81 protein-coding genes and 1 tRNA gene (2 of these 82 running past the window's edge) are annotated in these 115343 nt (G+C 69.4%); 37 read left to right on the forward strand and 45 right to left on the reverse strand.

Annotation, left to right across the window (positions count from 1 at the left end; genetic code table 11):
* The 3 genes from Q5696_RS18385 to hslR form a co-directional block, all read right to left on the reverse strand.
* A protein-coding gene (locus Q5696_RS18385) for a TtfA family protein (RefSeq protein ID WP_305092687.1) crosses the window boundary here: on the reverse strand, positions 1-470 show its 5' portion. It extends 226 nt beyond the left edge of the window; only the first 470 of its 696 coding nucleotides appear in the window; it begins with the start codon at positions 468-470; its stop codon lies off the left edge, out of view.
* A 53-nt stretch (positions 471-523) separates the two neighbouring features.
* The gene (locus tag Q5696_RS18390; protein ID WP_305092688.1) at positions 524-1375 is read right to left on the reverse strand and encodes a DUF5666 domain-containing protein; all 852 of its coding nucleotides are present in this window, start codon (positions 1373-1375) and stop codon (positions 524-526) included.
* 108 nt (positions 1376-1483) lie between these two features.
* Positions 1484-1861 (reverse strand): Hsp15 family ribosome-associated heat shock protein, encoded by a 378-nt coding sequence (gene hslR, locus Q5696_RS18395; protein WP_305092689.1) that lies wholly within the window; start codon positions 1859-1861, stop codon positions 1484-1486.
* 167 nt (positions 1862-2028) lie between these two features.
* Here hslR and Q5696_RS18400 point away from each other — a divergent pair, with 167 nt between their 5' ends.
* Positions 2029-3645: a flavin-containing monooxygenase gene (locus Q5696_RS18400; RefSeq protein WP_305092690.1), complete on the forward strand. Its 1617-nt coding sequence runs from the start codon at positions 2029-2031 to the stop codon at positions 3643-3645.
* Between the two features lie 111 nt (positions 3646-3756).
* Here Q5696_RS18400 and Q5696_RS18405 read toward each other — a convergent pair whose 3' ends face one another.
* Positions 3757-6120 (reverse strand): arylsulfatase, encoded by a 2364-nt coding sequence (locus Q5696_RS18405; RefSeq protein ID WP_305092691.1) that lies wholly within the window; start codon positions 6118-6120, stop codon positions 3757-3759.
* 83 nt (positions 6121-6203) lie between these two features.
* On the opposite strand from Q5696_RS18405, the gene Q5696_RS18410 reads away from it, so the two are divergent.
* Positions 6204-6761, forward strand: coding sequence for a TetR family transcriptional regulator (locus tag Q5696_RS18410; RefSeq protein ID WP_305092692.1), 558 nt, complete (start codon positions 6204-6206; stop codon positions 6759-6761).
* 104 nt (positions 6762-6865) lie between these two features.
* Complete coding sequence (locus tag Q5696_RS18415) at positions 6866-7444, forward strand: DUF1707 SHOCT-like domain-containing protein (RefSeq protein WP_305092693.1); 579 nt, start codon at positions 6866-6868, stop codon at positions 7442-7444.
* A 57-nt stretch (positions 7445-7501) separates the two neighbouring features.
* On the opposite strand, the gene clpB is transcribed toward Q5696_RS18415, so the two are convergent.
* Positions 7502-10054 (reverse strand): ATP-dependent chaperone ClpB, encoded by a 2553-nt coding sequence (clpB, locus tag Q5696_RS18420; RefSeq protein ID WP_305092694.1) that lies wholly within the window; start codon positions 10052-10054, stop codon positions 7502-7504.
* Between the two features lie 247 nt (positions 10055-10301).
* On the opposite strand from clpB, the gene Q5696_RS18425 reads away from it, so the two are divergent.
* From Q5696_RS18425 to Q5696_RS18440, 4 genes are all read left to right on the forward strand, one after another.
* Positions 10302-11465 (forward strand): globin domain-containing protein, encoded by a 1164-nt coding sequence (locus Q5696_RS18425; protein WP_305092695.1) that lies wholly within the window; start codon positions 10302-10304, stop codon positions 11463-11465.
* 25 nt (positions 11466-11490) lie between these two features.
* Positions 11491-11919, forward strand: coding sequence for a hypothetical protein (locus Q5696_RS18430; RefSeq protein ID WP_305092696.1), 429 nt, complete (start codon positions 11491-11493; stop codon positions 11917-11919).
* Positions 11920-11965: 46 nt separating this feature from the next.
* A complete protein-coding gene (locus Q5696_RS18435; RefSeq protein ID WP_305092697.1) occupies positions 11966-12724 on the forward strand; it encodes an FAD-binding oxidoreductase in 759 nt (252 codons plus the stop codon).
* A gap of 172 nt (positions 12725-12896) precedes the next feature.
* Complete coding sequence (locus tag Q5696_RS18440; protein WP_305092698.1) at positions 12897-13616, forward strand: hypothetical protein; 720 nt, start codon at positions 12897-12899, stop codon at positions 13614-13616.
* A gap of 63 nt (positions 13617-13679) precedes the next feature.
* Here Q5696_RS18440 and Q5696_RS18445 read toward each other — a convergent pair whose 3' ends face one another.
* The 4 genes from Q5696_RS18445 to Q5696_RS18460 form a co-directional block, all read right to left on the reverse strand.
* Positions 13680-15257: an AMP-binding protein gene (locus Q5696_RS18445; protein ID WP_305092699.1), complete on the reverse strand. Its 1578-nt coding sequence runs from the start codon at positions 15255-15257 to the stop codon at positions 13680-13682.
* A 230-nt stretch (positions 15258-15487) separates the two neighbouring features.
* The gene (locus Q5696_RS18450) at positions 15488-16306 is read right to left on the reverse strand and encodes an SDR family NAD(P)-dependent oxidoreductase (protein ID WP_305092700.1); all 819 of its coding nucleotides are present in this window, start codon (positions 16304-16306) and stop codon (positions 15488-15490) included.
* A gap of 11 nt (positions 16307-16317) precedes the next feature.
* Positions 16318-17151 carry a mycofactocin-coupled SDR family oxidoreductase gene (locus Q5696_RS18455; RefSeq protein WP_305092701.1) on the reverse strand — a complete coding sequence of 278 codons (834 nt, stop codon included), beginning with the start codon at positions 17149-17151 and terminating at the stop codon, positions 16318-16320.
* On the reverse strand, positions 17151-17960 hold the full coding sequence (locus tag Q5696_RS18460; RefSeq protein ID WP_305092702.1) for a mycofactocin-coupled SDR family oxidoreductase: 810 nt from the start codon (positions 17958-17960) through the stop codon (positions 17151-17153). Before Q5696_RS18460 ends, Q5696_RS18455 begins: the two co-directional genes overlap by 1 nt.
* 160 nt (positions 17961-18120) lie before the next feature.
* On the opposite strand from Q5696_RS18460, the gene Q5696_RS18465 reads away from it, so the two are divergent.
* From Q5696_RS18465 to Q5696_RS18480, 4 genes are all read left to right on the forward strand, one after another.
* The gene (locus Q5696_RS18465; RefSeq protein ID WP_305092703.1) at positions 18121-19302 is read left to right on the forward strand and encodes a 3-ketosteroid-9-alpha-monooxygenase, oxygenase component; all 1182 of its coding nucleotides are present in this window, start codon (positions 18121-18123) and stop codon (positions 19300-19302) included.
* Positions 19299-20480 (forward strand): acyl-CoA dehydrogenase family protein, encoded by a 1182-nt coding sequence (locus Q5696_RS18470; RefSeq protein WP_305092704.1) that lies wholly within the window; start codon positions 19299-19301, stop codon positions 20478-20480. Before Q5696_RS18465 ends, Q5696_RS18470 begins: the two co-directional genes overlap by 4 nt.
* A gap of 36 nt (positions 20481-20516) precedes the next feature.
* On the forward strand, positions 20517-21449 hold the full coding sequence (gene bphC, locus Q5696_RS18475; protein ID WP_305092705.1) for a biphenyl-2,3-diol 1,2-dioxygenase: 933 nt from the start codon (positions 20517-20519) through the stop codon (positions 21447-21449).
* Between the two features lie 176 nt (positions 21450-21625).
* Complete coding sequence (locus tag Q5696_RS18480; RefSeq protein WP_305092706.1) at positions 21626-22417, forward strand: IclR family transcriptional regulator; 792 nt, start codon at positions 21626-21628, stop codon at positions 22415-22417.
* 276 nt (positions 22418-22693) lie between these two features.
* Here Q5696_RS18480 and Q5696_RS18485 read toward each other — a convergent pair whose 3' ends face one another.
* On the reverse strand, positions 22694-23389 hold the full coding sequence (locus tag Q5696_RS18485; RefSeq protein ID WP_305092707.1) for a PadR family transcriptional regulator: 696 nt from the start codon (positions 23387-23389) through the stop codon (positions 22694-22696).
* Between the two features lie 149 nt (positions 23390-23538).
* Between Q5696_RS18485 and Q5696_RS18490 the strand changes: the two genes are divergently transcribed.
* Positions 23539-23790, forward strand: a complete 252-nt coding sequence (locus tag Q5696_RS18490) for a hypothetical protein (RefSeq protein ID WP_305092708.1) — start codon at positions 23539-23541, stop codon at positions 23788-23790.
* Between the two features lie 69 nt (positions 23791-23859).
* Positions 23860-24726: a TIGR03619 family F420-dependent LLM class oxidoreductase gene (locus tag Q5696_RS18495; protein ID WP_305092709.1), complete on the forward strand. Its 867-nt coding sequence runs from the start codon at positions 23860-23862 to the stop codon at positions 24724-24726.
* A gap of 108 nt (positions 24727-24834) precedes the next feature.
* Here the strand turns inward: Q5696_RS18495 and Q5696_RS18500 are convergent, their stop codons facing one another.
* The 8 genes from Q5696_RS18500 to dnaK all read right to left on the reverse strand — a co-directional run bounded on the left by Q5696_RS18500 (position 24835) and on the right by dnaK (position 33909).
* Positions 24835-25554: an ABC transporter ATP-binding protein gene (locus tag Q5696_RS18500; protein ID WP_305092710.1), complete on the reverse strand. Its 720-nt coding sequence runs from the start codon at positions 25552-25554 to the stop codon at positions 24835-24837.
* Positions 25554-27377 carry a branched-chain amino acid ABC transporter ATP-binding protein/permease gene (locus Q5696_RS18505; protein ID WP_305092711.1) on the reverse strand — a complete coding sequence of 608 codons (1824 nt, stop codon included), beginning with the start codon at positions 27375-27377 and terminating at the stop codon, positions 25554-25556. Before Q5696_RS18505 ends, Q5696_RS18500 begins: the two co-directional genes overlap by 1 nt.
* A 2-nt stretch (positions 27378-27379) precedes the next feature.
* Entirely contained in the window at positions 27380-28237 is an 858-nt protein-coding gene (locus tag Q5696_RS18510) for a branched-chain amino acid ABC transporter permease (RefSeq protein ID WP_305092712.1), read from the reverse strand.
* 43 nt (positions 28238-28280) lie between these two features.
* On the reverse strand, positions 28281-29495 hold the full coding sequence (locus Q5696_RS18515; protein ID WP_305092713.1) for an ABC transporter substrate-binding protein: 1215 nt from the start codon (positions 29493-29495) through the stop codon (positions 28281-28283).
* Positions 29496-29783: 288 nt separating this feature from the next.
* Positions 29784-30191, reverse strand: coding sequence for a heat shock protein transcriptional repressor HspR (locus Q5696_RS18520; protein WP_305092714.1), 408 nt, complete (start codon positions 30189-30191; stop codon positions 29784-29786).
* A gap of 31 nt (positions 30192-30222) precedes the next feature.
* On the reverse strand, positions 30223-31395 hold the full coding sequence (dnaJ, locus tag Q5696_RS18525; protein ID WP_305092715.1) for a molecular chaperone DnaJ: 1173 nt from the start codon (positions 31393-31395) through the stop codon (positions 30223-30225).
* 88 nt (positions 31396-31483) lie between these two features.
* Positions 31484-32071, reverse strand: coding sequence for a nucleotide exchange factor GrpE (grpE, locus tag Q5696_RS18530; RefSeq protein WP_305092716.1), 588 nt, complete (start codon positions 32069-32071; stop codon positions 31484-31486).
* Entirely contained in the window at positions 32068-33909 is a 1842-nt protein-coding gene (dnaK, locus tag Q5696_RS18535; protein WP_305092717.1) for a molecular chaperone DnaK, read from the reverse strand. The genes grpE and dnaK overlap by 4 nt, the downstream gene beginning before the upstream one ends.
* Positions 33910-34139: 230 nt before the next feature.
* Here dnaK and Q5696_RS18540 point away from each other — a divergent pair, with 230 nt between their 5' ends.
* Together Q5696_RS18540 and Q5696_RS18545 are read left to right on the forward strand one after the other, a co-directional pair.
* On the forward strand, positions 34140-34706 hold the full coding sequence (locus Q5696_RS18540) for a hypothetical protein (RefSeq protein WP_305092718.1): 567 nt from the start codon (positions 34140-34142) through the stop codon (positions 34704-34706).
* Complete coding sequence (locus tag Q5696_RS18545; RefSeq protein ID WP_305092719.1) at positions 34703-36118, forward strand: phytoene desaturase family protein; 1416 nt, start codon at positions 34703-34705, stop codon at positions 36116-36118. Before Q5696_RS18540 ends, Q5696_RS18545 begins: the two co-directional genes overlap by 4 nt.
* Here Q5696_RS18545 and Q5696_RS18550 read toward each other — a convergent pair.
* Both Q5696_RS18550 and Q5696_RS18555 read right to left on the reverse strand, forming a co-directional pair.
* Entirely contained in the window at positions 36115-36990 is an 876-nt protein-coding gene (locus tag Q5696_RS18550; RefSeq protein ID WP_514131058.1) for a serine hydrolase, read from the reverse strand. The genes Q5696_RS18545 and Q5696_RS18550 overlap by 4 nt on opposite strands.
* Positions 36987-37898 (reverse strand): LysR family transcriptional regulator, encoded by a 912-nt coding sequence (locus Q5696_RS18555; protein WP_305092720.1) that lies wholly within the window; start codon positions 37896-37898, stop codon positions 36987-36989. Before Q5696_RS18555 ends, Q5696_RS18550 begins: the two co-directional genes overlap by 4 nt.
* A gap of 137 nt (positions 37899-38035) precedes the next feature.
* Here Q5696_RS18555 and Q5696_RS18560 point away from each other — a divergent pair, with 137 nt between their 5' ends.
* Positions 38036-39808: a penicillin-binding transpeptidase domain-containing protein gene (locus Q5696_RS18560; protein ID WP_305092721.1), complete on the forward strand. Its 1773-nt coding sequence runs from the start codon at positions 38036-38038 to the stop codon at positions 39806-39808.
* Positions 39809-39853: 45 nt separating this feature from the next.
* Here the strand turns inward: Q5696_RS18560 and Q5696_RS18565 are convergent, their stop codons facing one another.
* The 3 genes from Q5696_RS18565 to Q5696_RS18575 form a co-directional block, all read right to left on the reverse strand.
* Positions 39854-41323, reverse strand: coding sequence for a dynamin family protein (locus Q5696_RS18565; protein ID WP_305092722.1), 1470 nt, complete (start codon positions 41321-41323; stop codon positions 39854-39856).
* A complete protein-coding gene (locus Q5696_RS18570; RefSeq protein WP_370654822.1) occupies positions 41320-43170 on the reverse strand; it encodes a dynamin family protein in 1851 nt (616 codons plus the stop codon). The genes Q5696_RS18565 and Q5696_RS18570 overlap by 4 nt, the downstream gene beginning before the upstream one ends.
* Positions 43171-43236: 66 nt before the next feature.
* The gene (locus tag Q5696_RS18575; protein ID WP_305092724.1) at positions 43237-45177 is read right to left on the reverse strand and encodes an IniB N-terminal domain-containing protein; all 1941 of its coding nucleotides are present in this window, start codon (positions 45175-45177) and stop codon (positions 43237-43239) included.
* A 360-nt stretch (positions 45178-45537) separates the two neighbouring features.
* On the opposite strand from Q5696_RS18575, the gene Q5696_RS18580 reads away from it, so the two are divergent.
* From Q5696_RS18580 to Q5696_RS18595, 4 genes are all read left to right on the forward strand, one after another.
* The gene (locus Q5696_RS18580; RefSeq protein ID WP_305092725.1) at positions 45538-47202 is read left to right on the forward strand and encodes an Hsp70 family protein; all 1665 of its coding nucleotides are present in this window, start codon (positions 45538-45540) and stop codon (positions 47200-47202) included.
* 2 nt (positions 47203-47204) lie between these two features.
* Positions 47205-49799, forward strand: a complete 2595-nt coding sequence (locus Q5696_RS18585) for a LuxR C-terminal-related transcriptional regulator (RefSeq protein ID WP_305092726.1) — start codon at positions 47205-47207, stop codon at positions 49797-49799.
* Positions 49800-49823: 24 nt separating this feature from the next.
* A complete protein-coding gene (locus Q5696_RS18590; protein WP_305092727.1) occupies positions 49824-51203 on the forward strand; it encodes a S1 family peptidase in 1380 nt (459 codons plus the stop codon).
* A gap of 153 nt (positions 51204-51356) precedes the next feature.
* Positions 51357-52670 carry a S1 family peptidase gene (locus Q5696_RS18595; protein WP_305092728.1) on the forward strand — a complete coding sequence of 438 codons (1314 nt, stop codon included), beginning with the start codon at positions 51357-51359 and terminating at the stop codon, positions 52668-52670.
* Between the two features lie 72 nt (positions 52671-52742).
* On the opposite strand, the gene Q5696_RS18600 is transcribed toward Q5696_RS18595, so the two are convergent.
* Positions 52743-53360: a DUF8020 domain-containing protein gene (locus Q5696_RS18600; protein ID WP_305092729.1), complete on the reverse strand. Its 618-nt coding sequence runs from the start codon at positions 53358-53360 to the stop codon at positions 52743-52745.
* A 459-nt stretch (positions 53361-53819) separates the two neighbouring features.
* Between Q5696_RS18600 and Q5696_RS18605 the strand changes: the two genes are divergently transcribed.
* Together Q5696_RS18605 and Q5696_RS18610 are read left to right on the forward strand one after the other, a co-directional pair.
* Positions 53820-56963, forward strand: coding sequence for a (Fe-S)-binding protein (locus tag Q5696_RS18605; protein WP_305092730.1), 3144 nt, complete (start codon positions 53820-53822; stop codon positions 56961-56963).
* Positions 56964-57193: 230 nt separating this feature from the next.
* Entirely contained in the window at positions 57194-58132 is a 939-nt protein-coding gene (locus Q5696_RS18610) for a hypothetical protein (RefSeq protein WP_370654823.1), read from the forward strand.
* A gap of 106 nt (positions 58133-58238) precedes the next feature.
* Here the strand turns inward: Q5696_RS18610 and Q5696_RS18615 are convergent, their stop codons facing one another.
* Entirely contained in the window at positions 58239-60185 is a 1947-nt protein-coding gene (locus tag Q5696_RS18615) for a S9 family peptidase (RefSeq protein ID WP_305092732.1), read from the reverse strand.
* 31 nt (positions 60186-60216) lie between these two features.
* Here Q5696_RS18615 and Q5696_RS18620 point away from each other — a divergent pair, with 31 nt between their 5' ends.
* The 6 genes from Q5696_RS18620 (at position 60217) to Q5696_RS18645 (ending at position 65330) form a co-directional block, all read left to right on the forward strand.
* On the forward strand, positions 60217-60621 hold the full coding sequence (locus tag Q5696_RS18620) for a TIGR03668 family PPOX class F420-dependent oxidoreductase (protein WP_305092733.1): 405 nt from the start codon (positions 60217-60219) through the stop codon (positions 60619-60621).
* Positions 60622-60771: 150 nt separating this feature from the next.
* Positions 60772-60957, forward strand: coding sequence for a hypothetical protein (locus Q5696_RS18625; RefSeq protein WP_305092734.1), 186 nt, complete (start codon positions 60772-60774; stop codon positions 60955-60957).
* A gap of 81 nt (positions 60958-61038) precedes the next feature.
* The gene (locus Q5696_RS18630; RefSeq protein ID WP_305092735.1) at positions 61039-62301 is read left to right on the forward strand and encodes a pyridoxal phosphate-dependent aminotransferase; all 1263 of its coding nucleotides are present in this window, start codon (positions 61039-61041) and stop codon (positions 62299-62301) included.
* A 203-nt stretch (positions 62302-62504) separates the two neighbouring features.
* A complete protein-coding gene (locus tag Q5696_RS18635) occupies positions 62505-63797 on the forward strand; it encodes a YibE/F family protein (RefSeq protein ID WP_305092736.1) in 1293 nt (430 codons plus the stop codon).
* Between the two features lie 31 nt (positions 63798-63828).
* Positions 63829-64377 carry a low molecular weight protein-tyrosine-phosphatase gene (locus tag Q5696_RS18640; protein ID WP_305092737.1) on the forward strand — a complete coding sequence of 183 codons (549 nt, stop codon included), beginning with the start codon at positions 63829-63831 and terminating at the stop codon, positions 64375-64377.
* Positions 64374-65330 carry a phosphatase PAP2 family protein gene (locus Q5696_RS18645; RefSeq protein WP_305092738.1) on the forward strand — a complete coding sequence of 319 codons (957 nt, stop codon included), beginning with the start codon at positions 64374-64376 and terminating at the stop codon, positions 65328-65330. The genes Q5696_RS18640 and Q5696_RS18645 overlap by 4 nt, the downstream gene beginning before the upstream one ends.
* A 316-nt stretch (positions 65331-65646) precedes the next feature.
* Here the strand turns inward: Q5696_RS18645 and Q5696_RS18650 are convergent, their stop codons facing one another.
* Together Q5696_RS18650 and Q5696_RS18655 are read right to left on the reverse strand one after the other, a co-directional pair.
* Positions 65647-67089, reverse strand: coding sequence for a tyrosine-protein kinase domain-containing protein (locus Q5696_RS18650; RefSeq protein WP_305092739.1), 1443 nt, complete (start codon positions 67087-67089; stop codon positions 65647-65649).
* Between the two features lie 75 nt (positions 67090-67164).
* Positions 67165-85704 carry a non-ribosomal peptide synthetase gene (locus Q5696_RS18655; protein ID WP_305092740.1) on the reverse strand — a complete coding sequence of 6180 codons (18540 nt, stop codon included), beginning with the start codon at positions 85702-85704 and terminating at the stop codon, positions 67165-67167.
* Between the two features lie 299 nt (positions 85705-86003).
* Here Q5696_RS18655 and Q5696_RS18660 point away from each other — a divergent pair, with 299 nt between their 5' ends.
* The 3 genes from Q5696_RS18660 (at position 86004) to Q5696_RS18670 (ending at position 90025) form a co-directional block, all read left to right on the forward strand.
* Positions 86004-87728, forward strand: a complete 1725-nt coding sequence (locus Q5696_RS18660; protein ID WP_305095370.1) for a DUF4012 domain-containing protein — start codon at positions 86004-86006, stop codon at positions 87726-87728.
* Between the two features lie 138 nt (positions 87729-87866).
* A complete protein-coding gene (locus Q5696_RS18665) occupies positions 87867-89150 on the forward strand; it encodes an O-antigen ligase family protein (RefSeq protein ID WP_305092741.1) in 1284 nt (427 codons plus the stop codon).
* The gene (locus tag Q5696_RS18670) at positions 89147-90025 is read left to right on the forward strand and encodes a glycosyltransferase family 2 protein (protein WP_305092742.1); all 879 of its coding nucleotides are present in this window, start codon (positions 89147-89149) and stop codon (positions 90023-90025) included. The genes Q5696_RS18665 and Q5696_RS18670 overlap by 4 nt, the downstream gene beginning before the upstream one ends.
* Here Q5696_RS18670 and Q5696_RS18675 read toward each other — a convergent pair.
* The 8 genes from Q5696_RS18675 to dcd all read right to left on the reverse strand — a co-directional run bounded on the left by Q5696_RS18675 (position 90000) and on the right by dcd (position 99977).
* On the reverse strand, positions 90000-91529 hold the full coding sequence (locus Q5696_RS18675; RefSeq protein WP_305092743.1) for a lipopolysaccharide biosynthesis protein: 1530 nt from the start codon (positions 91527-91529) through the stop codon (positions 90000-90002). The genes Q5696_RS18670 and Q5696_RS18675 overlap by 26 nt on opposite strands.
* Entirely contained in the window at positions 91526-92620 is a 1095-nt protein-coding gene (locus Q5696_RS18680; RefSeq protein ID WP_305092744.1) for a glycosyltransferase family protein, read from the reverse strand. Before Q5696_RS18680 ends, Q5696_RS18675 begins: the two co-directional genes overlap by 4 nt.
* A complete protein-coding gene (locus Q5696_RS18685) occupies positions 92617-93693 on the reverse strand; it encodes a polysaccharide pyruvyl transferase family protein (protein ID WP_305092745.1) in 1077 nt (358 codons plus the stop codon). The genes Q5696_RS18680 and Q5696_RS18685 overlap by 4 nt, the downstream gene beginning before the upstream one ends.
* The gene (locus Q5696_RS18690; RefSeq protein ID WP_305092746.1) at positions 93690-94721 is read right to left on the reverse strand and encodes a glycosyltransferase family 4 protein; all 1032 of its coding nucleotides are present in this window, start codon (positions 94719-94721) and stop codon (positions 93690-93692) included. Before Q5696_RS18690 ends, Q5696_RS18685 begins: the two co-directional genes overlap by 4 nt.
* Positions 94718-95779: a glycosyltransferase family 4 protein gene (locus Q5696_RS18695; RefSeq protein WP_305092747.1), complete on the reverse strand. Its 1062-nt coding sequence runs from the start codon at positions 95777-95779 to the stop codon at positions 94718-94720. The genes Q5696_RS18690 and Q5696_RS18695 overlap by 4 nt, the downstream gene beginning before the upstream one ends.
* The gene (locus Q5696_RS18700; protein WP_305092748.1) at positions 95776-97101 is read right to left on the reverse strand and encodes a UDP-glucose dehydrogenase family protein; all 1326 of its coding nucleotides are present in this window, start codon (positions 97099-97101) and stop codon (positions 95776-95778) included. The genes Q5696_RS18695 and Q5696_RS18700 overlap by 4 nt, the downstream gene beginning before the upstream one ends.
* A 93-nt stretch (positions 97102-97194) precedes the next feature.
* Positions 97195-98751, reverse strand: coding sequence for a sugar transferase (locus Q5696_RS18705; RefSeq protein WP_305095371.1), 1557 nt, complete (start codon positions 98749-98751; stop codon positions 97195-97197).
* Between the two features lie 638 nt (positions 98752-99389).
* Entirely contained in the window at positions 99390-99977 is a 588-nt protein-coding gene (dcd, locus tag Q5696_RS18710; protein ID WP_305092749.1) for a dCTP deaminase, read from the reverse strand.
* A gap of 124 nt (positions 99978-100101) precedes the next feature.
* On the opposite strand from dcd, the gene Q5696_RS18715 reads away from it, so the two are divergent.
* A tRNA-Gly gene (locus Q5696_RS18715) sits at positions 100102-100172 on the forward strand.
* A 237-nt stretch (positions 100173-100409) separates the two neighbouring features.
* Here the strand turns inward: Q5696_RS18715 and Q5696_RS18720 are convergent.
* The 6 genes from Q5696_RS18720 to Q5696_RS18745 form a co-directional block, all read right to left on the reverse strand.
* A complete protein-coding gene (locus tag Q5696_RS18720) occupies positions 100410-102101 on the reverse strand; it encodes a hypothetical protein (RefSeq protein WP_305092750.1) in 1692 nt (563 codons plus the stop codon).
* Entirely contained in the window at positions 102095-103027 is a 933-nt protein-coding gene (locus tag Q5696_RS18725; RefSeq protein ID WP_305092751.1) for a site-specific integrase, read from the reverse strand. Before Q5696_RS18725 ends, Q5696_RS18720 begins: the two co-directional genes overlap by 7 nt.
* Positions 103024-103962, reverse strand: a complete 939-nt coding sequence (locus tag Q5696_RS18730; protein ID WP_305092752.1) for a site-specific integrase — start codon at positions 103960-103962, stop codon at positions 103024-103026. The genes Q5696_RS18725 and Q5696_RS18730 overlap by 4 nt, the downstream gene beginning before the upstream one ends.
* A 972-nt stretch (positions 103963-104934) precedes the next feature.
* Positions 104935-106683, reverse strand: coding sequence for an arsenical pump-driving ATPase (gene arsA, locus Q5696_RS18735; protein WP_305092753.1), 1749 nt, complete (start codon positions 106681-106683; stop codon positions 104935-104937).
* A gap of 11 nt (positions 106684-106694) precedes the next feature.
* On the reverse strand, positions 106695-107105 hold the full coding sequence (arsD, locus tag Q5696_RS18740) for an arsenite efflux transporter metallochaperone ArsD (RefSeq protein WP_305092754.1): 411 nt from the start codon (positions 107103-107105) through the stop codon (positions 106695-106697).
* An 18-nt stretch (positions 107106-107123) separates the two neighbouring features.
* Entirely contained in the window at positions 107124-107543 is a 420-nt protein-coding gene (locus Q5696_RS18745; RefSeq protein ID WP_305092755.1) for an arsenate-mycothiol transferase ArsC, read from the reverse strand.
* Positions 107544-107621: 78 nt separating this feature from the next.
* Between Q5696_RS18745 and Q5696_RS18750 the strand changes: the two genes are divergently transcribed.
* The 4 genes from Q5696_RS18750 to Q5696_RS18765 all read left to right on the forward strand — a co-directional run bounded on the left by Q5696_RS18750 (position 107622) and on the right by Q5696_RS18765 (position 110743).
* A complete protein-coding gene (locus Q5696_RS18750) occupies positions 107622-108023 on the forward strand; it encodes an ArsR/SmtB family transcription factor (RefSeq protein ID WP_305092756.1) in 402 nt (133 codons plus the stop codon).
* Positions 108020-109105, forward strand: coding sequence for an ACR3 family arsenite efflux transporter (gene arsB / locus Q5696_RS18755; RefSeq protein WP_305091636.1), 1086 nt, complete (start codon positions 108020-108022; stop codon positions 109103-109105). Before Q5696_RS18750 ends, arsB begins: the two co-directional genes overlap by 4 nt.
* Positions 109106-109143: 38 nt before the next feature.
* Entirely contained in the window at positions 109144-109575 is a 432-nt protein-coding gene (locus Q5696_RS18760; protein ID WP_305092757.1) for an arsenate reductase ArsC, read from the forward strand.
* A 133-nt stretch (positions 109576-109708) separates the two neighbouring features.
* Positions 109709-110743: an ArsO family NAD(P)H-dependent flavin-containing monooxygenase gene (locus Q5696_RS18765; RefSeq protein ID WP_305095372.1), complete on the forward strand. Its 1035-nt coding sequence runs from the start codon at positions 109709-109711 to the stop codon at positions 110741-110743.
* Positions 110744-110945: 202 nt separating this feature from the next.
* Here the strand turns inward: Q5696_RS18765 and Q5696_RS18770 are convergent, their stop codons facing one another.
* The 4 genes from Q5696_RS18770 to Q5696_RS18785 form a co-directional block, all read right to left on the reverse strand.
* A complete protein-coding gene (locus Q5696_RS18770; protein WP_305092758.1) occupies positions 110946-112904 on the reverse strand; it encodes a heavy metal translocating P-type ATPase in 1959 nt (652 codons plus the stop codon).
* Positions 112901-113278, reverse strand: a complete 378-nt coding sequence (locus Q5696_RS18775; RefSeq protein WP_305092759.1) for an ArsR/SmtB family transcription factor — start codon at positions 113276-113278, stop codon at positions 112901-112903. Before Q5696_RS18775 ends, Q5696_RS18770 begins: the two co-directional genes overlap by 4 nt.
* 217 nt (positions 113279-113495) lie before the next feature.
* The gene (locus Q5696_RS18780; RefSeq protein WP_305092760.1) at positions 113496-113828 is read right to left on the reverse strand and encodes a thioredoxin family protein; all 333 of its coding nucleotides are present in this window, start codon (positions 113826-113828) and stop codon (positions 113496-113498) included.
* Entirely contained in the window at positions 113822-114724 is a 903-nt protein-coding gene (locus Q5696_RS18785; RefSeq protein ID WP_305092761.1) for a GNAT family N-acetyltransferase, read from the reverse strand. Before Q5696_RS18785 ends, Q5696_RS18780 begins: the two co-directional genes overlap by 7 nt.
* Positions 114725-114818: 94 nt before the next feature.
* Here Q5696_RS18785 and Q5696_RS18790 point away from each other — a divergent pair, with 94 nt between their 5' ends.
* Positions 114819-115343: the start of an NAD(P)-binding domain-containing protein gene (locus tag Q5696_RS18790; protein ID WP_305092762.1), read on the forward strand. Its footprint extends 816 nt past the window's final position; 525 of the gene's 1341 nt are visible here — the first part of the coding sequence; its start codon is at positions 114819-114821; its stop codon lies off the right edge, out of view.

The following is a 115343-nucleotide window of genomic DNA, read 5'->3' on the forward strand; positions in this document are numbered from 1 at the left end:
GGCGGCACGGACTCGGTGAACGACACCATGCGCTGGTCGCACACGCGGCGGGCGATCTCGAGGTCGGTCGCGAACACGACGCGGGGGCCGATCGCGCCGAGCAGGTTGAGGTCGGCGTCGCGCGGCGGCGGCGTCGACTTGAGCCGCAGGTCGATGTCGACGTCCGAGCCGATGCTCCGGTGTACCGCGACGATGGTCGCCGATTCCTCGAGGTCGAACAGCACGAACGAGTCGCCGCGCCGGACGCCCCGCACGACGTCGAGCGCGGCGAGGTATTCCTGGTTGGCGAGGGCCGCGCGATGCCACCGCGACGGCAGTTCCTCGTCGGCGGTGACGTACGTGTAGCCCTGCGCCTTCGCCCAGATCTCGCGGACGCGACCGGTCTGGTCGCGTCGCGTGCGATCGACGTAGAGCAGTGCCACAGCACCCACGAGCGCTATCGCTGCCAGTCCGAACCACATAGCCGTCATCAGGCCTCAGCCTAGCCACTCGACGGCCCGATTCGGGTATCCGGTGCCGCGCGTCAGTTCCCGAAGTGGGGAAGCGTGGTCCCGATGATCAGTTTTGCCGTGACCGTCCCGTTCTCGACGGCGTCGCCCTGGACCAGAACGGACTCGCCCGGCTTCAGATCGGCGACGGTCCGGGCCGTCAGCGAGACGAGTGTGGTGTCGTCGGTGGTGTGGACGGTGACCTTCGATCCGCCGAGTCCGTCGAGGGTGAGGGTTCCCCCGTCGTTGGCGGTGATGGTGCCCATCGCGGTTCCGGCCTTGCCGATCAGTTCACCGACACCACCGGGGACGCCCTCGAACGGGGAGGTGGTGTCCGGGGCGGCGGTGGGACCGGGGGTCTCGGTGGTGGGCGGCGGGGCGAGCCGGCCCGTGGTGGGTGCGGCGGCGGTCGGGGTGTCGTCGGAGCCGCCGCCCGTCAGCAGCAGGCCGACGATCAGCCCGAGCGCGAGCAGGACGACGCCGGCACCGACGGCCGCCCACAGCCCCACCTTGCGTCCCGGCTTCGGGTCGGGGGCCGGCTCGAAACCGGGCGGCTGCCCGGTCGGGGGCTGTCCGGGCGGCGGATAGCCACCGGCGCCGTAGTAGGTGGGGTACGCCTGGGTCGGGTCGGGTGGCACAGCCTGCGGGTCGAGCCGCGGATCGTAGATCGGGTAGGCCTGCGTCGGGTTCGGGGCCTGGCTGCCGTACGCCTGATACGGGTCGGGGGTGTGGTACTGCGTCGTCGGCTGGTCGGGCGTGCCGACCGCCCCCATCTCGCGGGTCGCATCGTCCGCCGGGCGCGCCCACTGCACGGTCTCGCCGGGGGTCTGCTCGGCCGGATCGTATGCGCGTTCCTGCGGGGTGCGCGGATCGTCGGGGTTCGTCATGGCGCTGCTCCCATTCCGTCGGCCGTTCCGACCATCTCGATACGACCGGTTCCGGCCGACACCACAGCGTAGAGGCGGAGCCTGAGATCCGTCTGAAGCGTCGGCCGGCTATCCGCTGCGAAACTTCTCCATCTCGCGTCGTTCCCGCTTGGTGGGGCGGCCGGCGCCACGATCACGACGTGGGATCGCCGCGATCGTCTCCGGCGACGGTGGGGGCGGACTGTTGTCCTGGAAGCATTCGACGGCGATCGGCGGGCCCACCCGCTTGGCGATCGGCCGGACCACCACGACGATCCGTTCGACACCGGCGGCCCGCACCCGCACCTCGTCGCCCGGTGCGACCGCGGTGGACGCCTTCGCGGTGGCACCGTTGACGCGGACGTGCCCGGACCGGCACGCCGACGCGGACTGCGATCGTGTCTTGAACAGGCGCACCGCCCACATCCAACTGTCGACGCGCGCGCTCTCGGGGCTCGGAGTGGTCACGCCGACCAGGCTACCGATCGGGACGAACGTCCCCCGGGACGGGAAACGACCCGCTGGGCGGGACGGTCCGGTGCCCGGGTCCTCCGCACCGCCCTAGCGTGAAATTCGACGCCCGAAGGGTGGGACTCCGGGCCGTGTCGGCCCGCGCTCGTGGAAGGACTTTTCTCGTGAACGAACATTTGTCGGTGTCCGAGTCGTACGACGTGGTGGTGGTGGGTGCCGGTATCGCGGGACTGTATGCGGTGCACCGGTTTCGGCAACAGGGTCTGACGGTCCACGCGTTCGAGGCGGCGTCCGGGGTCGGCGGCGTGTGGTACTGGAACCGCTACCCCGGTGCCCGCTGCGATGTGGAGTCCGTCGACTACTCGTACTCCTTCTCCCCCGAACTCGAGCAGGAATGGAACTGGAGCGAGAAGTACGCCACCCAACCGGAGATCCTGAGCTATCTCGAACACGTCGCCGACCGGTTCGACCTGCGCCGCGACATCACCTTCGACACCCGCGTCACCTCCGCGGTCCTCGACGAGGAGACCCTGCGCTGGACGGTGCGCACCGATCGCGGTGACACCGTCTCGGCCCGGTTCTTCGTCACCGCCGCCGGACCGCTGTCGAACGCGAACACCCCGGCCTTCGACGGCCTGGACACGTTCTCCGGCAACATCTTCCACACCGCGCACTGGCCCCACGACGGTGTCGACTTCACCGGGCAGCGGGTCGGGGTGATCGGCACCGGATCCTCCGGTATCCAGTCGATCCCGTTCATCGCCGAACAGGCCGACAAGCTGTTCGTCTTCCAACGGTCCGCGAACTACAGCGTCCCCGCCGGCAACACGGCCCTCGACGACGCCACCCGCGCCGAACAGAAAGCGAACTACGCCGAACGCCGGCGCCTGTCGTGGGAGTCCGGCGGCGGCTCCCCGCACCGCGCCTACCCCAAGAACGCGCTCGAGGCGTCCGAGGACGAACGTCGCGGCGTCTACGAGGAACGGTGGAAGCTCGGCGGCGTCCTGTACTCCAAGGCCTTCCCCGACCAGCTCACCGACCAGGCCGCGAACGACACCGCCCGCACATTCTGGGAGGACAAGGTCCGCGCCGTCATCGACGACCCCGCGGTCGCCGACCTGCTGATCCCCACCGACCACGCGATCGGCGCCAAACGCATCGTCACCGACAGCGGCTACTACGAAACCTACAACCGCGACAACGTCGAACTCGTCGACCTCAAGACCACCCCGATCGTGTCGATCGACGCCACCGGCCTGAACACCACCGCCGCCCACTACGACCTCGACGCGATCGTCCTCGCCACCGGGTTCGACGCCATGACCGGCTCACTCGACAAACTCGAGATCGTCGGCCGCGGCGGACAGACCCTGAAGGACAAGTGGGCCACCGGCCCCGAAACCTACCTCGGACTCGGCATCGACGGCTTCCCCAACTTCTTCAACCTCACCGGCCCCGGCAGCCCCTCGGTGCTGGCGAACATGGTGCTGCACTCCGAACTGCACGTGAACTGGGTCGCCGACGCCATCGCCTACCTCGACGACCGCGGCGCCACCGCCATCGAAGGCACCCCCGACGCCGTCGCCGACTGGGGCGAGGAATGCCGCACCCGCGCCGAAGCCTCACTGCTGAACACCGCGAACTCCTGGTACCTCGGCGCCAACATCCCCGGCCGCCCCCGCGTGTTCATGGCCTTCCTCGGCGGCCTCGCCGTCTACCGCCGAATCATCGGCGAAGTCGCCGAATCCGGCTACAAGGGCTTCGCGATCCTCGAAGGGTAGGTGTTCCGGTCACCCACAGCAGCATGCGAGGAAGGGGCGGAGCGGATCGACATCCGCTCCGCCCCTTCCTGTTCGATCAAGGTCAGCCCTGATCTCCCGGAGCGGAGCCGCTCACTGCGACGCCAGTGCCGTTTGCAGTACCGCGTCCTCGTCATGGTTCGATTCCCCACCGAGCTCCACACGAACGGAGTGAACGACGCCGTCGATCCGATCGTCGCGGTCGTAGTCACCCGACAACGGGACTCCGTGGCCCCGCCCGATCGTGAACAATCCCGTGCCGCCGATGTAGAACGCGGTGGACGACTCCAGGCGCCCGCTGCCCATCTCGACGCCGTCGACGGACAATCGGACGTCGGCACCCTTCCCGAGGCCTCCTCCGTCGTAGTCGAAGCGCATGGCGATCTCGTGCGGGCCGGCGGGAACCGGCAGCATGCTGTCGACCTTCCATACCTGCAGATCCGCGATGCTGTGGCAGTAGACGAGCCGCCCCCGGTGGAGGTACAGACTCCACCCGCCGTCCGGCCGTGCCCCCTGGGCGACGAGAACGCCGGTGCTGTCGGCGGACGCGAGCGTGACCCGTACCGAGATCGTGTGCGACCGGTTGAGGACCTTGATCGCGGCATCGGGCAGCAGCGGGGGCATCGAGCCCGGATACTCGACGACCTCGGCCGAGTTCCGGTCGGGCAGCCCTTCACGCATTCGCTGCATCCGGTTGTTGTCCAGCAGAACCTGATTCGCCCCGGCAACCGAATCGAAGAGAGCCTTCAGTTCCGCGAGCTTCTCGGGATGCGACGCCGCGACGTCGTTCGCCTGCGTCCAGTCGCTGTTCGTGTCGTACAGCTCCCACACGTCGTCCTCGAACGGCCGGTCCGCCGATGCGGCCTGCATGGGGATGCGGTGCGGGGTGCAGGCGACCCATCCGTTGTCGTAGATTCCGCGGTTCCCGAACACCTCGAAGTACTGGGTGGTGCGGCGGTCCGGGGCGGCCGCATCGTCGAAGCTGTACAGCATCGAGACACCGTCCATCGGCTGCTGCTCCACGCCGTTCACGACACGGGGTGGAGCAATCCCCGCCGCCTCCAGAACGGTCGGCGCGATGTCGGACACGAAGTGCCAGTGACTGCGTATTTCACCGGTGGACTCGATGCCCTCGGGCCAGTGCACGATCAGCGGATTGCGCGTACCGCCGTAGTGCGACGCCACCTGCTTCACCCACTGGTACGGCGTGTCCATCGCGAGTGCCCAGCCGAAGGGGTACTGCGGGGCGGTCGTCGGTCCGCCGAGTTCGTCGGCACGCTCGAGGATCCGAGCGGCACTGTCCCGCATGCCGTTGAAGAGAATCCCCTCGTTGGCCGTGCCGGTGATACCGCCTTCCGCCGAAGCTCCGTTGTCCCCGAGCATGTAGAAGACGAGGGTGTTGTCGAGGATGTCCATCTCTGAGAGCGCCTCGACGATGCGACCGACCTGGGCATCGGTGTGCTCGGCGAACCCGGCATAGAGTTCCATCAGCAGGGCCGCCGCCCGCCGCTCGTCCTCCCCCAGGGTGTCCCACTCGGGGACCAGGTCGAGCCACGGTGTCATCTCTCCGTCCTCGGGCACGACGCCCAAGTCCTTCTGCTGCTCGAGCGTAATCTCCCGCTGCCGGTTCCACCCGTGGTCGAATCGACCGGAATACTTGTCCCGCCACTGTTTCGGCACCTGTAGGGGCGAATGCGTGGCCCCTAGCGCGAGGTAGGCGAAGAACGGCTTGTCCGGCGCCACCGCCTGCCCACACTCGATCCACTCCACCAGCCGGTCGGCGAGATCTTCCGACAGGTGGTAGCCGTCCTCCGGCGTGGACGGGCAGTCGACCGGTGTCACCCCGTCGTAGAGCGCGGGGTAGTACTGGTCCGTCGACCCACCGAGGAATCCGTAGAACCGCTCGAAGCCCTCGCCGGTCGGCCAGCGGTCGAAGGGGCCGGCCGGACCGGTTTCCGCGCCCGGCGCCTGATGCCACTTGCCGAACGCCGCGGTGCTGTATCCGTGGTCCTTCAGGATCGCCGCGACCGTTGCCGCGCTCTCCGGACGAATGCAGTTGTACCCGGGGTCCGAACTGACGAAGTTGGTGACCGTACCGAATCCCACCGCGTGCGGGTTTCTGCCCGTCATGAGGGACGCACGGGTCGGCGAACACAATGCGGTCGTATGAAACCTGTTGAACCGAAGGCCTCCTGCGGCCAGTCGTTCCGCGGTCGGCATCTCGATCGGCCCGCCGAACGGCGACGGCGCACCGAAGCCCATGTCGTCGACGAGCACCACCAGCACATTGGGTGCCCCGGCGCGCTTCCGACCGTGACCTGACGACTCCGACATTGCATCTCCCTCCACTACATCAACTTCCGGACCGGTTACCCGTAGGTCGACCACCGGTCCGGGAAACGACGAGCCACCCGTGCCGAGCTTTGACCGGGCACGCCACCGAAATCCGGTGTACACAAGTGTGTACATCGTAGGTATGCCGCACCTGTTGTCAAGGGCAGAAAGCGATTACGCGCGGAGGGCTGGCTACGCTGGAGGTCATGCCGCGATCCTCAGATACGAGTCGTCCGTCGGGCCCGGACGAGGCCCGGGCCGCAATCCTCCGGGCGGCCGCTGCTCGACTGGCACGCCACGGGTCCGGCGCCGCGCTCCGCGACATCGCAGAGGACGCCGGCGTCAACCTCGGCCTGATTCACCGCTACGTCGGACGGAAGGACGACCTCATCCGAGCCGTCCTGAACGATCGCACGGCGGTCACGGCGGCAGCCAGTTCTGCACCGGATGCCGCAGAAGCCGTTCGGCGGATCTACGAGAGCGGCGCCGACAACGAGACCTACGTCCGCATCGTCGCCTGGTTGCTACTGGAGGACGGGAGCGACGAACTCCTTCCCGACACGTTTCCGACCCTGGACGCCATCCGGAGCCGGATCGATCGTGATTCGCCGCAGGAACTCGGGCTCATCGCAGCCCTCGTCATGCTGTACGGATGGACGATCTTCGGCGAACGCATCCTCGAGAGCTTCGGCCGGTCGGAAGCCGAGAAAGACGACGTCTACCGGAATCTCACCGAGCTCGCCGCCGGACTCGTCGAGCGGTAGCCCCGGCACGGGCTACCCGCCGAGTATGCGGCCCCGAGACCGTGTGTCACCGACGGCTACCATCGGACCCCACACGATTCGGGTCCGACGGGGAGGTGACGGCGGTGACCGGCGCATCCGGCGACAGCGGTCTGCGGCTGAGTGACGACGAGCGCCTGCACGCACTGACCGCGATCGGCGAGCACTACGCGGCAGGACGATTGGACGTCGACGAGTTCTACGAGCGCACCGGCAGCATCGCGGCTGCACGCACGCTCGACGGCGTGCAGCCGTCGTTCCGGGATCTGCCCGGTGGCGTACCCCTGCGCGCGGACAGCGGCGCCATCGTCAAGGTGCCGTTCACCGCCAGCGGTACGGCCGACGCTGCCGTACCGGCACCGCCGCAGAGCACGGAGACCGAACTCGCGTCACTGCTGCGGCGCGGCAAGTGGATCGAATCGCTCGACTGGCTCGTACTCGGACTCACCCTGGTGGCGTTCCTGATCCTGAACAACGTCGTCGACTGGGACTACGCGTGGGTGGTGTGGCCCAGCCTGATCGTCACGCTCGGCCTACCGCGGATGATCCTGGGGTTCAGCGACTCGGACGAGGAACTCTACGACGAGCTCAAGGAATCCGAGGACGAGTCGCGCAGGAAGCGGTTGCGCGAGGCCGCGGAGCGAATCAAGGAACTCGAGGCCTGACGGCCCGTGCACCTTTCGGTAGCTGCAACTACCGAAAGGCGCACGGGCGCGCAGCGCCTAACCCAGCACCAGGTGATCGCCGTCCTCGGAGATGGTCACCGGGACGGTGTCACCGTCGCGGACGGTGCCGGCGAGCAGCAGCTTGGCGAGCTGGTCGCCGATCGCCTGCTGGATGAGCCGGCGCAGCGGACGCGCGCCGTAGAGCGGGTCGTAGCCGCGGACGGCGAGCCAGAACCGCGCCGAATCCGACACCTCCAGGGTGAGGCGTCGAGCTCGGAGCCGCTTGCCCAGCTGGTCGAGTTGGATGTCGACGATCGACTCGAGCTGTTCCTCGGACAGTGGATCGAAGACGACGACGTCGTCGAGCCGGTTGACGAACTCCGGTTTGAACGCCGTCCGTACCGCCGCCATCACCTGGTCGCGGTCACCGCCCGCCCCCAGGTTGGAGGTGAGGATCAAGATGGTGTTGCGGAAGTCGACGGTGCGGCCCTGTCCGTCGGTGAGGCGTCCGTCGTCGAGGACCTGCAGCAGGATGTCGAACACGTCCGGGTGCGCCTTCTCGACCTCGTCGAACAGCACGACGCTGTACGGGCGCCTGCGGACGGCTTCGGTGAGCTGTCCGCCGGACTCGTAGCCGACGTAGCCGGGGGGTGCACCGACGAGCCGCGCCACCGAGTGCTTCTCGCTGTACTCGGACATGTCGATGCGCACCATGGCTCGTTCGTCGTCGAACAGGAAGTCCGCCAACGCTTTCGCGAGTTCGGTCTTGCCGACGCCGGTGGGGCCGAGGAACAGGAACGATCCGGTGGGCCGGTTGGGGTCGGCGACACCGGCCCGGGCACGGCGTACCGCGTCCGAAACGGCTTGCACTGCTTCGGATTGTCCGACGACACGCTTGCCGAGTTCGGTTTCCATGCGCAGCAGTTTGGCGGTCTCGCCTTCCATCATGCGGCCGGCGGGGATGCCGGTCCAGGCGGCGACGACGTCGGCAACGTCGTCGGGGCCGACCTCTTCCTTGAGCATGACGGCGCCGTCGGACGCACCCTGGGACGTCGCAGCCGCTGCCGCGAGCTGCTTCTCCAGTTCGGGGATGCGGCCGTAGCGCAGTTCGGCGACCTTGCCGAGGTCACCGTCGCGTTCGGCGCGTTCCTCTTCGCCGCGCAGCGTCTCGAGCTGTTCCTTGACGCCGCGCACCGAGTCGATGGCGTTCTTCTCGTTCTGCCACCGGGCGGTGAGCTGGCTGAGCTTCTCGCGTTCGTCGGCGAGTTCTTCACGGAGCTTGACCAGACGATCCTTCGAGGCGGCGTCGGTTTCCTTCTCCAGGGCCATCTCCTCGATCTCGAGGCGACGGACGATGCGCTCGACGGAGTCGATCTCCTCGGGTCGCGAATCGATCTCCATGCGCAGCCGGGACGCAGCCTCGTCGACGAGATCGATGGCCTTGTCCGGCAGGAACCGGGACGTGATGTAGCGATCCGACAGGGTTGCTGCCGCAACGAGAGCGGAGTCGGTGATGCGCACACCGTGGTGCACCTCGTAGCGTTCCTTGAGGCCGCGGAGGATGCCGACGGTGTCCTCGACGGACGGTTCCCCGACGAGAACCTGCTGGAAGCGACGTTCGAGCGCGGCGTCCTTCTCGATGTACTGGCGGTACTCCTCGAGCGTGGTGGCACCGACGAGCCGCAGTTCGCCGCGGGCCAGCATCGGCTTGATCATGTTGCCGGCGTCCATCGCCGACTCGCCGGTGGCACCGGCGCCGACGATGGTGTGCAGTTCGTCGATGAACGTGATGACCTGTCCGGCCGAGTTCTTGATGTCGTCGAGGACGGCCTTGAGTCGTTCCTCGAACTCGCCGCGGTACTTCGCACCGGCGACCATCGAACCGAGGTCGAGGGAGATGACGGACTTGCCGCGCAACGACTCCGGGACGTCGCCGGCGACGATGCGCTGCGCGAGCCCCTCGACGATCGCGGTCTTGCCGACGCCGGGTTCACCGATGAGGACCGGGTTGTTCTTGGTGCGCCGGGACAGCACCTGCACGACGCGACGGATCTCGGTGTCGCGTCCGATGACCGGGTCGAGCTTGCCTTCGCGGGCGCGGGCGGTGAGGTCGGTGGAGTACTTTTCGAGCGCCTGGTAGCTGCCCTCCGGGTCGGGGCTGGTGACGCGGGCGCTGCCACGAACCGCGGTGAACGCGTCCCGCAGTGCCGCTGGGGTGGCGCCGTGCCCGGTGAGAAGGTGCGCGACGTCGGAGTCCCCGTCGGCGAGGCCGACGACGACGTGTTCGGTGGAGACGTATTCGTCGTCGAGTTCGGTGGCGAGGTGCTGGGCGGCGGTGATCGCGGCGATCGCCTCCCGGCCGAGCTGCGGCTGGGTGGTGGCGCCGGTGGCCTGCGGGAGCCGGTCGACGAGTTGCTGGGCCTCGCGGCGGACGACCGTCGGATCGACGCCGACGGCCTTGAGGAGCGGTGCGGCGATGCCGTCGGTCTGGTCGAGCAGTGCGACCAGCAGGTGGGCGGGGCGGATGTCGGGGTTGCCGGCCGCGGACGCGGACTGCAGTGCGGCCGTCAGCGCGGCCTGGGTCTTGGTGGTGGGAGAGAACGAGTCCACGGGTCACCTTCCTCGAGACGACGAACAAGATCATTGTGCCTGGGTGCAGGGTGTCACCCGGCTTGTCGTAGTGCTCAACGAACAAAAGGTTGAGTCTGTTCCGCTCAACTCGAGCGAGTTTGCGGAGATTTGTCCCACGGTCGGCGCGGGCACGGTTCACGCACTTCCCACGACGGTGCACACTTGTTATGGCACCGATACTCAACAGTGCGGTTCGGAGTGCCGGGAACAGTCGAGGGAGGACACCGTGGACGCAGCCGAGGTCGGGCTCATCCGCACACATTTCGCTGCCGTCACGGCATCCCCCGAACATCGCGAGCACTTCGCCCGCACGTTCTACACCCAGTTCTTCGGACGACTGCCGCTGACGCGGTCCCTGTTCCCCGCGGGCATGGACGGCCAGCGCACCAAACTGGTCGCGGCACTCGAATATCTCGTGCGGGGCCTCGACGACGTCGACCGCATGCTGCCGTTCCTCGCACAGCTGGGACGCGACCACCGCAAGTACGGCGTCGACCGCGAACACTATGCGGTGTTCGGCAACGCACTGCTCGACTCGGTCCGCGAGACGTGCGGCGACGCGGACTGGACGCCGGCGGCCGACGCCGCGTGGCGGGAACTGATCGCACTGCTGACCACCACGATGTCCGACGCCGCCGACGCCGACGACTGCCCGGCACTGTGGGAGGCGACCGTCGTCAGCCACGAGCGGGTGCTGCGCGACCTCGCCGTCGTCCGGCTCGAATGCGACTCCCCCATCCCGTACGCGCCGGGCCAGTACGTGAGCGTGCAGATCCCGCAGCGCCCCCAGATGTGGCGATACCTGTCACCGGCGATTCCGTCGAACCCGTTCGGCCAGATCGAATTCCATGTCCGGCGCGTGTCCGGCGGCTGGGTCAGCCCCGCCATGGTGGGCGAGACCGCGGTCGGGGACCGCTGGCAGATCAGCTCCCCCCTCGGCGGCCTGCACGTCGACCTCGACAGCGACAAGGACGTCCTCATGATCGCCGGCGGCACCGGCCTGGCACCGCTGCGCGCCCAGGTGATGGACATGGCGCACCGCGGCATCAACCCGCGCGTCCACCTGTTCGTCAGCGGCGCCTACCCGTGCGACCTGTACGACATCGAAACCCTGTGGCACCTGTCGCTGAGCAACCCGTGGCTCACCATCGTCCCCGTCACCGAGGAAGACGAAAATCCTTGGTGGCACCCGTATCCCGTACCCGAAGCCCCACACGGACTGCACCAACGGCTACGCGGCCCCATCGGCAGCGTCGTCAGCAGCTTCGGCACCTGGGCCGACCGCCAGATCCAGATCTGCGGCTCCCCCGCCATGGTCAAGACCACCACCTACGCCCTCCAGCGGGCCGGGACACCGCTCGACGCCATCTCCTACGATCCGCTGCGCTGAGCAGCTTTCCCGGAAGGAGACGAGAGTGGACGGCATGCGCCCGATTCCCGGTTCCCCCGAGCCCGGTGACCGCCCCTGGCTCGTCGCTCTCTCGTTCGCCGCGGTCGTGGCCGGGGCGATGCTGTTGACCCTCGCCCCGCCTTCGCCGGCCACGGCTGTCGCCGGGGTGGCGATGACGGTCGGCGGGGCGGGATTGGCTGCGGCCGGAACGGCACGGGTCCTGCGCGAGAACCAGGGGCGGCGGGTGCCGTGGTGGGGCGGCCCGCCGGTCCGCCCGCGCCGGTGGGATCTGCTGATGGGCACCGGCGCCCCGATGGCCTTCTACGGTCCGGTCGTCACGGCTCGCAGCGTCGATGCCCTACCGGGCTGGACTCCACTCGCTGTCTCCGCGGTACTCGTCGCCGCACTGTTCACGGCCCAGGCCCTGCACAATCGACGCGTCCCTGCGGCCTGACCCCCTTCGGTGCGCACATCTCCCGCAGACCCGGACAATAGTGATCATGCAGCAGGAGTCTTGGACCGCGACCGTCGTCGAACATCATCGTCTTCGTGAGGATGTGGCGGTGGTGCGGTTGATCGGTGATGCGGTGCCGTTCCGGGCCGGGCAGTACGTCGACGTGACCGTTCCGCAGTTTCCACGGTTACCGCGTCGGCTGTCTCCGTCGTTGCCGCCGTCGCGGGACGGGAAGCTGGAGTTCCATGTGCGGTCCGTGCCGGGCGGGTGGGTCAGTGGCGCGATCGTGGCCGAGACGGCGCCCGGTGACGTGTGGACGGTGTCGGCGCCGCGCGGTGAGATGCGCGTCGACGAGGACGGTCCGGCCGTCGTGATGGTCGCGGGGGGAACGGGTCTGGCGCCGATGCGGTCGCTGATCCTGGATCTGACACTGGTGGAGAATCCACCGCCGGTATATCTGTTCGTCGGCGGACGGACGGCACGCGACCTGTACGCGTCGGACCTGCTGTGGCTGTTGACGCAGCAGTTGCCGTGGCTCACCACGGTTCCCGTCGTCGAATCCATCGGCGACGACGGCGCCCCCGACGAGTGGTACGACCGCATCGTCGAGCAGGTGGGGCCGGTGAACTTCCACGAGGACGATCTGCTCGAGGGCACTCTCGCCGACGTCGTCGCCGACCACGGCCCGTTCACCGACCATCAGGTGCTGGTGTGCGGTTCGCCGGGCATGGTGGCCGCCACCCGGGACCGACTGGTTGCGGGCGGGACACCCGCGGAGGCGCTCCTGTCCGATCCGATCCACTAGCAGGTTCACGGCGGGCGAGGTGGGCGAATCACACGAAATCGCTGCGGGGCTGGACGGGCGTCCATATAGTTCCCGGGGACGTGCTTCGGGGACACGACACGGGGAGATGCAGTGTCGTGTGCGTCCGACCGGCTACCGCAGCCGACGCCTATCGACTGATTGGAGCTCTTCCGTGAACCGCACGACACTTCGACGAGTTGCCGCCGCCGGCGCGAGCGTCGCCATGATCGCCACCGGTACGACCGTCGCGGCCGGTACCGCCACCGCCGCCGACACCACCTGCCAGCCGACGAAGAACTTCACCGGTAGCGGCATCATCGTCGAGCAGACCGCCGACAAGGCCGAGGTCGTCCCGGGCGGAACGATCACCTACCAGACCCGGGTGAGCCGCGGCAGCGGAATCTGGATGCTCAAGGAAGTCGGCCAGTTCCACGACCCGGCACTGGCCCTGGACAACTCCCGGCTGAACGTCTGGAACCTGATCGGCGGCCAGAAGTGGGGAGCAACGCATCTCAACAACGACCCCGCCAAGAACCTGTACTGGGAGCGCGGCGGCGGCTGGGACATGACCGGCGGTAACTACGCGATCCTCGAGACAACCTACAAGGTGTCGGACGATGTGCAGCCCGGCACCCAGCTCGTCAGCGGCGTGCAGGCCCGCCCTGTCGGCTGGGACAGTCAGGAATGGCCGACCACCGGCGCCTGCGTCACGGTGCGCGACAAGAACCCCGTCGAAACCGTCACCGGCAGCCTCGATTCGAGCGGTCTCGGCTCGGTGAACACCGCCAGCACCGGCATGTTCGGTTCGGCGACGAACCCGACCGGGTCGGTCACCGACGTCATCAACGGCATCGACTTCGGGAAGATCCTCGGCGCCGCGATGGGCAGCTGACACCCGGCACCACGGAAACGCCCGGCCGACGACTCCTCGTCGGCCGGGCGTTGTCGTGTGCGCTCACACCGAACGTGCGGCACCCTCCCAGAACTGGGCGCGCAACGCCTTCTTGTCGAGCTTGCCGATCGGGGTGAGCGGCAGCGATTCGACGAAATCGAGTGACTTCGGCGCGTGCACCGACCCCTTCGCGGCCCGGACCCGGTCGACCAGTTCGGCGGCGTCGACGCTCTGCCCGTCGCGCAGCACGACGCACGCCTTGACGGACTCCCCCCACTTGTCGTCCGGCACACCGACCACCGCGACCGAGGCGACCGCGGGGTGTGCGGAGATGACGTCCTCGATCTCGCGCGGGAACACGTTGAAGCCGCCGGTGACGATCATGTCCTTCTTGCGGTCGACGATGTAGAGGAAACCCTCGGTGTCGGCGCGGGCGATGTCACCGGTGTGGAGCCAGCCGCCGCGCAGTGCGTCGGCGGTCTCGGCGGGCTTGTTCCAGTACTCCTTCATCACGAGCGGGCCGCGGACACAGATCTCGCCGAGTTCACCCTGGGCGACCTCGTTCAGGTCGTCGTCGAGCAGGCGCACGTCCAGCCACGGGACGGGACGTCCGCACGATGCGAGCCGTTCGGTGTTCTCCGGATCGTGCTCTTCCTTGCGCATGACGGTGATCGTCATGCCGCACTCGCTCTGCCCGAAGTACTGGAAGAAGATCTGCCCGAACTTCGCGATGCCCTCCTGCAGCCGGGACGGCGACATCGCGGCGGCACCGTAGAACAAGGTCTGCAGGCTCGAGACGTCCCGCGTCTTCAGGTCCGGATGGTCGAGCAGCATGTAGATCATGGTGGGTACCAGCATCGTCGCGGTGATGCGGTACTTCTCGATCGCCTCGAGCACCGCGCCGGGCTCGAACGCCGGCAGCACGACGAGGGAGCCGCCGCGCAACAGCGTCGGCACGAAGAACGCCATGCCGGCGTGCGACAGCGGGGTGCACGCGAGGAAGCGCATCTCGTCGGGGAACTGCCATTCGGCCATCTGGATCTGCGGCAACGTCACCCCGGACGCGAACGTGTTGACGACGCCCTTCGGCTTGCCGGTGGTGCCGCCGGTGTACACCATGCTCGACGGGTCGTCGCCGGCGACGTCCGCGGCCACCAGTTTCCGTGGGGTGAAAGTCGTTGCGAGCGCGAGAATATCGATGCCCACCTCCGACGGGCCGAGGGAGAACAGATTCTTCAGCGTCGGCACGGTCGCCTTCAGTTCGGCCGCGCGGCCCTCGAACGCCGTCGGGTCGAAGATGAGCGTCTCGATCTCGGCGTCGCCGAGGATGTAGCCGTGGTCGTCGAGCGAGCCCATCGGTGCGAGCGCGGTGTTGCGACACCCGAGCACCATCTGCGCGCCGACGCTGATGAGGACCTCGGGCCGGTTCTTCGACAGCATCGCCACCGTCGAGCCCTTGCCGATCCCCAGCGACGCGAGCGCCTGGCCGAACGAGCTGATCTGGTCCCGCATCTGCCCACCGGTGAGCACGACGTCGCCGAGGTAGAGCGCGGGCCTGTCGGCATTGCGTTCGAGTGCGGTGATCAGCAGGTCCGCCAGGTAGCGCGGGCGGTGGAGGACGTCGGCGAGCTCGTCGGTCATGTGGGTTCCTTCTGCGTGCTCGTGCCGCGACGGCTCGCAGTGCGCCCGCCGCGCCACAGTCGGCCGGTGTGTGGTCCGGGTCACCGTCACGATAACCCGATTCCCACAAAACTGGAACCTGTTCCACCCGCTCGACCCACCCCCGCCCCTCGCGTTGTGCGCACTTGTCGCGCCCCCACCGTGCGAAAACTCGCGACAAGTACGCACAACGCGGGAGGAAGGGGTGCCGCTCAGTTCCGCCCGTCGAACAGCGCGTCGGGACGCAGCCTCTCGCCGAGCGTCCGGGCGCGTTTGGACGCGAGCCGTTCGAACGCCTCGGGATGGGTGAGGATCCAGAACTCGTCGCGGGCGATGCCGTCGAACAGCAGCTTCGCGGCCTCGCCCGGGGTCATCCCCTCCCGGATCTGGTCGCGCCAGAATCCGGCGTCGGCGGCGGTCCGCTCCTGCACGGGGGCGTCCTCGAAGATCCGGGTCGCGACCTGCCCGGGACTGAACACCGACACGGTGATCTGCGGGAATGCCTCGGCGCATTCGAGATACACGCTCTCGGTGAGCGCCTGTACGCCGTGCTTGGACGCCGCGTACGCCGTCATCCGCGGAGTGATCGCGATGCCGCCCACCGAGCACGTGTTGACGATGTGCGACGGCCGCGGATCGGCGCCCATCCGCGGCACGAACGACCGGATGCCGTGGAAGACACCGAGCAGGTTGACATCGATCACCCGCCGCCACTCGTCGGCGGGCACCTCCCACGTGTAGCCGAGCGATTCGAGTCCCGCATTGTTGAGGAGCACCGTGACCGAACCGAATTCGTCGTACACGACGTCGGCGAGTGCGTCGACGGCGGCGGCGTCACGGACGTCGGTGGGGACGGCGAGCACCTTCACACCGGTCAGTTCCGCGGCGACGGCGTCGATCCGGTCGGCGGAGACGTCCGCGAGGACGACGTTCATGCCGAGCGCGGCGGCGCGGCGCGCAGCGGCCGCCCCGATCCCGCTACCGGCGCCGGTGACGACGGCCGTACCGCCTGCGAGGTCGTCGAGTTGCACCGTGGTACCTCCTATTTGACGCAGTGGCCCGCGTCGACCGGCAGGGTGACGCCGGTGATGTAGCGGGATTCGTCGGATGCGAGGAACAGGCTCGCGTTCGCGATGTCCTCGGGTTCGATGAGCGGGACGGGCAGCAGGTGCATCGTCTGTGTGCCCGCCTCGAACTGCTCCTGCGTCGGATGTTCGACGCCGGGGCAGAACGAGCGCATCGTGCCGGGGTTCTGGATCATGGGGGTGCGGGTGTTCGCCGGGTGGATCGTGTTGACCCGCACCCGATACGGCGCGAGCTCGTTGGCAAGGGAACGCATCAGGCCGACGAGTCCGTGTTTGGCGGCGGTGTAATGGCCGACGCTCACCAGTCCGCGCAGTCCCGCGATGGAACTGATCAGCACGATCGAGCCGCCGCGGTCGCCGTCCAGAATGTGCGGGATCGCAGCCTTGCAGGTGCGCCACACACCGGTGAGGTTGACGTCGAGCATCGTCTGCCACTGGTCGACATCCATGCCCACTGTGGCACCGGCCGAACTGATTCCGGCGGTCGCGCTGACGACGTCGAGCCGACCGAGCGCCTCGACACCCGAGCCGATCGCGGCCGAGAGTGCCTGCTGGTCGCGCACATCCGCTTCGAATGCGCAGATCTTGCGGCCGAGGGCCTCCACCTGCCGCACGGTTTCCGCCAGATCCTCCGGTGACGCGCCCGGAGTGGTCGAATGTTCGACGGGCGCGCAGAGGTCGACGGCGACGATGTCGGCGCCCTCCTGCGCGAACCGGACCGCCTGGGCACGTCCCATCCCTCGTGCCGCGCCGGTGATCAGCGCCACCTTGCCGTCGAGACGCCCTGCCATCACGCCACCTTCTGGGTCTGTCCGGCGTCCACGACCATTTGCAGGCCGGTGACGTACCGGGATTCGTCGGATGCCAGGAACAGCACCGCGTTGCTCACGTCGACCGGCTCCACCCACGGCACCGGCAGCAACATCCGCCGGGAGAGCACCTCGGCGACATCCGCTGCGGTGGGATTCTCGAGGTCTGGGCGCAGCCGCGCGAACGTGGCCGGATTGAGCGTCATGGGGGTTCCGACGGCCCCCGGGTGCACGGTGTTCACCCGGATCGAGCGGCCACCGAGCTCGTTCGCGAGAGTCTTGGCCAGTCCGGTGATCGCGGTCTTGGCCGCGGAATAGTGCGATGCCCCCGGTACGGCCTTGATCGCGGCCGTGGAGCTCGTGATCACGACCGATCCGCCGTTCGGGTTCATCACGGCGACACCGGCTCCGATCGTGTTCCACGTGCCTGTGACGTTGACGTCGATCGACCGGTTCCAGATGTCGTCGTCGATCTCCCACGACGGTCCGGGGTTGTCGCAGATGCCGGCGTTGGCGACGATCGTGTCGATCGGGCCCAGCTCGTCCGCGCCGGTGCGGGCAGCCGCGGCGACGGCGTCGGCGTCCCTGGTGTCGACCTCCGCCGTGACCACCCGGGCCCCCTGCTCCCGGGCGAGCCGTGCGGTCTCCGCCAGCGCCGTCCGTCCGGGCTCACCGGGCAGGTCCAGGGCCACGATGTCCGCACCCTCCTCGGCGAGCCGGACCGCGCACGCACGCCCGATCCCTCCGCCCGCTCCGGTGATGAGAACTACCTTGCCGGTCATTCGCGCCATGGCCTTCCCTTTCGTCGCTTCGAAACGCTAACGAGCACGTCACAGCCACCGGGAGGGTGCGTTCCATCCAGCGGGAGACCCTCTGTCCCGTCGGACACGCCGCAGAGTTCTATGAGGTCCATCACAGGACAGCTCCCTGACGGCACGACGGAGGACCCTCATGTCTCTCGACACCGCTACCACTCCCGAATCGACCACCGACGACGTCGAGGTCCGCGAGATCGAAGCCGCGGCGCCTCCCACCCGGTTCGCCCGCGGTTGGCATCTGCTCGGCCTGCTTCGCGACTTCAAGGACGGCAAGCCGCACTCGATCGAGGCGTTCGGCACCAAGCTCGTCGTGTTCGCGGACAGCAAGGGCGATCTCAAGGTTCTCGACGCATACTGCCGGCACATGGGCGGTGACCTGAGCCAGGGCGAGATCAAGGGCGATTCGATCGCGTGCCCGTTCCACGACTGGCGCTGGGGCGGCAACGGCAAGTGCACCGACATCCCCTACGCCCGCCGCGTGCCGCCGATCGCGAAGACCCGGGCCTGGACGACCCTCGAGCGCAACGGCCAGCTGTTCGTGTGGCACGACCCGCAGGGCAACCCGCCGCCCGCGGACGTGACGATCCCCGAGATCGAGGGGTACGGCACCGACGAGTGGACCGACTGGGAGTGGAAGTCCCTGCGCATCAAGGGCTCGCACTGCCGCGAGATCGTCGACAACGTCGTCGACATGGCGCACTTCTTCTACATCCACTACTCGTTCCCGCGCTACTTCAAGAACGTCTTCGAGGGCCACATCGCGACGCAGTACATGAACTCGACCGGCCGCGAGGACATCGTGACCGGCACCAACTACGACGATCCGAACGCCGAACTGCACTCGGAGGCTTCGTACTTCGGCCCCTCCTACATGATCGACTGGCTCGAGACCGAGGCCAACGGTCAGACCGTCAAGACCGTCCTCATCAACTGCCACTACCCGGTGAGCAACGACGAGTTCGTGCTGCAGTACGGCGCGATCGTCAAGAAGCTGCCCGGCATGTCGATCGAGGAGTCGGCGGCGATGGGCGCCCAGTTCGCCGAAGGCGTGCAGCTGGGATTCGAGCAGGACGTCGAGATCTGGAAGAACAAGGCGCCCATCGACAATCCGCTGCTGTCCGAGGAGGACGGCCCCGTCTACCAGCTGCGCCGCTGGTACCAGCAGTTCTACACGGATATCGAGGACGTCACCGACGACATGACCAAGCGCTTCGAGTTCGAGATCGACACCACGCGTGCGGTCGCGAGCTGGAAGCAGGAAGTCGCCGAGAACCTGGCCCGTCAGGCCGAGCAGGAGAAGGAACCCACCGCATGAGCTACGAAGTCCTCGCTGCCGTCGAGGCGGCGGCCGACGAACTCTTCATCGAGGGCGAGGAGGCGGAGCGGATCGGCAAGGTCGCCGACGCCACCGCCAAGAAGATGAAGGAGTTCGGCTCCATCCGCATGCTGCAGCCGAAGGAGCACGGCGGCATGGAGGCGCATCCGCGCGAGTTCGCCGAGACCGTCATGCGCACCGCGTCGATCAATCCGTCGGCCGGCTGGGTCCACGGCATCGTCGGCGTCCACCCGTGGCAGCTCGCGTTCGCCGACGACCGTGCACAGCAGGAGATCTGGGGCGACGACCCGAACACGTGGATGGCATCGCCGTACATGCCCGGCGGCATGTGCGTGCCCGTCGACGGCGGCTACAAGTTCTCCGGCCGCTGGCAGTTCTCGTCGGGCACCGACCACTGCGACTGGGCGTTCCTGGGGGCGTTCGCGTGCAACCCGGACGGCAGCATGGAGATGCCGCCACGGATGCTGCACGTGATCATTCCGCGCACCGACTATCGGATCATCGACGACTCGTGGGACGTCGTCGGTCTGCGCGGCACCGGCTCCAAGGACGTCGTGGTCGAGGACGCGTTCGTGCCGTCGTACCGGGTCATGGACTGCGACGAGGTCATCGACGGCACCGCGGTGCGGAACTACGGCCGCGACGAGACGCTGTACCGGATGCCGTGGTCGAACGTCTTCCCGCTCGGGATCACGTCGGCGACGATCGGTATCTGCGAGGGCCTGCTGTACCAGGCCAACGAGTACCAGCGCGAACGCATCAACCCGCAGGGCACCGCCGTCAAGGACGACCCGTACACGATGTTCGCGATCGGTGAGGCCACCGCGAAGCTGCGGGCGGCCCGGGATTCGCTGCTGGCCAACGTCGATCGCATGTGGGATCTGGTCGACGCCGGGAAGACCCCGACGTTCGAGCAGCGCGCGATGGGCCGCGAGACGCAGGTCAACGCGGCATGGCAGGCCGTCATGGCCGTCGACCAGGTGTACGCCCGCTGCGGCGGCAACGCGCTGCGGATGGACAAGCCGATGCAGCGCTTCTGGCGCGACGCGCACGCCGGCCTGCACCACGCGATCCACGTTCCCGGCACCGTGTACCACGCGGCGACGCTGAGCGGTCTCGGTGTGGACCCGCAGGGCCCGCTGCGCGCGATGATCTGACCCTTCCGGACCACGAATGCACAACGGAGACAAAGTATGACCAACAGCAGTGTCGGCGGCTTCGGCACCGACATCCGCGGCCTGGGCTACGTGAAGGTCCAGACCAACGACATGGACCGGTGGCGCACCTTCGCGTTCGACGTCCTCGGCTTCGCGAAGGGCTCCGGACCCGACCCGGACGCCCTGTACCTGCGGATGGACGAGCGGGCCGCCCGCATCATCGTCGTCCCCGGCGAGACCGACGAGGTCGTCACGATCGGCTGGGAGGTCCGCGACCACGACGCGCTGGTCCGGGTGACGGAGGCCGTCGAGCTGGCCGGGATCGCGGTCAAGCCGCTCTCGGTCGAGGAGGCCGATGCCCGCCGGGTCGAGGAGGTCGTGACGTTCGTCGACCCGTGTGGTGCGACGCTCGAGATCTTCCACGGCGCGGTCCTCGACCACAGCCCGGTCGTCACCCCGTTCGGCGCGAAGTTCGTGACCGGCGCACAGGGTCTCGGCCATGTGGTCCTGCCGACGATGGACCCGAACGGATCGTTCTCGTTCTACACCGACGTCCTCGGGTTCCTGCCGCGTGGCGCGTTCCGGATCCCGGCGCCGCCGGAGTTCGGCCCGATGCGGGTGCGTTTCCTGGGTGTCAACGAACGCCATCACAGCCTCGCGCTGTGCCCGGCCCCGCACGGCGGCGCTCCCGGACTGGTGCACATCATGGTCGAGGTCGACACCCTCGACGCCGTCGGGCAGGCCCTCGACCGGGTCGTGAAGGACGGCTTCTCGGTGTCGTCGACCCTCGGCCGGCACACCAACGACAAGATGGTGTCGTTCTACGTCCGCGCGCCGGGTGGCTGGGACATCGAGTTCGGCACCGAGGGGATGAAGGTCGACGAGAAGTACTACTCGGCCGAGGAGATCACCGCGGACAGCTACTGGGGCCACGATTGGTCCGGAAGCGAGCCGCTCGCCGCCATGTGAGGTACAACCGAACAAACGCTTCATCGAGGGGGAGCCCGCCCAGGGTTCCCCCTCGACGTGTCGCCGCTGTAGTGACCTGCTTCACAAACTCTCATTTCTGTGTCATTATTCCTAATAGAAACACCCATGTCAGGTGGGTCTTACTGCTGCGTCCGACAGAAGTGAGGGAGACATCCATGACCGCGTCCGCCACTGCCGACGGAGCTCCGACCGCAATTCTCGAGCGAGTGTCGCTCGTCCTGGACACGTTCGACGGCCCCGGGCGCCTCACCCTCGCCCAGGTCGTCAAGCGCACCGGACTACCCCGTTCGTCGGCGCACCGGATGCTCGAACGCCTCGTCGAGATGCGGTGGCTGCGCCGCGAGGGCCGCGACTACGAACTCGGCACCCGGCTGATGGAACTCGGCTCGATCGCCGTGCACCAGAACCGCCTGCACGCGGCGGCAGCCCCGATCCTGCAGGAACTGCACCGCGTCACCGGCTACGTCGTCCACTTCGGCGTCCTCGACGGCCCCGACGTCCTCTACCTCGACAAGATCGGCGGCCGGCTCGCCGCGGCCCTGCCCACCCGCGTCGGCAGCCGCTACCCGGCCCGCAACTCGGCGATCGGCAAGGCCCTGCTCGCGTACGCGCCCGCCGCCGGCGACGATCTCGTCCACTTCACCCCGGAACTGCACAAGGTCCGCGAGATGGGTGTCGCGTACGAGGTCAGCGAGGTCTCCGGCGGTATCGGCGTCATCGCAGTCCCGATCGGCACGGTCGGCGACGCGACCGCGGCACTGTCCATCTGCGGCCCGACCGGTCACGTCAAGTTCGACCACCGACACGCCGCCCCGGTTCGTATGGCCGCCAACGCGATTCTGCAGTCGCTCACCGGACGCGGTCAGGGCGTGGCACCGATCCCGCACCGCAACCGGCTCCAGAGCATGCCCAGTGTCACCGGCCGCACCCAGCTCCAGTACGCCTGACCCGCCCGAGGAGCATCATGCCGCTCGGCCCCGAAGTCCAGCCGAACCCCGAGCCCGAACCGGTTGCACCCGTACAGAACCGCGAGATCGACGGCCCCCGTGGACCGATTCCGCCCGGATCTACCGCCCCGCGGAGGAATCGACGGAACCACGTCCGGTGATCGTGTCCACCCACGGTGGCGGATTCGGCTTCTGCGACCTGGACACCCACGACGGCCTGCGAGCCGTCCTGGGCTCACCGAACCGATACTGCCGTTCCGGGCCTCGAGGCGGCGGTCAGGACCGGCCGCCCGCCTCGAGGCCCGCAACGAAATCCTCGACTTCACGCCACGATCCGGATACCAGGGGCAACGGGTTGCCCAACTCGTCGTGCTCTCGCACACTCGCGAACGTCTCGGCAGCCTCGTCGATGTCGTCGAGCATCTGCCGGGCCAGCTCGATCTCGGCCCGGAAATAGCGTTCCGCCCACTTCAAGCTCATCTGCGAGAACGCCCACGCCGGCTCCCGGGTCGCGTTGTCGGCGTGCACCGCTGCTCGCCCGCGCAGCGTCTCCATGTTCTCGATGTGCGCCTGCACCAACGACTTCAACTGGTCCGGATCGTTGAGGTGACCCATCCACATCCGCAGCATCAGACCGTGCTTGAGCACCGGCTGCTCGACGGGGGCGTCCCGAGACCAGTTACGCACCGCGCGCGTCCCGCACTCCGTGATCCGGTAGACACGCCGGCCCCGTTCCCCCGGCTCACACACCTGCTCCGACACCACCAGCCCTACGGCCTCGAGCTTCTTCAGCTCGGCGTACACCTGACTGATCGACGGACTCCAGTAGAAATAGCCGAAACTCCAGTCGGCCCACTTCTTCAAGTCGTACCCGGTGAGCCCCTCACCGAGCGTGAGCATCCCCAGGACCGCCCAGCTCGTCGCGGGCAGTTGCGGGTATCCGGTGTCGTCGGCGGGCTCGGTCTCAGCCATGGAAAGAGCGTAACAGCCCAGGTAGACAGTGGTTACCCGGCAACAAGTTCAGCCCATCGAGCGGGAAAGAACCTCCCGCCCCGTGGGAGATCGATCACCACAGGGGCCTTCCGGTGACTACCGTCGCAGGGAACGCCAGGAGGTTCGTCATGGAAAGCGTCAACTGCAACAGTTGCGGCAACCGTGTGCTCGTCGAGAAGTACAGCGATGCGCACACCAGCATCCAATGGCTCGAGGACGCCTCGACGGCGTGCCCCGAGTTCGAGGAATCCCGGACGAAGGACGGCCGTGTCTTCGTCCCCACCTGCCCGAAACTGCAGGAGACGATCGACGACCTGATCATGTCCGGCCAGCTCGGCCTGTCCCTGCGCAGCTACCCGGTTCCCGGCCGGCTCGAATGATGCTCTGACGGGTCCCGCACGCCGGGACCTGCACGACTGCACAGCCTTTCGGCGCCCTACGGTCGAGCCATGAAGTGGGCACTGCCGGGCGCGATGATCGCGACCCCCGAACTCATCGACCTGGCCCGCGTGGCCGACGACTGCGGCTACGACGCGATAGCCATGCCGGACTCCGTGTTCTATCCCGAACACATCTCCGCGGGCTACCCGTACTCGGCCGACGGCAAACGCATGTGGGCGCCGGACACCCCCATGCCGGACCCGTTCATCGCCATGACCGCGCTCGCCGCCGTCACCGAACGGCTCCGCTTCTACACCAACGTCCTGAAACTGCCACTGCGCGATCCCCTGCTCACCGCGAAACAGCTGTCGACCATGGCAGTCATGTCCGGTAACCGGGTCGCCGTCGGCGTCGGATTGTCGTGGATCCCCGAAGAATTCACATTCACCCACACCGACATGCGCACCCGAGGTGCCCGCACCGACGAGGCCATCGACATCCTGCGGATGGTCTGCGCCGGCCGTGGACCCGAATGGGTCGAATACCACGGCAAGCACTACGACTTCGACCGGCTCATGATCAGCCCCGCCCCCGACCGGCCGGTCCCCGTCTACGGCGGCGGACACAGCGAACCCGCACTCCGCCGCGCCGCACGCCGCACCGACGGCTGGATCTCCGTCAACGCCACCCTCGCCGACCTCACCGCCGCCATCACCCGTCTCCACGAACTGCGCACCGAGTACGGCCGGGCCGACCTCCCCTTCGAAATCGACGCCTCCCCCACCGACGTCACCGACATCGACGGCTACCGTCGCCTCGCCGACCTCGGCGTCACCCGCATCCGCGTCGCCCCGTGGCGAATGTACGACGCCGACCCCACAGACCCCGCCGCCCGCCTCGACGCGGTCCGACGCTTCGCGGACGCCGCCATGTGAGGTGTGTGCGTTTCGCTCCGCACCACAGCTGAAGGGACCCTGCGGCTGCTCACAACAGCTGCAGGGTCCCTTCAGCTCGAACGGGAGGCCTTCCCTCGGACCGGTCTCTCAGACCCGCCCGAAGTAGGCGTCCTGGAGGACGGCGATGTCGTCGATCTCGGTGGCGGGGGCGTCCATGACGACCTTGCCGATGTCGAGGACGGTGACGTGGTCGGCGACGCTCATGGCGGCTTCGACGGCCTGTTCGACGAGGAGGACGGCGAGTCCGGTCTCTTTGAGGAGTCGGACGCGTTCCATGACCTCGTTGACGATGACGGGGGCGAGGCCGCCGGACGGTTCGTCGAGGAGCAGCAGGGTCGGGTTCGACATCAACGCCGCGCCGATGGCGAGCATCTGCTGCTGCCCACCGGACATGGAGCCGGCCAACAGGTTCCGTTTCTCGCCGAGGATCGGGAACATGTCGTAGATGCGGTCGACGTCGGGCTCGAGTGCGCCGCGCCGCATCTTCCGGGTGTAGCCGCCGAGCAGCAGGTTCTGTTCGATGGTCTGTTTGTGGAAGACGCGTTTGCCTTCCTGCACGTACGCCATGCCGCGGCGGACCCGCTGGTGGGCGGCGACGCCGGAGATGTCCTGGCCGTTCATCTCGATGGTGCCGCCGTGGACCTTGTTCAGGCCGGAGATCGCCCGCAGGGTGCTGGTCTTGCCGGCACCGTTTCGGCCGAGGAGTGCGGTGACCTTGCCGGGGTGGACGTCGAAGGAGACGTCCCACACGACCTTGAGGTCGCCGTAGCCGGTCTGCAGGTTCTTCACGCTCAGAACGGGTTCCATCACTCCACCCTTTCCAGTTCGGCGGCGGCCCCGCTGTCGGGGTCGATGCCGAGGTATTCGCTGAGGACCCGCGGGTGGTGTTCGATCTCGGCGGGCGGGCCGGACGCGATGACCTGTCCCTGTGCGAGCACGACGATGGTGTCGGCGAGGGAGAGGACGAGCCGGAAGTTGTGTTCCACGAGCAGGACCGTGGCTCCGGCGTCGCGCAGGGCCTGGATGAGCACCGCCAGGCGGACGAGTTCGTCCTCGTCCATGCCGGACGCGATCTCGTCGAGCAGCAGTACCCGCGGCTGCGCGACGACGGCGCGGGCGACCTCGAGCATGCGCCGCATGCCCAGCGGCAGCGAGGTCGCGATCTCGTTGCGCAGGTGCGACATGCCGACGAGTTCGAGGACGCGTTCGGCCTCGGCGACGTCGGCCTTGGCGACCTTCCGGAAGCTCGGCAGCCGCAGGACCGCGGACAGCATCGACGCCCGATCCGTCATGTAGCGGCCGGACGCGACGGCCTCGAGGACCGTGACGTTCTCGGGGATGTTCGGGGTCTGGAACGTGCGCGCGACACCTTCGCGGGCCACCCGGTACGACGACAGTGCTTGAACTTCGTTGCCGCCGATGACGATCCGGCCGGAATCGGCGGTGTAGAAGCCGCAGATCATGTTCAGCATCGTGGTCTTGCCGGATCCGTTGGGGCCGATGAGTGCCGTCACCTGTCCCGGCTCCGCGCGCAGCGACGCGGATGCCAGTGCCTGGTTGCCGCCGAAGGCCTTGGAGATGCCGTCGACCTCGAGGGCCGCGCCGGCGATCGGTGCGACGACGGGGATCTCGTTCGGATCCCGCGGTTCGGGTCGTTCGGCGACGCCGATCCCGGCCTTGCGATCGAGTCGGGCGGCGATCCCGCGGAACACCTTGATCAGGCCGCCGGAGAGCAGGACGCCACCGAGGATGAGGAATCCGCCGTAGAACAGCAGCGAGTACTCCTGGAACGCGGTGGACTGGTTGGGGCCGAACTGCATGATCGCCGCACCGATGACCGCGCCGTAGACGCTGGCCGAACCGCCGAGGATCGACGCCGCCAGTACCGCGGTGGCGAACGTGAACCCGAACGCCTCGGGGGCGATGAACAGGTCGGTGTTCGCGAACAGGGCACCGGCCAGACCGGCAGGGACAGCGCCGATCGCGTAGCCCAGCAGCTTCATCCGGTACACCGACACGCCCTGGGACTGGGCGAGGACCGGAGACTGCTTGAGCGTCCGGAACGCGATGCCGTGCCGCGACACCACCAGGTTGCGCATCACCACGAACCACACGATCGTCACGCCGACGACGACGTAGAAGAAGTCCCGGTCGACGTCCTGACCGAACAGGGTCGGCGGTTCCATCCCGGACAGGCCGTTGCGTCCACCGGTGTTGCCACCGAAGATCGCGAGGATGTCGGGCACCAACAGGACCAGGAAGAAGGACGTCATCGCCAGTGACCAGCTGCCCAGTCGCAGACCGGGAATGCCGGTGACGATGCCGACGACGAGCGCGACCGCCCCCGCCGCCAGCAGCTGCACCAGGATGTCGGTGTGCCCGGCCTGCGACAGCAGTCCGGCGGTGTAGGCGCCGGCCGCGTACATCGCGGCCTGGCCGAGTGCGAGTTCACCCGCGTAGCCGAGGCTCAGGTTCAGACCGCTGACCACCAGCGCGAGGATGCACGCGAGCTGCAACTGCCGGGTGTTGGTGGCGTCCAACCCCAGTACCGGTGCGAGCAGCACGACGGCCGCGAACACGAGCGCGAAGACCCAGCCGGGGACCGCGCGAATCTTTCTCCAGATCTGCATCGTCACACCACCCGTTCCTTCACGGTGCCGAACAGCCCCGCCGGCTTGACCATGAGCACGACGATCAGCACGACGAACACCGCGATGTTGCTGTACTGGCTACCGAACCACAGTGCCGTGAACGACTCGACGAGACCGACGGTGAGCCCACCGATCAGTGCCCCCGGCAGCGACCCGAAGCCGCCGATCGCGAGCGCCACGAAACCCTTGAGCGCCAACGCCGCACCGAGTGTGGCGACGGCGAACGTCTTGGGGCCGACGAACAGCCCGAGCACACCGGCGAGCGCACCCGAGAACGCGAACGCCCCCATCGCGATCCGACGCACGTTCACGCCACGCAGCATCGCGGCCTCCCGGTCCTCCGAGACACCCATGAGCGCCAGACCGGTCATCGTCCGCTTGCTCAGCTGCCCGAGCCCGACGACGAGCACGATCGACAGCACCAGCAGCGCGATCTCGTACGGGTAGGTGCGGCCGCCCAGGATCGTGATCGGATCACTGGAACCGAAGAACGGCACCGTGAGTGGTTCACTGCCCCAGATCAACTGGGTGGCACCGTTGAGCAGTGTCGCCACACCCAATGTGGTCACCAACTGGTTCTGGTGGTCGGCGACCGGCCGGATCGCGATCTGTTCCTCGAGCGCGGCCAGCAGCATCACCGTGACCGTCGCCATGACGGCGACGACCAGCACGGGAAGCTTCAGGGTCACGAGCCCGGTGTAGGCCACGAACGTGCCCACCATCATCAGCTGTGCCTGCGCGAAGTTGAACGTGTTCGACGACACGAACACGATGTTGTACCCGATCGCGACCAGCACGTACACGGCGCCGAGCGCGAGCCCGGACCACAGAATCGTCATCGCAGTTCCCTCCTCTCCGAAGAGTTCTCGGAGTTCGTCGACATCACGCGGCCGGGTTACCGAACTGGCCGTTGACGACCTTGGTGGGCGCGATGAACTCCATCTCGTCCTGGTTCGGGTTGGGGCCGTGGTTGTCGGCGGTGAAGTTGTAGCGCGACAGGAACGCCGTCTTCGCGTTCTCCTGGACCTCTTCGGTTTCGAGCGCCTCAGCGAGCTTCTCGGCGTCGGTGGTGGTGCCGGCCTTCTCCGCGGCTGCCGCGACGAGCGGGAACGCGTCGTAGTTGTCGGCGATGATCAGCGTCGACGAGATGGTGCCGATCGAGGCCATCGTGTCGACCATCTGGTTCACGGCCGCGTTGTCCGGGTCGTAGACGGTGCTCGTGAACACCTGGGAGACGAGGTTCTTCATCTCGGGCGTGCCGAGAACACCGTTCGGGGGCTCGTTCGCGACCAGGCTGGTGCTCGACACGGACGTGTTCCCGATGATCGGCACGTCCCAGGCCAGCCGCTGCATGCTCTGCAGCAGGTATCCGAGCGGCGCACCGTACGCGTCCAGCGCGATCGCCTTGGCGCCGGCGTTCTTGAGCGACTGCAGCTGCGCGGTCATGTCGAGGGCGGTGGCCTCGTACTCCTCGTTGGCGACCTGCTTCAGGCCGGCCTTCTCGAGCGCGCTCGTCATCTCCTTGCCGAACAGTTCACCGTAGGCGGTGCTGCCGTGGATGACACCGATATCGTTGTAGCCCTTGTCCTTCGCGTAGCCGACGATGCCGCGCGCGTTGTCGGTGGCGCCGGGCGCGAGATCGAAGTTGAGCGGGAACTTCGACGGATTCGTCGAGTCCTCCGTCGGCGAGACGTTGAACGAGAGGATCTTGTTCTGCTTGAGGATCGGGAGCGTCGCGGCACCGATCGACGACGGACCGGAGTTGAGCACCAGGTCCGGCTTCTGCTTGTTGATGGCCTCGCGCAGCTTGGTGACCGCAATGGTGGCGTCCCCGGCGTCGTCGACGACGGTCAGTTCGATCTGCCGCCCACCGACGCCCCCGGCCTCGTTCTGGACCTGGGCACCGGCCTTCGCCGCGAGGATCGAGGTCTCGGCATTGGCGGCGAGCACACCCTGTGCACTGATACCGCCGGTGACGAGGACACGGTACGGCTGGTCCGCGCCGCCCGCCTCGGTGGAGTCCGCGCTACCGCACGCAGCGAGGGTCAAGGCCGACACCGCTACTGCCGCAACGAGAACTGGACGCCGATTTCGCATGACTGTCCTCCTAGGACACCAGAAACACACCAAGTCAGGCACTCACCTGCTTGATCGGACGAGGGAGACCCGTCGCGGCACCGTCGACCGGGGCCGGCGTCCGAGCAGGATCCTTCAAGCAACCGCTTGCTCACCAAGCAATCGCTCGATCGGGAGCCTAAGTTGTGACGTACGTCTCGTCAACACGACGCCCGCACGGTGGGACATATGCACCGGAACGACGAACGGGAACCCGGTGCACGCTTTCGGTGAGAAAGTGTGCGCTGGGTTCCCGTTCGGGGGTCGTGCTCAGCGTTCGTTGCGGGGTTTCCACACGACGAGCGCGCTGCTGTGGGTGACGGGGACGAGGTCGCGGCGGTAACCGGCGTGGATGCGGGAGATCTCGGCGGCCATCTCCTCGACACGGTTCTGCAGGGCTTCGACCTGGTTGGTGAGTTCGATGATCCGTTTGATGCCGGCGAGATTGACGCCTTCGTCCTGCGACAGGCGCTGCACTTCGCGGAGGAGGGCGACGTCGCGGGGCGAGTAGCGGCGCCCCCCTCCGCTGGTGCGGTGCGGGGTGACCAGGCCGAGCCGGTCGTAGTTGCGCAGGGTTTGTGCATGCATGCCGGCGAGTTCGGCGGCGACCGAGATGACGAACAGTCGCGCGTCGGGATCCGGTGTGGTGTCCGACTGCGTATACCTCTTGTCACTCATGATGGTTCACCCGTTCGATCGGTGTGGGCCGTCAGGCGCCGGCCCATCCTGCCCGCGGATCGAATCCGCTGGCCTTCTCCGCTTCCAGATACGTCTGGAGTGCCTCGATGGCGGGGTCGTCGAGTTTCTGCGGGACGGCGACCTTGACGGTCACCAGCAGATCGCCGGCTCCTCCGCCGCGCTTGGGCACACCGCGCCCTCGCACCCTGAGAACTCGTCCGTCGGCGGTTCCGGCCGGAACCTTCACTCCGACACGACCTTCGAGAGTCGGAACGGAGACTGCGGTGCCGAGGACGAGTTCGCCGTAGCTGACCGGGACGACGACCGTCAGATCGTCGCCGTTGCGGCCGAACACCTTGTCGGGACGGACGTGCACGGTGACGTACAGGTCACCGGACGGTGCCCCACGCAGCCCGGCCTCCCCCTGTCCGGCGAGCCGGATCCGGGTTCCGTCGCTGACCCCGGACGGGACGCGGACGGTGATGCTGCGGGTGCGGTTGGTGACACCGTTGCCGTGGCAGTCGGGGCACGGGTCGTCGATGATGGAACCGGTGCCGCGGCAGTCGTCGCACGGCTCACTGAATCCGAACGCACCCTGGTTGCGGCTGACGATGCCGGTTCCGTTGCAGCGCGGGCACACCCGCGGACTGGTTCCGGGCTTGGCGCCGCTGCCGTGGCAGGTGGTGCACGACGACGGGCTGGTCAGCCGCAGCGGGACCGTCACACCGAGCGCCGCCTCCCGGAACTCGAGTGTCGTCTCGGTTTCGACATCGCTGCCGCGCCGCGGGCGTGAACTCGCCGTGGTACGGCCGCCGCCACGGTTGAACAGGCCACCGAAGATGTCACCGAGGCCGCCGTCGCCGCCGGCCGCGCCGCCACCGAACAGGTCGCCGATGTCGAAGCCGCCTGCACCGGGGCCGAAGCCGCCACCACCTTGGTATCCGGCGTGGGGGCCGAAGCCGCCGCTCGCGAACAGGCGGCGAGCCTCGTCGTACTCCTTGCGTTTCGCGGGATCGGACAGCACGGCGTTGGCCTCACTGACCGCCTTGAACCGCTCCTCGGCCGTGGTGTCACCGGGATTGGCGTCGGGGTGCAGATCCCGGGCCAGTTTCCGATACGCCTTCTTGATCTCGTCGGCCGAGGCGTCGGACGAGACACCCAGGTCCTTGTAGAAGTCCTTTTCGATCCACTCCCGTTGACTCACTGGGCGTCTCCTCCTTCCTTGCGCCTACGGCGCCTGTGCGCCTTTTCGGTAGTGGGTACCACCGAAAAGGCGCACAGGCATGCAGCGCCTACTCGTTGTTCGTCACCGTCACCATGGCGGTCCGCAGGGTGCGGTCGCCGAGGCGGTAGCCCTTGCGCAGGACTGCGCCGAGGACGGGGGTGCTGCCGTCGCCGTCCATCTGCACGGCCTCGTGCAGGTCCGGGTCGAAGGCGTCGCCCTCCACGCCGAACGCGGCGAGGCCGAGTCCGTCGAGGATGCCGGACAGCTTGTCGGACAGGGCCTTGAGCGGTCCGGTCTCGAGGTCGCCGTGGGCGCGGGCGCGGTCGAGGTCGTCGACGAGGTCGAGGAACTTGCCCACGACCGCGACTCGTTCGTCCTCGACGGCCCGCTCGATGCGGGCCAGCGAGTTGCGACGGATGTTGGCGATCTCGGCCTTCGCGTAGCCCAGTTCGGTTTCGAGCTGGTCCCGTTCCGCGGTGACCGTGGTCAGCGCGTCCGGCTCCGACGTCTCGTCGGCTGCCGCGGCGTCCGAGGAACCCTCCGGCGAGGCGGCCGCAGCAGTCTCCTCGGAGACCGCCTCGTCGAACGGGTCGACGACGACGCCGTCGGTGATCACCGGATCACGGTCGGGATTCGCCGAGTTCTCCGGAGTCACTTCTTGTCCTGGTCGGTCGGCTCGTCGACGACCTCGGCGTCGACGACGTTCGGGTCGGCCGCTGCACCGGCGTCACCGGCGGCAGCACCGTCGGCGGCCTGCGCGTCGTAGATCGCCTGGCCGAGGGCCTGCGACTCGGTCGACAGCTTCTCGACGGCAGCCTTGACTGCCTCGAGGTCGGTGCCGGCGAGGGCCGTCTTGACCTCGGCGACCGCAGCCTCGACCTTGTCCTTGACGTCGGCCGGAACCTTGTCCTCGTTGTCCTTGACGAACTTCTCCGTCTGGTGGACCAGCGAGTCGGCCTGGTTGCGGACCTCGGCCTCCTCGCGGCGGGCCTTGTCCTCCTCGGCGTGCGCCTCGGCGTCCTTGACCATCCGGTCGATCTCCTCCTTGGACAGGCCGGAGCCGTCCTGGATCTTGATCGTGTTCTCCTTGCCGGTGCCCTTGTCCTTGGCGGTGACGTGGACGATGCCGTTGGCGTCGATGTCGAAGGTGACCTCGATCTGCGGCACGCCACGCGGGGCCGGCGGGATGCCCGCGAGCTCGAAGGAGCCCAGGAGCTTGTTGTGCGACGCGATCTCGCGCTCGCCCTGGAACACCTGGATCTGCACCGACGGCTGGTTGTCGTCCGCCGTGGTGAAGGTCTCGGAACGCTTGGTGGGGATGGTGGTGTTGCGCTCGATGAGCTTGGTCATCACGCCGCCCTTGGTCTCGATACCGAGGGACAGCGGGGTGACGTCGAGCAGCAGGACGTCCTTGACCTCGCCCTTGAGGACACCGGCCTGCAGTGCGGCACCGACGGCCACGACCTCGTCCGGGTTGACGCCCTTGTTGGGCTCGCGGCCACCGGTGAGCTCGCGCACCAGGTCGGAGACGGCGGGCATACGGGTGGAGCCACCGACGAGCACGACGTGGTCGATGTCCTTGACCGAGATGCCGGCGTCCTTGACGACCTGCTGGAACGGCGCGCGGGTGCGGTCGAGGAGATCGGAGGTGATCTTCTGGAACTCGGCGCGGGTGAGCTGCTCGTCGAGGAACAGCGGGTTCTTGTCCGCGTCGACCGTGATATACGGCAGGTTGATGGACGTCGACTGCGAGCTGGACAGCTCGATCTTCGCCTTCTCCGCGGCCTCGCGCAGACGCTGCAGGGCCATCTTGTCCTTGGTGAGGTCGATGCCGTTCTGCGCCTTGAACTTGTCGACGAGCCACGACACGATGCGCTCGTCCCAGTCGTCGCCACCGAGGTGGTTGTCACCGGAGGTCGCGCGGACCTCGACGACGCCGTCACCGATCTCGAGCAGGGACACGTCGAACGTGCCGCCGCCGAGGTCGAAGACCAGGATGGTCTGTTCCTTCTCACCCTTGTCGAGGCCGTACGCGAGCGCGGCCGCGGTGGGCTCGTTGACGATGCGCAGGACGTTCAGGCCCGCGATCTGGCCGGCTTCCTTGGTGGCCTGACGCTGCGAGTCCTCGAAGTAGGCGGGGACGGTGATGACGGCGTCGGTGATCTCCTCACCCAGGTACGCCTCGGCGTCGCGCTTGAGCTTCATCAGCGTGCGGGCGCTGATCTCCTGCGGCGTGTAGTTCTTGTCGTCGATGGCGACGGTCCAGTCGGTGCCGATGTGGCGCTTGACCGAGCGGATCGTGCGGTCGACGTTGGTGACCGCCTGGTTCTTGGCGGGCTGTCCGACGAGCACTTCACCGTTCTTGGCAAAGGCGACGACGGACGGGGTGGTGCGTGCGCCCTCGGAGTTGGCGACCACCACAGCCTCGCCGCCTTCGAGAACAGACACGACCGAGTTGGTGGTCCCGAGGTCGATTCCGACCGCACGAGCCATAGTGATCCCTCACTTTCCTTCTGCGCAGCCTCAGGAGCTGCGGTTTCGCTTGTCTACGCTGACCGAATGAACCTATGTGAGCGCATCCGGCTCAAGTTTGCATTCGGTTCGACGTTCCGTCAACCCGAAACTTGAGTCTCATACGCTCAGGTTCTCGTAGGGCTCAACGGGCACCTCCGAAGATTTGTTCCCGGCCCGCGAACCCGCCGGTCGCCGATACGATCCGATACGTGGACCGATCCGCGCCCCGACCACAGCCCCCGCGCCCCGACGTCGTCGTCGCACCCCTGCACGACAACGGTCCGACGCCGCCGCCACGGAGCCTCGTCACGGTGTTCACCGTGTGGGCGGCGTCGTTCGCGGTGTTCACCGCGCAGGCCGGGGTGCTCGCCGTCGAGTACGAGACGGTGTCGGACGCGCTCGCGGCCGGCCTGACCGAGCGCGACCCGACGGCCGACCACTACGACGCATCGTCCGCCGCAGACCTGAGCATGCTCGGGGTCGGCGGGGTCGGACTGCTGCTGGTGCTCTCGGGACTGGCCGCGCTGATACGCCTGCGCCGCCGCAGCCTCGGCGCCCGGACCGCACTGACGATCGTCGGCGCGCTGACCGTCGTCGCGGCGCTGCTGTCGTGGAACGTGCTGGTTGATGCCCGCGACGTGGCGCTGCACGTGTTCGCGTGGGCGCCACTGCTGCAGACCGGACTGGTGATCGCGGGGACGACGCTGCTCTACTCGCCGCCGCTGTCGGCGTGGCTGCATTCCCGGAGCCCCCAGGATCTCCGGGGCATCTCGTGACGGACGCGGTCGTCGTCGGTTCCGGCCCCAACGGACTGGCCGCGGCCGTGACGCTGGCACTGGACGGCGTGTCCGTGACGGTCTACGAGGGTGCCGACGCGATCGGCGGCGGCACCCGTACGAGTGAACGGATCCTGCCCGGACTGCTGCACGACGACTGTTCGGCGGCGCATCCGATGGGGGCGGCGTCCCCGTTCTTCCGGTCCCTCGACCTGGCCGCGCACGGCCTCGAGTGGTGTCGGCCCGAGGTCGATCTGGCGCATCCTCTCGACGACGCGGCCCCCGGCGTGCTCACCGGGTCCGTCGCCGACACCGCCGCCGTCCTGGGGCGGGACGGTGCGGCGTGGCGGCGATCGTTCGGGCCGCTCGCCGACCGTCTCGACGATCTCACCGCCGACGTGCTGCGCCCGATCGCGCATCTCCCGGAACACCCGATCACGCTGGCACGCTTCGGGGCAGGCGCCCTTGCCCCCGCGACGTGGACGGCCCGGCGGTGGCGGACGCCGCAGGCTCGGGCCCTGTTCGCGGGGGTCGCCGCGCACGCCTACCAGCCGTTGACACGGCCGACGACGTCGGCGGTGGGTCTGCTCATGATCGCAGCCGGGCACCGGTACGGGTGGCCCGTGGCGCGCGGCGGGTCCCGGGCGATCGCCGACGCCCTCGCGTCGCTGCTGCGCGCGCACGGCGGGCGGATCGAGACGGGCCGGTGGGTGCGGTCGCTCGGGGAACTGCCACGTGCCGAGATCACGATGCTCGACGTGTCGCCGACCGGGGCGCTCGAGTTGGCGGGAAATCGGTTGCCGCGCAGGGTGGCCCGCGCCTACCGGCGGTACCGGTACGGTCCGGCCGCGTTCCGGCTCGACCTCGCCGTCGACGGCGGCATCCCGTGGCGCGACGACGCGTGCCGGCGGGCCGGGACCGTCCATCTGGGCGGGACGATCGCGGAGGTCGCGGCCACGGAACGCGATCTACAGCGGGGCCGGATGCCGCAACGCCCGTTCGTGCTGATCGGCCAGCAGTATCTGGCCGACCCGTCCAGGTCGGCGGGGAGTGTCCACCCGGTGTGGGCGTACGCGCATGTGCCGCACGGTTTCACGGGGAACGCGACCGAACCGATCCTGCGGCAGATCGAACGGTTCGCGCCGGGCGTCCGGGATCGGATCGTCGGCAGTTCCACCCGGTCCGCGGTCGAGATGCCCGTCTACAACCCGAACTATGTGGGCGGCGACATCGCGTCCGGTGCCAACGATCCGCTGCAACTCCTGGCCCGGCCCCGCCTCGCCCTCGACCCGTATGCGACCGGCATCCCCGGCGTGTACCTGTGTTCGGCGTCGACGCCGCCGGGTGGCGGGGTGCACGGCATGGGCGGCCACCACGCGGCCCGCTCGGCCCTGCGCCACCTCGGGCGCTAGTTTCCGCGCCGCCGCAGGTCCGCGATCGCGGCCCGAGCGGCCTGTCCGATCGCCGCGTCGGCCGCCGGGAGCAGCGGGTCGGCGCGGGCGGCGCGGGTGAACACGGCGACCGCGAAGGCCGCGCCGTCCGGGAACTCGATCACCCCGACCTCGTTGCGGACCGCCCCGAGGGTGCCGGTCTTGCCGGCGACGACGACGTCGGCGTAGGGGAACCCGGACCGCAGTCGCGCCGTGAACACCTGACTCGACAGCACTGCCCGCATGAACGCGGTCTGTTCGGCCGACGCAGCGGCCCCCGACCACACCCTCGACAACAGCGCGGTCATGTCCCGCGCGGTGGTCGCGCTCGACAGGACGGGGTCGTAGCCGGTGGGGTACACGATCGCATCGTTGTCCCCGAGAGCTGCGAACGCTGCTGCCGGGGAGTCGGTTTCGGTGTCGGTGACGAGGGTCTGCAGGATCTGTGCCGTGCCACCGAGCACCGTCGTCACGGTCAGCCCCAGTTCCCGCATCGTCGCGTTCACGCGGTCGACGCCGAGCCTGCGCAGCACCTCGTCGGCGGCCGCGTTGTCGGACACCGCCGTCATGGAGCGGACCGCGTCGCGCATCGACAGGCGCACCTCGTCGAGGAACTGGGAGACGCCGGTGGGGCCGGGGGTGCGGCCGCCGGGGGCGAGCACGACGGGTTCGAGCGGGTCGATCTCCCCGGCGTCCACGAGCCGGCAGAACGTGACCAGCACCGGCAGCTTGTACACCGACGCCATGACGACGGGGTCGTCGGCGCCCAGCCCGTACTCGGTGTCCGCGGCGCCGACCGGGACGGCGTGCATCCGGCCGTGGACGCCGGCGTCCCGGAACAGTTCCGCGATCACCGTACGGCTCCCCCGAGCCCGGACCCGGCCGCATCGGCGAACCGGGCGATGCAACGGGCGGCGGCGTCGATCACGGCGTCCGCGACACCCCCGGACGGGGAGCGCAGGCACCGCAGGCGCAGCCGCAGCGCGTCCGAGTCGGGACGCACCCGCTGCACGCCGGGTGCCGACAACTCGGGGTCGGCGGTGAGCGCGAATGCCTGACCGGCGGCGACCGAGGCGAGTGCCCACCGGTCGTCCGGGGCGGGGACGATCTCGAGGTCGATCCCGAGACGGGCGAACGCGTCGATCTGCAGGTCGTGGGCGGCGGGCCCGTCGGAGCGTGGTGGTGACGCCATCCGCAGGCCCCCGACCCGGGACAGCTCACACGGATCGTGGTGCGCCGCAGGATGCGCCGCGGGGACGAGCAGGCTCAGCGGCAGGGACACGACATCGCTGCCGGTCAACGGTTCGACCAGGGCGGGATGTTCGACGACACCGACGTCCAGCGCCCCGGACTCGAGCTGGTCGACGATGTCGGAGCTCGGGGCGATCACCGTCTCCACGCGCCCGGAGACGGTGGCCTCGCGGAGTGTCGCGACGAGGTCGGCGACCAGCGCGGTGGGCACCTTCGGCATCACCGCCAGCCGGATCGTCCGCTGCTCGGCTCCGCGCCGGCGGGCGGAGTCGGTGAACCGGTGGGCCCGGGAGACGAGGTCGACGGCGTCGGGCAGCAGCGACTGACCGTCCGCCGTGAGCACTGCACCCTTCGCTGTGCGGTGGAAGAGTGTGACGTCGAGTTCCCGCTCGAGTTTCTTGATGCCCTGGCTGAGCGGGGGCTGGGTCATTCCGAGCCGGGCGGCGGCACGACCGAAGTGCTGTTCCTCGGCGACCGCGAGAAAGAATTCGAGGTGCAACAGCAGGTTCACGGCGCCTCTCACCTGGCTTGATATGGAACGAATATCGCGACTACGGCAATAGCCTATTGGACTGGCCCGTGAGAAGAGTGTTTCGCTGCCCCAGCGCGGCGACACGAACAGCGGGACCGAACGGACGGAGCGAGCAGATGACAGCGGCACGGCGGAAGGCTCGACGGAAGCACGTCACCCTCGCGCTCGCGGGGACGGTGGCGTTGACGTCGTGCGGCCTCCTGGGGCCGGATTCGGGGCAGGACGTCGCCGGACAGTTCACCGACGCGCTCGCCGACCGTGACGTCGACCGGGCCGCGTCCCTCACCGACGACCCGGCCGCGGCGGCCGACGTGCTGCGCCGCACGTTCGACGGTCTGGGCGCCGACACCGCCGCCACGTTCACCGTCGAGTCGGCCGACGATTCCCGGTTCACGTACCGGTCGGCGTGGGATTTCGGTGGCGGCCGGGTGTGGGACTACTCGTCGACGGCTGCGCTGCGCACCGTCGACGGCGACCGCCGGATCGAGTGGTCGGCGGACGTCGTCAACGATCGCCTGCAACCCGGTCAGGCGGTGCAGTTCACGCCGATCGCGGACACCCGCGCGGTCCTCGACGCGAACGCGATGCCGCTGCTGGCGCCGCAGACGGTGACGGTGGTCGACGCCGATCCACGGGTACTGGCGAGCGACCCGGCCACGGCGGCCCGCGTGACCTCTCTCCTCGGTGGGCCGGTTCCGGGTTTCACCCTGCCCCGGCCGGATCCGTCGTCCGAGCGCGTCAATCTGGTGAGCCTGCGGCAGGAGGACGCGGCCCCGATCCGGGCCGAGCTCGAGACGCTGCCCGGCATCGTGCTCTCCGACCAGCTGCGGCTGCTCACCGTGGACCGGACGCTCACCTCCCCGCTGGTCTCCGGAATCCGGCAGGAGTGGGAGTCGCGGCAGCAGCAGTCGTCCGGCTGGCGGGTGCAGACGGTGAACCCGGACGGTGAGGTCGCCGGCACCCTCGCGGGCGGAGATCCCGCGGACGGCACCGTCGTCCGCACCACGATCGACCCGAACGTGCAGCGTTTCGCGCAGCAGGCGGTGGACACCGAGTCGCGGGCGAGCGCACTGGTGGCGCTCGATGCGTCGTCCGGCCGGGTGCTGGCGGTCGCGCAGAACAAGGCCGCCGACGAGTCCGGGCCGATCGCCCTGACCGGCCTGTACCCGCCGGGGTCGACGTTCAAGACGATCACCACCACCGCCGCCCTCTCGGACGGCACGGTGACCGCCGACAGCATGGTCGACTGCCCCGGCACCGCGACCATCGAGGGCCGCACCATCCCCAACGACGACGAGTTCGATCTGGGCCGGGTGCCGCTGCACACGGCGTTCGCGCACTCGTGCAACACCACGATGGGCAAGCTCGCCGTCGGTATGGCCCCCGACGAACTGCAGCAGCAGGCCCTCGACTTCGGGCTCGGTGTGGACTATGTGACCCCCGGTATGACGACCGTGACCGGGTCGGTGCCGTCGACGGACACCCCGGCGCAGCGGGTGGAGGCGGCGATCGGGCAGGGCGAGAACCTGGCCAGCCCGTTCGGTATGGCGATGGTGGCCGCGACGGTCGGCTCGGGTCGAACCCCCTTGCCGCAGTTGATCGCCGGCGAGCCCGGTACCGCCGACCACGATGCGCAGCCCATCGATCCCGGACGCCTCGACGCGCTGCGGGCGATGATGACCGAAACCGTCGACGCCGGCACCGCGACATCGCTCACCGACATTCCCGGGCTGATGGGCAAGACCGGGACCGCCGAAGCCGGGAACAGTGCCCACGGCTGGTTCGTCGGCGTCGACGGCAACATCGCGTTCGCCGTCCTCGTCGTCGACGGGGACAGCTCCCGGCCGGCCCTCGACATCGCCGGGAAGTTTCTGCGTCCGCTGGGGTGACCGGCGTTCCGTGAAGGATTCCACCCGGCTACCGGCGGACATGCTTCACGACTCGCCGAGTTCGGCGAGCACCCCCTCGGCGCTGCGGGCGGCGGTGCGGCACGCGAGGACGGTGAACGGGTCGAGCAGGGGATGGTCGGCGCGGGCCCGCCACGCCCGGACGGCGGCGAGGGCGGCGGCGTTCAGGAGATCGGGGGTTGCGTCGTCCGGCAGGCCGAGACGCTGGGTGGCGCCGATCCCGAATCCACCGAGCAGCCGGTGCAGTTCGGCGAGTTCGCCTGTGGGAAGACCGGTGTCGCCGGAGCGCAGGCGGCCGAGCATGCGCAGTTCCGCGAAGCCGTGGACGTCGGCGAGCAGACGCCGGGCCTCGGCGAGCAGGTCCGGCGACTGCGGCGTCGGATGCGCCTCGAGGACGCGTTCGAGTGCGACGAGCGCCGAGTGCGCCTTGAGTTGCTCGGCGCGCTGCCCGAACTGGACGTCGATCACCTGCCGCAGCTCGTCGAGGCCACTGCGCTTCACCAGTTCCGCTGCCAGGGAAGGGGAATCGTTCACCCCGAGCCGGATCAGGGTGACGGCCGAACGGATCCCGAAGAGCCCGAACCGGTCCGCCAGTTGCCGGCGCAACGCCCCGTCGACGGGCAGTGCGGCGTCGTCGCGCCCGAACCGGTCCACCGACAGCATCGCCACCTGCAGTTCGGCGTCGGGCACGGCGGCGAGCGCCTCGAACACCGCGAACTCGCTCTGCCGCAACGTCCGCGCCCCCAATGCGAGCAGGCCCGCGACGGGTACGACGGCCTGGCACAGTCCGGTGGACTCGAGTTCGGACGCGAACCGGGACGCCACCTCCTGCGCGGACAGCATCGCGTCGGCCCGCCCGGCCCCGACCTCGTCGGCGCGCGACACCACCCCGACCACACCGAGCGGGCCGGATTCACCCCCCACGTGGGCGCCTATCCGGCCGAGGAACTGCACGTCGGAGGCGCTGAGGCTGCGCATCAGGTAGACGACCGCGTCGGCTCCGGACACCCCGTCCTCGGGGGTGAGCATGTCGAGGGTGCGGGCCGAGACGTCCCGCGACAGCGACGACGTGCCCGGCGTGTCGACGATCGTGGTGTGGGTCAGGGCGCCGGCCGGCCAGTCGACGTCGATGCGGTCGACGCGGTCGGCGGTGAGGTCCCCGAGATCGAACGTGAGCCGGCCGGCGGGCCGCTGCACGGTGACCGGGACGGTGCGGCCGCCGTCGTAGTGGGCGGTGACGGTCGGGGTGGCCCCGTTCCGGTACCACGTGACGACGCGGGTGCACTCGGTCGCATCGGTCGGGGCGATGTCCTGCCCGACGAAAGCATTGAGGAGCGTGGACTTCCCGGCCTTGATCGACCCGGCCAGCGCGACCCGCAGGGGCTCGTCGAGCCGGGCCGCGCACACCGCGAGGCGGGCACGGGCGTCGCTGTCCGTCGGATAGCTCGTGCGGGCGGCGGCGACGAGCGCCCGGGCCCGATCCAGCGACGACGTCATGCGCCGACCTCCTCGTCTTCCGGAACGTCGACCGGGAACAGTTGGGTCGACTGCTCTTTCAGAGCGGACAGCACCTCGAGTTGCCGCTGCACCTCCGTGGTGCGGCGGGCACGTTCCCCCGCCTCGGCCCCGGCCGCCTCCTGCGCGGCCCGCAGCGAGTCGGCGAGCGACCGCAACGTCTGCTCGGCGACGGCCGTGAAGTGGTCGCGCAGCAGCCGCTGGACGAGCCGCAGCCGATCCTTGGATTCCTTGCCGACCTGGAAGCTGACGTCGTCGGTGAACCGGCGGATCGCGATCTTCGCGTCGCCGCGGCGCTTGACGACGCGGGCGTCCCGGTCGTCGCGGTACGCCTTGGTGCCCAGCAGGACGCCCGCACCGATCGACACCGGGTTGACCAGCGCCATCCCCATCAGGGTCGTGACGAGACCGAACATCAGGACACCGCCGTACGAACCGCGCATCCCCACCAGCACCTTCTGGGTGAGCCCGATCCGGCCCGACTCGAGATCTCCGAGTTCGGCGACCGGTTCGAGGACCCCGTCGAGTCCGGCGACGTCGATCTGCGGCAGCTCCACCCGGCCGGCGTCCGCGAAGTGCTCGGCGACGGTCTCCGCGAGCCACAGGGCCCGGTCGTGCGCCCACACGAAGTTGTCGCCCACCGACTGGGCCACCTGGTCCGCGAGCCACTGCCCCAGCTCGTCCCATTCGCGTCCCGGATCGCCCTCGTCGACGGCTTTCTCGGCTTCCCGGGTCACCTGCCGCAGCCGGTCCCGCAGGTCGTGGTCGATGTCGGCGGCCAGATCGGCGACGCCGTCGGCGAGGGTCTGCTGCCAGCGGGCCGACTTCTTCTGCAGTGCCTCGGCGGTGTCCTTGGCGCGCTGCAGTTCCGCGACGGCGACGGTTCCCTTCTCCGGATCCCGCAGCGCAGCAAGCTCACTCGCGAGTGTCAGTTGCAGGTGTTCGACGACGGCGTGCACGTCGCCGGACACAGTGCGCCGCAGCCCCCCGGAGGCGTGGTCGACGACGCGGGTCCGCAGGAAGTCGTACAGCGCGTCGAACCCGGATTCCTCGTGCAGCGAAGCGTCGTCGAGGCGCAGCGCGTGCGAACGCAGCAGCGACGAGATCGGCAGCAGCGGCACGTCCAGCCCGGCCCGCCCCAGATGCTCGCGGTCGGCGTCGACGATCCGCCGCCAGTGCGGGTACAGGTCGGTCTTGGTGACCAGGCACGCGACCGCCGGGCACAGCGCGGTCACCTGCCGCAGGAACGCGAGCTCGGGTTCGGTGAACTCCTGGCTGGCGTCCGACACCATCAGCACCGCGTCGGCGGCGGGCAGCAGCCCGAGTGTCGCTGCCGCGTGCGGGTTTCCGTGCCCGCCCACGCCGGGGGTGTCGACGAACACCAGACCGTCCGCGAGCAGCGGACTCGGCACGTTCACCTCGAGTCGCAGCACGTCCCGTCCCGCCGCGAGCGGCGACGAGGGGGTGAGCCCGTCCACCTGGTCGAGCGGAACGTCCACCCGCAGTGGCGGACCGGACGATGCCGCGAGCACCAGTTCGGCGAACGTGCGGTCGGCGTTCTGCACCACGGTGGGGATCGCGGTCGTCTCGTCGTCGCCCACCGAGCACACCGCGAGATCGAGCAGCGAGTTCACGAACTGGCTCTTGCCCTGACCCAGTTGGCCCACCACGACGACCCGGAACCGGGGATCGGTCACCCGGATACGGGCCACGTCCAGCCGCTCGACCAGATCCGTGCGGCCCGCCGAGGCGGCGATCCGCGCGGTCCGGTCGAGCAGGTCCGTCATCGCGTCGTTCATCCGAGCACCCCGATCCTCTCCTGCCGACATAGCGCGGCGGCGGCTCCGATCGTTACAGCCGACCGGGGCCGCCGCCGCGGCGTCACACCCGACCGGTCACGGCAGCAGATCGTGGCCGAGGTCGGGCAGGACGTCGGAGACCGCGTGTTCGGGGGCCACCGACCCGAGCCCGCCGTGCAGACCCGCATCGAGCCCACCCTGCAGTGCCGCATCGAGCCCACCCTGCAGTGCCGCATCGAGCCCACCCTGCAGTGCCGTGTCGAGGCCGCCGAGCAGCCCGGCGTCCGAGTGCACGGACCCGAACGCGTCGGTGTCGATGGACGACCACGCGTTGGTGCCGGCGGCGGCGCCCGCATCGACGACGCCCTGCAGTGCCGACGTCACCCCGGTCGTGAGGTTCGCGGCCGCATCCCCCGCCAGGTCGAGACCACCCCCGGCCTCGCCGCCGACGTTTCCGGTCGAGCCGAGTCCGCCACCGGCGCCGATCGCGGCGTCGAGCGCCGCACCGAGGTCGGCGCCGCCCGCGCTGCCGGTACCGAGCAGACCACCGACGGCCCCACCGAGTTCCGTGCCGAATCCGCCCTCACCGGCGAGCAGTCCACCGACGTCGAGGGAGCCGCCGGTGTCGAGGCCGCCGCCGAGAACACCGCCGAGCGCGGCACCCAGGTCGGCGCCCGCCTGACCGCCCACCGAGAACGCGTTCCCGAGCACACCGCCGAGATCGACTCCCGCCTCGAGGTCGAGGCCGCCCTCCGCACCGCCACCGACGGAACCGCCGAGTTGCAGTGCGTGGTCGAGGGCGGTGCCGAGCGACGTCGTCAGATCACCGTCCACCCCGAGAGCACCACCGAGCGCCCCACCGATCGTGGCCCCCAGATCGCCGCCGAGGCTGCCGTCGAGCACCCCGCCGAGGCTGCCGTCGAGCACCCCGCCGAGGCTGCCGTCGAGCACCCCACCGAGTGCGACACCCAGGTCGGTGCCCACCGATCCTCCGGCCGCGAGAGCGGAGGCGAGGGCCCCGCTCAGTGCCGCGGTCAGGTCGGCCCCCAGGTTGCCGCCCAGTTCGGCGCCGAGACTGCCGCCCGCCGTCAACGCCGATTCGAGCGCACCGGTGAGCGACGCCGTCAGGTCGCCGCCGAGATCCAGGCCGCCACCGAGAGCGGCGCCGAGCGAGCCGCCCAGTGCCGCCACCCCCTCGAGTCCTGCACCGAGGCCGGCGCCGAGCCCTCCCCCGAGCCCGGCACCGGCGTCGAGCGCCGCGCCGAAGAGCCCGCCGAGCGCGGTTCCGAGCTCCCCACCGAGCTCACCCCCGGCTCCGAACGCACTCTCCAGCGCGGCAGTCAATGCGCCGTCGATCGACAGCAGTCCCCCCAGGTCCAGGTCGGTCGCGGTCCCGAGGGCCGCGTGCAGTGCGGCACCGAGGTCGGTGACGAGCGACCCGTCGACGTTCAGTGCGCCACCGAGCGCCGCCGCCAGCTCCGCACCCAGGTCCAGGCCGCCGCCCAGGCCGAGAGAACCACCGAGTCCGGCCGCGCCTTCCAGGGCCGCGCCGAGCGCGGCACCGAGCTGGGCGCCGATCGTCCCACCGGCGGCGAGTGCACCGCCGAGAGCGGCCACGAGATCGCCGCCGACATCGATACCGCCGCCCGAGCCGCCCCCGATCGAGCCGCCCAAACCACCTTCCAGGCCGCCGCCCAGACCCAGTCCGGCACCCAACCCCAGACCCGCCCCGAGACCGGCGCCACCCCCGAGTCCCAGGCCGCCACCGAGACCGGCGCCGAGGCCACCGCCGGCCGCCGCCCCCAGCGAGCCGGCGGCACCGGTACCGGCGGCGAGGATCGCGCCCAGGTCCGCGGAACCCGACCCGAACAGCCCGGATTCGGCCACTGTCGGCGCGACGGCCGCGATGTCGGCGGCGCACACGTCCGTCAGTCCGGCCGCGGCCAGTGCCGACTGCGGGTCGGCGCAGTACGCGGCGGCCGCATCCTCGTCGCGGAGGAGTCGGAGAATGAAATCGAGAACTGCGTTGCCGGCCATGTGATCACTCCTGAGGTTCGGGAGGCGTACCGCCACGGTCCGGTCGGACCACAGCGGCGAGAGTGGGGTCCACGCTACGAACCCGGGGGTATTTCGGGAACGGGGTCGGTCCCCCGGCCGTGGTCCGGGTGCCACGCCATGGCCCGGATAGGGGATCCGCAGCCGTTAGGGGGATATCCCCCAACCGTGCCGGACGCGACCGGTTCCCGTAACGAACCGTCTCCCCGCGCCGACAATCGCCATACCACCGGCGGTTCCCCTACCCGCCCCACCCGATGGGAGTGACGCATGTCTGCTGGGCTCGGAGTTGCTGTCGGAACCGCTGATTCGGGCACCGCATACATTTCGGCGGACGGTTCGGTGACCGCTCCGACGGCCACCTCCACCCGACCGACCCCCACCGGCCCCGGCCTGCCCGGATTCCTCGACCGCGTCGGCGACCCGGTGGGCCTGCTCGACGACACCGGCCACGCCCACCTCGGGGAAGACCTGTTCGCAGCCGCCGTCACCGAACTGGTCGCCGACGCCGAGAGGACCGGTCCGGTCGACGCCGTCGTCGTCACACATCCGGCCGCATGGAACAGCTACACCACCTCCGCGCTCGCGGCGGCACTCGACCGCACCGGCCGCGCCCACGTACATCTCGTCCCGGACGCTCTCGCCGCCGCCGCATGGCTCGACGCCGCGCACGGCCCGCGCGGCGACGACGTCGTCGTGGTCTACGACCTGGGCGCGTCCGGTCTCACCGTGACGGTGGTGCGGACCGGTGACGACCCGGTGATCCTCGGCCGGCCGCTGCACTCCGACGAGTTCGGCGGCGACCGGATCGACCATCTGGTGACGCGACACGTCCTGGAATCCGTCGCCGACAAGCTCGACGACCTGGACACGTCCGATCCTGCGACCGTCACGGCCCTGACCGAACTGCGGCGGCGGTGCCGGGACGCGAAACAGACCCTGTCCGCCGACACCGAGGCCGTCGTCCCCGTCGCCCTGCCCGGCCTCGGGACGGACGTGCGGCTCGTCCGCGCCGAACTCGAGGACCTGATCCGCGAACCGCTGTCCCGTTCCCTCGCGCTGACCCGAGAGGCCGTGCGCGGCACGGACGTCGACTTCTCCGACGTCGGCTGCATCCTGCTCGTCGGTGGCGGTGCCTCGATCCCACTCGTCGCGGAACTCGTCTCCGCGGACCTCGGCCGACCCGTAGTGACCGCGCCGGAACCGGCTCTCACCGCAGCGCTCGGTGCCGCGCAGCTCGCGCGCGCCCGGGCGGTGTCCGCAGGCGCCCCGACCGTGACGATGCCGGCCGCGGACGCCTCCGGCACCGACGAGCACCCGGTCCCCGAGACCGTGGTCGCGGGCTTCCCGGGGCGGCGCGGCGGACGGCGGCGCGGATGGAGCACCCGGCGCCGGCTCGCCGTCGTCACGTCGGCGGCCGCAGCGGTCACGGTGCTCGCCGCGGGCGGCCTGGCACTGGGCACCGCATCGAATACCGTTACTCCGCCGGGGATGTCACCGGCCGGCAGCACGTCGGCCGCCGAGACCGTCGGCGCCGATTCCGGAACCGATTCCGGGGCCGGAGCACCGTCCGGCATCGGTGCGGCCACGATCACCGTCGGCAGCGACGGGGTGGCCCGCCCGACGGTGGTCGACGCTGCGACGGGACGCCTCGTCCCGGCCGGCGCCCCCGCGGGCCGGGGAACCGCTGCCGCGCCGGCGGACGGCACCGCACCGAATACGCCCACGGAAGCACCCGCCACCCCGGAAGCACCCGCAGCTCCCGGTATCCCACCGGCACCCGAAGCTCCTGCGGTACAGCCGGTTCCGCAGCCCGTCTACACCCCGCCGGCACCCGACCCGGGTCAGATCGGGACCGGTGTCGGTAACGCGGCCACCGGGATCGGCCGTGGTCTCGGCGGTGTGGTCACCGGGGTCGGCAACGGGGTCGGCGGTGTCGTCGACGGACTCGGTGGCGTCGTCGGCGCCGTCGTGGACCCGGTGACGGGCCTACTGGTCGGCCCCTGATGATGGCGACGACGCGAAGCGACGGCCCTACGGGGCCGTTCGACACAGCACCGTTCCACGCCACGACCGGCGGCTCCGCGCTCGCCGGCATCCCGGGCGCACCCGATTTCCTTGACGGCCTCGCCGCACCGGCCGGGTGCATCCTGGTCCGCGGCGATTCCGGTAGCGGCAAGTCGCTGCTGCTCGGGGCCGCCCGGAACCTGTTCGCGGCCCAGGGACACGACGTGTCCGTCACCCTCGACGCCCCCGGCACCGGGCCGCTGGTGCTCGACGGCGCACACACGCTCGACGACGACGCACTCGCGGTGCTGCGGCAACTCGTGCAGCGCGGTGACCGTCCCGTCGTCGTGTCCACCGAGGCCCGCCCGCACCGGGCCGCCCTGTCCGAGCTGGTCGCGGCCCTGCACAGCCGCGGTCCGGTGGTCGACCTGCGCACCCTCACCGCCACCGAGATCGCGGCCCGCGCCCACGCGCGGGAACTGGCGCTCACCCCGGACCGTCTCCACGCCCTGCACGAAACCAGCGCCGGTGTCCTCGCGGCCGTCGACGCGGGCCTGGACGCCCTGCACGCCGCCCCGGACACCGATGCCGACACGGTCCGGGCGGCGGTGACCGCGCACTGGCACGACGCACTGCGTCACCTCGACTCCGAGATACTTGCGGCACTGTCGTTGTGCGCGTTCGGGTTCGGTATGGACACCGGCGATCTCGCGGCCGTCCTCGAGCTACCGCTGGAGTCGGTCCGCATGCTGGCCGACCGGGCGCGGGCGAGCGCGTTCGTCTCCCGCGCGGACACCACGCCGCCGGCCCTGCGACCCCTGATCGGGGCCGCGACGGGCGTCACCCGGCTACGGGAACTGCTGATGCGGCTGCTGACGGCCCGCGTCGAGTCGTCGACGCTCGACGACGCGACGGCACTGGCACTCGCCGATGCCGGACTCGAGGATCCGCGCCTGGCCCGATTCCTGTGCAACAGCGCCGATTCCGCCGCCCACGGTACCGACGACCCCGGGCGGGCGTCCCGGCTGCTCACCGCGGCGGTCCGGGCCGGGGCGGACGCCGACACCCTGGCGTTGCGCCGTGCCGAGGCGAGCCTGCGCGACGGCGACCTCGACACCGCCGAAGCGCTCGCCGACGCGGTCCTCGTCCGCACCGACACCCTCACGGACGCCGAACTCGCTTCCGCCGTACGGATCTCGGCGACCGTCGCCGCGTGGCGCGGCGCCGTCGTCCGCAGTGCCGACCTCTACGAGTGGCTCGGCCCCGACCGGGTCGGCGGGGATGCCGCGGTCGCCGCGACCGTGCTCCTCGCGGCGGGACGGCCGGAATCGGCGACGGCCGCCCTCGCCGCCGGGCACGCCGGACCGCCCACCTCCGGGACGGCCGGTGCGGCACTGCTCGCCGACGGCGTCGCCCGATCCGTCGAGGGCCGGGGCGGCGCCGCGATGAACGCACTGAGCCGGGCCATGTCGCTGCTCGGTTCCGGGGCGAACACCCGGATCCTGCCCGACAGCGCAACCGCGGTCACGGCACTGCTGTGCCTGCATTCCGGTGAACTCACCCATGCCGATTCGGTGCTGCGGCGGGCTCTCGACGCCGAGCGCGAATCCGGTGACACCCGCATCCGACTGCTCGTGCTGTCCGCGTGGACGGCGATGATCGGCGGCGATCTCGCGGCCGCCGCGGCGACGGTCGCCGCACTGCCCGACGAGCGTCCGCTGCCCGGCCGCGAAGCACTGTGCGTGCACGGGCTGCGGGTGGGACTCGCCCGCCGCAACGGCGACGTCGGCGCCCTCCGGAATGCTTGGGCGGCAGCACAACCCGTCGTGGCCGGCTACTCGGCCGACCTGTTCAGCCTGCTGCCGCTGGGGGAACTGTGGCTGGCCGCCGTCCGACTGGACGACGAACTCCGGATCGCGCACCTCGTCGAGCAGGCGCAGGAACTGCTGGCCCGGCTCGGTGAACCACCGCTGTGGGGGTCGGCGCTGCACTGGTACGGCGTGCAGGCCGCGATCCTCGGCGAGAACCCGTCCCGGCTGCTGCCGCACGCCCGGGCCCTCGCGGCCGCCGCGGAGGTCAGTTCCTACTCGGCCGGTCTGGCCGCCGCCGGACGCGTCTGGCTGCGACTGCTGCGGGAGGAAGCCGACGCGGCCGAGGTCGAAGCCGCCGCCCACACCCTCGAGCGCATCGGATTGCCTTGGGACGGTGCGCGACTGGCCGGCGAGGCGGCACTGCGGGTCCCCGACACGAAGGGAGCGACAGCGCTGCTGCACGTCGCCCGCACCCTCCGGGACACCGCCGCTCCCCCGTCGCCGGCCGCCGACGCGGACCCGGCCGAGCCGGGCAGCACCGTCCTCACCGACCGGGAATCCGATGTCGCGGCGCTGCTGCTGCTGGGGCTCACCCACCGCGAGGTCGGGGCCCGGCTGTACATCGCACCGAAGACCGTCGAACACCACGTGGCCCGGATCCGCCGCCGCCTCGGCGCGCAATCCCGGTCGGAGCTGATGTCGATGCTGCGGGCCCTCGGATACGGCGAGCCGAGCCGGGGCGATTCCCGGCGCAGCCCTGCCGCGTCACCTATTGTTGGTGGCTGATCCCGAACCCCGTAAGGAATACAAGTGCGTACCTCGCTGGCGCCACGCGCCTCCGTGCAGTCGTCGGCCCGGCGTGTCGCCGTCGTCGGTTCGTCCCTGCTGCTGCTCGCAGTGCCGCTGGCCGCGTCCACGACCGCGCAGGCCGCCCCCGCCGAAACCGGTTCGGTCCGGCAGCTCGCGGCCGAGGAACTGCCCGCCGACCTGGTGGAGGCCATCACCCGCGACCTGCACATCAGCCCGCAGGAATACCTGGATCGGGCCGCCCGCGCACAGGAACTCGACGCGTACGCAGCCGACTTCCGGGCGTCGCACCCCGACGAGTTCGCGGGCGCATGGATGGGCCAGGACGGGCATCCCGTCGTCGCGGTGACCACGACGACGGCCGCGCAGACCGCCACCCGGGACGGCTACCGCACCCACGTGACCCCGGTGTCGCTCGAGGGGCTCGAGAACTCGCTGGCCGACTTCAACCGGTGGGTCACGAGCCTGCCGCAGCAGATCGCCTCGCAGATCGGGTCCGCCACGATCGACCTGCTGAACAACCGGATCGTCGTCGACATCGCGAACAGCCCGGCCGGGCGCGCGATCAACCTGCCGACGCTGCTGGCCGACGTCCAGGTGAAGCTGACCTCGTTCGGTCAGGCCCCCGTCGACCGGTCCACGATGGGCGGCGACACGTACGTGACCGTACCCGGATCGATCGCCGGCGCCGACCCCGCCGACATCGGCATCTGCTCGTTCGGGTTCAACGCCACCGACCGGAACGGCACACCGATCAACATCAGTGCCGGACACTGCGATCCCGCACCCGGCTCCGGTGCCGGCGTGTACCTGCCCAACCGTCAGGACGTCGGCGCGAGCGCCCGGGTCGGCACGTTCGCCACGTCCCAGGTCGGTGGCGCCGAAGAACTCGACTACTCCCTGATCCGTCTCGACGACGCGGGTGTGCAGGCCGGCCTGGACCGTCCGACGGTCCGCGGCGCAGGCGGCAGCACCCTCACCGTCACCGGCACCGCCGTCCCCGTCGTCGGCGCCCCGATCTGCAAGTCGGGTCAGACGTCGGCGTTCACGTGCGGCGTCGTCTCCGCCGACCGGGTCGAGGCGTCGCTCATGATGTTCGACGGCTCCGCCCGCACCGTCCGCGGATTCGCCGGCACCGCCTGCACCCTCGCCGGGGACAGCGGCGGCGCGATCGTCACCGGCACCCTCGCGCTCGGCATCACCAGCGGCTCCAACTCGAGCGGCGCCCCCAACTGCACCGAGGCCAACCTGGTGCTCGCGATCGACGGCGGCACGTCCAACCTCGGTATCCCGATCCAGGACATCACCGCGGCCGCCGACGCCGCATCCGGCGGCGGATTCGGTGCCGGGCTCACCCTGCGCACCGCCCCCGGTAACGACTGACCATCCTGTTACGCCCGATTGCTCGATTCGGTGGGCAGAGCGGTGTCGACGCCATATAGTCGATCCCGACTCGGGGGCACCCTCACAGCGGGTGCTCCTTTCTCTGCGCGCCTCGAGGACCACGGGCGCAGGGCAGACGACAGAAAGGCCCCCATGCGCAGCTCGCTCGCCCGTGCCGCAGTCATCGGCTCGACCGCTCTCCTGTTCCTCGGCCCCGCCGTGTCCGTCGCACAAGCGGAACCCGCCGAACCGGGCGTCTCCGACCAGGCCGCGCACCTGCCGGTCGAGTTGGCCGACGCCCTGCAGCGAGACCTGCAACTGTCCCCCGACCAGTACCTCGAACGCTCCGAACTGGCACAGAAGCTCGCCGAGTTCGCCGCGATCGCCCGCATCCAGTTCCCCGACACGTTCGCCGGAGCCTGGATCGCCCCCGACGGCACCCCCACCGTGGGCCTCGCCGCCAAGGACCGCGACGCCGCCCGCGCCGAAGTGGAGAAAGCCGGATTCACCGGCAAGGACGTCGACCGCAGCCAGAACCAGCTCGACGCCACCCGCAGCGCCCTGAGCGGCTGGGTCGACAAACTGCCGCCCGAACTGGCCCAACTGGTCCGCGGCATCACCGTCGACATCGCGAGCAACGACGTCGTCCTGCGCGTCGACAACACCGCCGTCGACCTGTTCACGCTGCTGCCCCCGTTCCTGCAGGAAGCGGCCCGTGTCGTCCTCGGCCCGGAGATCGTGCCGCTGCAGCCCGTCGAACAGGGCCCGGTCGCCGCCACCTACGCGCCCGACGCCTTCCTCGGCGGCGACCCGTACGCGGCCTACGGCGGCGGCATCGGCCTCAGATGCTCGCTCGGCTTCAACGCCGTCGACGCCGGCGGCGCCCCCGTCAACATCAGCGCCGGACACTGCGACCCCAGCCGCACCTTCGCCGGCACCGAACACGCATCGCAGGCGTACACGATGACCGGCGACAGCTCCGGCCCCATGATCGCCACCTTCCAGAAGACGAACCTCGACGGCATCGACTACTCGATCCTGCGGCCCACCGCCGACTCCTCACAGCGGTTCGTCAACAACGGTGTCCGTGTCCCGGGTGCCGCACCACTGGCCATCACCGGCACCGCCGACCCCGTCGTCGGCGCACCCGTCTGCAAAGCCGGCAACACGTCCGGCTTCAACTGCGGCGTCGTCACCGCCGTCCACCAGGTCATCCCCGTCGGCCAGCGCGTCCTGAACGACGGCTTCGCCACCGACCTGTGCGCCCTCCAAGGCGACAGCGGCGGCCCCATCGTCACCGGCACCCTCGCCCTCGGCATCTCCAGCGCCTCCAACGTCGGCAACTACGGCAGCTGCGACGTCGCCGGATTCGCCACCTCCGCCATGGGCGAGAACCCCGAACTGTTCGCCACCCCCATCAACGCGATCCTCGCCGAAAACCCCGGACTGAAGATCCGCACCTCGTAAGAGACACCGGCCACGAGAAAGGCCCCGCCCCCGGAAACCGGGAGCGGGGCCTTTCTCGTTCGACGCGTGAAGTTACGCCGGGGGGTTCATCATGGCGGAGCCGTTGCCGGCGAGGACCGCGCCACCGCTGACGATGGTGCCGACGACGCCGCCGATACCGGCAGCCGTCGGGATACCGACCGAGCCACCAGCTAGGCCAATCACAGCACCGATTGCGGTGCCGAGCAGCGAGCCGATCGTGACGGCATTGCCGACACCGCTGGCGAGCTTCTCGAGGTTCTCGGGGCTGAAGTCGAACGGCTCGGCGACGTCGGAGACGGGGGCGGCCACGTCGACGGCCTTGGCCTTGGCCGGGTCGGTCTCCGGGGTGAGCGTGAGGGTGCGGCCCTGGTTCTCGATCAGCGGGGCGATCGAGTACTCCTTGCCACCGAACTCGATGGTGAGCGGCAGCGTCTGCAGGACGGCGCCGGCGTCGTTGCGGAGTTCGACGAACTTGCCGTCGGAGGTGAGGTGGAATCCGCCGAATTCGAGGACGGTGACGACCGAGTCGCCCTGGACGGCCGTGTGGTGGCCGATCGTGTTCTGAACCGGCGCCGGATTCTGGGCCGGGGTGGCGTACGCGGTGCCGGCGGAGACGCCCAGGGCAGCGATGGCCAGTGCCGACGAGACGGCGAACTTCTTGAGCTTCATAGGATGCTGATTCCGTTCTGTGATTGCCACGAATGGCCCCCCGACCTATGTAGTTTCCCAGTGTCGAACGCGCCGATATCCCCCACCCGCGCGAACAGGTCGACGAGAACCCGATGCCGGCGAAGCATAACCCAGCCCTATCGGGCGCATCTCGCGAACGTCCGGGAAACGTCGAGTTAGGACTACCTGGGCGATGCCGGTCACCCCGGCACCCCCTACCGTGAATCGGATCGAAACCGAACCGCGCGGTTCCCCCCTCCGGTCCGACAGCCCTCGTGCGGATCCTCACAGGCTCTTCCGAGCGAGGCTTCGAGGTGCAACCATGCAGGACAACGAGCCACGCGCTATGTTACCGACAGGTAGTACCCTCAAGTTACCGGCAGGTAACTTAGTAGCGGTTACGATCTGTGGGCTGACCCCGGGCCGCACGCGTGCTGCCCCGAAACGAAAGGCATCGACATGAATGCCCTGACGATCACGTTGGGCACCGTCGGCGCGCTGCTGAGCCTCGTCTGTTGGGCCTCGTTCCTGAGCGGGGCCTGGCGGATGGCCAAGACCGTGCAGATCGGTCAGCCGGCGCCCGACCGCTGGCGACCCTTCTTCCCACGCTTCAAGCAGATGATCGTCGAGTTCATCGTGCACACCCGTATGCAGAAGTTCCGCACCGTCGGCTGGGCGCACTGGCTGGTGATGATCGGCTTCCTCGGCGGCTTCCTGCTGTGGTTCGAGGCATACGGCCAGACGTTCAACCCCGAATTCCACTGGCCGCTGTTCGGTAACACGTGGGCCTGGCACCTGTGGGACGAGATCCTCGGTATCGGCACCGTCGTCGGCATCCTGGTGCTGATCGTCATCCGTCAGCTCAACCACCCGCGCATCCCCGAACGGCTCTCCCGTTTCGGCGGCTCCGTCTTCCCGGCCGCATACTTCGTCGAGATCGTCGTCCTCATCGAGGGCCTCGGCATGATCCTGGTCAAGTCCGGCCGCCTCGCGATGACCGGGCACGCCAACCCCGCGACCGACTTCTTCACGATGCAGGTCGCCAAGCTGCTGCCGTCGAGCGCCGTGCTGGTGTCGGTGTTCGCGTTCGTCAAGCTGATGTCCGGCATGATCTGGCTGTTCGTCGTGGGCCGCAAGATCACCTGGGGTGTCGCATGGCACCGCTTCTCGGCGTTCCCGAACATCTACTTCAAGCGTGAGGACGACGGCGACGTCGCGCTCGGCGCCGCCAAGCCCATGATGTCGAAGGGCCGCGCCCTCGACATGGAGAACGTCGACCCCGACACCGACACCCTCGGCGCCGGACGGATCGAGGACTTCTCGTGGAAGGGCTGGCTGGACTTCACCACCTGCACCGAGTGCGGTCGCTGCCAGAGCCAGTGCCCCGCCTGGAACACCGGCAAGCCGCTGTCCCCGAAGCTGCTCATCATGTCGCTGCGCGACCACGGCTACGCCAAGGCGCCGTACCTGCTGGCCGGTGGCCGCACCGACATGGGCGGCGACGAGGTCGGCCTGGTCGACGCCGAGGGCAACCCGAACGAGGCCGCGCTCGCCAAGATTCCGGCCGACGCCCGCGCCGAGGCCGAGCGCAAGCTGGTCGGCGAGACCGCCGAAATGGTCGCCGCCGGTGAACTCGCACCCGTCATCGACACCGAGACCCTGTGGTCGTGCACGTCGTGTGGCGCGTGTGTCGAGCAGTGCCCCGTCGACATCGAACACGTCGACCACATCATCGACATGCGCCGCTACCAGGTGCTCATCGAGTCGGAGTTCCCGTCCGAGCTCGCAGGTCTGTTCAAGAACCTCGAGAACAAGGGCAACCCGTGGGGTCAGAACTCCAAGGACCGACTCAACTGGATCTCCGAGATGGACTTCGAGATCCCGGTCTACGGCAAGGACGCCGACTCCTTCGACGGCTACGAGTACCTGTTCTGGGTCGGCTGCGCCGGCGCCTACGAGGACCGCGCCAAGAAGACCACCAAGGCCGTGGCCGAACTGCTCGCCACCGCGGGCGTCAAGTTCATGGTCCTGGGCGACGGCGAAACCTGCACCGGCGACTCGGCTCGCCGCGCGGGCAACGAGTTCCTGTTCCAGCAGCTCGCGATGCAGAACATCGAAACGTTGGGCGAACTGTTCGACGGTGTTCCGCAGGAGCGTCGCAAGATCGTCGTCACGTGTGCGCACTGCTTCAACGCCCTCGGCAACGAGTACCCGCAGGTGGGTGGCGCCTACGAGGTGGTCCACCACACGCAGCTGCTCAACCGTCTGGTGCGGGCCAAGAAGCTCGTCCCCGTCGCGAAGGTCGAGGAGGACGTCACCTACCACGACCCGTGCTTCCTGGGTCGCCACAACAAGGTGTACGACGCGCCCCGTGAGCTGATGGAAGCCACCGGCTCCAACCTCAAGGAAATGCCGCGTCACGGCGAACGCTCCATGTGCTGTGGTGCCGGCGGCGCCCGCATGTGGATGGAGGAACAGCTCGGCAAGCGCATCAACATCGATCGCGTCGACGAGGCACTGTCCACCTCCCCGAAGAAGATCGCGACCGGCTGCCCGTTCTGCCGCGTCATGCTCACCGACGGTGTCACCGCACGCCAGGAGTCCGGTCAGGGCGAGGGCGTCGAGGTCGTCGACGTCGCACAGATGATGCTCGAGACGGTCACCCGCCTCGACTCCGCGCAGCTCACCGCGAACCTCGTGGTGGAGCAGCAGGAGAAGGTTCTCGCCGATTCCCCGGTCGCGGACGAGGTCGTCGCCGAGGTGGAGGAAGCCGAACGCATCGAGGAGGTCGAGCAGGCAGCCGCTCCGGCGGCTGCGGCACCGGCCGCGGGCAAGGGCCTGCAGATGAAGGGCCTCGCCAAGGCTCCCGGCGCGAAGGCACCGGGCGGCAAGGGCCTGCAGATGAAGGGCGCCGCCAAGGCACCCGGCGCGAAGGCTGCCCCCGCGGCTCCGGCAGCCGAGGCCGCTGCTCCCGCTGCCGAGGCCCCCGCTACCCCGGCTGCCAAGCCGGGTGGGCTCGCCATGAAGGGCGGCGCCAAGGCACCCGGCGGCAAGGGCCTGCAGATGAAGGGCGGCGCCAAGGCTCCCGGCGCGAAGGCCGCCCCCGCGGCTCCGGCAGCCGAGGCCGCTGCTCCCGCTGCCGAGGCCCCCGCTACCCCGGCGGCCAAGCCGGGTGGGCTCGCCATGAAGGGCGGCGCCAAGGCACCCGGCGGCAAGGGCCTGCAGATGAAGGGCGGCGCCAAGGCACCGGGCGCGAAGGCTGCTCCGGCCGAGGCTCCTGCTGCCGAGACTGCACCGGTTACCGAGGCCGCACCGGCCGCCGAAGCGAAGCCGGTCCCGCAGGCCAAGCCCGGCGGGCTCGCCATGAAGGGCGGCGCCAAGGCACCGGGTGCCCGCAAGGCCGCCCCGGCCGCTGCCCCGGCTGCCCCGGCCCCGGCTGCCGAAGCACCGGCGTCCGAGGAACCGGCTGCCGAAGCACCGGCGTCCGAGGCCCCGAAGGCAGAGACCCCGAAGGCAGAGGCGTCCACTCCGGCGCCGCCGCAGGCCAAGCCCGGCGCACTCGGCTTCAAGCCCGGCGCCAAGGCCCCGGGCCGCAAGAAGTAGCAGTACCGACCAGTGCCCCCACCGTCCGCGGTGGGGGCACTGTCGTGTCCGGGCACTGTCGCAGGGCGAATGCGCCAGTCGCAGAACCATTGCGCGTCGACAACCCCTGCGACCGTCGTACATCCCCTGCGACGGCGCGGTTGTCCACAGCTCCCCGTCCATCCACAGGTCGGCCGAGAACAGCGTCGGGCAGCCCGATCACGCCGGAATCACCCGCCAGGATGGCGAACATGGACCCCATCATTCGGCGTGCCGACGCCCTGCAACGCGGTGTGGCCGACTGGCAACTGCAACAGCTCTGTCGCAGCGGCTCGTGGCATCGACTCCGCCGCGGCGCCTACATCTCTGCGGACAGGTTCGCCGACCTCGGAATTCGTGCCCGGCACCGTGCTCGGGCCGTCGCCACCCTCGAGGCGGCGTCACCGGAGGCGGTCCTCAGCCACCAGTCCGCGGCGATCGTGCACGGCATCGACCTGTGGAACACTCCGCTGACGGCCGTCCACCTCACCCGCGATCGACAGAACGGGGGCAGCCGTACCACGCTGCGGCACCTGCACTGCACGTCTCTCCACCCGGACGAGTCGACCGCGGTCCGTGGCCTTCGGGTGACGACGCCGGCTCGCACGATAGTGGACCTGGCCCGAACCCTGCCGTTCGAGCAAGCCGTCGTCGCTGGGGATCACGCGCTCCATGCACGACTGTGCACCGCCGTCGACCTTGCCGCCGTCGATCCGCGTACGTCCAGGCGCAGGGTCGGCGGCGTCCTGTCCATACTCGACGGCCGCTCCGAATCGGTCGGCGAATCGCGCAGCCGAGTGCTGATGGTCCGCGAGCAGCTACCGATCCCGGAGTGCCAGGCCGACCTCTACTCGGCGGGCGGGAAGCATCTCGGGCGCGTCGATTTCCTGTTCGCCGACCAGGGCGTCGTCGGAGAGTTCGACGGTCGATCCAAGTACGGCCGGCTCGTCCCGGAGGGGCAGGTGCCCGCCGACGTGGTGTGGGCGGAGAAGTTGCGTGAGGACGCGATCCGCAGCGCCGGTTGGGAAGTGGTGCGGTGGGTCTGGGACGAACTCGCAACACCCCGTGTGGTCGTCGAGCGGATCCTCGATGCGTTCGATCGGGCGCGCGGACAACCACGCGGACGTGTCGAACTCACACCGCACCCGTGAACATCGCAGGCTGAGTGCAACTGTCGCAGGGCGTGTCCACCCCGAATCGACCTGCGACAGTTGCAGAATCCCTGCGACAGCGCCGTAACGCCGCCCCACCCGTCCCCTACCCTCGCCACAGCTCCAGGCGCGGCACTCCGGGCGTCTCGAAGCCCATGACCTGTCCGTAGAAGGACAGTTCGGCTTCGCGGGCGTCGACGATGGTGTCGAGGCGGCGGAACCCGTGGGATTCGCCTTCGTAGGCGCGGTAGGCGTGGGGGATGCCCTTGCGTACGAGGGCGTCGCGGAAGCGTTCGGCTTGGGACGGCGGGACGATGGGGTCGGACAGGCCCTGCAGCAGGAGGACGGGGCAGGACAGGCCGTCGACGTTGTTCAGGGGTGCACGGCGTTCGTACAGGTCGACGGCGTCGGGGAGGGGTCCGATGAGTCCGTCGATGTAGCGGGATTCGAAGTCGTGGGTTTCCTGCACGAACTGCAGCAGTTCGGCGACACCGTAGTAGGAGACGCCGCACGCGAACACGTCGGAGGTGGTGAGGGCCGACAGGACGGTCCAGCCGCCGGCGGAGCCGCCTTCGATGGCGAGCCGTCGGGGGTCGGCGAGTCCGGCGTCGGCGAGTCCGCGGACGGCGGCGACGGTGTCCTCGACGTCGACGACGCCCCACTGTCCGCGCAGCCGTTCCCGGTAGTTGCGGCCGTAGCCGGTGGAGCCTCCGTAGTTGATGTCGACGACGCCGATGCCGCGGCTGGTGAAGTAGGCGTAGACGAGGTTGACGGCGGGGGCGACGTGGGCGGTGGGGCCGCCGTGGACGAACGCGACGTACGGGGGTAGTTCGCCGTCGGGGGCGGTGTGGTCGGGGTTGCGGGGCGGGTACACGATGGCGTGCACGTCGCGTTGCGGACCGTCGAACGTCCGCAGTTGCGCCTCGGGAAGGTAGGCGGTGTCGGGGAGGTCGTCGACGGACAGTCGGACGTCGGTGAGCGATCCGTCGGCGAGGTCGAGCAGGCGCAGCCCGGATGCGGTCCGGGCGCCGCCGCAGCGCAACAGGATTCGGGTGCCGTCGACGTCGCAGATCGCCACCGACGCCATACCGTCGAGTGTGATGTCGTCCAGTGTTCCGGTGGCCGGGTCGAGGATCGCGAGGGTGTCGGTGCCGACGGTGCGGGTGGTGAGCAGGCGTCCGTCGTCGAGGGCGACGTGCCAGCGGGCGCCGAGCTGCCACAGGGGGCCACCGAAGTCGGCGTCGACCGGGCAGAGCCCCTGTACGGTGCCGTCGTCCACGCCGACCCGGTACAGGTTCCACCACCCGTTGCGGTCGCTGATCGCGTGCAGGTCGCCGGTGCCGGTCCATTCGGGTTGCAGCACCGATTCCTCGTCGCCGCCGAGGAGGTCCCGCACCTCGCCCGACTCGAGGTCGAGCATCTTCAACCAGGTCCCGTCCCATGGCATTTGCGGATGGTTCCAGGCGATCCAGGCGAGCCGGGTGCCGTCGGGGGACGGCCGCGGGTAGGCGAGGAAGTCGGAGCCGGCGACGATCGGCCGGATCGCCGACGGGTCGCCGAGTGCGGTACCGGAGATCGGGACGACGCAGATCTCTCGTGTCACGCCGACGTCGGTGTGCCGTTCGCACACGCACCACACGTCGTCGCCGACGACGGTGAGGTCGCCGTAGCGGACGGAGGCGGAGCCGGACGGCGGGGTGATGGGGTCCGGGGAGACGTCGGTGGCCGGGTCGAAGCGGTACAGCCGCTGGTCGCTGAATTCGGCGAACACCAGGACGCCGCGGTCGGTGACGGCCCAGGCTCCGCCGCCGTATTCGTGGACGCGGGTGCGGGCGTTCCACGGCGCGGGCAGCACGTCCACCGGGGTGCCGTCGTCACCGAGGCGGCGGATGGTGGTGCGTCCGGCTTCGGTGGGACGTACTTCCGACCACCACGGTCGCCCGTCGACGAAGCAGCCGCCCTCGACGGGGTGGCCGCTCGCGGCGAGGTCGGTGGCGCTGATCGGGGAGGTCCACGATCCGTACGGGGCGACGGTGGGCGCGGGGTTCGTCATATCGAGACCCTAACGATCTAGCGTGCGGTTCATGGGTGTGCAGCTTCCGCCGCGTTTCGTGGCTGCCCCGGTGGCGCGGCTGGCGACGGTGTCGGCGGACGGGCGGCCGCATCTGGTGCCGGTGGTGTTCGCGGTGGCGTCCGGCACGATCTATTCGGCCGTCGACGCGAAGCCCAAGACGACGACGCGTTTGAGGCGGTTGGCGAACATCGCGGAGACGGGGCGGGTGAGTCTGCTGGTCGACCGGTACGACGACGACTGGTCGCAGCTGTGGTGGGTGCGGGTCGACGGTGTCGCCGCCGTCCTGCCCGCCGGGTCCGGGGAGGCGGTCGAGGCGCTGGTCGCGAAGTATCCGCAGTACCGCGCGTTGCGGCCGTCCGGGCCGGTGATCGCGGTGCGCCCCGTCACGTGCCGGGAATGGGCGGCCACCCCCTGATGTCCCGGTTGGGTGGATCGTCCGCGGCGTGATCGAACTGTGCAGTCCGAAACCTCGGGACAGATCCGCCACCGTGACCCGGACGGGGGACGATGGGGGTGGTGCGAATCCGTACCGCTCTGCGTCCGTCATCGGAAAGGACTCCTTCTCATGACACGCCGAATCGCCGGAGCACTCGCCGCCACCGCGGTCACGGTGTCGCTCGGTGTTCTCGCCGCTCCTGCCGCATCCGCTCAGACGGTGCCTCCGGGCTCGGACTTCCAGGAGGGCCCGGGCTCGGTGGGCCTGTGCCTGGTCGTCCCGTTGGGCTCCGTCGTTCTGCCGCTGTGCATCTGAGCCGACGGCGTCCGAGCGTCCGCTCCCCACCGACCCGGACCGGGTGCACCGTCCGATATGCACTTGCGTCCGGGTGGAATCATGGGACGGGTGAGCACACCAGAGTCCCCGCGTCCACGTCGTCCACAACGCATGCTCGAGCAGTCCGCGAAGCTGCAGAACGTGCTGTACGAGATCCGGGGGCCGGTGCACGCGCACGCTGCACGATTGGAGGCCGAGGGGCATCGGATCCTCAAACTCAACATCGGTAATCCCGCTCCGTTCGGGTTCGAGGCGCCCGATGTGATCATGCGCGACATGATCGCCGCGCTCCCCTACGCGCAGGGGTATTCGGAGTCGAAGGGCATCCTGTCGGCGCGGCGCGCGATCGTCACCCGATACGAGTTGGTGCCCGGGTTCCCGGAGTTGGACGTCGACGACATCTACCTGGGCAACGGCGTCTCCGAGCTCATCACGATGACGATGCAGGCGCTGCTCAACGACGGTGACGAGGTACTGATCCCGGCACCGGACTATCCGCTGTGGACGGCCATGACGAGCCTGTCGGGCGGCACGCCGGTGCACTACCTGTGCGACGAGCAGAACGACTGGAATCCGGATATCGCGGACATCGAGTCCAAGATCACGGACAAGACCAAGGCGCTGCTCGTCATCAACCCGAACAATCCGACGGGTGCCGTGTACTCGGCCGAGGTTCTCACGCAGCTCGTCGACCTGGCCCGCAAGCATCAGTTGCTGCTGCTGGCCGACGAGATCTACGACAAGATCCTGTACGACGACGCCAAGCACATCTCGCTCGCGACGCTGGCGCCGGATCTGCTGTGCCTGACGTTCAACGGACTGTCGAAGGCGTACCGGGTGGCCGGGTACCGCGCCGGATGGGTCGCGATCACCGGGCCGAAGGATCATGCGGCCGGGTTCCTCGAGGGCCTGGATCTGCTCGCGTCCACCCGGTTGTGCCCGAACGTGCCCGGTCAGCACGCCATTCAGGTGGCCCTCGGCGGACATCAGAGCATCGAGGATCTCGTCCTGCCCGGCGGCCGACTGCTCGAGCAGCGCGACGTCGCGTGGGAGCGGCTCAACATGATTCCCGGTGTGTCGTGTGTGAAACCGCGCGGCGCCCTGTACGCGTTCCCGCGCCTGGATCCGAACGTCTACGAGATCCACGACGACGAGAAGCTGGTACAGGACCTGCTGTTGCAGGAGAAGATCCTCATGGTGCAGGGCACCGGGTTCAACTGGCCCGACCACGACCACCTGCGTATCGTGACACTGCCGTGGGCTCGCGATCTCGCGGTCGCGATCGAACGGTTCGGCAACTTCCTGTCGAGCTACAAGCAGTAGGCAAGGACGGCCTTCGTCTGCACATCCGCTGCGCGGTGTGTAGATTGACGATCCGGCACCATCGGTGCCCGTAAGCGCCTCGCCTCGCCCCTCCCCCCCTGGGCGACGAGGACATCGGTGGCGGGGACGACCCCCCCTGCTCCCCGCCACCGTCGCTTACCGATTCCACCGGACAGCCCTGATCGGGTGCGGAGACTTCACCGATGACATCCGTTTCTCCGACACCCCCCGCACACGGCCACGGCCACGGCCACGGCCACGGTCCGGTTCCGTTGGGGCCGACCGCCGCCCGCGTCGTCGTGGGACTGCTCGCGGCCGTCGCGATCGTCGTGGTGGCAGGAGCGGTGATCCTGTGGCCGTCGCACCGCCACATCGACATTCCGCTGCCGTACCGGAGCGCAGGCGGTGCCGTCGCGACCGAGAGCGGAAACGTCGTCGCGCAGGACGTCGCACCGTGCGGGAGTCCGTCGAGCGGCCGGGTGTTCGCCGGTGACCCGGCGCCACCACCGGCCGCATCCACCGACATCGAATGCCGGCGCAGCATCGTCGCCATCGAATCCGGCCCCAACGAGGGCACCCGCACGCTCCTCGAAATCGTGCCCGGTCCGGGACAGCCGGATCCGCGGGCCGGTGACGCCGTCCGCCTCGTCCGCCAGACCGACGCGTCCGGTTCGACGATCTATTCGTTCGACGACTACACCCGCGGCGGATCCCTGCTGTTGGTGGTCGCGGCCTTCGTCGTCGCGATCGTCGCCGTAGCCAGGTGGCGTGGCCTGCGCGCCCTTCTCGGGCTCGGAATCACGTTCGGTGTCCTGATCGTCTTCACCCTGCCCGCACTCCTCGACGGCAGTGCGGCGATGCCCGTCGCCCTCGTGTCCGGCGCCGTGATCCTCTACACCGTGCTGTATCTCGCGCACGGCGTGAACCTGCGCACCAGCGCCGCCCTGCTCGGCACACTCGCCTCCATGCTCGTCGCCGCGGTCGCCTCGACCGCCGCGATCCACCTGACTCACCTGACCGGCCTGTCCGAGGAACAGAACACCGCAGTCCAGGCCTACGTCCAGCACGTCAGCATCACCGGACTCCTGCTCGCCGGCTTCATCATCGGCTCGCTCGGTGTCCTCAACGACGTCACCATCACGCAGGCGTCGGCAGCATTCGAGATCGCCGCCATGGACGAAACCGCGACCCGCCGAAACATCTTCACCGCCGCGATGCGTGTGGGACGCGACCACATCGCCAGCACCGTCTACACCCTCGTCCTCGCCTACGCCGGCGGAGCACTACCACTGCTGCTCCTGTTCAGCGTCGCCGACAGCCCCCTCGGCGACATTCTCACCGGGGACGCCGTCGCCGTCGAAATCGTCCGATCCGCCGTCGGCGGCATCGCTCTCGCACTGTCGGTCCCCCTCACCACCGCTATCGCGGTCCTGCTCGCCCGCCCCCGCTCGACCACCGGCCCGACACCCGCGCGCAGAGGACGTCACGCTCGCTGAACAGGGCGGTCGGCGCATCTACACTTCGACCATGAAGCTGCTGTTCGTCTGCACCGGCAACATCTGCCGATCCCCCACCGCCGAACGTCTCGCCGACGCGTGGGCGACGCGTCACGGTGGCACCGGCCTGGACGTGTCGAGCGCCGGGACCCGTGCCGTCGTCGGCTACGGCATGGAACCGACTGCGGCACGCGTTCTCTCGTCGCTGGGTGGCGACCCGACCGGCTTCGTGGCCCGGCAGCTCACACCGGTGATGGCGAACGACGCCGATCTGGTCGTCACCATGACCGAGGCGCACCGCGACGCGGTGCTGCGGCGGGCACCACGCGGCCTCAAACGAACGTTCACCCTGCTCGAGGCCGCGCATCTGGCGTCGACGATCGGACGCGGCACCGTCGCCGACCTCGCGGCCGTCCGAGGCTCCGTCCCTCGGCCCCGGCTCCTGGACGTCCCCGATCCGATCGGATGCGACGCGGACGTGTTCACCGAGGTCGGCGATCTGATCGACACGGCTGTCACCGCGCTGCTGACCGGGCTGGCACACACCACGAACACCGACCATCGGGAAACCGCCCGGTGACGACGGACTCGCACGGCGACCGAGCTCTCGAGGACCCGGAAACTGTTCGCGCGCAGCGCCGTACCGTGCACATCTGGACGATCGTCGTGGTGGCCGCGCTCGTGTTCGGTGCCCTGACCTATCTGGCCGCGGTGTGGACGGTCACCGGCCAGACCATCGAGAATGCGGCCCTGCGCGGCGCCGACCAGGTCGATCCCGCCGATCTGCAGCAGGCCGACGACGCGCTCGCCCGCATCACGGTGCTGTCACTGGCGGTCGGCACCGCGGCGGTGTGCGCGGTGGGGTTGCTGCGCCGCCAGCCGGTCCTGGCATTCGCTGCCGGCTCGATCGTCGTCGGCGGTCAGGTCGTCACCCAGTCGCTCAAACGTTTCGTGCTGCCGCGTCCGGAACTGGTGGACGTCACCGCCGCCTACGCGCACAACAGTCTGCCGAGCGGGCACACCACGATCGCCATGACGGTGCTCGTCGCGACGATGATCGTGGTGCCGTACCGGTTTCGGGGTGTCGCGATGTTCGTCGTCCTGACGTGGGCGGTCGGTATCGGCGCCTACACGATCGTCGCGAAGTGGCATCGGCTGTCCGACACTCTCGCCGCCGATGCCGTCGCTCTCGCCGTCGGCGCGACCGTCTGCCTGGTACTGACCCGGACCGGGCATCTGCGGGTCGTTCCGGTCGACGGCCGGCGCCGGTACCTCCGGAGTGTCTTCGTGTTCGTCGTCGCGTTCGTCGGTGCGGTGTCCGCCGCGGTCGGAGCTCTGCTGATCATGCTCACCTGGAACCGGCCGCCGATCGACGAGGTCTCCGAGTACAACTTCTTCCTCGGGGCGCATTCACTCGCGTCCGCGGGGTCGATCGCCGCGGCACTCGTCTTCTGGTGGAGTCTGCACCGTGTCGAGCTGCGTGGCCGATCCCGCGATCGGATGACACGGACGGATCCGTCGATTACGGTGTAGCTCATCGCATCCCAACGATGCGGTGAAGTCGGGGCCAGTCGGGGCAAGATCTTCCTCAGCGTTCTCGCGTGCAGTGCACCGGGACGTGACTACGGCGCGCGCACCGGCCGAATTCACTTTCGACAGAGGAGCAATCATGGGTTCATTCGAGGATTTCGTCATCATCGACACCATCGTCGGCAGCCTCGGCGGTTTCGTCGGCGAGCTCGGCACGTTCATCGGCCGGCTCGGTGCACTGAGCCTCGGTGGTCGCTGACCACACGCACGCACGCGAGGACACCCCCGGCCGGTGGCCGGGGGTGTCCTCGTTCGCCTGTCAGGGCCGGCTGGGCTCGACCACTCGCTTGGATACGGATGGTGACGGATATGCCTGCGTCACAGTGATTTCCGACTTCTGTACGGGGGCGTCAGCGTCGTAGTAGTACCGGTACTCGTATCCGCCCTGCCCCTTGGAGGGTGTCATCGTCAAGATGGTGCCCAGAACGGTCGCGCCGACACCGCGAAGGTTCCCGATGGCCCGCGCGACCTGGTCCCGCTTCGTTTTTCCGTGCCGCACGACGACGAGCGCACCGTCCACCTTCACGGCGAGGACTGCCGCGTCGGTCACCGGGATCAGTGGTGACGCGTCGATGACGACGAAGTCGAAGCGTTCCCGCAGATCGTCGATCAGCTTCTGCGCGTGCGACGACCCCAGCAGCTCACTGGGATTGGGCGGCAATGCACCCGACGCCAGCACCGACATGTTGGGGTAGGGCGACGACTGCAGCGCATCGTCGAGGTCGGCCTGCGCCGAGAGGACGGTGCTCATACCGACCGACCCGATCAGGTCCAGATACTTTGCGACCCGGGGCCGACGTAGATCCGCGTCGACGAGGCACACCGAGTAGCCGGCCTCCGCGAGTGCGATCGTCAGGTTGATTGCGGTCGTCGTCTTCCCTTCCCCGGGAAGGGAGCTGGTGATCTCGATGACGCGCGGCGGGTTGTCGACTTCGAGGAACTGAAGGTTGGTCCGCAGTTCCCGGAATGCTTCCGCTCCGGCCGAGTAGCCGTCCTGGAAGGCGATGGCGGCCTTCTGTTCCCGGTCCTTGTCGAACGGGACGATGCCGACCGCGCCGACGCCGGCGAGTTCGTCGAGCACCTCACGGGACTTGACGGTGTTGTCGAGTCGGTCGCGCAGCACCGCGAGTGCGATTCCGCCGAGCAGGCCGATGGCGAATCCGAGCGCGAGGTTGCGCTTCGTCCGGGGGCTGACGGGGGCGTCCGGCGTGTCCGCCTTCTGCTCGACGACCACCCGCGCCATCGGCGGTTTTCCGGGCTCCATCGTCTCGAGTTCCTCTGCCATGACGACGAACTCGTCTGCGAGGGCGTTCGCCAGATCGCGGGCACGCTCGGGTGACGGATCGGTGACAGCGAGGGTGAGCAGCACCGTGTCGGGCGTCGACGACGCCTTCACCTCACCGGCCAGTTGCTTGGCTGTCATCGTCGTGTCACCGAGTTCGTCGAGCGTGCGCTGCGCCAGCGTGGTTCCGGACAGCAGGCTCGTGTACGACGCCACCCGTTCCTGTGAGAACCGATTGCCCTGATAGACCTCGTTGACCGAGGCCCCCGAGGACGTGGAGACGAACAGTCTCGCCGACGCCTGGTACATGCGCGTGGACATCAGCGACGCCACCAGGGCGGCGAGCACCCCGAGCAGCGTGACCGCCGCGATGATCTTCCAGCGCGACTGCACGATGCGCAGGTAGTCCTGTACTTCCATTCCACGAACCCCGACTTTCGTTCGAAATGATTGCAAACACCTTATGCGCGAATTGTTCTCACCGCTCGGTTCGGTTCATTCCTCGAGACAGGAACCGATCGCGTCCAGTGCCGCGTCCGACACCATGTCCGAGTGGGCAACGGGCAGTGCCCGTTCGACGACGGTTCCGGTGACGTGCCTACGCCACAGGTCCGCCAGTCCGTCCCGGTCGTCCTCCCTGCCGGCGACGAACAACCGGACGTCTCCGTCGTAGGTCCGCGGAACATGTGCCCGTGCCGCGGTTTCGAGTGCCGCCCCGACCGCGTGCACGCGGTGCACCGTCGCGGGATCGATTCCGAGCATCCGATCGTCCGGTGCCGCTTCGGCTTCCGGTACCGGACGGTCGTCCGGTACCGCGTCCGGGGGCAGTGAGTCGAGCAGCACGAGTGACGCTACCGTGTGCCCGCGCATCCGCAACTGCACCGCCATCTCGTGTGCGATGTTGCCGCCGAGCGACCAGCCGAGCAGGTGGTAGGGGCCGTCCGGTTGCACGGACACGATCCGGTCGACGTAGTGCCGGGCCAGTTCGGCGAGGCTGTCGGGCATCGACGGCAGACCGGTGGCCTGCAGCCCGTAGAGCGGGCGGGTCCCGATGCGGTCGGCGAGACCGCTGTAGCACCAGGCGAGCCCGCCGACGGGGTGCACGCAGAACAGAGGGGCGCCGGCGCCTGCCGAGCGCAGTGGCACGACGGTGGCGAGTGGGTCCATCGGGGTGTCGTCTCCGCCGATCCGTTCGGCGAGACCGGCGACCGTGTCGTCGTCGGCGAGCCAGGTCAGCGAGATCGGCAGTCCGTACCGGTCGCGCATCGTGCTCGCCAGGCGCACGGCCCCCATCGACGTGCCGCCGAGGTCGAAGAAACCGATATCGCGGGGCACCGCGGAACAGTCGAGAGCCTCGGCCATCGCCGCGGCGATCGAACGTTCGATCGGGCCGTGGGGCGGTTCCCCCTCGGCCGGCCGGGGGCGCAGCTCCGGTTCGGGAAGCGCGGTGTGGTCGAGTTTCCCGCTCGCGGTCAGCGGGATGCGATCCACCACACGGAATGCGGCCGGCACCTGGTGGCGCGGAAGGGCCGCGACGGCGTGGCGGCGCAGGACGGCCTCGTCGACCGGCCGACCGGGGACGGGCAGCACGTACGACACCAGCACCGGTTCCCCGGCGGCGCCGGGGCGCGGCACCGTGACGGCGGCGGCGATATCGGGGTGTCCCGAGAGCACGGCGTCGACCTCGCCCGGCTCCACTCGAATCCCGTTGAGCTGCACCTGATCGTCTACTCGTCCCGCGAACTCGAACTCACCGTCCGGGCGGCGTCGCACCAGATCACCGGTGCGGTACAGCCGTGTCCCCGCCGTGCCGTACGGGTCGGCCACGAAACGGGCCGCCGTCGACGCGGGCAGACCGTGATAGCCGCGGGCGACGCCGGGACCGCCCACGTACAGCTCACCGACGACCCCGATCGGTGCCGGGTGCAGGCGGGTGTCGAGGATCCGGGCGACGACCCCGGCGAGGGGCCGGCCGATCGTCACCGGCCCGGCCCCGAGCGGGTCGCTGCACGTGACGCCGACGGTGCATTCGGTGGGCCCGTACCCGTTGTGCAGCCGGTGCCGGGCCCAGGCGCGAGTCACGTCCGGTGGCAGTGGTTCCCCGGCGGCGACGATCGTCAGCACCGTGGGGAGGAGGTCGGCGTCGAGGGTGCGCAGCACGCTCGGTGTCAGGTTGGCGTGGGTGATCCTCGCGGTCCCGAGGAGCGTCTGCAGGGCCGGGCCGGCGTACCGGTCGTCGTCGGCGCACACCAGTTCCCCGCCGTGGGCGTGCGCGGCGAGCAGTTCGAAGACGGCCGCGTCGAACGTCGGGGTCGCGGCCTGCAGGACGACGGAGTCGGCGGTGAGGCCGAGGCGCCGGGCCTGCAGGTCGACGAGGGCCGCGAGCCCGGAATGGGTGACCGCGACCCCCTTGGGCCGGCCCGTGGAGCCGGACGTGAACAGCAGGTACGCGACGTCGCGGTCGGGGTGTCCGGCGCGGGCGTCGGACAGGATCCGGCTGCGTCGTTCGGCAGGCTGACGCGGATCGACCGGTACCCATGCGGCGCCGAGCCGGGTGAGTGCCCACACGTCGAGCACCCAGTCCGCCCCGCGGTCTGCGGTGATCGCGACGACGTCGCCCGACCGCACACCGAGTCGGTGGAAATCGTGTGCGCGGGAACGCGCCTCGTGGTCGAGTTCCCGGTAGGTCCACCGTCGGTCCCGGTCACGGAGCGCCGGCCGGTCCGGGAACCGGTGCACGGTCCCGGCGAGGATGTCCGGCAGTCGCCGGGACGTCACCGCGGGGACCACGACATCGGACGGGTGGCCCGGGGACAGGTCCCCGACGGGTGTGGTCGCGTCGTCGCACACCTGGTCGAGCAACGCGAGCCACATGTCCAGCAGGCGTGCCGCAGTGGCCGGGTCGAACAGGTCCGTCGCGAAGACGACGCGGACGTCGATGCCGCCGGCGCCGGGACGTTCGGTGACGTCCCACGTGAGGTCGAACTGGGCCGGCGGGGCGCCGGTACCGGCGTCCCGCACCGTGATGCCCGGCAGCGTCGGGAGGTCCGGGGTCGCGTGCCCGTGCGCGAGCAGCACCTGGAAGACGGGATGGTGTGCCGGGTTCCGGGGCGGGGCGAGCCGGGCGACGACGTCGTCGAACGGGAGGTCGGCGTGGGCAACGGCGCCCAGGTCCACGTCGCGCACGGTTCGCAGGAAGTCGGCGAACGGCTGCGCCGCATCGACCGGCGTGCGCAGTGCGACGGTGCCGACGAACATGCCGACCAGGTCGCGCAACCGCACGTCGTCACGGCCGTCGACGACCGTGCCGACGGTGACGTCGTCGGTGCCACCGCACCGGGCGAGCAGCACGGCGAGGGCGGCGTGGGCGAGCATGAACGTCGACACCCCGTGTACCCGAGCGAGTTCGAGCAGTGCCGCGTGCCGGTCGGCGTCCAGGTGTGCGTGGACGGCGTCACCGCGATACGTCGGCCGGGCGGGTCGTGGCCGGTCGAACGGTAGGTCGAGCGGCCGGGACGAGACACCGTCCAGGACGCCGGTCCAGTAGTCGAGGCTGCGGGACGCGCGACTCGACGGGTCCGACGGGTCGCCGAGCAGCGCGGTCTGCCGGGCCGCGTAGTCGCCGTAGTCCACGGCGAGCGGCGGTAGGCCGGGTGCCGCCCCACCGGCCCGGGCCGCGTACGCGCGGGCCAGGTCCCGCAGCAGCGGAGCCGACGAACCCCCGTCGAACGCGATGTGGTGGACGACGACGGCGAGTGTCCACGCGGTCGGCCCCGCGCGGAACAGCCCGACCCGCAGGGGTGGGTGCGTCGTCAGGTCGAACGGCTGCCGGACGAACTCCGTGACGTCGTCCGCGCCGGCGGGGTCCGCCGCGACCGTGACGGCGACCTCGTTCGGGGACACCACGATCGGGTGGTCCGCATCGGGGTGGACGGTGCGCAGCGGGCGGTGCCGGGCCACGACGTCCCCGACCGCGAGGGTGAATGCGTCGACGTCGAGGCCGCCGTGCAGGTCGAACACGAAAGGCACGTTGTACGTGCACGATCCGGGATCGCCAGCCTGGTGCAGCCACAGTCGCCGCTGCGCCGGGGCCATCGGTGCCGGCCCCGACGACTCCGGGACCGGAGGATGCTCGCCCGAGGTGCGGGCCAGATCCGCGAGGGTGGGGGCCTGCAGGACGTCACGGGCGGTGACGTCCCGGCCCAGTACGGCAGCGAGCCGCCCGGCCACCGTCACCGCGGACAGCGACTGCCCACCGCTGCCGAAGAAGTCGGCGTCGACGTCGACGTCGTGGCCGAGGATGTCGGCCACCGCCCGGGTCACGGCCTCCTCGGCCGCGGTGAGCGGGCGGCGCGACGCCGCACCGGTGAGGGTGTCGGCGAGGTCGTTCAGCCGGGCACCGTCCACCTTGCCGTTGCGTGTCGTCGGGATCGTGTCGACGACGTGGACGCGGGACGGCACGAGCGCCGGTACCAGGGCCTGTCGAACCTGTTGCCGGACCGTGGAACCCGACAGTGCATCGCCTGCCACGAAGGCGATCAGGGTCTCGTCCCGGACCAGGACCGCCGCCTCCCGGACCTGCGGGCAGCCGAGCAGCACCGATTCGACGTGGCCGGGTTCCACCCGGACGCCGCGGAGCTTGACCTGGCGGTCGGTGCGGCCCAGGAGCATCGTGCGGCCGTCGGGCAGGACCTGCACCCGATCCCCGGTGCGGTACATCCGTCCGAGACCGGAGGGGGCCGCCACGAACCGCGCCGCAGTGGCGCCGGGGGCGCCGAGGTAGCCGCGGGCGAGTGCCGCCCCGGCCACGTACAGTTCGCCGACGCCACCGACCGGGACCGGGCGCAGTCGGCTGTCGAGTACCAGCACCGTCGTGCCGGGGATCGGTGCGCCGAGGCCGCCGGGGACTTCGCCGACGTCTGCGACCGTCACCGCCACGGTCGTCTCGGTGGGGCCGTAGGCGTCCAGCATGATCCGGCCGGACCGCCAGCGGTGGGCGAGTTCCGTGGGCAGCGCCTCGCCGCCGCTCGCGACGACCCGCAGGTCGGTGAGCCCGTCGCTGTCGGTCGCGGCCAGAACCGCGGGCGTCGACAGGAAGTGGGTGACGTGGTGGTCCCGCAGCAGCGTGTACAGCGGACGGCCCGCGACCACGTCGTCGGGGGCGATCACGAGGGTCGCCCCGGACGTGTGGGCGAGCAGGATCTCGAGCATCGCCGCGTCGAAGGCCGGGCTGTAGCCGTGCAGCACCCGGTCCCCCGGCGCCACCCGGTAGCGTTCCCGGGCCGCCGCCGCGAGCGGGGCGAGTCCGCGATGCGGCACCCCGACCGCTTTCGGGACGCCCGTCGAGCCGGACGTCTCGACGACGTAGGCGAGGGCGTCGACCGTCTGCTCTCGTCCCGGGGCAGCCGGGGCAGCCGGACCGCTCCGGCCGAAGGCGCGCCCCGACTTCGCGGCCGCCCACAGCATCTCGATGCGGTCGATGCTGCGGGAGGTGCCGATGTCGACGACGGCCGCCGACGCGTCGAGGCGGCGGGCCGCCGCATCGGAGCGGGTGTCGAGTTCGCGGTACGTGAGCGTGCGGTGGCCGTCGATCACCGCGATCCGATCCGGGTGTGCGGCCGCAGTGGCCCGGAACAGGTCTGCGAGCGTCGCGGGGCGCGGTGCAGCACCTCCCGAGACCGGCCCGGTGACGGCGATCGGCAGTTCACCGACCGGTTGATCGGTCCGGACGCCGGTGAGGGCCGCCGCGAACTGGTCGGCGAGCGCGGTGGCGACGGTGGGATCCACACGTGCGGTGTCCACCGCGAGGACGGCGTCGTAGCCGCCCGTCCCGGTCCGGGAGAAGGTGAAGCCGAGATCGAAATCCGGGGCGGCGGAGCCGGTCTCGGTGGCCGTCACCTCGAGATCCCCGATCCGGACGGTCGGCGGTGTGAAGTCCTGGAACGCGAGTGCGACCTGTGGGGCCGCCGACCCGGTGGCGGCCAGGACGTCGTCGAACGGCACGTCGGCCCGGTCCAGGGCGGCGACGTCGAAGTCCCGCACCTGAGCGAGCAGTCCGTCGAGGGTCGTGGCCGGTGTCACCCGGGCACGCAGCACGAGCGTTTCGACGAACAGTCCGACGACGGATTCGATCTGCGGATGCCGGCGGGTGGACACGACCGCGGCGACGGCGACGTCGTCGTGATCGGTGAGCCGGGACAGGACGGCAGCGAGAACCGTGTGCAGTGCCATGAACTCGGTGGCACCGAACCGTCGGGCCCACTGCTGCAGTCGTCGGACGGCCGCCGGGGGCACCGTGAACCGGATCGTCTCCGGCTCCGTCCCGGTGGCGCGGCCGGTGGGCAGGAGCGCGGCATCCGTTCCGTCCAGGGCGCGGCGCCACCACTCGAGGTCCGCGGCGAGGTCACGGTTCTGCAGCCACAGCACGTGGTCGGCGTACTGCACCGGCAACGGTGTCCAGTCCGGGGCGCGGCCGGCCGTGCGGGCCCGGTAGGCGGTGAGCAGGTCCCCGAACAGGACACCGACCGAGCCGCCGTCCACTGCCAGGTGGTCGAACGTCAGGTCGAGGGTGTGTCCGGTCCCGGTGGGGTGCAGCACCATCCGGGTGGCCGGTCCGGTGGGTGCACCGGATTCGTCGATCACGGCGGACGGCCCGTCCGGTCCGTCGACGATGCGGGTACGCAGTGCCTCGTGCCGGTCGACGACGTCACGGCACGCCGCGTGCAGGGCCTCTGCGTCGAGCGGGCCCCGGAATTCGAGTCGCACCGCGGGCCGGTAGGCGTCGTCGCCGGTGTTGCTCCGCACCGCCCACAGCCGCCGCTGGCTCCGGCTCAACGGGATTCGCGGGGGCCTGGGGCGCGCCGCCGGACCGGTGTCCGCGACGGCCGCGTCGTCGAGGACCCGGGCGAGTCCCGCGACGGTCGGGTCGGCGAACAGGGCCCGCAGCGGCAGTGCACGTCCGGTGGTCTCACGGAGGCGGGCGATCGCGGTCGTCGCGAGCAGCGAGTCGCCGCCGGCGGTGAAGAAGTCGTCGTCGCGCCCCACCGGACGCCCGAGCAGGTCGGCGAACACGTCCGCGACGAGACGCTCCCGGGCGTCCACGACAGGCACTACGGGTGCGGACGGCATGGACGACACAGCCGTGGGCGCGGGAAGTGCTGCGGTGTCCACCTTCCCGTGCGCCGTCAGGGGAATTGCGGGGACGGTGACGACCGCGACCGGCACCAGATAGCGCGGCAGCCGTTCGGTGAGGTACCGGCGCAGCGCGGCGGGATCGGTGCCGGTGGGCGCGACGTAGGACGTCAGCGCACCGTCGCGCACGACGGTGGCGGCGGCGGCCACACCGGGTGCGGTGCGCAGGACGGCGTCGATCTCGGTGGGCTCGACCCGCACCCCGCGGATCTTGGTCTGGGTGTCGCTGCGGCCACGGAACTCGAGCGTGAAGCCTCCCGTGTCGTCGCCGATCCAGCGGGCCAGGTCCCCCGTCCGGTACCAGCGGCGACCGTCGGCGCGGGCGACGAACCGTTCCGCGGTGCGTCCCGGCTCCCCCAGGTAGCCGGCGGCGATCCGGTCGCCGCCGAGGTACAGCTCGCCGACGACACCGGCCGGGGCCGGTTGCAGCCGGCGGTCGAGGACGACGGCGTCGACTTCGGATGCGGGCGTGCCGATCACGACGGGAGCACCGGCGGCGAGGGGGCCGGCGCACGTCGCGAACGCGGTCGCCTCGGCGGGCCCGTACGCGTTGAACAACCGGCGTCCGTCCGCCCAGGCGGCAGGCAGGCCCGGGGGGACCTGTTCGCCGCCGAGCATGAGCGTCCGCAGGTCCGGGAGCCGCCGCGGGTCGAGGGATGCCAGCACCGACGGGGTCAGGCACGCGTGCGTGACCCGTTGCCGTTCGGCCAGATCCGTCAGCGGCGCGCCGGCGTACGTGTCGGCGTCGGCGACGACGAGGGTGGCACCCGAGGTTCCGGCGACCAGGATCTCGACGAGCGCCATGTCGAATCCCGGTGTGGCGGCGTGCAGTACCCGCGATCCGGGGCCCGCGGCGAACGTGTCGCGCAGATCGGTGGTGAGCGCCCCGAGACCACGGCCGGTGAGGGCCACACCCTTGGGGCGGCCGGTGGTGCCGGACGTGAACACGACGGCGGCCGGATCGTCCGGGCTCGTGACCGGTTCGGCCGGCGTCCCGTCCGCGGACGCGGCCGGGTCGATCCACGTCACCGTGGCCGGTAGGAGGGGGATGCGTTCGGCGGTGGCGACGCCGACACCGATGTCGGAGCGGTCGAGCATGTGCCCGATGCGCTCCGCCGGGTTGGCGGCGTCGATCGTCGCCGGGGCCGCGCCGGTCCGGGCGATCGCCCAGATCGCCACCACCGCGTCGACGGACCGCTCGAGCACGCATGCGACGACGGTGCCGGGCCGGGCGCCGTGTGCGGCCAGCACGACGGCGAGCGATTCGGCTCGCGCGACGAGTTCGCGATACGTCAGTGCCCCGGCCTTGGCCCCGGTCCCGGTGACTGCGACCTCGTCCGGTGCCGCGGCGGCACCGCTGGACAGCGCCTGCCACAGCGACTCCGGTGCGGACCGGGCCCCGGATGCCGGGACCAGCGCGGCACGCTCGGCGGTGGTGAGCAGATCGACGTCACCCACGGGCCGGTCGGGTTCGACGGCGGCGGTGTCGAGGAAGCGGAGGACACGCTGCGCGAACCCGTCGACGGTGGTGTCGTCGTACACGGCGCCGTCGTAGGTGAATTCGAACTCGAGGGTGTCGGGATGCTCGGTGACGGTGAGGTGCAGATCGAACTGCACCGTCTCGACCGGTCCGGGCGACACCGACACCGTCAGTCCCGGAAGTTCGGCCCGCATCTCGGTCGGGCGGCGCACCGACAGCGCGACCTGGAACAGCGGATGCTGGTCGAACGTTCGTTCCGGGGCCAGGGCGTCGACGATCGTCTCGAACGGTGTCCCGGCGTGCGTGAACGCCTCGACGTCGCGGCGGCGGACGTCGTCGAGGAACCGGGCGACGGTCGCGGCCGGGTCGACGGGGGTGCGCAGCGGCACGGTCGAGGCGAACATGCCGACGGTGCCGTCGAGGACGGGATGGCCGCGCCCGGAGGTCGCGGTACCGACGACGACGTCGTCGTGCCCGGTCTGCCGGGCCAGGGTGGCGGCGAGGGCCGCGTGGACGAGCATGAACGTCGTGATCCGGTGTCGCCGTGCGGTGTCGGTGAGGGCGGCGGCGCGGTCGGCGTCGACGACGATCCGGACGGTCGACGCGGGACCCGCGCCGGGCGTCGTCCGGGCCCGGTCGTACGGCAGCGTGCACCGCGGCGGGACGCCGTCGAGTGCCGCCCGCCAGTACGGCAGCCCGGTGTCGGCGGTGTCGACGCACCAGCGTGCATAGTCGAGGTATTCGAGGTCCGGGGCCGGCAGCTCGACCGGTTGCCCGTCGGCACGACGGCCGTAGGCGTGCAGCAGGTCCCGCAGCAGCACCGACATCGACCATTCGTCGACGGCGATGTGGTGGACCACGAGCACCAGCGCGTACCGCTCGGGGGCGGTGCGGTACAGCCGGACCCGCAGCGGGGTGCCGTCGGCGAGCCGGAACGGTTCGCGCGTCAGCTCCTGCACGAACGATCCGAGTGCATCGTCCGGGACGTCCACGACCGCCGGGGCGAGCGCCGGCACCGCGCGTACCGCCTGCTCCATGCCGTCCGGGGTGTACCCGGTGCGCAGGCTGCGGTGCCGGTCGACGACGTCCCGCAGGGCCGCGAACAGCGCGTCGACGTCCACCTGCCCGTCGAGGTCGAGCACGAACGGCAGATTCGCCGACGCCGACCGCGGGTCGAGTTGCTGGAGGAACCACAACCGGCGCTGCGGCGGCGCGAGCGGCCCCCGCACGGCCGCCGGCACCGACGGCACCGGCGTGGACGTCGGTGCGGGTGCGCCGGACCGCCGGTCCAGGAGCCCGGTGAGTGCACGGACTGTGGTGTGTTCGAACACGTCCCGCACCTCGACGGGCACGCCGGTGACGGCCTGCAACCGACCCGCCAGCCGGGTCGCGGTCAGCGAGGTTCCGCCGGCGTCGAAGAAGTCCGTGTCCGCGTCGATCCGGTCGGTGCCGAGAAGGTCCCGGCACGCGTCGCGGACCACGGCCTCGAGGGGGCTCCGGGTCGGTGACAGCGACACGTCCGGTGCCCGGACGGGTTTCGGTAGTGCCGCCGTGTCCAGCTTGCCGTTCGCGGTGAGCGGCAGGACCGGAACCGGGACGACCGCCGACGGCACCAGGTGGCCGGGCAGGACACCGCGCAGGGTGCGGACGATCCGCCGGTCGTCGATCGGTGCACAGCCGGTGACGTAGGCGATCAGCCGGCCGTCCTCGTCGACCGTCACCACCGCGTCGGTGACGGGTGCGATCCGGCGCAGTGCGGCACACACCTCGCCGGGTTCGACCCGATGCCCGCGCACCTCGAGCTGCCGATCGGATCGGCCGTGGTACTCGAAACCGCCGTCGGCGCGTTGCCGGGCCAGATCGCCGGTCCGGTACCGGATCTCGCCGTCCGGTGCGGCGACGAAACGAGTCGCGGTCAGGCCGGGTCGATTCCGGTAGCCCTGGGCGACCTGCCGGCCGGACAGATACATCTCCCCGATCACCCCGCGCGGGACCGGGCGCAGTGCCGCGTCGAGCAGTTCGATCCGGAATCCGGGGATCGCCGATCCGATGATGCTGCGTTCGGGTGCATCCGTGCCGACGTCCGCCCACGTGACGTGCACCGTCGTCTCGGTGATGCCGAACATGTTGACCGCGTGCACCCGGGGGTGCCGGTCGAGCCACGCCCGGATCGGCGCGGCCGCGAGCGCCTCGCCACCGAAGATCAGGGTCCGGACGTCGAGGTCTCCCGGTTCGCCGTCGACGGCGGCCAGCTGGCCGAACGCGGTGGGGGTCTGGTTGAGCACGGTGACGTGTTCCCGGACGAGGAGGTCCCGGAACTCTTCCGGGCTGCGCGCGACGACCGGGTCGACGACGACGAGCCGGCCCCCCGTCGCGAGCGCACCCCAGATCTCCCACACCGAGAAGTCGAATGCCGGGGAATGGAACCATGTCCACACGTCGTCACTCCCGAAGCCGAAGCCGGCGCGGGTGTTCGCGAGGAGAGACAGCGCGGACGCGTGCGACACCGTCACCCCCTTGGGGACGCCGGTCGACCCGCTCGTGAAGATCACGTATGCGGCCTGTCCGGGGTGTGCCGGACCGGGCAGGGCGTCCGGGATGCCGGAGACGCCGGCACTGGCCGAGGCGATGTCCAGTATCTCGCCCGGTAGCGGGACGGTGCCGTCGGTGAGGACGAGCCGCGGATCCGCCTCGTCGACGATGCCCGCGAGGTGCGCCGCCGGCTGGGTGACGTCGAGCGGTAGATATGCGCCGCCGACACCGACGACGGCGATCATCGCGGCCACCAGATCCGGCGACCGGGGCAGCGCGAGCGCCACCAGATCACCTTGACGCACACCGTGATCGGCAAGAACTCTTCCGATTCTCCGGGCCTGGTCGTCGAGTTCGCGGTAGCTCACCGTGCGATCTGCGGCGACGACGGCGACCCCGTCGGGACGGTCGTGGACCTGCTGGGCGAACAGGTCGCCGAGCGAGCCGGCGGCCGTCGTCACCGCATCCGCCCGCACGTCGACGATGCTCGACGGCTCGAGTGCGATCCCGCCGACGACGGTGCCCGGGTCGTCGGTGACCGCGGCGAGGATCCGCACCAGCCACTCCGCCCACCGCGACACGGTGGACCGGTCGAACAGGTCCCGGGCGAAGGTGATCGTGCCGTCCAGGCCCGCCGGCTCGCCCATGTCGGGTTCGCGTTCACGGACGGTGATCTCGAGGTCGAGCCGCGCTCTGCCGCTGTGCAGTTCACGAACCTGGGTGTCGATCCCGGGCAGCTCCGGGCGGGCGGGAACGAGGTTCTCGTACGCGAGCATCACCTGGAAGACCGGATGCCGGTCGCTCGGACCCCCGACACCGAGGCGGGCCGTGATCTCGTCGAACGGTAGTTCGGCGTGCGCGAAGGCCGCGAGATCGCGGTCCCGGACCTGTTCGAGCAGCGCCGCGAACGTGCCGTCGCGGTCGACGGCGCACCGCAGAGCGACCGTGCCCACGAACATGCCGACGACGTCGTCGAGGGCCGCCTCCCCACGCCCCGACACCGGGGTGCCGATCGTGATGTCGTCGGCACCGCCGAGCCGGTGTACCAGCACCGCGAGGGCGGCGTGCACGACCATGAACACCGTGACGTCGTATTCGCGGGCCGCCTTGGTGAGCGCGGTGTGCAGATCGACGGGGACGGTGAAGGGCACGGTGCCCGCGGGTCCGTCGCCGCCGGTCCGGGCCCGGTCGGTCGGCAGCATCGACGGTGCCGGGGCCGGGGACAGTGCGTCGCGCCAGAACCCGAGTTCCCGGTGGGCCCGGCTGCCGTCGGTGTCCGGGTCGCCGAGCAGTGTCCGGTGCCAGCGGGCGTAGTCGGTGAACGTGAGGGGCAGCGGCGCCCACTGGGGGGCCGCCCCCTGCATGCGGGCACGGTAGGCCGCAGCGAGGTCTCGGACGAGGGGCCGCACGGACAGCCCGTCCAGCACGATGTGGTGGGCGACGACGACGAGGACGAACCGGTCGCAGCTGTGGCGCAGCAGAGTCACCCGCACCGGAGGTTCCGCGGTGAGGTCGAACCCGATGCCCGCGGCCGCGTCCGGATCTCGGGCGGGGTGCTCGGTGTCGACGATCCGCACCTCGGATGCAGTGGGGCGCACCACCTGCCGGGGACCGTCGTCGGTGTCGACGAACACCGTCCGCAGCATCGGGTGCCGGTCGGCGACGTCGGTCAGGGCGGCCGTGAGCGCGTCGACGTCGAGGGGGCCGTCGAGCTCGACGGCGAAGGCGATGTTGTCGGCCGCGGACCGATCGATCCGGTTGGACAGCCACAACCCGGTCTGTGCGGGTGAGAGCGGGGCCGGGCCCGTCTCCGTCGACGCGGTCAGCGCCGGGCGGGGGTCGGCAGCCCGCCCGGTGAGCAGCCGCGCGAGTGCCTCGACGGTCGGCTTCGCGAACACGTCACGGATGTCGAGGTCGGTACCGAGCTCGCCGCGGAGCCTCGCGACGAGCCGGGCCGCGAGCAGCGAGTTCCCGCCGAGCGCCAGGAAGTCCGCGTCCCGCCCGGCGCCGTCGACGCCGAGGACGTCGGCGACGATCCGGCCCACGATCTCCTCCGCCGGGGTGCGTGGCGGCGTGTATCCGGCCGGCGCGAACCGCGGCACGGGCAGCGCCGACCGGTCGATCTTGCCGCGAGCGGTCCGCGGCAGCCGGTCGAGCAGTTCGACGATGTTCGGGACCATGTGGCGTGGAAGTCGTTGCGCTGCCACCGCCCGCACCCGGACCGGGTCGACGCCGTGACCGGTGACGTAGGCGACGAGAACCCCGTCGTGCACGGTCACCACGGCCGAGCGCACCGCGGGGGCCGAGACGAGCACGGCCTCGACCTCCCCCGGCTCGACCCGCATCCCGCGGATCTGGAACTGGGTGTCGGCGCGCCCCACGAAGTCGTACCGGCCGTCCGGGCGTCGACGCACGAGATCACCGGTGCGGTACATGCGGCCCGATCCGAGCGTCGACGCGACGAACGCGGATGCGGTCGCCGCCGGACGCCCGAGGTAGCCGCGGGCCAGCCCCGGCCCCGACAGGTACAGCTCCCCGACCACACCGGTGGGCACGGGGCACAGCCGCCGGTCGAGTACCGCCGCCACAGTACCGTCGATCGGCGTCCCGATCGGGGCCCGCAACTCGGCGAGGGTGGGTGTCGCGATCGTGGCGACGACGGTGGATTCGGTGGGGCCGTACAGGTTCAGCAGGGTGCGGCCCGCCGCCCACCGTGAGGCGAGCCCGTCCGGCCAGGCTTCGCCCCCGAGTCCGAGCACCCGCAGGTCCGGCAGATCGTGCGGTTCCAGGTCGGCGACCACCGCGGGGGTCGCGAACCAGTGGGTGATCCGCCGCGACCGGACGATGTCGAGCAGATCGGTTCCGCCGTAGATGTGCGGGGGCAGCGGGACGGCCGTCGCGCCGGTGCCGAACGCGAGCAGGAGTTCGAGGACGGACGCGTCGAACACCGGAGCCGCAGCGACGAGGACCCGACTGCCGGCGCCGACGTCGAACGCGCGGCGCAGTGCCGTCGCGAGCGACGCGATACCGCGGTGGGTGGCGACGACGCCCTTCGGCGTGCCGGACGATCCCGACGTGTAGAGGACGTAGGCGGGATCGTCCGGGTGCGGAACGGGAAGTGTTGCGGTGGCGCCGGGTTCGCCTTCGTTCGGGTCGATGCGCACGACCCCGGACGGGAGGTCGGTGCCGGGCGATGCGATCACGAGACGGACCCCGGCGTCCCCGAGAAGTGCGGCGGTCCGCTGCGGCGGATGCTCCGGATCGAGCGGCAGGAACGCCGCCCCGGACCTCGCGACGGCCAGCACCGCGACGAGCCCGTCCACCGACCGCGGCAGCAGGACACCGACGACACTCCCGGGCCGTGCCCCGAGTGCGACGAGGCGATGTGCCAGTGCCGTTGCCGCCGAGTCGAGATCGACGACGACACCGGGTGCGGTCTCGACCCGCATCGGTCCGGCGACGAGATCCGCGAGCGCCTCGGCGAGCACGGCCGGGCGTCCCCGGTCCACCGTCCCCGCCCCGAGGAGGAGTCCGACGCCGGCCCCCGGATCGGCCGTGGCCGCGGCGACGACGGTGTCCACGAGGCCGGCCCACACCCGGACGGTGCTCTCGTCCAGCAGGGAGCGGTCGAACCGGAACTCGACGTCGAGGCCGCCGTCCGCGGTGTCGCGGGCGACGATCTCGAGCGGGAACCGGGCGTGCCGCGACGGCAGTTCCCGCGGTACCGCGACGAGACCGGGCAGATCGATTCGCGGGTCGGTGAAGTTCTCGTACGAGAACATCGCCTGCACCGGTATCCGTCCGCCCAGCAGGTCCACGACCTCCTCGAACGGGGTGTCGGCGTGCGCGAACGCGGCGACGTCACCGGTCCGGACGGCGGCGAGCAGATCCGCGAAGGTCGTGTCCGGTTCGACGCGGGCCCGGAGCGCGAGGGTGCCGACGAACATGCCGACGAGCGGGTCGAGGTCCGGGTGCCGGCGCCCGGCGTCGACCGTGCCGACGACGGTGTCACCGCTGCCGGTTACCGCGGCGAGGACCACGGCGATCGCCGCGTGCAGGGTCGTGAAGACGGTGGCGTCGTGGTCGCGCGCAACGTCCCGGATCCGCCCGAACCGCTCCGCATCGAACGAACACCCGATCCGTCCGACCGGCCCGGGACCCGCCGCACCGGGTCGATCGACCGGAAGCGGGCGGGTGTCGCTGTCGCCGAGGGCCGTCCGCCAGTGGTCGAGGTCCCGATCCCGGACACCGGAGTCGAGGACCTCCGACTGCCAGCGCGCGTAGTCCGCGTACCGGACGGCGAGCGGCGGCCACTGCGGTGCGCCGCCCGCGAGCCGAGCCCGGTAGGCGTCGACGAGGTCGCGGGCGAGCGGGCCGAACGACAGGCCGTCGATCGCGATGTGGTGGCTGACGGTGACGAGGACGTGCCGCCCCGGACCGAACCGGTACAGCCGGAACCGGACGGGCGGCTCGGAAGTGAGCGTGAACGGTGTCGACACGAACTCGTCCGCGAGCCGCTCCGCGTCCCGACGGTCGGCGCAGTCGACGACCCGGAACGTATCGAGCACGGCGGCCGGATCGAGTGCGTGCCAGGTGATGTCGTCGTCGGTGGTGGTACGGACGATGCTGCGCAGCGGTGTGTGCCGGTCGACGACGTCGTGCAGGGCGTCCCGCAGTGCCCCGACCGACAGGTCGCCGTCGAGGTCGAGGGTGAACGGGACGTGGTAGGCGGTGCTGTCCGGGCGGGCCCGCGCATCGAGCCACAGCCGCCGTTGCGCGGGCGCCGCCGGGGCCGGATCGGCCGTGGTCGCGACGAGTTCGGGGATCAGGTCCCGGCCGGCGGCGACCGCGGCGAGCGCGGTGACGGTGCGGTACTCGAAGACGTCACGGACCGTTACCCGGTGACCGGTTGCGGCCGTGATCTTCCCGGCCAGCCGGGCCGCCGTGAGCGAGTCCCCTCCGAGGTCGAAGAAGTCCGCGGTGGCCGTGACCGCGTCGGGGTGCACGACACTGCGTACGGCGTCCGCGATCACCGTCTCGAGCTGGCCGCGCGGCGCGCGACCGGGATCGTCGGTGCCGACCGGCACTGCCAGGGCCGCGAGCGCGCCGCGGTCGATCTTGCCGCCCGCCGTGAGCGGCAGCCTGTCCAGAACACCGATCCGGTCGGGCACCAGATGCCGCGGGAGACGATCGGACATCCACCGCCGCAGCATGTTCCGCCCCAGCCTCGACCCCGACGCCCACACCACGAGCCGGTCGCCGTCGACGTGCACGGCGGCGGCCGTAACCGCCGGGCAGCGCACGAGCACCGCTTCGATCTCCGCCGGCTCGATCCGGATCCCCCGCACCTGCACCTGCCGGTCGATGCGGCCGACGAAGTCGAGTTGCCCGTCCGGACGCCGCCGGACCAGATCACCGGTCCGGTACATCCGGCCGGGCCCGAACACCGACGCCACGAATCGTCCCGCCGTCTCGGCGGGACGCCCACCGTAGCCGCGGGCGAGAGCCGCACCACCGAGATACAGCTCACCGACCACGCCGTCCGGAACGACCCGCAGCCGCCGATCCAGCACCGCGCACGTCGTACCGTCCACGGCCCGGCCGACCGGAACCGACGTCGCACCGTCGAGATCCTCCGGAGAGATCGGATCGCTCACGGCCGCGACGACGGTCGCCTCGGTCGGACCGTACGCGTCGAGCATCGTGCGGCCGGCCGACCAGCGTCGTGCCACGGCGACCGGCAGGACCTCGCCGCCGGCGTCCAGTACCTGCAGGTCCGGGAGGTTCTCCGACGCGGTCGCAGCGAGGAGCACCGGCGCCGACACGACGTGGGTGATCCGTTGTGCGCGCAGCAGGTTCGCCAGTGCTTCTCCGGCGACGGAGTCCTCCGGTGCGATCACCAACGTCGCACCGGAGTCGGCGGCGAGCAAGGTCTCCTGGATCGACGCATCGAACCACGGCCCCGACAGGTGCAGTACCCGCTGCGCCGATGCCGCCGCATACCGGCTGCGGAGCGTCGAGACCAGACCCGCGACACCGCGGTGGGTGACGATCACGGGTTTCGGCCGGCCACTCGTTCCCGACGTGTGGATCACCCACGCCGGGTGGTCGGGCCGCAGCGGGCGGTTGCGGTCCGCATCGGTGACCGGGGTCGTCGCCCACCCGTCGGCGTCGAAACCGATCGCGGATGTCGTGGCCGGAAGATCGACGTCACCGGTCACGGTGAGCGCGAGGTCGATCCCGTCCAGGTGGTGTGCCAGCCGCTCGGGCGGAAGGTGCGGGTCGACCGGTACGTAGGCGGCGCCGGTCTTCGCGATCGCCCACAGTGCGACAACCGATTCCCTCGACCGCGGGGCCAGCACCGCGACGCGTGCCTCGGGCGCGGCGCCGTGCTCGATCAGCTTTCGCGCCAGCGCCGACGAGTGGGCGTCGAGTTCGGTGTAGGTGAGATCGTCCGCCCCGTCGCGGACCGCGACGACGTCGCTCCTCGCATGTCGCGTCAGCGCCTCCGGGAGCAGCAGCACGTCGACGGTCGGCGTCGGGCCGTGCTCGACCGTGCCCTCCGGCCCGAGCGGGACGTCGCCGATCCGGCGGCCGGGATCGGATACGAGATCACCGAGCAGGCCGACGATCCGCCGATGGTGACGGTCGAGCGAATCCGGTGAGTAGCGCGTCGGATTCGCTTCGATGTCCACTCGGGTGGAGCCGTTTCCGCCGCCGGTGTAGACGGTCAGCGACAGGTCGTCCACCGGGCCGGTCGAGAGCATGCGCAGCTCCCCCTCGACGTCGCCGAACGAGTGCCGCAGCGGAAACTGCATGATGTTGACGACGGGCCCGAACGTGCCACCGATACCCGCTCCCGCGGTACCGAGACCGAACTCGCGGAGCATCGCGTCGTACCGGAAACGCTGGTGCCGCAGGGCTCCCGTGAGGTCCACCCGGATCCGGTCGACGAGCGCGCGGACCGGCTCCTCGTGGTCGATCCGGATACGCAGCGGCACGACGTTGGAGATCGACCCTGCCGAGCGGCGCAACAGTGCGGTGGTGCGGGCGGCGACGGGCAGGCTCAGTGCTACGTCGTCGGCACCCGTCGTGCGCGCGAGATAGACGGCGAAGGCTGCGACGATCGTGGGCACGTCGGCCCCGAGTGCGGGCCCGGTGAGTGCCGCGACCGATCTGCGGGCGGGAACCGTGACCGGGCCGTCCCGGTCCGCGAACGACACCGGTGTCGGCAGTTGCGCCGTCTTCTCGCGCCAGTACTCGCGGTCGACGTCGACGCGGGTACCTGCCTCGTACGCGTCGACCGCCCGGCCGATATCGGCCACCGGCGCACTGGCGTCGGGGGGAGCCACCTCACCGGTGATCTGCGCGCGGTAGAGGACGGCGATGCGTGCCATCAGGATCTGGGCGGCGTAACCGTCCAGCACGATGTGGTGTGCGAAGCAGTGCAGGAAGTGCCGGTCGTCCGAGAGCCGGATCAGGGTGAAGGCCGCGAGCCGGTCCGAGAACAAGTCGATCGGTCGGGATGTTCGATCCGTCATCCATTCCAGCGCAGCAGATTCCGGGTCCTCCACGTCACCCAGATCGAGGAAGCGTGGCGCATCGTCGATGTCGACCACCGCGGACTGTCGGACGTCGCCGGCCTGCTCCTGCAGGACGACCACCCCTGATTCACTCTCCCGCGCCGCGCGGTTACACGCATCGAGGAGCACCTTCGGCTGCAAAGGACCACGTAGATCGAGGTATTGGGCAACCGTCAGGGGGACGTCCGGATGGAGCTGCTGCGCGAGGAGAAGCGACTTCTGGGCAGGCGAAAGGGGGAACGGACTCAATCCGCACCCCCTCGCCTGCAGCAGGTACCCGACAACTCCGCGGGAAGCGACCCGACGGGTCCACGAAGCCCACCCGCACCAACCTGCGTGGCACGGGCAGGACTAACTTACTGTGCGAGTGCACCATTCACCACTTGAACGCCCGACCAATCAGGATTCGGGTTAGCCTGCCCCGGGTACGACGACCGAAAGGGATCTCCGGCGTGGATCAGATCGAATCGGCTCCGGCACAGTCGGCGCAGTCGGCGCAGCCACCGGCACAGCAGTCGGCACACGGGACGCGGAAGCGTCGGCGCCGCATCGCGATCGGTGCGGGTGTCGGGCTCGCAGCGGTTGCGGCCTGGGCCGGGTACACCGCGTACGAGGCCACCCAGATCAAATTGAATCTCGAACGAGCCGCGGACTTTTCGGTGCGCTCGAAGGATGCACTGCTGGCCGGGGACGCCACGGCCGCGGCCGACGCCGCCCGACAGGCCGACCGGTATGCCGGCGACGCACGACAGGGCACCGAATCGATCGGCTGGCGAGTCGCCGCCGCACTCCCGGGTGTCGGCGACCCGTTCCGGTCGGCACGCGAGATGACGGACGTCGTCGGCGGGCTCACGTCGGAGGTACTGCCACCGGCGGTACGGGCCGGGGCGGCACTGTCTCCGGACCACCTCCTCCAGAGCGGCGCCCGGATCAACGTGCAGTCACTGCGGGATGCGGCACCGGATGTCGCGGAAGCTGCTGCTGCGGCGCAGAACTGGGCCGATCGAGCCGGAGCGGTATCAGGTTCGTTCGTCGGCCCGGTCGACGACGCCCGCACCGAACTGGTGGCCCGGACCCAGGAACTGTCGTCGATGCTCGGTTCCGTGTCCACGGCCGCCGAGATCGCGCCGGCGATGCTGGGTGCGGACGGGCCGCGCTCCTACTTCATCGGATTCCAGACGAACGCAGAGGCCCGCGGCACAGGCGGCCTGCTCGGCGGTTTCGGAGAGTTGCTCGCCACCGACGGCGCGATCCGCGTCGACGAACTGGCGAGCAACCGGGAACTGGCGGTCGACGGCAAACGCCCGCTCGATCTCGGACCCGACTTCGAGCGCCTGTACGGGCAGAGCCGCCCCACCACCGACTTCCGCAACAGCAACATCAGTTCCCACTTCCCCTATGCCGCGCAGATCTGGCAGTCGTTGTGGGAGCAGGAATCCGGGGAGCGGGTGGACGGCGTCATCGCCACCGACCCGGTCGCGCTCAGCTATGTGCTCGGTGTCGTCGGCCCGGTGACGATGCCGGACGGAGAGAAGGTCACCGCCGACAACGTCGTCGAGCTCACCGAATCGACGGCCTATTCCCGGTTCGCCGACAACAACACCGCCCGCAAACGCTACCTGCAGACCGTCGCGGCGAAGGTCGTCGAGAAGATGACCGGGAAGATCGCGAAGCCTCGAGACCTCCTCGAAGCCCTCGGCAGGGCTGCCGGCGAAGGCCGGCTCGCCGTATGGAGTGCACACCCCGACGAGCAGGACGTGATCGCGGGAACACGACTGGGGCAGACCGTCCCGGACAGTGATGCGCCCTACGCCGGTGTCGTCGTCAACAATCTCGGCGGCAACAAACTCGACTACTACCTGCAGCGGGACATCGAATACCGGGGCGGCACCTGCACCGGCGACACCCGCAGCACCACCGTCACCGTGCGCCTCACCAACACCCTCCCGCCCGGTGACTACACCACCTACGTCGCCGGCATGTTCGACAACCCCCGGGGCGCGCCCGCCGGCACCAACCTCACCAACCTGTCTCTCGTCGCCACCCGCGGCGCGAAACTCGACAAGGCCACCGTCGACGGAAAGCCCGGATTCGCGTTCACCGGAAACGAACTCGGCCACCCGGTCTACGACCTGCAGTTCGCCATCCCCCAAGGCGAAACCGTCGAGGTCGTCTACCATCTCACCGAGCCGGCCGTCGCCGGAGAAGCGGAAGTGGCCGTGCAGCCACTGGTGGACGAGCCGCGGATCGCCACGGTCGTGGAACCCTGCTGACGACCGGAACCGTCTCGACAATCGACCGAATCCTCTTTCACCCCAACCGTTTGCTCGGGATGTGAAGGGCGGCCGACACCGATAAGATGTCCGAAGGATGCGGCAAGGTCCGCGCCGTACGAGCCCGTCGGGGGATCAATGGGAACAACATCCGCGGTCAATGCTGTCCGCGAAGACCGGTACATGTCGGGGACCACCCTCGGCGGCGCCGTGTGGATCGGAATCATCGCGATCACGCCGGTTCATCGGCTCGTCATGACGTACGGCAGCGCACTTCTCCCCTACTTCATCCTCACCGCGGTGCTGGCCTGCACCCTGCTCGGAAAGCTCCGGCGTCCACCCGGAGCCCGGGTCTGGCTGTTCGCACTGTGCATGATTCCGTTGGCCGCCGTCGTCTCCGGGGTGTCGTCCGCAGTGGTACCGAGCATGTACGTGGGAGTGAAACTCGCCGTGTTCGTCGGGTTGACCCCCTTCATTCTTCGGTACTACGCCACCGAGCGGGAATCCTTCACCCGCTGTGCGATCACCGGTTTCCTGGTGGTCCAGTCGGTCTCGGCACTGGTCGGGATCATGCAACTGACCGGTGCCTCCGTCGCGAGTCTGCGCGCCAACGCCGGCCGTGCGAACGGTCTGGCGGCCCACCCGAACGTTCTCGGGTTGATGGCCGCCCTCGCGATCCTGATCGGTCTCTTCCTCGTCCATCGGACGTCGGGAGGCCGCCGATGGGCCTGCTGGGCCGTGGTCGCGATCAATACCGTCGCACTGATCGGATCCGGAAGCCTCAGCTCGATGATCTCCCTCGCGGTGGGCGGCATCGTCCTCTTGGTCGCGATGCGAGTGACGGTCAAGAGTGCCGTCCGGGTGGCTGTCGGAATCGCCGTGTGCAGCAGTCTCGCGTTGACGCTGGGATACGACCCGACCGATGCGATCGAACCGGTCCAGGGTCGTGTCGATACCGTCCTCGGCGTGACCGACGACGGGGTCGCCTCGGTGTCGATCCGCCAGTCCACGTACGAGTTCGCGGCCGAGAGCATCCGTTCCGATCCGTTCACCGGGGTGGGGATGGACTCGATGCACCAGGGAACGTTCAACGGCGTCACCGTCGTTCACAACTATCTTCTCCGGGCGTGGTACCAGGGCGGACTCCTGCTGTTCGTGGCGGTTGCCGCGATCTCGGTCCTGCTGATCGCGATGATCGTCCGATCGCTGGTGACGACCCGGGATCCGCTCCAGTCCGCGGTCGTGGCCGCAGTCGTCGCGTTCGGTATGACATCGGCGTTCTACGACCAGCAGCAGTACTGGATTCCGATTCTGCTCGCAGTCGCCGTCACCGGCCTGCCTTCCCAGCCGTCGCGGGAACCCGCCCGACCCGACAGGACGACGTCCGACCGGGTAGTCACCCAGAAAGAAGCACGCGTATGAACCTCCGTGAAGAAGCTTCCGACCTGACCGTCGTGATCCCGGCATTTCGTGCCGAGCAGACGATCCGCAGGGCCGTCGAATCCGCGTTCGCTGCCGGTGCCGCCACGGTGATCGTCGTCGACGACGGATCGGACGACGCGACCGGTGAGCGCGCCGAAGAGGCAGGCGCCCTGTGCATTCGGCAGGAGAATGCCGGCGCTGCCACGGCACGTGCGCGCGGTGCCGAACATGCGACGAGCACGTACCTGTCGTTCCTGGACTCGGACGACGAACTCCTCCCCGATGCAGTCCGGAACTCCGTTCGCGTACTCGAGGAGGATCCGTCCCTCGCGGTGTCGGCCGGTACCGTGATCGGCATCGCCGAGGGCGGGGACGAGCGCCCCTTCCCCATCCGGTACAGCCCGGTGACGACGCAGTCGTTACTGGTCAACGGTTTCGGTCCGTGGCCGCCGTGTGCTGCTGTCGTGCGCCGCTCGGCGTACGTGTCGACCAAGACGATCGAACCTGCCGCGCTCGCGCCGCGATACGCGGAAGATTACGAGCTGCTCATCCGCCTGTCGATGGTCGGCGGTATCGCGGTGCGTGACGAGCCCAGCTGCCGGTACAGCCTCGCCGGCGGCAAGTCCGTCCGGTCGGCGACGTCGGCGATCGAAGCGAAGGAAGACATCCGCCGGCACTACGCGGACCATCTCGGGCTCGACCTCGAGTACATGTCCGAGCGTCGTGTCCGGATGGCGGCGTCGGCGCGTCGAGCACGCGCCGAATGGGCGTCGGGCAACACCCTGTCGGCTGCGCTCAGGTTGGGCGAGTGGATGATTGCGGATCCCGTCTACGCGGGCCGCAAGCTCCTCACGAAGCCGTGGAATCGGAACTGACCGTCGCCGGCCGCCGCCGGGTCGACTTCCGGTCGAGGACCTTCCCGACTGCGTGACGTCCCAGGAGGAAGGTCTCGCGCGCGAACCGCGACGTGAACCACAACGCGCCGAAGTAGGCGGCCGTCACGGTCAGGCCGGCGCCGATCGCCGCGAGCGGATTCGGGACGAACGACGACACCACGATCCCGAATATTCCCGGCGGAACCGCGAACACGGCAAGGCATTTCGTTCCCGAGACGAACAGCTCCCCCATGTCGATTCCCGTCACCCGGCCGCACCACCAGTACGAGAGCACCCAGTTGATGCCGTAGCCGACCGAATGGCCGACCGCCACACCGAGTGCGCCCCACGGGAGTCCGGCCAGCATGGCGGCGACGATGAGGGGCTGGGACACGAGGTAGAAACGGAACTGCGCTGTCGTCTCGCCCTTCGCGAGGAACGCCCAGAACGTCACCTGGTTGAGCGCACGGAACGCGCCACCGATCGCGAGTGCCTGGAAAATGGGGATCATCGACGTCCACGGGTCGCCGAACACCAATGTCACGATCGGTCCGGCGAGCCCGAACAGGATTCCGTACGTGATGCCGAGTACGACGCCGCCCATGAGCTGGCCGGTCCGCAGGTAGGACTGCAACCGTTCCCGCTGATCGGCAACCCGGGTCAGGATCGGCACCGCGACCCGGGTCAACGGCGCCGCCACCTGGTTGATCGGCACCATCAGAAGCTGGTACGCACGGTTGTAGACACCCAGCTCCGCGGGCCCCCACACGTAGCCCAACGACAGACTGTCGACGTTTCGGGTGAAGTAGGCGACGCCTTGCGTCCCGAAGAGCCCGAATCCGAAAGACAGCAGGTGCCGGACCGAACCACCCCGCCCGGGAAGTCCGGGCAGCCACCCGCTCGCGAGTACCGCCAGGACCAGCCCGCACACCGCGGTGACCACCTGCTGGCACACCAGCGCCCAGTAGTTCGGTTCCACCAGGAGAACGAATCCGACCGCCGAGCCGAGCCCGATCACGACCGGGGCGGTGTCGACCAGCGCGAGTTTCCTGAAATCGAGGCGCCGATTCAATTCCGCCCGGAACTGGGTGGCGGCCCCGTTCACGACGAACACCACCGACGACCATCGGACGATGTCGGCGAGAGCGTCGTCGGAGAACACCGACGCGACAACGGGAGCCAGCAGCCAGGTGACCACGCCGAGCAGGCACCCGAGACCGGTGTTGATCCAGAAGAGGTTGCTCTGCTGCCGGTGCGACAAGTGCTTTTCGCGGGCGGCCGCCGTGGACAGACCGAAGTCGCGGACGAGCTCACCGAACGCCACCAAGGACGTGACGATCGCGACCAGGCCGAAGTCGGTGGGGCTGAGGATTCGTGCCAGAACGATGGTTCCCGCGAACAACACGACGATCCGGATCAACTGTCCCACAACAGTGTACGAGGCACCTCGGGCTGCCACCGTCGACAGCGAGCCCGTGGTGTCCGGGGAGCCGGTGGTCGTCATCGCACACTGCCGGTGAGCGTTCTGCCCACTGCCGCCAATCGTGAGCGTGCGTCCTCGACCGCGCCCACCAGTTCCTGTCTCCTGCGCACCAGATCGTGCGCGCGGACCGTTTCGAGGCTCGACGGGTCACTGCCCTCGTACGTACCGGCCCAGTCCAGGCCGACGGCGTCGAAGTGCCGGCGAATCTTGCCCCCCGACGATTCGACCCAGCCGAGCGGCACGGCGCCTTCCGTCGCTGCGACGATGAGCCCGTGCAACCGGTCCCCGACCACTACCGCGCTCTGCGCGTAGATGCGTCTGACCTCGTGTTCCCGGGTCGCATGGTCGGTGTCGTCCCACGTCGAGACCACACCGCCGAGCTCGGTTGCCAGCCATTGCGCGGTCTCCGAGTCCCGACGGACCTGAACCACCACGATCGGCTCGAGATCGAGGGTCGCGGCCGTTGCCCGCACCCACTCGATCCATTCCGGGTTAGGCCGGGCCCGATCGCCCCGTACGACCACCGCCAGGTACGTCCGGTCCTCGTGCGGAAGCCATTCCTGGGCTGCGCGTCCCAGCGCGAAAGCCCAATCGGGTTCCACGGCACAGTCCGTCGCGATCGCGATGTTCGATTCCGCGTCCCGGAAGTGCACGATGTCGCAGAGCTTCGCGACCAGTCGATACGGTACCGCGAGAGCGCGTGACACGCCCTTGCAGGGAACGCCGGCACCGACCCATACGGCGGTGCCGCCGAACAGTCGGCACCAGATCGTCAGGACCGCGAGTGTCGACATGCGTAACGCACCGCGTCTCGAGACGGGTACTTCACCGGCGTTGACCGCCAACAGGGTTCGAGATCCCACCGCTGACCGGAGGGCCGCGGCATACCAGTGCCGGTAACTCGTGAACACCCGGTCGGAGGTGTCCAGTCCGAGACCGGTCAGGAAATCGGCACTGGCGTTCCCCGTCCAGGCGTTGACGGTGCCGTGGGTGCGAAGCCGGTCGAGATATGCGCGGCGGAGCAGCGAGTCACCGATGTTCTCGTCCTGTCCGGTCGCCCAGACGAAGACCTGGCCGGTGTCCGCTCCCCGCCGGTCCGCACGACCCGTCACCGCGCCGCCGTCTCGGAACGGGACCGGATACCACGGGTCGCGTCACGGAGGTCACCGACGAGTGCCGCGCGCGCGTCGTGTGCCGCCCCGAGTGCGGCACCGGCACGACGTCGATAGTCGACCTGCGCCGCCGGATCGTCGGCCAGTCTTCGGACCTGCCTGATGACCCGCTCCGGCTCGAACATGTTGACGTTGTGGACGTACTCGTCGAGCCCGAGATCTTCGAAGGCCCCGAACCCTTTCCGCTCGTACGCCAGGTGGACGACGTAGTGACCGGCCCGCAACGCCATGAGCGCGGCATGGAGCCGGACGGCCACCACGACCCTGGTCCGGTCGACCGGCTGCAACAGCTCGGCACGGGTGAGGATCCGGTCGGCACCGATCGACGCCATCGCGGCCCGGTCGTCGTTACCGGACGTCTCGCTCTGCACGTAACCGTCGAACGTCCCGAGCTGACGACACAGGTCGACGACCAGCGGCGGTACCGTGCCCCGGATCGGGCGGACACTCACCACCGGCACGTCGGCCACCGGCAGGTCACGGAACTCGGTGTCCGCCGACAGGATCGCGAGATCCGGCACACGGTCGACACCGTATCGGCCGAATTCGTTCGCACTGCGGTCGTCACGCACACAGAACCGGTCGATCGAGCGCACACCTCGCCCGACCAGTCGATGCGCGAACGACCGGGCCGGACCCACACTTTGCGGAAGATAGACCGTCGGGGTCGAGGTGCGTGCTGCCGCGACGAGCTGCGGCCCGTGCACGAGCGCCATCTTCGCGGCCTCCTGCAGGTAACCGGCTCGCAGATAGCCGCCACCGACACCCACGACCAGGTCGAATCGATCGAGGGTGCTCAGCAGCCGGAGGTACTCCCGATCGTATCCGCGTCGGCTCGGCGCCGAATCGACCACGCGGATTCCGAGATGCCCGAACGTCTCCGGGTGCGATGCCGCAAGGGTGCAATCGACGTCCGGCCCGAGTGCCTCACGCACGATCTCGATCGATTCCTCGACGAGGAGACCGTCTCCGGCATTCTCCGCGCTGTATCCGTGCAGCAACGCAACTTTCACTTGTCCATCACCGATCTGTAGACGGAAATGTGGTGCTCGATGCTCTTGTCCCACGAGAACGTCTCGGCCCACGCCCGACCCGATGCCGGGGCGCTCTCCAACCAGTCGTCGTCACCGACGGCCTCCCGGATCGCACGCGCGATCGAGTGGCGATCGATCTCGTCGGTGGTCCTCGCCGGCCCGGCGACTTCCCGGAGCGCGCCCCGGGTCGACGCGACGACCGGCGCTCCCGCGGCCATCGCCTCCAGAACCGGGAACCCGAATCCCTCGTACTTGCTCGGGAACAGGAAGGCCGTGCAGTGCTGCATCAGCGCGATCTTGTCGTTCTCCGACACGAATCCGAGGTAGTGGACGTTCGGTGCGGAGCGGATCGCTTCCATCGACTCGTCCGCGTCCCAGGCCGGCTTCCCCGCGATCAGCAACGGCATCCCGAGATCGGCGAGTTCACGGTCGGCCATCGCCTGCACCAGCTCGATCAGATTCTTCCGGGGCTCGATGTTGCCGACGTAGAGCAGGAACTGCTCCGGGACACTGCCGCGGATCTCGTCGGAGAACTGCCGGGGTTCATCGAACTTCGCACTGTCGATCCCGTGCGGTATCACCGTGATCGAGTCACGATCGACACCGAACACCTCTGCGACATCGTCTGCGCTCGATTCGGACACGGTGACGAGGGCATTCGTGTTCCGGATCGCAGCGGCCACCCGTCCCCGCCATACCTGTTCGGCACGTGGGGTACGCACACCGCCGACCCATTTGCTCGCCACCCCGTGGACGGTCACCACGGACGGTGCCCGGGTGGGGACCAGCGGGCCGGTATCGGCGACATAGTGGAGTACCTGGTCGGTCTGCGGCCGGCGCAGCGCCTGAGCGGTCTCCAATGCCAGTGTCCCGAACGGATTTCCGACGAACTTCATCGATCCGACGTCCACACCGCGTTCCCGGAGGCCGGCGGCGAGTGTTCGCGCATAGGTCGTGTTTCCGCCGACGTGACGATCGAGGATCCGTCCCGGCATCAGAACTCTCATGCGGCCACCTCGGTCCGTCCGTCGTACAGGTACTCGAGCGCACGACGTTGTACGTCCGCCGAATGCACCGCCACGGATTCCACGGCACGACGTCGGACCTCGTCACGGAACCCGTGATCGCGTGAGAATCTGGTGACGGTCGCGGCCACGTCGACGGTGGTGGCACCGGCCGAGGCGAAGCCCAGTCCCCGGAGCGTGTCGATCTCGCGTACCAGCACCGGTGTGCCGAGTGCGGCCGCTTCGAGCAGCGTCATCGGCGCTCCTTCCCAGGACGCCGGATGGAAGTACAGGTCTGCCTGTGACATTCGCTCCATGACATCGGTGTTCGGGAGCCAGCCCGTCACCGTGACACCCGCGTCGACGAGTCGCCGTTTGAGCCCGGCGTCGCCGTCCCCGATCCACGTCCACTCGATCGACGGATCGGCCGCATGCTCCACGACCCGGGCCAGGAAGGCCGGATCCTTCTGCGCGGAGATACGTCCGACGGTGACGACCGTCGTCCGCCCGGCTTCCTCGCGCACGGTCGGCTCTCGGCGCGTCTCGGCGTCGGCAGCCACGTTCGGCAGATAGTGCACGCCCGCCCGCCCGGCGGTCAGCCGTACCGCCGACGCCACTTCGTGTGGGCTGATCGCCGCGATCACCTGACGTCGCCGACGACTCAGCAGGTACTCGGCCCCCAGGTAACCCGCACGCATCACCGGATGGATGTCTTCCCGCAGAAAGGCGTACGAGTGCGGCGTGTACACGACCTTCACGTCGGGGAAGTCGAAGATCCGGAGTACGCCGGCGAAACTCGAATGCAGATGCACCACCCGCGGCCGGCGGTCACGGATCGCTCGCCGTGCCGCACGCACGAACGTCGGCATCGACCCCTGTACCCGCACGACCTCGACGTCGGGAAGCTGCCCGACGTCGTGTGCATCGCGGGATCGCACGAACACCGCGTGCCGACAGTCCTGCGAGTTCTCGATGTATCGGTTGATCGCGCTCTGGACCCCGCCCCCGTAGGCCTCGGACACGTGCAGAACGTCGAGACGTTCGTCTCCCGCGGCCGTCATCGTCCCATCCCCCGGTACACCCAGCCTGCGTCCCGCCAGTCGCTCGGCCGCAGGCAGTTGCGGCCGTCGATGATGCTGCGGTTCCGGACGAGCGGGTTGATCCGCGAGGGACGCAGCTCCCGGAATTCCTTCCACTCGGTGAGGACCAGGATCACGTCGGCGCCTTCGACGGCGTCGGCCACGCTGGTGGCGTAGCCGAGGGTGGGGAACAGTCGACGCGAGTTGTCCATGGCCTTGGGGTCGTACACGGTGACCGTGGCGCCCTGCAGCTGGATCTGGCCGGCGACGTTGAGGGCCGGCGAGTCTCGTACATCGTCCGATTCGGGCTTGAACGCGGCACCCAGGACCGCCACTCGGGTGCCGAGCAGTGTTCCGCCGCATGCTTCACGTGCCATCTCGACCATGCGGGTGCGTCGACGCATGTTGATCGCGTCCACCTCGCGGAGGAACGTCAAGGCCTGGTCGGCGCCGAGCTCACCCGCCCGCGCCATGAAGGCACGAATGTCCTTGGGCAGACATCCGCCACCGAAACCTACTCCCGCGTTGAGAAAGCGACGGCCGATCCGGGCGTCGTGCCCGATCGCATCGGCAAGGACGGTGACGTCCGCGCCGGCCGCCTCGCACACCTCCGACATCGCGTTGATGAACGAAATCTTGGTTGCCAGAAAAGCGTTGGCGGAGGTCTTGACCAACTCGGCTGTCGCCAGGTCCGTCACGAGGAACGGAATCTTCTCCTCGAGCAGCTGCGCATACACCTCACGGGCTGTTTCTTCGGCACGCCCCGGCCGCTCACGATCCACTCCGAGGACGAGCCGGTCCGGGTGCAGCGTGTCCTGGACCGCGAATCCTTCGCGGAGGAACTCGGGGTTCCACGCGACCTCGACGTCGTCGCCTGCCGGGGCGAGTGCCCGGGCCCGCGCACCGAGCCGCTCCGCGGTCCCGACCGGGACGGTCGACTTGCCGAGGATCACCGCGGGACGTGTCAGCAGCGGCGCGAGCCTGTCGATCACGGCATCGACGTACGTCAGGTCGGCACCGAAATCGCCCTTCTTCTGGGGTGTTCCGACACCGATGAAGTGGATGTCCGCGAAGTCCGCCGCCTCCTGGTAGGACGAGGTGAAGCGGAGGCGTCCTGCCGCGATGTTGCGCTGGAGGACCTCGTCCAGGCCCGGCTCGTAGAAGGGAACCTCGCCGGCCTCCAGCTTGGCCAGTTTCGACTCGTCGATGTCGACACCGAGGACCTGGTGACCCAGTTCTGCCATGCAGGCGGCATGTGTCGCGCCCAGGTAACCGGTGCCGAACACCACGACGGATGTACCCATTGTCTGCCTCAACTTCGAATTTCGGGGTCGACGAACCACCGCCCTGCCTGGTCGGTGTACGTCGGGTGAACAGGGGTGGGACGATCGATCGGGTCAGTACGCTCCGCTGCCGGCGGTGACTGCCCGCACGGTTTTTCCGACGATGAGCATGTCCTGCATCATCGACCAGTTCTCGACGTACGAAAGATCAAGTCGCACAGTCTCGTCCCAGGACAGGTCACTGCGTCCGCTGACCTGCCACAGGCCGGTGAGGCCGGGTTTGACGAGCATGCGGCGGCGGACGGTTCCGTCGTAGGCTTCGACTTCGCGGCGCAGTGGCGGCCGCGGTCCGACGACACTCATCTCGCCGCGGAGGACGTTCACGAACTGCGGGAGTTCGTCGAGGCTGTACTTGCGGAGGAACTTGCCGACCGGGGTGATCCGGGGGTCGTCCTTCATCTTGAACAGGACGCCGGCACCTTCGTTCCGGCCGAGCAGATCGGCGACTTGCTTGTCGGCGCCGTCGACCATGGTGCGGAACTTGAGCATCGGGAAGGGCTTGCCGTCGAGGCCGATCCGTTCGGACCTGTACAGAATCGGGCCGCGGCTGGTGGCCTTGACGGCGATCGCGGCGGCGAGCATCACGGGCGCGATCAGGATCAGTGCCGCGAGCGCGAAGCACATGTCGAACGCGACTTTCCCGAAGCTCTTGGCGCCGTGGTAGCGCGGCTTCTCGACGTGGATGAGCGGGAAGCCGGCGACCGGGCGCATCACCAGGCGCGGGCCGGCGACGTCGACGACCCCGGGTGCGACGACGAGGTCGACGTTCGAAGGTTCGAGATCCCATACGAGACTGCGGATTCCGTCGTGACCGAGTTGCTCGGTGGCGGTGACGACAACGGTGTCGGCGCCGCATTCGGCCAGTGCGTCGACCACCGCGTACTCGTTGCCGAGGACGGGGATCTCACGGCCGTCGACGACGATGTGCTCGTCGTCGAGGTAGCCGGACCCCGGAACGCACACACCGACGACGCGGTAGCCGGAGGCGGACTCGCGTTCGAAGTTCCGCGTCATCGTCAGGACGGATCGCCGACCGCCGACGACGAGGACCGACGTGTAGCAGTCTCCCTTGGCGCGCTTGCGCGCCACCATCTTACGAACGGACCATCGACCGCCGAGCAGGCCGATCAGGCCGAGGGGGAACGCGATCGCGAGATATCCGCGCGCGAGGTCCCCCTGGAACAGCAGGCTGAGGATCCCGATGACACCGAACAGCTGGAACGTTGCCGTCGTGATCCGGCGATACTCCTCGGCCCCGGCGCCGATGACACGGGTGGATCGGGTGCGGTGGATTGCGAGCATCGCAAGCCACAAACCTCCGAGCATCACCGACGTCATCGTGTAGCTGAACCCGGAAATCGTTCCTGCCGTGACCGCTTCCGGCGTGGTACCGAACCGTGCGACCTGCGCGACGGCGACCGCCCCGGCCACGACGACGGTGTCGACGATCCGGAGCCGGCTCACGTAGCAGTGCTGCCAGCGACTTCGTGAATTGTGTTGCGGAGAAGACTCGTTCACCAACCGGAGTGGCGGGTCCTCCCCATCCCTCTCCGCTTCGGTCTCTACCTCCAGGTAGCGCGAAGCCGTCACGCCGTCACCTCCATCGACCATCACACATGACATGACCCCCGACGGGTCGATCTTGCTGTGGAGCCCGGCTGCCACCACCACACTCGGCGGAGGCCGTCCGTGTCGTCCGCTCGCGACGGGCCCTGCAGGATCCTCCATCCCGCAAGCGCTTTCGCATCCCTGGAGCAGACACGTTCCGGGATCGAGACGCTCCGATCCCTTCGCTGTACGGAAAGGTTGTAGCACGGGGGCGGGCTCGTCACAGCCCGAGAAGAACGGCCGACAACGTTGAACGGACGACCGACTCGTATTACCCGGACATGGACGGCCGTCCGCCACATCTCGCGGAACGAACGCTGAATTGTTCCGAATTCAACAGGGAGAACGACCCTTTTACGTCACGGACGCGGTAGAGGTAGCACTCGGTAATCGAACCGACCTGCAGGGACCGCGCGTACCGGGTACCGCATCGACCGGCGCCGGCAGCGAACGCCAGGCACCTGCACCTCAGGTCGCACGACCCGGACTGACACGTGTTCACCCAGAGACCGACGGCACGGGCGGCGGCAGCCACCACAACAACCCCCGCGCGCGTGTGACGCAAAACACATACAGCGCGGGTGAGGCCGAATGAATGTTCGATCACCCCAGTAGGGACCGAAGTCCCTACTGAGGCAGGGTCAGTGGGCCTTACGGCTCGGATGCGTGGGGAAGTTCAGGTACGCGCGGGACGGCGTCGGGCCCCGCTGCCCCTGATACTTCGAGCCGACCGACGAGCTGCCGTACGGGTTCTCGGCGACACTGCTGAGCTTGAGCAGGCACAGCTGACCGATCTTCATGCCGGGCCACAGCGTGATGGGCAGGTTCGCGACGTTGGAGAGCTCGAGCGTGATGTGCCCACTGAAACCGGGGTCGATGAAGCCGGCGGTGGAATGGGTGAGCAGACCGAGGCGCCCGAGGCTGGACTTGCCTTCGAGGCGGCCGGCGAGATCGTCGGGCAGCGTGAACACCTCGAGGGTGGAGCCGAGGACGAACTCACCGGGATGCAACACGAACGGCTCCCCCGCGGCCGGTTCGACGAGCGACGTCAGCTCGTCCTGCTGCAGGGCCGGGTCGATGTGCGTGTACTTGGTGTTGTCGAAGACACGGAACAGGCCGTCGAGCCGGACGTCCACACTGGACGGCTGCACCATCTCCGCATCGAACGGGTCGATGCCCAGGCGTCCGGAAGCGATCTCGGCACGGATGTCACGATCTGAGAGCAGCACACCGAAAGGCTACCGACACACCCTGGGGCCACCTCGACCACCCACCGCGGAGCTTCTGCTACAGTTTCCGCTTGCAGGCCCGATGCGGCCGGGAAACCGGAAAACCGCAGCGCACGGCCTGTATGCCGATGTAGTTCAATGGTAGAACATCAGCTTCCCAAGCTGAATACGCGGGTTCGATTCCCGTCATCGGCTCTCCGGAGTGTTCACTCATTCATTCCCGTTGTGTTCACCAATTGGAAGCGCAGCGCGATCTCCGCCGCCCCAGTTGATGGTTTCAGGCCGCGGTCTCGCTATCTGCATAGTTTCGACCACTGACGGTCGGATAGTCGCCGCGGTATCCGAACGGATGGCGGCTGTCTTCTGCCGTATTCCATGGGGCGGACGAAGCGGATCGGCGAGATCCGGAGATTTCGCGGACGGGGCATGCGGCTATCTGCCAGGCATCACATCGACGGTCGCAGCGGGGGTGACACGACGCACACGCACCGTGCGGCGAGGTGTGCGGGCGGTGTGGGCGGGTTCGGGTTCGCCGAGGTACCGGCCCCACGGATCCAGATGCTCGCGTTTGCTGTGCCAGTCGTGGAGGATGAGCAGGTTCAGTGCCGCGAGAGTGAATCCGGCAAGGAGCGTGTATCGGCGAAGACCGAAGCCTCGAAAATACCCCCGGTGCACGGTCATCCGGTTGGTCTTCAGTTCAGCGAACAGGCTCTCGATGCCGACCCGGCGAAAGTACGACGATTCCCATGCAAGGCTCCCGTGTTGGAACGGCATGCGCCGATCGGGAAAGTCCTCGTCGGTCAGGGTGACGGTGATGCCGCAACCACATGGCTTGCCACGGGCGCAGGAGGTGGTCGGACTCTTGTGAGAAGCGCGCATCGAGATCGGGTGATTGACGCATCGAACACGCACCGGAGGAACCGCCGGCCCTCGATAGCGACGCGTGCCGTCGAGTTGTCGAGCTTCGTGGGGGACGAACGCATAGGCTTGGCGGGCGTTGTGGCGCCGGTCAGCCCGAGCGCGTTCGGCAGGGTTCATGTCGTGGGAGATCGGGGGGATCTCGATCAGGCCGTCCGGCAGGCTCGTCGGGTAGAGGGTTCCGTCGACCCACATGGTCCGGGTGTCCTCCGGGCCCGGGTGAAGACCGGTCTGGCTCACGTGCAGGTCGTAGATCGTCGTGTATCCCAGCTGCCACACCGGGAGGGCGAACCTCTCGTTGCGTACATAGTTGTAGGCGCGGTCAGCGATCAGCTGACGTGGTTTCGGGATCTCGCCGAGTTCCCGGACTGCCTGCAAGCCGGCAACGCCTTTGTTCGATCCCGCGGGCGCGAGAAACAGTGTGCGAGCGAGATGCGGCACCGGACTGTGTCGGGGCCCGGTTGTGGGTGGCACATCGGTGATCACGTGTAGGTCGTAGCCGCAGAAGTGCATCGAGCCCTCGAAGGTGGTGCTGCGCCAGCCCATGCGCGCGTCAGAGTCGAGGGTGTAGACGTATCGTCCGTCGCGGCCGACGGGCGCGTTCGGCAAGTGGTGCCCCTGTCTGCGGGCATGCGGATGTGTCGGGTCTTGCGGCGCGAACGGGTGCTTCGGAGGCGGTGGGGAGTCCGGATCGGCGTCGACGACCGGTTTGCGGTACCGCACCCGCGCCCATGTCGACAGATCGGTCGAATCCAACGCGACAGCCCCGGTCGGCGGGTGGCACGCCAAGGAGGCATCGAGTAGGGCCTGCGCGAATCTGTTCTCGTCCCAGTCGGGATAGTTCCGCGATGCGCATGCCCACCGCAGACGACGGAGCGCATCGTTGACCATCTTGTACGAGACAGATTGGTGGACAGGCACACCCACGTCTCGACGCTGGGCATTGGTCCACCCGCGTACGACCTCGGTGACCTTCGTCTGCTCCATCGGTAGCAGAAGCATGGGTGTCAGGAGGTAGGAGGCGAGGAACGCGTCGGCGGTGAACGTGCGGTGTGCGCCGCGATGGCGCTCGAATACCTCCCGTAGGAACTCGCGGGCGGAACAGTTCTCGATTACCGCCATCACGCGCTTCCACTGCCACGATTCGCACCGATGCACTTCGGTGCTGATCTCGTGGAGAGGATGGGTGCCGTGAGCCGTCACCACGGCCTCCGCTCGTTGCAGGGATCCATACCCTCCCTGATCCAGGCACGCCCGGCCCCTTCTGCGATCAAGCCGAGCAGATGATCGAGCCTCTCGGCGTTCGTCAAACCTGCGAGTGTCATGAACACGGGGAGCGGCACCGCTTGCACCATCGCGACTTCCCATGTCAGTCGTAGCCTGGCAGCGGTCAACGGGCGCAACGTCACCGGGATCTCACATCGGTTCAGCATGGCTGAGATGTACTCGACACGAGGTACCGGATCGCGAAGCAGATGGGCACCGGTCGCCCGCTCGGCCGCTTCCACAACCGCAGCCTCATAGGGCGCCCTGACTGGAACCTGCCGCGCTCGCGGCCCGCGAACGGTGACAGTCACTCGGTTGCCGCGCGTCCGAATGTCGGCGGTCTTGACGGTGATCATCTCGGCGGCGCGCAATCCGGACCCGAAGCCGAGCGCGAGTGTCGCGGACAGGCTCTTGGTCCGCAGGGATGTTCGCTGTCGCGGCGCCCACGTGCACAGCCGCTCGGCCTGTGCCCACGTGTACGGCGTAGACAGCCGCGGATATGGGAACACTTCGCGCTCCGGCTCCCACGGTGCGGCCCTGGTGATCCGACGCGAGAGCGTGGTCAAGGTGGCCCTGCGGGTACTCCGGCTCGCGTCGGACAACCCCGCGATCGTGGCGGCGTAGCGGTTGACCGTAGCCGGGTGAAAGATCTCCTCGACGTCGAGTGGCAAGCCCTGCTCCACTGCCCATGCCACGATCGACGCGACCGCCCCGATCCGGCAGGCGGTGACCTTCGGCGTCGCGGTCGAGGCGAACCCGCGGCGTACGACATCGCGGACGAAGGGGCCGATCGCTTCCCAGAGTTGCGTGGACATCCTCGGCGTGTACCGTTCGATCACCTCATCAGGTGTCCGTGTCGCCGTCATGGATATCCCCCCAACCGCCTCCATCCGGGCGAACCCGTTTGCGGCGCGGGAAGATGCGGAAGCAGATCCGACAAGGCCTTCCCGGTCGTGATCCCGGCCGCCGAAAACACCTCCGCCACACCGCAGTCAGTCAGCACGCCGGCAAGCCACGTCGATCGCAGCCGGGGCACCATCAACCGCGACAACTCCCCCGGATACTCGAACGACGCCAGCAAAGCCGACGCCTGATCGCGGCCCACACGCCGCGACCCGACCAGCGGCCCGACCCCTGCCGCACCCACCACCGCCTGCAGTCGGCCTACCCACGACGCGCGCACCGGCACCACACGCGCCGGCACCGACCCCAGCCGCACCGCAACGATCCCGTCGACATCGACGACATCGTCCGCCGTGACCGCGAACAACTCCCCCGACCGAGCTCCCGCCCCGACCGTCAACGCCAACGTCGCTTTCATCGCCTGAACCCGGAACGGCCCATTCTGCATGCCCGCGGCCTGCCAGTATCCGGCGATCTCCTCGTCTGTGTAGGGCGGCGACAACCCCTGCCGAGAACCCTGTGCCCCCGCTGCCGGCCACGGCGCCTTCTTCGTCACTGCCCGCGCGAGATGCCGCAGCCTCGACACCTCCGCCGATCGTGATGTCGGGGCCAGCGCCCGCATCCCGACCAACCGATACCGGTCGATCGCCTGCGGTGTCAGCGCAGACTCTCGATCGAGCACCATTCCCTCGTCGACCGCCCAGAGCGCGAACCGCGACAACGCCTTCAATGTGTTCGCTGCCTGGCTGTGCAACGTCGGGCCCGACAACGTCACCGTCTCCCGCACCCACGGCTCCACCACCGACCACGCTGCCGCATCAACCGAACGCGGTTCAAAACACTTGATACGGGCCGCAATCGACGCCGGATCATCGACGCGCCGCCGATAGGCCGACATCGCCGATCACCCGTGGGCCAGATAGATCGAGGGTCTCCCGATCAGAGCGCAGAGGAGTATCGTCATGAGTGTTCACATCCTCATGAGTCACATCGATCCAACCAAGGATCCTGGCTGACACATTTGAGGGACACCGAAGTCGACTCGGGGTCCCTCTGTGTGTGAAAACCGCTCCGAGAACCACCACCTGCAATAGGCGAACATCTCCCCACGTTCCGACAGACGCAGAACGGGTCAGCGGTATTCAGGTGGCATTACAACCACGGTAACCCTCACCGACCAGCGATGAAACGGTCGAATACTCATCCATGCCACGGCAGCCGAAGTGCGCGCCCAGCCTTGTCATGGGCCTGTCCACGGCGGACCCTCACGCCTAGAATTGAGGGCGCGGGCCGAACGGTAAGCACCGTAGCCCGAAGCACTACAGCAGTGGTGTAGCGCGCCTCGCGACCCCAACGGCACGACACCTCGGGGTCATACAAAGCGGGGTCAGGCATAGATGTGGCGCCGAGAAATCGACGCCACATATGCCCACAAGCATCACGATGACCGGACGGAGACCAGCATCATGGTCGGGTCACGGTCCACCACCGAAGCCGCAGGGCGAGCACTCATCACCGAACTGCGATCACTTCTCGGTGCGAGACTCGTTGCATACCTCGCCGAAACCGACACGCGCACAGTCCGCGAATGGGCAGACGGAATCAGCGCACTCCCCGCCGGGACCATCCTCGACCGTCTCCACGTCACACTCGAAGCCGCCCAGCTACTCACCGAACGAGACAGCCCCGCCGTCGCCCAAACCTGGTTCCAGGGACGCAACCCCGGCCTCGGAGACCACCCACCCGCGAAAGTGCTACGGGATGAGCGTCCCGACCGTGCACGAGCCCTCGTACTCTCCGCGGCAAGGGAATTCGCGGCGGACGGCGCGTGACAAGATACCGTCCTTCAGCCTGGGTTCGTTGAGGGCTCTCAGGCTTGGGTGAGTGAACCGAGGGCACCGATTCCGATGGGTTCGGTGGGCAGCATCGGGACGACTGCATGTCGGTTGTGTGTGCTGGTGATGTCGTCGATCTCGTCGAGCTCGGTAGTGGCGCGTCGTTGGAGCAGCGGTGACGTGGGGCGGGCTGCGGCGATGGAGTTGTTGACCACCCAGGCCCAGGGGTGGATGCCGGCGCGTTGAAGGTCGGCGTGGAGGCCTTCAGCTTCGAGGCGGGGTGTGGTTTCGGCGAGGGTGACGATGAGGATCTTGGTCTCGTCGGGGTTCTGCAGCCGCATGAGCGGGGTGGTGAAGTTCGTGTTCTCGCCCATCTGGCGGGCGATCTCGCGGTGGTAGGAGCCGGTGGCGTCGAGCAGCAGCAGGGTGTGGCCGGTGGGGGCGGTGTCGACGACGACGAAGTGCCGTCGAGATTCGTGGATGATGCGGGAGAAGGCCTGGAAGACAGCGACTTCCTCGGTGCACGGCGACTTGAGGTCTTCGGCGAGGTTGGCGCGGCCCTGCTCGTCGAGGGTGGCGCCCTTGCTGGTCAGGACCCGGTCCCGATACGCGGCGGTGGCCTCGGCCGGGTCGATCCGCGAGACGGTCAGGTTCTCGAGACTGCCGGCGAGGGTGTCGGTGAGGTGCGCGGCCGGGTCGGTAGTGGTCAGGTGCACCTGGTGGCCGCGCTCGGCGAGCGCAACGGCAACCGCGGCGGCGATGGTGGTCTTCCCGACCCCGCCCTTGCCCATGCACATGATCAGGCCGTGGTCGTCGGCGGCGAGTTCGTCGACGAGCGCGGACAGCGGCGCATCCGGAACCGCGACGGCTGCGGAATCCTGGTGCGCCGGAGGGGTGTTCGTCTCGGAGGTGAACAGGGCGCCCAGGGCATCGATGCCGACCATGTTGGTGGCCTTGAGCTCGACCTGGTCGAGGGGCAGCTTCCGCAGGTCGGTCGGTAGCGCGGCGAGGGCGGCCTGTTCACGGTCGTAGATTGCGGCGGCCAGCTCGTCGCCGCGGTCGGGTGCGGGGAGGACTCCGTTGATGACGACGTGCTGCTCGGCCAGTCCGATGTCGGCGAGTTCGGTGTGGGTGCGGTCGATCTCGGCCAGCGGGGAGCGCTGCGGCCGGGCGACCAGCACGAGGCGGGTGCGCTGCGGGTCGGCCAGGGCGGCGACGGCGCCGGCGTAGATGGTGCGCTGCTTCTCGAGCCCGGACAGCGGGCCGAGGCAGGAGGCGTCGCCCTTGCCGTCGTCGAGGAAGTCGGTCCACGACCCGGGCAGCTGCAGCAGGCGGATGGTGTGGCCGGTGGGGGCGGTGTCGAACAGGACGTGGTCGAACCCGGCGATCGTGGTCTCGTCGGTGAGCAGCGCGGTGAACTCGTTGAACGAGGCGATCTCGGTGGTGCACGACCCGGAGAGCTGTTCGGTGATCGACGCGAGTTCCTTCTCGGGGAGCAGCCCGCGGACGGGGCCGATGATGCGTTCGCGGTACGCGTCGGCGGCCTGTTCGGGGTCGATCTCGAGCGCCGAGAGTCCCGGGACGGCGGGGACGTCGGTGATGGTGTTGCCGATGCTGAGCCCGAAGACCTGCCCCACGTTGGAGGCAGGGTCGGTACTCACGAGCAGGACCTTCTTGCCCTCACGGGTGAGGGTGACGGCGGAGGCGCATGCGATCGAGGTCTTCCCGACCCCACCCTTGCCGGTGAAGAACAGGAACCGCGGTGCACCGTCGAGGAACTTCATGGGTCGACCTTTCAGCAGCAGCTGGTGTTGTCCGGGCCGTCGCCGCAGCAGGATCCGGCATCGGTGGTGTCGGCGAGGCCGAGCATCTGGATCCCGGCGGGCGCGGCCACCGGCTCGGCGGCGAGCCCGGCCCACTTGGCGAGCTGTGCACGGTCGGGGTAGCGGCCGGTGACGGCGGTGACGCCGTCGACGAGGACGAGGGGCAGGCCCTCGGAGCCGGAGAGCTGCAGGAACGCCTTGACCGGCTCCCGCTCGGCGAAGGCGAGCGGCGCATTGGCGAGGTTGAAGCGGGCGACGTCGCCGCCCTGGGAGTTGATCCAGTCCATGTCGGCGGTGAAGGTGACCAGGGCCTGGTCGACGTCGTCGCCGCACACTCCGGTGTTGCAGCACAGTGCGGGCTCGAAAACCTCGATACGGGTCATCAGGGGGTCCTCCAGTTTTCAAGGGTGGGTAGGGGCGGTGAGCTGGCCGGCGAGCTGCTCGACGCGGGCGGCGATGTCGTCACGGACCAGGCGCATGCGTTCGATGCCGTCGATGCCGCGTTCGGACGGCTCGTCGGTGTCCCAGTTCTCGAACCGGGTCCCCGGGACGGGATCGACGTGGGCCTCGCGTCCGAGGGTGACCACCACGTCGACTGCCCGCAGCAGCTGCGGGTCGATCGCCTTCGGGGTCTCGGCGGTGATGTCCACGCCGACCTCGAGGAGCGACTGCGCGGACAGGGCGTTGACCGCGGATCCGGGCTTGGTGCCGGCCGAGTGCACCTCGACCGCGTCGCCGGCGGCCTTGCGCATCAGCCCGGCCGCCATCTGGGACTTGCCGCCGTTCTTCACGCAGACGAACAGCACCGAAGGTTTGTTCACGCTCGGATCCTTCCGGGGTGGCCGTGTTCACCGGCCGTTCGGTTGACGAGTTGAATCGATAAGAGTCAATATAGACACATGTCGAATCAATCGTCGAGTGGGGTCGAGGCCTGCTGCTCGCCGCTCACGCGGGAGCCGTTGACCTCGGATTGGGCCTCTGACCTGGCCCGGATGTTCAAGGCGCTCGGGGATCCGGTGCGTCTGCGGATGCTGAGTCTGATCGCCAGCCACGAGAACGGCGAGAGTTGCGTGTGTGACATCTCGCCGGCGTTCGAGCTGTCGCAGCCGACGATCTCCCACCATCTGAAGGTGTTGCGTGAGGCCGGCCTGCTCGACTGCGAGCGGCGTGGCACCTGGGTGTACTACCGGGTGATCCCGTCCGCGCTCGCGCAGCTCTCGGCGGTGCTGTCACCGGAATCCGGCGTCGTCGAAGGCTCGGCCTGTGTGTCGGAAGCCGCAGTCGTGGAGGTGGCTCGGTGACCGAGACGACCACCCCTCCCGCTGTCGTCGGCAAGCTCTCGACCCTGGACCGGTTCCTCGCCGTGTGGATCGGCGTCGCGATGGCCGCCGGGCTGCTGCTGGGCCGGATGATTCCCGGCCTCGGCGACACCCTGTCATCGGTGGAACTCGACGGCATCTCCCTGCCGATCGCGCTCGGCCTTCTGATCATGATGTATCCGGTGCTGGCGAAGGTGCGCTACGACCGACTCGACACCGTCACCGGCGACCGGCGTCTGCTGCTCGGCTCCCTGCTGCTGAACTGGGTGCTCGGGCCGGCGCTGATGTTCGCCCTCGCGTGGATCTTCCTACCCGACCTGCCCGAGTACCGGACCGGGCTGATCATCGTCGGCCTCGCCCGCTGCATCGCGATGGTCATCATCTGGAACGACCTCGCCTGCGGCGACCGCGAGGCCGCCGCCGTGCTGGTCGCGATCAACTCCGTGTTCCAGGTGATCATGTTCGCCGTGCTCGGCTGGTTCTACCTCTCGGTCCTGCCCGGCTGGCTCGGGCTCGAGCAGACCACCATCGACACCTCCCCGTGGCAGATCGCGAAATCGGTGCTGATCTTCCTCGGCATCCCCCTGCTCGCCGGATTCCTCACCCGCCACTACGGAGAGAAGGCCAAGGGCCGCGAGTGGTACGAGGAGCGGTTCCTGCCGAAGATCGGGCCGTGGGCGCTCTACGGGCTGCTGTTCACCATCGTGATCCTCTTCGCGTTGCAGGGCGAGCAGATCACCTCGCAACCCCTCGATGTGGTCCGGATCGCGATCCCGCTGCTGGCATACTTCGCGCTCATGTGGGGCGGCGGCTACGCCCTCGGCGCCGCAATGGGCCTCGGCTACGAACGCACCACCACCCTCGCGTTCACCGCCGCGGGCAACAACTTCGAGCTCGCCATCGCGGTCGCCATCGCCACCTACGGCGCCACCTCCGGGCAAGCCCTCGCCGGTGTGGTCGGCCCGCTGATCGAAGTGCCGATCCTGGTCGGCCTCGTCTACGTCTCCCTCGCGCTCCGCAAACGCTTCACCCGCACCCCGGCGCCCACGCAGCTTCCCTCGTAATCGCACGACCGACTTCCCTTGCTTCCGAAAGGTTCTCGATGACCACCGCATCCCCGAACACCACGCCGTCGGTCCTGTTCGTCTGCGTCCACAACGCCGGCCGCTCCCAGATGGCCGCCGGATTCCTCACCGCACTGGCCGGTGACCGGATCGAGGTCCGCTCCGCAGGCAGCGCCCCGGCAGACCAGGTCAACCCGGCCGCGGTGGAAGCGATGGCCGAGATCGGTATCGACATCTCCACCCAGTCCCCGAAGATCCTCACCGCCGACGCCGTGCAGGCCTCGGATGTGGTGATCACGATGGGCTGTGGCGACACCTGCCCGGTCTTCCCCGGAAAGTCCTACCGCGACTGGACCCTCGACGACCCGGCCGGCCAGGGCGTCGACGCCGTCCGGCCGATCCGCGACGAGATTCGAGTGCGCGTCGAGGCGCTGATCGCCGAACTGACCACCGAACCCGCCCGCCCCTGACCGGGAACGTCCCCTCTCGTCGTCCCTGCGGGGCGGCACGGAAGGCACTCATGAGTACTGATGCGGCCATGTCCGACTGCCAGACGATCACCGCCGCCGGCTGAGCGTGATGGAGCAGCAATCGGTGACCGACATGGATGTGGTCGTGATCGGTGGCGGTCAGGCCGGGCTCGCCGCGGGCTACTACCTGCGGCGAGCCGGGCGCCGGTTCGTGATCCTCGACGACCAACCGGTACCGGGCGGGGCGTGGCCGCGCACCTGGCCGTCGCTGCGGCTGTTCTCCCCGGCGGAGTTCGCGGCCCTGCCGGGATGGCCCATGCCGCCCTGGGACAACGGATTCCCGCCCGCCTCGCACGTGGTCGACTACTTCACCGCCTACGAGGAGCGCTACGACCTGCCGATCGAGCGGCCCGTCCGGGTCACCGGTGTGGACCGCGACGGGCAGCACCTCGCCGTCACCACGAACCACGAGATCTGGCGGGCCCGACGGGTGATCAGCGCGACCGGCACCTGGCAGCAACCGTTCTGGCCGCTCTACCCGGGTGCGCGGGAGTTCACCGGCCGCCAACTCCACACCGTCGACTACCGGCAGCCGTCGGACTTCACGGGCGCCCGGGTGGTGATCGTCGGTGGCGGCAACTCCGCCGCCCAGCTCGTCGCCGAAATCTCCACCGCAGCCGCCACCACGTGGGTGACGACCCGGCCACCCCGCTTCCTCGCCGACGACGTCGACGGGCGGGTGCTGTTCCAGGTCGCGTCCGAGCGTGCCACGGCCATCGCCGCCGGGAAACCCGATCCCGGCGGACCCGCGTCGCTCGGCGACATCGTGATGGTTCCCGAAGTGCGCGAGGCCCGCGATCGCGGTGTCCTACAGGCGCTACCAATGTTCGACCGCCTCACCCGAGACGGCGTGGCCTGGGGAGACCTCGAGCAGCACGCGGATGTCATCGTGTGGGCCACCGGCTTTCGGCCCGCCCTGGCCCACCTGCGTCCGCTGCGGCTACGAGAGCACGACGGCACGATCGCCGTCTCGGGCACGAAGGCGCTCAAGGAGCCCCGCCTGCACCTGCTTGGCTACGGCGACTGGACCGGTCCCGGCTCGGCGACCATCCTCGGTGTCGGACGCACTGCCAAAGCTGCAGTCGCCCAACTCGACTTCGACGACTGACCACACTCGTCCGATAAGGGACCGACGACGAGCGCGCCCACGTTCACCCAGACCTTCCGCGGTGTGGGCGTTGCGCAGGTGCTCGGGTATGCGGGTCATGGTGCGTGGTCCTCGTTGGATTCGAGGAGCAATGCGCCGATGACGAGGGTGCGGCGGCCGCGGCGCCACCTGGCTGAGATCGAGGTGGTGGGCTCGGCGGAGGTCATGACCGAGCTCCGGCGATCGGTTCGCGCGTGATCGCCGATGGTGTGGCCGCGGTGAGGGTACGGGCGCGTCCGGCGCGGACGCCGTTGGCGATGACGACGATCTCGGCGACTTCGTGGACGAGGACGACCGCGGCCAGGCCGAGGACACCGAACAGGGCGAGCGGCATCAAGACGGTGATGATCGCCAGGGACAGGCCGACGTTCTGCAGCATGATCGTCCGAGACCGGCGCGCGTGGTGCAGCGCCTGAGGTAGGTGGCGCAGGTCCTCGCCCATCAGAGCGACGTCGGCAGTCTCGATCGCCACGTCGGTGCCCATCGCGCCCATCGCGATACCGAGGTCGGCGGTAGCGAGGGCGGGTGCGTCGTTGACTCCGTCGCCGACCATCGCGGTCGGACGAGCAGCACGGAGAGTTTCGACGATGCGGGCTTTGTCCTCGGGGCGCAGGTCGGCGTGCACTTCGTCGATGCCGACGTCGGCGGCCAGGGCGCGGGCGGTGCGGTCGTTGTCGCCGGTGAGCATCGCGACCTGGTAGCCGTCACGGCGCAGGCCGGCGATCACCTCGCGGGCCTCGGGGCGGAGTTCGTCGCGGACGGCGACCGCCCCGATCACGGTTCCGGCGCGTTCGATCAGGACCGCGGTGGCGCCGGCGTGCTGCATCCGTTCGATGTCGGTGGCGAGGGGGCCGGGGTCGATCCAGCCGGGTCGACCGAGCCGAACCGGTGCGCCGTCGATGCGGCCGGTCAGTCCGGCGCCGGTCACGGCATCGACATCGTCGGCGGGCACGTAGTGGTCGACGGCGGCGAGAATCGCTCGGGCCAGCGGGTGTTCGCTGCGGGCCTCCAACGCCGCGGCCACCGCGAGAACATCGTCGCGGGTGGCGCCGTTAGCGGCGGCGACGTCGATCACGACGGGCTGATTGCGGGTGAGGGTGCCGGTCTTGTCCAACGCGACGGTGCGGATGCGGCCGAGCGCTTCGAGGGCGGCACCGCCCTTGACCAGGACTCCGAGCTTGGACGCGGCGCCGATTGCAGCGACGACCGTGACGGGGATCGCGATCGCCAGCGCGCACGGTGAGGCGGCGACGAGCACCACGAGGGCACGTTCGATCCACACCCGCGGATCCCCGGCCAGGCTGCCGACGGCGGCGATGACCGCGGCCGCGACCATCACGGCCGGGACGAGCGGCTTGGCTATCTTGTCGGCCAGGCGCTGCGCCTCGCCCTTGCGGGACTGCTCGGCCTCGACGATCCGCACGATCTTGGCCAGCGAGTTGTCTTGCGCGCCAGCGGTGACCTCGACCTCGAGGACGCCGGTGCCGTTGATCGACCCGGCGAACACCTCGTCCCCGGGGCCTGCTTCGACGGGCACCGATTCGCCGGTGATCGCGGAGGTGTCCAGGGCGGTGCGTCCGGTGCGGATGACGCCGTCGGTAGCGATCCGCACCCCGGGCTTGACGATCATGATCTCGCCGAGAGCGAGCTCGGCCGGCGGGACGGTCTCCTCGCGGCCGCAGCGGAGCACCGTGGCGGTGTCCGGGACCAGGGACAACAGGGATCGCAGTCCGCGGCGGGTGCGGGTGACCGCGTACTCTTCGAGTCCCTCGCTGATCGCGAACAGGAACGCGAGCATGGCGGCCTCGCCGACCTCGCCGAGCAGGACCGCGCCGACGGCGGCGATCGTCATCAGGGTTCCGACGCCGATCTTGCCCTTGGCCAGTCGCTTGAGCGTGGACGGGACGAACGTGTAGCCGGCGACGATCAGAGCGGCCGCCTCGAGCCCCACGCCGAGAGCATCGGCTCCGCCGGTCACGCGGACGATCAGCGCCGCGACCAGCAGCACGCCGGCCGCGGCGGCGGCGCGGATCTCGGTGATGTGCCAGACCTTTTCGGGCTCGTGTTCTTCCTCGCCTTCGGGGCGTGGTTCGTCGTGGCCGCAGCCGCACGCGTCGCTCACGACTTCTCCTCGGCGTCGGTGCCGTAGTTCGGACACAACGCGACCGCGTTCCCGGTCGCCGCCAGCAGCGTCTCCGCCGAGGCGAGTAGATCCATCAACTCCGGCCGGGCCAGCGCATAGAACACCTGCCGCCCCTGCGGGCGGCCGATCACCAGTCCGCAGTCCCGCAGACACGCCACATGCGCCGACACCGTCGACTGCGCCAACCCCAGCTCGCCGACCAGATCCGCCACCCGAGCCTCGCCCGCAGCGAGGCGGCGCACGATCGCCAGCCGGGTCCCGTCCGAGAGGCTGTGGAACAGCGCCACTGCAGCGTCGAGGGTCGAGCCGGTACCCCTCGATGCCAGGCACCCATCCGCACTATCAATCGTCATACGGCGATGATAACCGGTGAACTACGATGTTAGAGGGGCTGGAGATCAGGTGAGGACATGGAGAACTGGCTGACGAATCTGCAGGCCTGGTGGGCCTGTCAGGTGATGATGGCGAACGGAACATGTGAGATGCGCGCGTGCACGCCGATGACGGGCTGCTGCTAGATCGCGTGTTGCTTTGGCCACGGAAACGCTGATCTGGACTGAGTGCCGGACCTCAGCGTCGTTGCCGCAGCTCCGCCCGGCAGAGCGCCGCGACGAGGTCGGTCACTGTCGGTGCCCCGGCCGGGCCGTCGGGGGTGTGGTAGACCCTGCAGGTCAGCCCCACCCCGGTGGTCGGCCCGCAGGCGTCGACTCCGTCGATGCGGATGGTGGGCGAACCAGGAAACGCTTCGCGTTCCGCCTCGTCCGGGGTGTCGATCGCCCGGAGCACGATCGGCGTGCCGGCGTTCCCGGTCTCAGCGAGCGCCTCGGCGATCCGATCCCGGGCAATCTGCCAGTTGGGGCAGTCGTCGAAGTAGAGCAGCTCGATGTCCACGGCCGTCAGCACTCTGCGCAGTCGGCGGCCCCGGCCTCGGATCGCCGTTCGAGCAGGACGGTGTCGCGCCACTCGCCGCCGAGCTGGGCGATGCGTTCGCGGACACCGACGGTGCGGAACCCGGCCGAGTGGTGCAGCGCGATCGCCGCCCGATTCTCCGGGAAGACCGAGGTCTGCAGCGTCCACAGGCCGGCCTGATCGGCGGCGATCACCTGCGTCCGGAGCAGGGCTTTGCCGACGCCGCGACCGCGCCAGCCGTCGGCGACACAGACCGTGTTCTCGGCGACTCCGCGGAAGCGCTCGTGCGGCGACGCCGGGGTCAGAGCGGCCCAGCCGACGACGGTGCCGTCGATCTCGGCGACCCACCGGTGATCCGGGAGCCACTGGGTGTCCAGCGCCTTCCGCGGCGGCACCTCGGTGGCGAAGGTAGTGAGACCTGTGGCGATGGCGTCGCCGTAGATGCGGCGCACTGCCGGCCAGTCCTCGTCGGTCATCGGCCGCACGGTGACGTCGCCGGGGAGATCGTCCGGGCAGCACGGGCGCTGGGTGAGCAGGCCCATGACCGCGTCGGCCGCGCTCGGCAGGCCGGTGCAGCACGCCGGGTTGACCACCACGACCGAGCTGGTGCCGTCCTTGTGGACGGTCACGAAGCCGACGTCGGCGAGCTTGCGGACGTGGTGCGAGATGGTCGGCTGACCGATGCCCAGCCGGGTGGCCAGCTCCCCGATGCTGACCCCGGCCGGGGTGCTGGCGACCTCGTGGAGCAGCCGAACACGGGTCGGTTCGGCCAGGCAGGCGAACCAACCGGCGTAGGTGGCCGCGTCCTCGGCCGCTAGACCGGCCGACGGATGCCCGGCACCAGCGCGGGACGGGACACGGCACTCGGCGGACTCAGTGGACGTAACCATGACCCGAGTATATCGATCGACATCGATGGTTGCATTCATCGATGACCATCGATACTCTGGCATTGATCGAAGAACATCGATGAAAGGTCGAATGATGAACGACTTGCCCGTCGTCGTGATCGGTGCCGGACCCATCGGTCTGGCCGCCGCCGCCGAACTGCGCGAACGCCAGCTCACCCCGCTGGTCTTCGAGCAGGGCCCCCGCGCAGGAGCTGCAGTGGCCGAGTGGAACCACGTGCGACTGTTCTCCCGCTGGGCCGAGGTCATCGACCCTGCCGCCCGCCGCCTGCTCGACCAGACCGGCTGGAATGCCCCCGACGATGAGGCGTACCTGACCGGGCAGGAGTGGGTCCGCGACTACCTCGCCCCGCTCGCCGCCGCGCTCGGTGACGCCGTGCAGTTCGGCACCGAGGTCGTCGGCGTCGCCCGCCGCGGCCGCGACCTCGTCGTCGACTCCGGCCGCGACACCGAACCGCTGTCCGTGCACATCCGCCGCGCCGACGGCACCGAGGACCGTGTACTTGCGCAGGCGGTCATCGACGCCTCCGGCACCTGGGGCAGCCCGAACCCGCTCGGCGGCGAAGGCCTGCCCGCACTCGGGGAGAAGGCTGCGGCCGAC

The sequence above is a fragment of the Prescottella sp. R16 genome (genome assembly GCF_030656875.1).
GTDB lineage: Bacteria > Actinomycetota > Actinomycetes > Mycobacteriales > Mycobacteriaceae > Prescottella.

Coding starts and splice junctions, on each gene's coding strand:
- Q5696_RS18515 (WP_305092713.1), bottom strand. CDS start 29,495: ATGCGAAATCGGCGTCCAGTTCTCGTTGCGGCAGTAGCGGTGTCGGCC.
- Q5696_RS18695 (WP_305092747.1), bottom strand. CDS start 95,779: ATGACGGCCGCGGGAGACGAACGTCTCGACGTTCTGCACGTGTCCGAG.
- Q5696_RS18490 (WP_305092708.1), top strand. CDS start 23,539: ATGGAAAGCGTCAACTGCAACAGTTGCGGCAACCGTGTGCTCGTCGAG.
- bphC (WP_305092705.1), top strand. CDS start 20,517: ATGACCAACAGCAGTGTCGGCGGCTTCGGCACCGACATCCGCGGCCTG.
- Q5696_RS18485 (WP_305092707.1), bottom strand. CDS start 23,389: ATGGCTGAGACCGAGCCCGCCGACGACACCGGATACCCGCAACTGCCC.
- Q5696_RS18435 (WP_305092697.1), top strand. CDS start 11,966: ATGCAGCAGGAGTCTTGGACCGCGACCGTCGTCGAACATCATCGTCTT.
- Q5696_RS18505 (WP_305092711.1), bottom strand. CDS start 27,377: ATGCAGATCTGGAGAAAGATTCGCGCGGTCCCCGGCTGGGTCTTCGCG.
- Q5696_RS18585 (WP_305092726.1), top strand. CDS start 47,205: ATGGCGACGACGCGAAGCGACGGCCCTACGGGGCCGTTCGACACAGCA.
- Q5696_RS18725 (WP_305092751.1), bottom strand. CDS start 103,027: ATGACGGCGACACGGACACCTGATGAGGTGATCGAACGGTACACGCCG.
- Q5696_RS18620 (WP_305092733.1), top strand. CDS start 60,217: ATGGGTGTGCAGCTTCCGCCGCGTTTCGTGGCTGCCCCGGTGGCGCGG.
- Q5696_RS18750 (WP_305092756.1), top strand. CDS start 107,622: ATGTCGAATCAATCGTCGAGTGGGGTCGAGGCCTGCTGCTCGCCGCTC.
- Q5696_RS18785 (WP_305092761.1), bottom strand. CDS start 114,724: ATGGTTACGTCCACTGAGTCCGCCGAGTGCCGTGTCCCGTCCCGCGCT.
- Q5696_RS18760 (WP_305092757.1), top strand. CDS start 109,144: ATGACCACCGCATCCCCGAACACCACGCCGTCGGTCCTGTTCGTCTGC.
- Q5696_RS18775 (WP_305092759.1), bottom strand. CDS start 113,278: ATGACGATTGATAGTGCGGATGGGTGCCTGGCATCGAGGGGTACCGGC.
- Q5696_RS18690 (WP_305092746.1), bottom strand. CDS start 94,721: ATGAGAGTTCTGATGCCGGGACGGATCCTCGATCGTCACGTCGGCGGA.
- Q5696_RS18615 (WP_305092732.1), bottom strand. CDS start 60,185: ATGACGAACCCCGCGCCCACCGTCGCCCCGTACGGATCGTGGACCTCC.
- Q5696_RS18665 (WP_305092741.1), top strand. CDS start 87,867: ATGGGAACAACATCCGCGGTCAATGCTGTCCGCGAAGACCGGTACATG.
- Q5696_RS18650 (WP_305092739.1), bottom strand. CDS start 67,089: ATGGAAGTACAGGACTACCTGCGCATCGTGCAGTCGCGCTGGAAGATC.
- Q5696_RS18700 (WP_305092748.1), bottom strand. CDS start 97,101: ATGGGTACATCCGTCGTGGTGTTCGGCACCGGTTACCTGGGCGCGACA.
- arsA (WP_305092753.1), bottom strand. CDS start 106,683: ATGAAGTTCCTCGACGGTGCACCGCGGTTCCTGTTCTTCACCGGCAAG.
- Q5696_RS18675 (WP_305092743.1), bottom strand. CDS start 91,529: ATGACGACCACCGGCTCCCCGGACACCACGGGCTCGCTGTCGACGGTG.
- Q5696_RS18495 (WP_305092709.1), top strand. CDS start 23,860: ATGAAGTGGGCACTGCCGGGCGCGATGATCGCGACCCCCGAACTCATC.
- Q5696_RS18480 (WP_305092706.1), top strand. CDS start 21,626: ATGACCGCGTCCGCCACTGCCGACGGAGCTCCGACCGCAATTCTCGAG.
- Q5696_RS18570 (WP_370654822.1), bottom strand. CDS start 43,170: ATGTCGGCAGGAGAGGATCGGGGTGCTCGGATGAACGACGCGATGACG.
- Q5696_RS18445 (WP_305092699.1), bottom strand. CDS start 15,257: ATGACCGACGAGCTCGCCGACGTCCTCCACCGCCCGCGCTACCTGGCG.
- Q5696_RS18455 (WP_305092701.1), bottom strand. CDS start 17,151: ATGGCAGGGCGTCTCGACGGCAAGGTGGCGCTGATCACCGGCGCGGCA.
- Q5696_RS18565 (WP_305092722.1), bottom strand. CDS start 41,323: ATGACGTCGTCGCTGGATCGGGCCCGGGCGCTCGTCGCCGCCGCCCGC.
- Q5696_RS18730 (WP_305092752.1), bottom strand. CDS start 103,962: ATGTCGGCCTATCGGCGGCGCGTCGATGATCCGGCGTCGATTGCGGCC.
- Q5696_RS18705 (WP_305095371.1), bottom strand. CDS start 98,751: ATGGTCGATGGAGGTGACGGCGTGACGGCTTCGCGCTACCTGGAGGTA.
- Q5696_RS18610 (WP_370654823.1), top strand. CDS start 57,194: ATGGACCCCATCATTCGGCGTGCCGACGCCCTGCAACGCGGTGTGGCC.
- Q5696_RS18460 (WP_305092702.1), bottom strand. CDS start 17,960: ATGGCGCGAATGACCGGCAAGGTAGTTCTCATCACCGGAGCGGGCGGA.
- Q5696_RS18560 (WP_305092721.1), top strand. CDS start 38,036: ATGACAGCGGCACGGCGGAAGGCTCGACGGAAGCACGTCACCCTCGCG.
- Q5696_RS18390 (WP_305092688.1), bottom strand. CDS start 1,375: ATGACGAACCCCGACGATCCGCGCACCCCGCAGGAACGCGCATACGAT.
- Q5696_RS18500 (WP_305092710.1), bottom strand. CDS start 25,554: ATGGAACCCGTTCTGAGCGTGAAGAACCTGCAGACCGGCTACGGCGAC.
- Q5696_RS18470 (WP_305092704.1), top strand. CDS start 19,299: ATGAGCTACGAAGTCCTCGCTGCCGTCGAGGCGGCGGCCGACGAACTC.
- arsD (WP_305092754.1), bottom strand. CDS start 107,105: ATGACCCGTATCGAGGTTTTCGAGCCCGCACTGTGCTGCAACACCGGA.
- Q5696_RS18595 (WP_305092728.1), top strand. CDS start 51,357: ATGCGCAGCTCGCTCGCCCGTGCCGCAGTCATCGGCTCGACCGCTCTC.
- Q5696_RS18670 (WP_305092742.1), top strand. CDS start 89,147: ATGAACCTCCGTGAAGAAGCTTCCGACCTGACCGTCGTGATCCCGGCA.
- Q5696_RS18605 (WP_305092730.1), top strand. CDS start 53,820: ATGAATGCCCTGACGATCACGTTGGGCACCGTCGGCGCGCTGCTGAGC.
- Q5696_RS18465 (WP_305092703.1), top strand. CDS start 18,121: ATGTCTCTCGACACCGCTACCACTCCCGAATCGACCACCGACGACGTC.
- Q5696_RS18600 (WP_305092729.1), bottom strand. CDS start 53,360: ATGAAGCTCAAGAAGTTCGCCGTCTCGTCGGCACTGGCCATCGCTGCC.
- Q5696_RS18520 (WP_305092714.1), bottom strand. CDS start 30,191: ATGAGTGACAAGAGGTATACGCAGTCGGACACCACACCGGATCCCGAC.
- Q5696_RS18410 (WP_305092692.1), top strand. CDS start 6,204: ATGCCGCGATCCTCAGATACGAGTCGTCCGTCGGGCCCGGACGAGGCC.
- Q5696_RS18630 (WP_305092735.1), top strand. CDS start 61,039: ATGGGACGGGTGAGCACACCAGAGTCCCCGCGTCCACGTCGTCCACAA.
- Q5696_RS18510 (WP_305092712.1), bottom strand. CDS start 28,237: ATGACGATTCTGTGGTCCGGGCTCGCGCTCGGCGCCGTGTACGTGCTG.
- Q5696_RS18575 (WP_305092724.1), bottom strand. CDS start 45,177: ATGGCCGGCAACGCAGTTCTCGATTTCATTCTCCGACTCCTCCGCGAC.
- dnaK (WP_305092717.1), bottom strand. CDS start 33,909: ATGGCTCGTGCGGTCGGAATCGACCTCGGGACCACCAACTCGGTCGTG.
- Q5696_RS18640 (WP_305092737.1), top strand. CDS start 63,829: ATGAAGCTGCTGTTCGTCTGCACCGGCAACATCTGCCGATCCCCCACC.
- Q5696_RS18635 (WP_305092736.1), top strand. CDS start 62,505: ATGACATCCGTTTCTCCGACACCCCCCGCACACGGCCACGGCCACGGC.
- Q5696_RS18625 (WP_305092734.1), top strand. CDS start 60,772: ATGACACGCCGAATCGCCGGAGCACTCGCCGCCACCGCGGTCACGGTG.
- Q5696_RS18765 (WP_305095372.1), top strand. CDS start 109,709: ATGGATGTGGTCGTGATCGGTGGCGGTCAGGCCGGGCTCGCCGCGGGC.